This window comes from Lamprobacter modestohalophilus (genome assembly GCF_016583905.1).
In the GTDB taxonomy this organism is placed as follows: domain Bacteria; phylum Pseudomonadota; class Gammaproteobacteria; order Chromatiales; family Chromatiaceae; genus Lamprobacter; species Lamprobacter modestohalophilus.
On the sequence record NZ_NRRY01000006.1, the window covers coordinates 1 to 114,691 of the forward strand.

Sequence of the window (114,691 nt, forward strand, 5' to 3'; positions counted from 1 at the left end):
TAGCCGGCGCTGTCGGCCATCGGGATCATCGCCCCATCGAGGCTGATCACCACCGTGGCAATGGAGACCTGCAGCGCGGGCAACGCGTACTCCCAGGTCTCTTCCTTGGCCGTGGCGATGCTGCCAACCCAATCGGCCACATTCTGGATATAGGAGCGGGCAACCGTGCGGCCGTGATTCTGCTCCAGGTCCGTCTGCACCGCGCTCACATTGAGTTGGGCGTACTTGTGACTGAGCTGGCTGGCAAAGCGCGGGGTGGCACCGCGGATGATCCGCGCCTGGTGCTCCAACGGGCAGTAGATACGCCCGCCGCGCGAGGTCTGGTAGACGTAGCGCTCGAGCTGCACGTCGCCATAGGGGCTCTGGTAGACCTTCGGATGGCGGCCTCGGGCGGTGAGCTTGGTCTCGCCGACGCGAATCGGGCTGCCGTCGGTGTCAAAGCGCCCAAGGGCCTCCTCGGTCGCACAACACCCGACGGCGTTAGTCGCCTCCAGAATGGCTTCCTCCATCTCCATCAGGCTGCCACTCAGGCGCACCGTCACCTCGACTGTCACTTCGTCATCCGAACGTCGGATCACTTGCGCCATCACCACCACCTCACTGTCTGCTTCATCAGGAGGTTATAGCGTACTCCTCAAGGCGACATCATTACAAGGCTGCACCCCTGCGCAGGTCAGCGGAGGCCAACGGCTCACGGACGCTGTGATGAGATCGTGAGCGGCATGCCACGGATGAAGTCGTGCACCGAGCGGCGCAAAATGACGCTCGCGATGTGAAGATGGGCGAGATAATACTTAACGCGCTGGCGCAGGGGCGCCTTGCGCGGGATGAGCTGATCGAAGTAGGCGCGGTCGACCGTGAAGGCTTCTTCAACATACTGGTCGATCTGGGCATCGAGTTTATTGCGCGCCACTTCGCAGGTTTCGCCTTGAGCGTCAAGACAGAGATCGATACAAACAGCGACCCAAAGCCTTGGCCCTTGGTGTTCTGCGTAGCAGCGCAGGCGGAGTTGGTTAGGAAACATGAGGTTAGCTTTCGGTTGCTGGTTGCTTTGGCCAGGTGTTGACTGACGAGAGTCTCGTTTCTAAGACCTGCCGCCGATTGGCGAGATAGTGAGGCGGGTTACGTTGGCCAGAACCGAAAGGGGTTGCCGATCTGTGTTGGCTCGTCAGAGGCCGCGCGTGAGAGTCGCTTGGGCATGAAGAGTTCGGCTAATCAGGAATCTCAATCCAGATTAGCCGCAGGTGGTGTTTGCTGCAACCAAACCAAGGTTGTCGTTCAGACATGCAGCTCCGCGCTCCGGTGTCGGCTCCGAGCATAGGCTCTTAAAGTGCGCGCCTGACCTGGGCGCAAGCCGGCGAAAACCAACGCCTCACGGATGCTAGGATGAGCACCTCAGCGGCATGCATGCCACGGATGAAATTGTGGACTGAGGGCGGCGCAACAATATGCTCGCGATCTGTAGAGCGCCGAAACGTCGCGATCACGCAAGCCATGGCTTTCGCGGACAATCCAGGTACACTCGTCGGCTGTTCTGAGCATTATCCGAGCACTATCCGAGCGCCGAGACCGGCGCGCGCCCTTTAACCGCTGTACCTCGATCCGTTGCTATGTCCCCGCAGGCCCCTGCATTCGAATGGCCGGTGCGCGTCTACTATGAAGACACCGATGCCGGTGGCGTCGTCTATCATGCGCGCTATCTTCAGTTTCTCGAGCGCGCCCGCACTGAATGGCTGCGCTCGCTTGGCTTCGAGCAGACGCGATTGCGACGCGAGCAAGGCATTCTGTTTGCGGTTCGCAAGCTATCGCTGGATTTCGTGCGACCGGCTTGTTTGGATCAGGCGCTCCGTGTCAGGGTAACGATCGCTGAACCGCGCCGCGCCTGCCTCGATTTTGAGCAGCAGGTGCTGGATGCCGCGGATGGATATCTGTGCTGCCGCGCCCAGGTGAATGTCGCTTGTATTGACGCCGAGCGGATGCGTCCAACGCGTATTCCAGAGGCCTTGCTGAAGGCCTTTTCAACAGTCTCAACCACCACAGACGCCCTTGCCAACGGAGACATCGCCCATGGGGTCTGAGCTGTCACTGATCGATCTCGTCGCGCAATCGGGGCTTGTCGTCAAGCTCGTCTTGCTGCTGCTCCTGCTGGCCTCGATCCTCTCTTGGGCGGCGATCTTTGATCGCGCGCGCGTGCTGCGTCAGGCACGCTCGACGGCCGATGCCTTTGAGCAGAAGTTCTGGTCTGGCGGCGACCTGAGCGCCCTCTATCGCGATCTGGGGCAGGAAGAGCGGCGCTTGACCGGCCTGCCGCTGATCTTTCGCAATGGGTTCAAGGAATACGTGCGCCTGCGCAAGGTCACGCCGAATGATTTGCAAGGTTTGATCCTGGGCGCCGAGCGCTCGATGCGGGTCGCATTGAGCCGAGAGGTCGATCGGCTTGAAACCAACCTGCCATTCCTCGCCACGGTGGGCTCCACCAGTCCCTATATCGGCCTGTTTGGCACGGTCTGGGGCACCATGCATGCCTTTCAGGCGCTCGGCAACATGCAGCAGACGACCTTGGCGCTGGTGGGGCCAGGGATGTCTGAGGCGTTGATCACCACCGCTGTCGGGCTGCTCGCGGCCATCCCGGCGGTCGTCGCCTACAATCGCTATGCGAGTCAGGTCGAGCGCCTGCACAATCGCTACGAGGAGTTTATGGAGGAGTTTTCGATCCTGTTGCAGCGTCAGGGACGAGGCTGAGCCCTAGTGTTCCATCCAGTTCCGTGCTCAGTTCTGCGCCTAGCGCGACGCCTGATCGAGCAAGCATCATGACGAGGAAAGCGCGCCGCCAGCGTCGCGGGCCGATGGCCGAGATCAACGTCGTGCCTTACATCGACGTGATGCTAGTGCTCTTGGTCATCTTTTTGGTCACGGCGCCCTTGATCACCCAGGGCGTGAAGGTGGATCTGCCTGAGGCGGATGCCCAGCCGCAAGCCGGCGAGGGTGCGCCGCCGGTGATCATTCATATCGATCGCTTCGGTGATACCTATCTCGATTTCGGCGATGCCGACCTTGCGCCGGTTGATCAACAGCTACTCTACGAGCGTTTGCGCGCGGCACGTTCGGCTGATGCAACGCTCGCCGTGGTGGTGCGCGCGGATGCGAGCGTTGATTATGGTGTGGTGATCGAGGCCATGGTTGCCGCCCAAGCCGCTGGTATCGCGAGTGTGGGCCTGGTGACCCAGCCTCCAGTCGCTGGGATGGACGAGGAGCGCCGCTGACAGGCGTGCCATGTGGGAGATTCTGCAGCGCTTCCCGAGGGCCTATCTGTGGTCGACCCTATTGCACCTCGTGGTGGTTGTGCTGCTGCTGGTGGGTATCGATTGGCGGGATCAGGATCAGCGTCTCGGTGCGTTCGAGAATATGATCCAAGCGCAGATGGGCCAGTCGGATGAGATCGCGGCGCAGGTTGCCGCGCTGCAGGCTGGCGCCGATGATGCGCCTGAGCTAGCGCCGCAGCAGAGTGATACTGAGCCATTGCCGGAGCCATTGCCGGAACCTGGTCCGGAGCCGATTCCGGAGCGAGCGCCGCCCGAGCCAGTTCCACCAGCGCCTGAACCTGAATCTGAGCCTGAGCCTGAGCCTGAGCCTGATAGAGCGGAGCTAGAAGCTGAGCGCGAGGCTGATGCAGCAGCAGCGCGCCTTGAGGCCGAGCGTCAGCGTCAAGCAGAGCTTGAAGACCAACGCCGAGCCGAAGAGGCGGCGCGGCGCGAGGCGGAGCGCGAAGCCGAGCTTGAACGCCAGCGCCAGGCTGAGCTGGAGAGCCAGCGGCGTGCTGAGGCGATGGCGAGACGTGAAGCCGAGCGCCAAGCAGAACTTGAGGCGCGGCAGCGGGCCGAAGAAGCAGCGCGTCGTGAAGCCGAGCGCCAGGCAGAGCTGGAAGCGCAGCGGCAGGCTGAAGAAGCCGCGCGTCGCGAGGCCGAGCGCCAAGCAGAGCTTGAGGCGCGGCAGCGGGCCGAAGAATTAGCGCGTCGTGAAGCCGAGCGTCAGGCAGAGTTGGAAGCGCAGCGACAGGCTGAAGAAGCCGCACGTCGCGAGGCCGAGCGCCAGGCGCAGCTTGAGCGGCAGCGGCAGGCTGAGCAAGAGGCCCAGCGTCGTGCTGAGGCGGCGGCGCGCCGAGAAGCTGAGCGTCAGGCAGAGCTGGAGCGCCAGCGTCAAGCTGAGCTGGAGGCGCAGCGGCGTGCTGAGGAGGAAGCCCGTCGAGAGGCTGAGCGTCGGGCTGAGCAAGAGCGTCAGCGCCAAGCCGAGCGGGAAGCGGCACAACGACGCGCCGAAGAGGAGGCACGCTTGGCCGCTGAACGCCAAGCCGAACGTCAGGCCGAGCTTGAGCGCGAGCGTGAGGAGCTGCGCCGCATTCGCGAGGCCGAGCAGGCCGAGGCCCGCCGGCGTGCGGCTGAGGAAGCTGCGCAGGCCGAGCGCGAGGCCGCGGCCAACGCGGCGCGAGAGCGGCAGATGTTGGAGGCACTGCAGGCGGAGGAGCGTCGCCGGTCAGGCTCCAGCGGTCAGACGGGCGGTCAAACGGACGGCCAGTCTGGCGCCCAGCCGAGCGCGGCGACACAGGCCCAGATCGCCAGTCGTTGGGTGCCCCTGATCACGAATAAGGTCCGCCAGTATTGGGTGCGGCCGCAGGGCGCCAGTGCCGACCTTCGAGCCGTTGTCACTCTGCGCCTCGAGCCTGGCGGCGCGGTGATCCCGGGCAGTGTCCGCATCGTCGAAGGCAGCGGCCAAGCGGGATTCGATCAATCGGTGGTCGCCGCCATCTATCGCGCCTCGCCGCTGCCGGTGCCCATTGGCGATGAGTTTGAGCTATTCCGCGATTTCAACTTTGTCTTTCGGCCTTAGCGCCGGCGACCCGAGGGAGATGAGATGATGCAACGCTTACGCCTCGCACTGGCTCCTGTCCTTGCTTGTATCCTTGCTTGCGTCTTCGTGCTCGCGAGCGCCCAGGTACAAGCCAAGCTCACGATCGAGGTCACCGGCGGTGTCGAAGGTGCGCAGCCGGTGGCGGTGGTGCCGTTCGGCGACATCGATGGCGCGCGACCGACCGTCGATCTGGCCAAGGTCATCAGCGATGACCTCGCTCGCAGCGGTCGCTTCCGCTCGATGCCGCGCAGCGAGATGCTGAGCCTGCCGCATCGCCAGGACGAGGTCGACTTTCGCGAATGGCAGCTACTCGGGATGAACACCCTGGTGATTGGCGAGGTCAGCCCGGCCGAGGGCGGCGGCTACAGCCTGCGCTGGAGCTTGTTCGACGTCTTCACCGGCAACAAGCTGGCATCCGACTCACTGCGCTCCACTGAGCGCGGGCTGCGCAATGCCGCGCACCGGATCAGTGATCAGATCTATCTCGCCCTGACCGGAGAGCGCGGGGTCTTTGCGACTCGGCTCGCCTATGTGACCTCAGGGAGTCGCAGCGCCGATGCGCGCGTGACGCTGCGTGTCTCGGACTCGGATGGTTTTAACCCGCAGACCATCGTCGACTCGGCCGAGCCGATCATGTCTCCGGCCTGGTCGCCGGATGGACAGCGTCTGGCTTATGTCTCATTTGAGAAGCGCAAGCCAGCCATCTTCATTCAAGAGCTGACGACCGGGCGGCGTGAGCGTGTTGCCAGCTATGATGGGATCAATGGCTCGCCGGCGTTTTCGCCCGATGGGCGCAAGCTGGCGATGACGCTCTCGAAGGACGGCAGCCCAGACATCTATGTGATGGACCTAGCCTCGAAGCAGTTGACGCGCTTGACCGATCATTTCGCGATCGACACCGAGCCGGCCTGGTCGCCAGACGGAAGCCACATCATCTTTACTTCGGATCGTGGCGGCCGCCCACAGATCTATCGGGTCGCGGCGAGCGGAGGATCGGCGCAGCGGGTGACCTTTGAGGGTGACTACAATGCGGCGGCTAGCTACTCACCGGATGGCCGCTCGATGGTGATGGTGACGCGGATCGGTGGCCAGTTTCGCGTCGTCGTCACCGATGCCAACGGCGGCTCGCGGCGCCTGTTGAGCAATGGCGCACTGGATGAGTCACCGAGTTTCGCGCCTAACGGCAGCATGGTAATTTATGCAAGCCAAAACAACGGACGTGGCGTGTTGTCAGTGACTCCAATCGCCGGTGGCGCCGGCCAGCGCTTATCGCAAGAGTCAGGCGAGGTCAGGGAGCCATCCTGGTCGCCGTTAGCGCCTTAAACGCTCATGGCGCGGCGCCACTCCGGAAAATGAATCGCGTGAGATTCACGTTAATCAAGCACGCATCGCATTGGCCATCGTCGTCGATACGATGCTCTTCACCACTATTGCAGGATCATCATGATCGAACGTCCGCTCCCGTTGCTGCTCGTCGCGGCCTTGGCGCTCAGTGGCTGTGCGACGAAAACCGCGCCGCCGACCCCAGACACGCCGAGCGCGGCTGAGCTGAACGCAATGAATGGCCGCACTGGCGTGGACACACGTCCGATCAAGCCCGTTGAGCGCTCGCCACTTGATGATCCAACAAGCCCGGTCTACCGCAAGGTGATCTACTTTGACTATGACGCCTCTGAGATCAGGCAGCAGTATGCTGATCTGCTCCGCGCGCACGCCAATTACATCTTCAATACGCCGGGCGTACAGGTGACGCTCGAGGGTCATAGTGATGAGCGCGGCACGCGCGAGTACAACCTGGCCCTGGGGGAGCGCCGCAGCCAGTCGGTGCAGCGTTTCCTCGTCGCAGAGGGCGCGCCGAGCGAGCGGCTGAGCACCCTGAGCTATGGTGAGGAGCGTCCTGCTGATCCGCAGCGGAGTGAGGGTGCCTGGCAACAGAACCGTCGCGTTGAGCTGGTCTACTAGGAGACACGAAAGCATGCTGCATTCCCGTCATCGCGCTGCGCCGGCCGGATTCCTAACAGGATTCTTACTCGTCATGGGCGTCTGTTTCATTCCCGCGACCTCTGCCATGGCCGCTGACCCGGCGTTAGAGGCGCGCATGTCCCGGATCGAGCGGATGCTGAACGAGCGCTCGCTCTCCGATCTCGTGCTGCAGATCCAGCAGCTCCAGCAGGAGGTGCAGGAGCTGCGCGGCCAAGTCGAGACGCAGCAGTATCTACTGCGCCAGAAAGGCATCATGACGTCTTCCTCGTTTGGGACAGGGGAGGCTGCAGGGCGAAGTGGAATCGGCTCTGCTCCGCTCGGTGATGGAGGAAGTTCGTCTTTCGGCACCGCAGATCCCTTCAGTGCCCGTATTCGAAACCCAAGCTCACTGTCGTTCGATCCTGCGCTCGAGGAGGGCCGTGATACTGATGCCTCTGTTAACAGCACATTCGTGCTGCCCGGACAAGCTGCGGACTCGGGGTCGCAGCCGGGAGGCTCGTCCAATGCTGGCATGTTGGCACTGCCCGCCCCCGAGACCGCTGCCGGTGGCGAGCGTGATCTCTACCGCGACGCCTTCGAGCTGCTCAAGGCGCGCGACTACCCAGCCGCGCGCACGGCCTTTAGTGAGATGGTTGAGCGCTATCCGCAGGGGCAGTTTGCTGATAACGGCCGCTACTGGCTGGGTGAGATCGGCTATGTGACCCAGGACTACGCCTCCGCGCAGGCCGAATTTGGCCTCCTGGTCCGCGAGTATCCGTTGAGTCCGAAGGTGCCGTCAGCGATGCTGAAACTGGGTTATGTCTCCTATGAGCAGGATGAGCTAAGCGACGCCCGCAGCGTGCTCGAGGAGGTGGTGCGCCGGTTTCCAGAGACCACCGAGGCTCGGCTCGCCCAGGGTCGCCTTGACCGCATGCAGCGTGAGGGGCAGTGATACTCGCGTCGATTCGGGCGCTCATTGATGCTCGCTGCGTGCTAGCGCGTCAACACCCTAGGACATGAAGCCTTTGTTATACGGTCATCCGATCCCCGCTTGGATCGGCTGCCTTCGCCCACCTCGAGGAGTCTTTGATGGATATCGCTCAAGCCAATGACGCGCTCGGTCTTCCGAGCGTGCTCGCCATCTGCGAGGGCAATGGCGGACTGCCGCTGATCCATATCGATAATGCTCACGCCAGTGCGTCGATCTCGGTGCATGGGGGGCAGGTGCTGTCGTACTGCCCAGTGACGGCGAAGGATGATCTGCTGTTCGTCAGTCGCCAGGCCTATTTTCAGCCAGACAAAGCGATCAAGGGCGGGATTCCGATCTGCTGGCCCTGGTTTGGGCCTGATCCGGAGCAGCGAGGACGACCCGACCACGGCTTCGTGCGCGACCGCAGCTGGCAGCTGTTAGCCACCGAGGCGCGGGTTGACGGCGCCACACGCGTGCTGCTCGGCACGCGGGATGACGAGCGCAGTCAGGCCTTGTGGCCAGAGCCCTTCTCGCTGGAGCTCGAGATCACCGTCGGCGAGACATTAGATCTGGTGTTGGTGACGCATAACACGGGCGAGGCACCGTTCTCGATCACCCAGGGGCTGCATGCCTATTTCGGCTTGGGTGATGTGCGCAAGGCGCAGGTGCTCGGCCTTGCCGGCCATGATTACATCGATAAGGTCACGGATGGCTCGCGAGCCACCCAGTCTGGGCCGATCAATATCGACGGGCCGGTCAATCGCATCTATCTAGACACCACGGATACCCTGGTCATCGATGATCCAAGTCTCGGGCGGAGTATCCATATCGAGCGCGAGGGCAGTCGCTCGGCGGTGGTCTGGAATCCCTGGGTTGAGCAGTCGCGCTCAATGGGCGATTTTGGTGACGACGAATACCTGCGCATGATCTGCGTCGAGACTACCAACGCCGCCGAGGATGCGGTGACCATTGCTGCCGGTGAGCGCTATCGACTCTACACCAGCTATCGTATCCATCAGGAGTAAGGGCCTTGAGTGCATTGCAGTGTCTCGCTGGCCTAGGGTTAGGATCTCATTCGAGTGCAACAGGAAGCGTCCTGGTGAAGCGTTCTGGTGAAGAGTGGAGTTGATTTCGTAGGTCGATGCTAGAGCCGCAGCAACATTCAAACGAGGGTCACTGGCAGCAATGGCTGGATTGGGCGTCAGAGCAGGGATTTGTCTGGCCCGCGGATCAGGCCTTTGACGATGCCCGCGCGCGCGTCTGGGATGGGAGCGAATTTGTCGCGTTGGCCGCTGCCCGTGATCCTGCTACCTTTGCGAGCCTGCTTAAGACGGGTGATTTTAGCCGTTCATTCGGTGCTGACAGCATCGCTGAGCAGCTGCGAGACGCGCTCGCCGAGGTCGCTGATGAGGAGGCGTTACAGCAGGCCCTGCGCCGCTTCCGACGCCGACAGATGCTGCGTATCGTGTTCCGCGACCTGGCCGGCTGGGCCACGCTTGACGAGACCCTCGAAGACCTGACCGCACTCGCTGACAGCTGCATCCGCGAGAGCCTGCGCCTGCTCGAGCAGTGGACCCGTGCCGAGCTCGGTGTGCCGCAGGATGGCCACGCGAGGCCGCAGTCGCTGCTGGTGTTGGGCATGGGCAAGCTGGGCGCGCGTGAGCTGAACCTGTCGTCGGATATCGACCTGATCTTCGCCTTTCCGAGCGCTGGCCGCGTCGAGGGTGGTCCGCGCGAGTTGACGGCTGAGCAGTTTTTTAGTCGACTCTGTCAGCGGCTGGTGAAATCGCTCAATGCCAAAACCGTGGATGGCTTCGTCTTCCGCGTCGACACGCGCTTGCGGCCATTCGGCGATTCCGGTCCGCTGGCGATGAGCTTTGATGCGATGGAGGGCTACTACCATTCACAGGCGCGTGAATGGGAACGCTATGCGATGACCAAGGCGCGGGTGGTCGCTGGTGAGCCAGAGGCGCGTGCCGAGCTTGAGGCCATGCTGAGGCCCTTTGTCTATCGCCGCTACCTCGACTTTGGCGCCATTGCTTCGCTGCGCAACCTCAAGGTGCTGATCGACCGCGAGCTGAGGCGCAAAGGGATGGCGGACAACATCAAGCTCGGCCCTGGTGGCATCCGCGAGATCGAGTTCATCGGCCAATCCTTCCAGCTCATTCGCGGTGGACGCGAGCCAGATCTGCAGGTCCGACCCATTCAGCAGGTGTTGGCGCTGCTTGGCCAAAAGGGCCTGCTCGAGCCCAAGACCGTTACCGAGCTGACTGAATCGTATCGTTTCCTACGCTTGACCGAGAACCGTCTGCAGGCGTGGCGTGATGAGCAGACACATTCATTGCCATCGGCGCCGGCGGCTCGCGAGCGGCTGGCGCGCTCGATGGGCTACGACGACTGGGGCCGCTTTGAGTCGGTCCTGAACGCGCATCGAGCGCGCGTTCAGCAGCATTTCGATGCCGTCTTCGCCGATCCTGATGAGCCGGCGCACACCGCGACCTCAGTCGCCTCGCTGTGGGAGCGAGCGCCGGAGCCGGCAGAGGCGACCGCCCTGTTGCAAGCGGCGGGCTTCGAGGATGCCGAGGCGGCTTGGCAGCAGCTGCTTGATTTCCGCGACACCGCTGACCGCAAAGGGCTGTCGAACCGCGGCGTCGCTCGCTTGGGGCTGGTGATGCCGCGGCTGCTCGAAGAGGTCGCGACCTGCGGGGCGGCTGATCAGACGCTGAGCCGTGTGCTCAAGGTGCTAGAGGCCGTGCTTGGACGGACGGCCTACCTCGACCTGCTCGCCGAACATCCGGATGCGCTGCATCAGCTGGTCCGGCTCAGCGCCAAGAGTCCCTGGTTTGGTGAGCGCACCGCGCGCCAGCCGCTGCTGCTCGACGAGCTGCTCGACCCGCGCCGGCTGTTCGAGCCTCTTCGGCGCGCCAATCTGGAGCAGGAGCTTGATCAGCTGCTGTCCGGCGTCGATGCCAGCGACCTCGAGCAGCGCATGGAGCGTTTACGGCAGTTTGCCCAAGGTAATCGGCTACGGGTTGCCGCGGCCGACGTGACCGGCGCCATCCCGCTGATGGTGGTCAGCGATTACCTCACCGAGATCGCTGAGGTGACCACGTCGCGCAGCCTAGAGATCACCTGGCAAGACCTGGTCGAGCGGCACGGCGGTCCGCCTGGGACCGATCAAGCCTCTCCCGGTTTCTGTGTGATTGGCTATGGCAAGGTCGGCGGTATCGAGCTCGGCTACAACTCCGATCTAGACCTTGTCTTCCTCTACGACGAGGCGACCGCCGGCAAGATGACGGAGGGTCCTCGGTCGGTTGTGAGCGAGCAGTTCTATGTTCGGCTCGGCCAACGGCTGATCCACGTGATGACCACGCCGACCTATTCTGGCGTGCTCTATGAGGTCGACATGCGCCTGCGCCCGGATGGCAATAAGGGCATGATTGCGCGCTCGCTGGCCTCATTCGCCGACTATCAGGCCGAGAGCGCCTGGACCTGGGAGCATCAGGCGCTGGTGCGTGCACGGCCGATTGCCGGTGATCAGGCGCTCGCTGAACGGTTTAGGCAGGTGCGCGCCGAGGTGCTGCGGCGACGGCGTGATCCAGAGTCGTTGCGTGAAGAGGTCCGTTCCATGCGGGCCAAGATGCGGGCCAATCTGGATAAGACGCGAGCGGGCTGGTTCGATCTCAAACAAGGCGCTGGTGGTATTGCTGACATCGAATTTATGGTCCAATACGCGGTTCTCCGCTGGGCCTGCGATCATCCCGACCTGACGACCTGGACCGATAATATCCGGCTGCTCGAATTGTTGATCAAACAGGGGCTGCTGGCAGCGTCGGTCGGTGCCAATCTGACCCTCGCCTATAAGGCCCTGCGCGCGGCCTATCACCGCCATGCCCTGCAAGACACCGCTGGGCTGGTCGAGGATACGCAGCTCGGCCCGGAGCGGCAGTCTGTCATCGCTGCGTGGCAGCAGTTGATGGAGTCCAGCGCACAGTGACGCTGGGCTGGGGCTGGCTTGACCCAGGTTTGCACTAGGGTTGCCGTGCCTTTGGCCGCTCGTACTCTCACAACGCCTGCGCTGCGGGCCTTCGGAACTGGAGTTTCTTAACGATGACGATGACGATGCACGATCGTGATGGTCTCATTTGGCATAACGGCGAGGTGGTGCCCTGGCGTGAGGCTCAAGTGCATGTGCTGACCCACACACTGCACTACGGCATGGGGGTGTTCGAAGGCGTTCGCGCCTATGCGACCTCGCGCGGTCCTGCCATCTTTCGTCTGCGAGATCATACGCAGCGTCTGTTCAACTCGGCGCATATCCTTGGCATGCGAATCCCCTATGACCGCGAGACCATTGACGAGGCACAATGCATTGCCGTGCGCGAGAATGGGCTGAGTTCGGCCTATATCCGACCGATGTGCTTCTACGGGTCTGAGGGCATGGGGCTGCGCGCCGATAATCTTCGCGTCCACTGCATCGTTGCTGCCTGGGATTGGGGCTCGTATCTGGGCGAAGAGAACATGACCAACGGCATCCGGGTGCGCGTTTCATCATTCACCCGGCATCATGTCAATGCCACCATGTGCCGGGCCAAGGCCAATGGGAATTACATGAACTCGATGATGGCCTTGCAGGAGGCGATCCGCGACGGTTACGACGAGGCCCTGCTGCTCGATGCGGAAGGTTATGTGACCGAGGGCAGCGGCGAAAATGTGTTCCTGGTGCGCGATGGCGTGCTCTATACGCCCGAGCTGACCTCGGCGCTGGATGGCATTACCAGGCGCACCATCATGACACTCGCCGATCAGATCGGCCTGCAGGTGGTGACCAAGCGGATAACTCGCGATGAGGTCTATATCGCCGACGAGGCCTTCTTCACCGGCACCGCAGCCGAGGTCACGCCGATTCGCTCGGTCGACGGCCGTGAGATCGGTGCGGGCATGCGTGGTCCCGTGACCGAGCGCCTGCAGTCGATGTATTTCGATGTGGTGCAGGGCAATAGCGAAGCCCACGCCGACTGGCTCACCTATCTCTGACGACAAGCTGTTTAGCGAGCAAGAACCTATGGACGAGCAAATCGTCGATTCCGCACTCGATACTGCCGATGTCAAGCCGCCGCCACAGGATACCGAGGTGCGTCTGGTGAGGCTAAAAGATCTCCCTCTCAGCTGCCCGCTCCCCGGGGACGAGGTCTGGAACATGCACCCACGGGTCTATCTGCCGATCGATGACGAGCCGAGCGGCGAGCTGACTTGCCCCTATTGTGGAACGCGTTATCGGTTGCAGCGGTCCTAATTCAGGTCAGTTTCGCCCGGCAGCCATCAGCTTTTTCCCGATAAAATGGGCAGCAATGCCCACCAATGTGCATAGTGTTATTCCCCATAGGATATCGACGAACACGATATTTATCGGCCAGTCTGGCAGCGTTGCACGATTGGTAAGCTCATAGGTTGCATAGGTAAAAAAGCCAAAGCCGGCCGCCGCAACGGCTGTCTTGCGCAGCGAATCGGCTGCCAGTCCAGGCACAACGGCAAACAGCAGGATGCCGGCGATATAGATCAGGTAAAAGATGATTGCCGCTACCCAGTCCACCTGATCAGCGAGCAGGTGGCTGAGGTTGCCGCGATAAAAGTCGCGCGCAACAACCCCGAGCCAGAGCATATCGATCAGAAAAAACAGCGGTACGGTCAGTAAGTAAAGATTGATGTAGAACACAGCGGGGTGACCTCATGGCGGGCCAAGAATAGGCAAGTGTCTGCCGTCGATTGGTTAGCATAACGGATGCGTTCGCCGGGTTCTGGCTTGACTTTTCCTTATTTGCGTTTAAATTAATACGGGTGACCAAGAGTAAGCCGCTGGAACAGCGTATCCGGCAGCACCAATAACGCCAATAGGCTTGATCAGTCGTTCTGCTATCGTGTTGCCTGCCACGAATGGGGTAGCGCGATGAGCGATCTCAGGCTGCGCCAGCGCCTGTTTTTACGAGAAAAAGGCTTGGCAGCATTTGCCGCTGTTCGAGCTGATCAACAGGGTTACGAGCCGCCCAGCAAGTGCAATGCGCTTGCTGGGCGATGTGTTTTGTGATTTATCCGCCCCGGAGGCGATTAGTGGAATATCAACATCTTTCGGCTGAAGAGCTGAAAAACCAGATCGAGCAGACCAAACAACGAGAGGCCGAGCTACAGAAGGCACTCAATCAACGCTGGCAGGCCGAAAAGTCTGAGCTGGCTCAGGAGGTTCGCGACATCATCGAGTCTCGTGGACACGATGTCGAGGACATCATGAGCCACCTGATGCCATCTTCGCGACGCCGTCGCGCTGGCAGCGGAGTCAAGAAGGCGGGTAGCGGAAACTACACTCGCTATGTCGACCCGGAAAACCCGAACAACGTTTACTCCCGTGGTGTGCTACCACGCTGGATGAAGGAGAAGATGGCGGCGTTGGGTCTGGATTCAGGCAACAAAGACGACCGCGAGTCCTTCAAGGCCAATCATCTTCAACCTATTCAGGACTGAGTTCTGCGTCGCTTATGCGACGGAGTGGGGTAGGGACACCCTGCTGCTCGAGCGCAGCGCCATCTTGGCACGGTCGGACAGGATGTCGATCAACGCCTCATCCTCGCCGACCAATCGGGAAATGCAAATCTCTAGGTCAGGGAATTGCCGCTGAGCCTCCTGACAGATTGAAGCCACATCGCCATGCTTTCCAGCGTGGCGGCCCGGCCCAATGAATTGCATCCCGACCACCACTTGCGCCTCAGGCTCTGAGGCGCCAATCGTGGCCAACGCCTCCTCGAGCAAGGCGCCGTTGAAGGCGTATTCTGGTCCGGGACGTCGCTCCATTGCCGCCTCGCCGAGTCGGTAATCCCCATCCGCTAAACCCTTGAGTTCAGCTGTCAGCCAGCGCCGGACCGCGGTGACCTCCGGAATGGGCGATCCGTGATCGACCACGAGTGCATAGGGCGGTTGCTTGTTCTCAGTTGCCTGGCTTAGCCCGCTTATCGCTGTGCGAATGGCGCGGTCCAGAATCGCCGCCAGCCGCGGTTCGCCATCGGGTAATGGGCAGAGCTCGTCGGCGACCGCGACCTGCACTGGATATCCGTCTGCGCTGACCTGTGCAACTGTTTCCGGTATCAGCTTGGTCAAGGCGCGGCTCAGTCCGAAGAAGAGCGGCACCGCAAGGAAATCTCTGTGCCCCTCGGCGGCCTTTCGCGCTAGAAAGGTTTCCAAGATCTCAGCTGGACGGCCGCCGAGCTGCGCTGCCGGCACCTTCGAGGAATGCAGGAGTGAGACCGGGTGAACCGGGAGTCCGAGCTGCTGCGCGAGCGCCGCGCTGAGGCGTCGCAGGGCGATTGTCGCCTCGGCGCGGCGGGAGCCGTTATCAACAAGCATGATGGTCGTCATTCGGTGGCATTCTCCTGCGGCAGCCTGGATTCGCGGCAGCAGCGAGAAGCTGCCGCAGGCCAGGAAGGTCGCGGCACTCGGCGCGCTCTTCAATGGTGAGGCTGGAATGGGGGCGTCGGAATAGGGCGTCGGAATAGGGCGCCAGAATGAGGGCGCCAGAATGGTGACGCCGGTGCGCAGGCTCGTCCGACCGACTGGTTTGGACTAAAGTTCGAGGGTCTGCGTCTCTAGGCTAGGACGCGCGGACGGCGTCGAAGCAGACCACCGGCTCGTCGCCGACGACCTCGGCGGTATGCATCACGTGCTTCGGTACGACGACGAAGTCTCCAGCCTCTAAAACGGCCTCTTGGCCTTGCATGGTGATCCGAAAGCATCCGGATAAAATGGCGTCGATCTTGTCATCGGCGTGATCGTGGGCGGGGAAGAACATTCCCGGCGAGTAGACGTAGCGGCTGACCTTATAGCCCCGCCGCTCGAGCTTGTGGCGCAGTGCGAGCTCACTGAGCGGCCCATCGTGATCAGAATGCCAATGTTCGATCTGCATGCGATTCTCTCAGTCAGATACCGATGCGGTATCGGCCCAAAGGTTTAAGTGTAGTGTACGCAATGAGCCTTGATGAAGGGTCTGATGAAGATCCTGATCAAGTTCCTGATCAGGGTCTTGATCAGTTTCCTGATCAAGACCCAGCCTGACTCAACGTCTTTCGACGCAACCTGAGGAGATTCAATGAAGGCGATACAGATGCGCGAGCCCGGTGGGCCAGAGGTGTTAACCCTGGTCGATCTGCCGGCGCCGGAGATCCGCTCGGCGACCGATGTCTTGGTCCGCCTTGAGGCGGCTGGCGTCAATCCCGTTGATACCAAGATACGTGCGCGCGGCACCCTGGTGCCCGAGACCCTGACGGCGGTGCTGGGCTGTGATGGCGCTGGCGTGGTCGAGGCCGTTGGCGAGGGCGTCACCCGCTTTCAGCCCGGCGATGCGGTCTGGTTCTGTCATGGCGGGCTAGGTGGGCCGCATGGCAACTATGCCGAGTACATCGTTGTCGATGAGCGTATCGCTCAACCCAAGCCTGCGTCACTCGATTTCGTCCAAGCCGCTGCCGCGCCGCTCGTGCTGATCACGGCCTGGGAAGCGCTCTATGATCGCGCTGCACTCCATGCAGGACAGCGCGTCCTGATCCATGCCGGTGCCGGGGGCGTGGGTCATGTCGCGATCCAGCTTGCCTGTCTTGCGGGGGCGCGGGTTGCCACCACGGTGAGCAGTGCGGAAAAGGCGCGTTTTGTGCAGGATCTCGGCGCCGATTACACGATCAACTACCGAGAAGAGTCGCTCCGCGATGGCCTTGCTGACTGGACCGAGGGCCGCGGTGTGGATGTCGCGTTCGACACCGTTGGGCCGGCCGTCTTCCGCGAGACCATCCCGTTGATGGCGGTTTACGGCGACCTGGTGACGATCCTCGATCCCGGCCATGATCTCGATCTGAAAGAGGCGCGCAATCGCAATCTTCGCATCAGCCTTGAGCTCATGTTGACCCCGCAGCTGGGTGGATTGACGGAGGCCCTTGACCATCAAGGCAAGATCCTGCGTCGCTGTGGCGAGCTGTTCGACGCTGGCAAGCTGCGCATTCAGGTTGCCGAGAGCTTCCCGCTCGAGCAAGCGGCCGCTGCGCATCGTCGGCTCGAGGCCGGTGGAGCGGTTGGTAAATATGTCCTGCGTATCGGCTGAGCGACCAATGCCGGAGTCTGTCGAGAAGTGGGAGCAAGCCGTGACAGAGCAAGACGTTCTGGAACAAGACCAGCGAGACCGGGGGCTGCTAGAGCAGGCCGTGCAAGACCAGGTTGTGCCCGAGCAGCCGCGCCAACGGCTGCGCCCGCCTAAGTCGTTGCTGCGGCAGGTCGGTCGCGCGATTGCGGACTTCGGCATGATCCGCGACGGCGATCGCATCCTGCTCGGGGTTTCGGGCGGTAAGGATTCGTTGTCTCTGCTAGAGGTGTTGCGGCATCTTCGCAGCTACGCCCCAGTGCGCTTCGAGCTTGCGGCGCTGACCATCGACCCTGAGGTGCCTGGCTTTGACCCCGCGCCCCTCACCGACTGGTACCAGCAGCGCGGCTTGCCCTGGCACTACGAGCGGCAGCCGATCATGGAACAGGCGCGCGAGCACATGGACGGCGATTCATTTTGCGCCTACTGCGCACGGATGAAGCGCGGCATCATGTATCGACTCTGCCGCGCTCACGGCTATAACGTCCTCGCGCTCGGGCAGCATCTCGACGACCTCGCCGAGAGCCTGATGCTGTCGATGTTTCATGGTGGCCAGCTGCGGACCATGAAGGCGCATTACCGCAACGACGCCGGCGATGTGCGAATCATCCGGCCGTTGGTCTATTGTCGTGAGCGGCAGATGCGTGACTTCGCCAGTCATGCCGGGCTGCCGGTGGTCCCCGACAGTTGCCCGGCCTGCTTCCAGATGCCGACCCGGCGCGAGCACATGAAGGCGCTGCTGGCGCAGGAAGAAGCCGATCATCCACAGCTGTTTGCCAGCCTGCTTCGTGCCATGCGTCCGCTGCTGCGCGAGGGGCCGCTCGACTAAGGCGATTTCTGTCAAAGCTCTACCGCCTTGCTTGTCTTTTCGCTCGCCTTCTGCGTTGCATCGTCGGTCACATAGCCAGCTATGCTCCCGACGACGCTCCTTGAAGGCAAACGAAAATCCTGCGCAATTCGGTACGAGCTTTTCCGGCAATCGCCTAAGACGGTTTGCTGCTTGCAGTCGCGGCCTCGATGTGACCGGCTTGTCACAGAATCAGGCGGGATAGCGCAAAAAAACCGAAATTTCGACTAGGCTTAGCGTGAAACAAGCGCTCGATCGTCCTGAGTGGCGACGCGCTCTGTCAGTTCGCAAAACGTCAGTTACAAAACGATACCGGGTCGCTTTAGCTGTAGCGCGGGCGGCCCGGCCATCAAGGATGGTCAGTCGGCCATCATGGCCTGGAGGCCCCGCGATGATCAGTGCCGAGCGTCGTGCGACGCCAATCTCCGAGCCGCCCCACTTTGAGGTCGCGGAGGAGTGTGTGGTCTTTGCGCTCTGCGCTCAGACCTACGCCGTTGCCGCAGACCGGCTGCTGAGCTGCTTGTCTCTGCCGCGTCTGACCGCGCTCGATGATACCCCGCCTTATCTGATGGGCGCCTTCGATCTGCGCGGTGTGCTCGCGCCGGTCGTGAGCCCGGCCGTGCTCGGAGGTGCGCCATTGCAGCCTGCTGCCAGCAGTGATCTCCTGATCGTGCTCGAGGCAGAAGGTGACCCACTCGCATTGCATGCGGATACCCTGCTTGGGATCGAGCCGCTTTGCGCCCAACCTTGGGAGCGTCGATCAGTCTCGGCAGGCACTTTGCAGATCAGATTGAGTGGAGGTCGGGCGCAGTTTATCGATCCGTCGCTGATCGCACTGGTCGCTGACCCGCAAGGCTTGTCCGATCACGGCTCGGCCGCTCAGTCCGCCGATGAACGCTTGCTGGATTTTGAGCGCGAGCTCGATGCCAGTGCCCTGGCCCTGTTGGAGAGGCGCGCCGAGCGTTACCGGAGCCTGGCGCGGGTCGTCCGTGGCCGCCGCCGATGGGGTGAGGTGAGTGCGTAGAGCGCGCGTCGCCGGTCACATAGCCCGACCAGCCTCCCCGACTAGCCCTCCCGACTAGGCCCCCGACGAAGCTCATTGAAGGCAAAGTGACATCCTGGGCCATTCGGTATGATCTTGCCGGCAATCGCCTCAGCTGCGCCAGCCCTCCAGGATCGCCAGGCAACGCTGGTTGAGATCCCGCGCCCGCTCGGGGCTGTCGGCCTCCGTGTAGGCGCGTAGCTCCGGCGCATTGCCGGACGGGCGCAGATGCAGGATATCTCCACTGGCGAGGGTCATGCGGATGCCGTCGGTCTGATCGACCTCTGCAACCGGCCCAAACTCAGCACCGAAGACCTGATCGAGGGCGGCGCGATCGGCGGCTAGGTCGCCGGTCTGGAAGGCAGCAAAGCGCTCCGCGCTCAGCGTCGTCGGGAACTCTTTGAGTCGGTCACTGTAGGTAAAGCGCTGCGGGAGTGACTTGGCGAGCGCCGACAGCGGCTGCTGGTGAGCGCGCGCGGCGCCGATCAGCGTGACCGCGACGATCACCGCATCCCGCGTTGGCAGCGCTGGCAAGATGCGGCCTTCGCGCTCGATATCGGAGTCGGTCAGGAAACCACCGTTCGCCTCGTAACCAACCACCGGTGCGATCCCTCGCGCCGACAATGACTGCATGCCGGCGATCACATAGGGAGAGCCGATGCGGGTGCGCACTGTCTCGCTGAACCAGCCGCTGGCTTCTAGCGCGGTATTGGAGCTGATCGGCGTCACCACCGCGGTGGCGCCTAGGGCCTGTGCGCAGAGCACCCCAGCGATATCGCCGCGGAGCCACTCGCCGCGCTCGTCGCCGACCAGGGGGCGGTCGCCGTCGCCATCGGTTGAGACCAGCGCCGCGAGCCGCCCATCGGCGGCCCAGTCGCGGGCGAGGGCGATATCCTCGGCCCGGATCGCTTCGGTGTCGACCGGCAGGAAGGTCTCGGAGAAGCCGAGGCGCTCAACCTCGGCACCGAGCCCGGTGAGAACCCGAAACAGGGCGTCACGGGCAACGCTGGAGTGTTCGTAAAGGCCAATGCGCAGGCCAGCAAGCCAGTCAGCTGGGAAGAAGTCGAGATAACGTGCGATGTAGTGCTCGAGTGCGGCCGGGTTCTCCGGCGGCAGGGCGCTGTGCTGCGGGTCGGTGAAGGCGCCAGCCGCGTCGAACAGCCCATCGGGTAGCTCGATCTGCTGCGCGCGAATGCCTTCCTCATCTGCCTTCAGGATCTCTCCGCTGCGCAGATTGAACTTGATGCCATTGCGGTCATCGGGGATATGACTGCCGGTCACCATCATCGTCGGCCAGCCCTGGGCGATGCCATAAGCCGCGACCGCTGGGGTTGGGAGACGGCCGAGGTAGTGGGCTGTGCAGCCACAATCGCTGACGGCCTTGGCGCAGGCGCCCAGGATGCGCGCTGTGCTAGCGCGAAAATCGCCCGCGAGCCCGATATCGGCGCCTACCGATAACGCTCCCGCGCCGAGCAGGTGGCGCAAGAAGCCTTGCGCATAGGCGTAGCAGACCAGGTCGGTCATGTCCTCAACGCGGCCTCGTGCGCCGCTAGTACCAAACTTAACGCCGGTTTCGGCCATCAAGTCGCCAATGTGCATGATGCGCTCTCCCGCGTGCTTCTCTCGTCGCTCGAATTCGGCCATTCTATACGCTTGATAGCGATTGTCTCGGGTCTTCCGTGGTTGCTGTACCCGGCGGCCTCTGACGTCGCTTTCTCGCCCCCGGCAACCGTGATATGGTCGCCGCGTCCTTCCATCCCTAAAGCAACCTAAGATGAGGAGTACCACCACGATGTCTAAGAAATACTTTTTCCTGTCGGCCGTATCGGCCATGGCTCTGACCCTGAGTCTCGGCACCGCTGCGCTGGCCCAAGAAACTGCGGCCCCGGCGGCCCCAGCAGCGCCTGAGACCGCGCCCAGCGCTGAAACTGCGGCGCCCGAGCAGGCGGCGTCGGAGGCACCTTCTGTCGATTCGATGGAAGCCATGCGCGCCGAGATGCAGCAGCGCTACGAAGCGGCGATGGCGGAGCGGGCTAAGCGCGTCGAGGAGATGCGTGCAAAGGCCGAGCAGCGTCGCAAAGAGATGCTCGAGCGCTATGAGGCCTACCGCGAGACCATCGAGGCCATGAGCGAAGAGCAGAAGGAGGCGATTGCGGCCCTCTTCGGTGGTGCGGCTCAGCAGCCTGAGATGCCCCCCATGCCGCCGATGGGACCTGGCTACGGCCAGCCCCCTCAGGGCGGGTATGGTTACGGACGTGGCTATCCTGGTCGTGGTTATCCGATGCACCCGAACTGTGGGGAGATGGGCGCTGACTGCCCACGCATGCACCGGATGCCGCCGATGATGATGCGCGATATGCCTGAGATGCCCGCCATGCCGGATATGCCGCCGATGCCAGAGCGTCCGGCCATGCCACAGATGCCTGCGGCACCGAGCGTTGGTCCAGCAGCTTCGACCAACTGATCAGCCACCGCTTGGCGGCTGCGAGACCCGACCGACCCAGAGGCCCCGCGGCGTTCTTGCCGAGGCGGCGCCTGGGTCGTTCTAGAACCTGTTCGAGCGACGGCTGATCGGGGCTCGGGGCCGCGGTCGGTTCTTATCGCCTTCTTTTGTCGGAGTCCGGCATGACCCTGATTCGCAATCTGCTCGCGCTGATCGGTGCGCTGACCTTGGTCGTTTTGCTCGCGGCCGCGATCTGGCTCGGTCCACGGCTCGCCAGCTTTGACCCAGAGTTCTTGCCAACCTATTCCACTTTCGCTGCAAATCTCCTCGCCACCGGCGACCCCGGCGGCGCCATGATGTGGTCGGTGCCGGTCGAAGATGGGCTGAGTGTCGATGAGGTGATCGATTCGCTAAAGAGCCTCGCAACCACCAACAACCTGCTCTTCGTCGGCGAGTCGCCCTTTTATCAGCAGGTCGAGGCGGTAACGGGCGAGCCTTATCGCTACGTCAACTTCCTGTCGTTCTGCGACGCGCAAGTCGGCAAGATGATGCTCGAGTACCGCAATCACTATAGTGGTTTCATGCCCTGTCGGATTGCATTGGTCGAAGATCGCGAGGGTCAGCTCTGGCTGTTCTCGATGAACCTCGATTTCATGATCTACGGCGGCAAGGAGCTTCCCGCAGAGCTGAAGCAGGAGGCCGTCAGCGTCCGCGATACGTTACGCGGGATGATGGAAGGCGCTGCGGCCGGTGAGTTCTGAAGCCCGTTTGCACGTTCCTCGCGGACGACTGAAACGGGCACCCAAACAGGGTGAGATTAGGCAAGCATGGTGAGATAGGTCTGCGCGCGGTGACAGGCGCTGGGCAGCTAAGCGCTTGGTGCGGCTGCTAGGTCAGTCTCATCAACTGCTCCAGATACCTGAGCTGGTAGGCCGAGCCAGTCCTTGATCTGGTCTTGTGCCTCATTTAGGCCAAGCCGGCTGACCGCGGAGAAGGCCATCACGTGAACGGGCACTGGCGCGGCAGACAGTGCCTTGCGGACCTCGTTGAGGCTGCGCGCAACCCCGCTGCGCTTGAGCTTGTCGGCCTTGGTCAACACCAGCAGCAGCGGCAGTCCGGCGGCGATGCCCCAGTCGATCATCTGCTGGTCGATATCCGTCAACGGATGGCGGATATCCATGACCACCACCAGCCCCTTCAGCGAGCTGCGGCGCTCGAGATAGCGCTCCATCAGCTGCTGCCAACGCCGCTTGATCGCGAGTGAGACCTTGGCAAAGCCATAGCCGGGCAGATCGACCAGCCGACGCTCGTCATCGAGGCGAAAGAAGACCAACTGCTGCGTGCGCCCCGGCGTCTTGCTGGTGCGCGCAAGGCCTTTTTGATGGCAGATGACGTTGATCGCGCTCGACTTGCCGGCATTCGATCGGCCTGCGAAGGCGACCTCAAAGCCGCTGTCGTCCGGGGTGGCAGCCAGGTCCGGCGCGGAGCTGAGGAAGGCCGCGCGCTGGAATAGCGGGTTGGTGATCGGCTCGTTCATGCGCTCCGCACCCAATGTCCGCTGCGTCCACCCTGCTTCTCGAGCAGACGAACCTGATCGATGACCATGCCGCGGTCGACCGCCTTGCACATGTCGTAGATCGTGAGCAGTGCGATCTGGACCGCGCACAGGGCTTCCATCTCAACCCCGGTGCGACCGCGCGTCGCGACCGTCACGCGGCAGAAGACGATGGCGGCTTTGGCTGTCGCCTGCTGCACTTCAAAGCTGCAATCGACCTTGGTCAGCGCCAGTGGATGGCAGAGCGGTATCAGATCAGCGGTGCGCTTGGCGCCCATGATGCCGGCGATGCGCGCGATGCCGAGCACATCGCCCTTGGCATGACCGCCTTGCTCGATCAGGCGCAGTGTCTCAGGCTGCATCCGGATGCAGCCCTCAGCTTGCGCGACGCGCTCAGTTTCCTGCTTGGCGCCGACATCGACCATCTGCGCCTCGCCGGCGCGGTTGAAATGCGTCAGTTCGTTCACGTCGCCTGCCAACATAATCAAAAGATGTCGAAACCATAGCACGGGCAACCAAGAGTTGGCGCTGATCGACTACCATTAGGCCAGGTAGGATTAGGTCAGGTCGTCTGCGGTGTCGCATGGCGCTGGCCACCGATGTGCTGGTCAGCCCAGGTCCAGCTTCACCGATCTTGCTTTATCGATCTCGCTTCATCGATCTCGCTTCATCGATCTCCGGAGTTCTGCATGAGCCTGACGCTGATCATCGTCCTTGTCGTGCTCCTGATCATCGGGCTCTACGCGGGCGCCATCTACAATAACCTGGTGCGGTTGAAGCATCAGGTGGCCAAGGCCTGGTCGAATATCGATGTCGTGCTCAAGCAGCGTCACGATGAGCTGCCGAATCTGGTCGCGGTCTGCCGTGAGTACATGCGCCACGAGCAGGAAACCTTGCAGCGTGTCGTCGAGGCGCGCTCGGCGGTCTCGTCGGCGCGCCAGCGCGGCGATGTGCGCGGTGTCGGTCAGGCCGAGGAGGCTTTGCGAGGTGGACTCGGTCAGCTCTTCGCGCTGGCGGAGCACTATCCAGACCTCAAGGCCAACGCCAGCTTTCAGCAGCTCTCGCAGCGGATCTCTTATCTCGAAGACAGCATTGCCGACCGTCGCGAGCTCTATAACGACAGTGTTAACGTCAACAACATGCGTATCGAACAGCTTCCGGATCTGTTGATCGCCCGCCTGTTCGCCTTCAAGCCCGTCGAGTTGTTGCAGTTTGCCGAGGCGCGCGAGGCGGTTGATGTGCGAGGCCTGTTTGGACGCCACTGAGCTGGCGGGCTCGATGCGGACAGCTGACCAGCGGTTTCGGGCGTGAATCGATGCCAGACTTCTTTGTCCACCTAGCTCAAGGCGCCGATTCGGGCGGTTTCTGGGTTGCGGTTCTGTTCGGCCTCGGCGTTGGCGGGCTGCTGCTGCATCAAGGCCTCAGCGCCTTCTGGCGATTGCGTCTGATCCACGACACGCCCACCGCGCGGGTGCGCTCGGCGGCGCAGGGCTACGTCGAGTTGAGTGGAGAGGCGCGGCCACTGCGCGCGCTTGTCCCGGCGCACCTGACCGGTATTCCTTGTTGCTGGTATCGCTGGCGGATCGAGGAGCAGCGCGGCAGTGGGCGCAGCCGCAAATGGGTCACCATCGAGCAGGGCGAGGCCGAGCATGCCTTCCTGCTCGAGGATGGCACCGGACGCTGCGTGGTTGAGCCCAAGGGTGCCAGCATCCGCTGTCGGTTGACTGAGCGTTGGTCCAGTCGCGTCAAGGGTGGCGGCCGCTCGGCAGCGTTCAGCTTGGCCGAGTTCATCGGCCTCGGCGGCCGTTACCGGATGGTCGAGGAGCGTGTCGCCGAGGCCGATCCGGTCTATGTGCTTGGTTATCTGGAAACGCCGCGGCGCGGTGCGCGCGAGCGTGAGGCCTTGATACGCCAGCTGTTGCTGCGCTGGAAGCGGGACCCCGCCCGCCGCGCGCAGCTCGACCGCAACGGCGACGGCAGGATCGATATCGCTGACTGGGAGCAAGCACAAGCCTTTGCGGCGTGGCTCGCCAATCAAGCCGAGCGCCGCGTTGCCTTACAGCCGGTGCTGCCGCGCATTGGTGCAACCCAAGATGCCCGCCAGCCGTTCCTGATCTCGACCGCGGGCGAGGCCGCCTTAGTCGGGCATTCCCGCTGGCAGGCGCTTGGCGGCACCCTTGGTGGCGCATTGCTCGGCGTTGTTGCGTTTGCTGCGATCGCGGCCCGACTTGGCGCGGAATGATCCGTGGCACAGGATGGCCGTCGGGCACAAAAAAGCCGGCGCATAGCCGGCTAGTTCGTTGGTCAATGGAGGCTGAGGTCGGAATCGAACCGGCGTCCACGGCTTTGCAGGCCGCTGCATAACCACTCTGCCACTCAGCCAGACCGCCTAGTTTAAGAGGGATCGCCAAGCTTGTCACGCCGCAGATCCGTTTTCGACTTGGTCGCTGGTGACTGCTCGCGTTACCATGCTGGCTCTGCGCTTCGACGCTGTCATCGGGTCGCCGTCATCGGGTCGTTAAGCGTCCAGCCTCCAGCTTCGCCCTCGTAGCTCAGCAGGATAGAGCAACCGCCTCCTAAGCGGTAGGTCACAGGTTCGAATCCTGTCGAGGGCGCCATATCTGCCTTCTATCCCTAACCACGATTGCCATCGAGCGCTGACGTTGCTGCGTTTGAGCGGTTCGCGTAGAGGACGACAAAGCGCATCGCTCGCGGAATCACTTGCTAGGCAGCGATACTTTGGGCCGTACAGGTGAGACCATTACTTCGGTTTGAGCATGAGCACGTTACCAGATCGTATTTCACTGACTGCTCAGGTTGACCGCCTGCTGCTAGAGCAGGGCCGGCTGGAGCCGCTGGAGCTGCTCTTAACGCTGGACCTGCTGGCCTATGAGGACTACGAGGCGTGGCGCAGCGGTGGCCGCGCCGATCTGCAAGGCGCGTTGCTCGCCGACCCGGACGAGGTGGCTGCAGTCCTACAACTGGCTGCCAGCCACGCTAGCGGTCAAGGCTTGCAGCCTAGCCAGATGGAGTATCGCGGCTGGGGTGGTCATAACAGCCCGCTGAATCTGGGCGCAAACCAGCGCCTGATCCAAGCCTGTGCTGAGGCATTCGCTCCCGCGGAGGATCGCCTTCAACTCGACCTATTCCACGATTCGACGGGGCTGCTGATCGAAAATGGCCTCCGCGATGCGCTCGCCGCACGGCGCATCGATGACGCACGCGATCGCGTCGGCGAGCTGATGCGCCATGATCCCCGACACGCCAGTCTGCAAGGTTATCTCCGGCTGATACAGGCCGTCGACGACGGCAGCGATGATGACGACAACGATGCCGTGGAGGCGAATCTAGCGAATCCAGAGAAGCCGCAGCCGTCGGGTACCTTCGATGCCGCCGACCGGCTCGCGCAGCTCGACGCCTTGGAGTCAACCGCCCGCGATCTTCTCGGCCACCGAGCCCGCGACTTCCTCACCGGGCTCTGGGCTGGGCTCGCGGAAAAGCTCGCTGGCATCGATTACAACCCCGCCTCACCACGACTGCACGCCAGCCACGCCTGGCTGCGGGCGGAACGCTGGGACGCGGTCCGGAGCGCCATCGAGCAGGAGCCCAACTGGCGCTGGCACCCGGACCTGGTCGTGCTGCATGCCGAGGCCGCCTGGCGTCGTCGTGACCCCATCAGCGCGCGTCAAGACTGGGCCTGGCTCTGCTGGGAACATCCGCACCATGCGGAACCGCTGCTTGTAGCGGCGACGCTGCCGGATTCCCGTCTGTGCGAGCTCTGGAGCACTTTCGAAGACATGGATACCGCGCTCGAGGTCGAGGAGTTTCCCGCCTGGCTGCTCCTGCACGATCGCAGTGCAGCCGCCGCCGTACCGCCGGATCGGGCCCCAGATGATGAGCGTGGCGCGCTTTACAGCGTGCTGCACCGCCTGGTCAGCGGCGAGGGCAACATCGAGCTGCGTCGCCAACTCGACGACATGCACCCCGCTATGTTGCGTCTGTTTCTCGCCAGTTGTCAGACAGGCTAGCGGTTGACGAGCCAGACGTTGTCAGCCTGAGCCCAGCGCTGACGCGGGTTTGAGCCCCGCTCGGCGGTGGCCGATCGTGAGTCCATGGCCGGGGATCATGAGGCATGACCGGCGATGACTGGCGCTGACCGCGCCGGCCGCGACGGGATTGAGGAGCCGTTGCGTCTTCGATGAGCGCGCGAGAGACCTCGATCATTGCCTCCTGAGTGCCCGCGAGCTGTAGGTCGGTACGGTACCTGCCATTGATAATCAGGGCTGGAACGCTGGCGATCTCGAAGCGTTCGGTTAACGCGATCGCCTGCTGCACCTGATGCTCGACCTCGGGCGAATGGTAGGCCGCCCGAAAGGCGTCGGCATTGATGCCGATCTCGCGTGCAAAGTTGATTAAGTCGGTTTCGGTCATGATCGGGCGGTGCTCGTCCTGCATGGCCCTGGCGAGGGCCTGATGGAAAGGCTCCAGGGCTCCGAGTGACTCCGCGGCATAGTACGCACGGGCATGGGGCTCCCAGCGCGGCGCAACCGCTGGCATCCGGCGAAAGCTCGCTTGCCCATGCGTCTCGTCGATCAAAGGCTTGAGTTGATCCTCGAGCTGACCACAGCTTGGGCAGCCGTACCAGAAGACCTGAATCACCTCGACCGCGTTATCAGCGCCCATCGTCTGTGGGTCGCTCAGGGTCGCGTAACGCTGGCGTTGATCCTCGGAAGACGCAGTTGGGGCGGCAGTCAGGGCGAAGAACAGGGCCAGCACACGAAAAGGAAGAGGCGAGCGACGCATGGGCACGATCCGTCTGTTTCGGGGAACATCGCGCGAGTCTAACGCGGTATCCTGACCCGCTGTTGTGCCGACGCTCCCGTCCGTGCCGGTGCTCTCGTCCCCTGTGAGCGGTCGAGATGCCGGGATTCCCGTCGAAGAGGCCCTCCGTTCAGATGTCTTACTTTGCGCCATCGATGCGAATCAATCGCCTCCGACCCCACTGGCTGATGCCCGTCTCACTGTTGCTTCTGTGGGCGCTGCCAGGACTGGCAGGCCAAGCGTTGATGCTCGCGAAAGAGGCCGAGGTCATGCAGGCGGAGGCGGCTAGTCCTGAAAAGCACCGAATCCTGGTGCTGAATTCTTACAACTTCGGCTATTCCTGGACCGACAATGAGGTCGAGGCTATCCAGGACTTCTTTGCTGATGATCCAAGCGTCATCTTGCAGATGGAGTTCATGGATACGAAAATGACCAATGCGCCTAAGCATTTTTCCAACCTACTCCAGCTCTACCAGCACAAGTATCGTGATTCTGACTTCGATGTCATTATCGTGACTGATGATGACGCCTTAGATTTTATCCGCGATCAGGGTGCCTCGCTCTTTCCCGATGTCCCTGTTGTCTTCGCTGGAATCAATAATTTCGGAAGTGGGCAGATTGCTGGTATGCATGCGGTGACGGGTGTCAATGAGGAGGCGGACTTTATCGCTAACCTAGAGCTCATCACAAGGCTGCAGCCGGATGTGGAAGACATCTATGTCATCACGGATGAACTGACGGCTGGGCTGATGATCCGGCGAGAGTTCGAGACGGCGGCGGCTGATTTTGAAGGCCGCCTTCGATTCCATTTTTTGAATGATTTGACCCTCGATGAAGTGCTTGCGAAGGTCGCGACCTTGAAGCCAACCGCGGCTGTGTTCTATCTCACCTTCTTCCAAGATGCGACTGGCAAGAGCTTTACCCCCTGGGAGGTGCTGCCGCGGATCTCGAGCAGTTCAGCCGTGCCATTGTATGGTCAGGTCGACTATATGTTGGGCAAGGGGGTGCTTGGCGGCAAGGTCAAGACGTCCTATTACCAAGGTCAGGCGGCTGCGGCATTGGCGTCTCGAATCATCGCGGGAGAGCTTGCCGAATGTATCCCGATTGTGATGGAAAGTCCGAACATGTATATGTTCGATTACGAGCAGATGCAGCGGTTCGGTATCCCAAAGCGGGCGCTGCCGAAAGAGAGTATTATTATCAACGAGCCAGAGACCTTTTTTTACCGATATAAAGGTCTTATCGCGATCGTTTCGCTGATCTTTATTGTTCTGTTGGGTTTTATCTTTATTCTGCTATTCAATATCCGCACGCGCAAGCGGGCACAAAAAGGTCTGCAGGATATTCTGATTGCGATGTCGTCGGTGCTCGAGCTGGACTCGGCAGCGGAGATCAAAGAAGAGCTCATCGAGATCATCAATCGCATCATCTTTCTTGATCGCGCGGTCGATCAGGTGCGCTTCTATAACTACTATGGCAAGCTGCGTGAGTACGATGCGACTAGGCTGATACCCCTTGGCGCTGAGGCGGCGCCAAGCACGCCGCAGCCTGGAGATGAGCTGATTCGAACGGCGATCGAGCAGGGCAGCAGTATCGTACGCGGCCGCGAATGCGTGGCGTTGTTCAAGACCCAAGGCCTGATAGGAAATGTCGTCTACCTGAAGGGCGATCGCCGCTTTGAGGATATCGACCAGGATCTGCTCGAGATCCTAACGAGCAACGTGTCGATGGCGATTGAGACGTTGGAGAAGAGCAAGATGCAGGAGGCGCTCGAGACCGCGCGCAAGATCCAGCTCAGTATGCTGCCGCATGCCTTCGAGTCTGTGGCGGAGCCGTTCGGAGTGGATGTCCATGCGATGCTGCTGGCAGCCAAAGAGGTCGGTGGCGATCTCTACGATGTCTTCGCGATCGATGATGATCATCTGTGTATCGCCGTCGGCGATGTCGCCGACAAGGGCGTGCCGGCGGCCCTGTTCATGGCAGTGGCAAAGACCTTGATTCGCGCCAAGGCGGAGCCCGGGTCGACGCCCGAGACCATCCTCAGCAAGGTCAATGCCGAGCTGCTGCGCGACAATGACCAGTGTCTCTTCGTGACCCTGTTCCTCGCGATCTACCAGCGCAGCACGCGGACGCTGCATTACGCCAACGGCGGCCACAACCCGCCATACTTGATCGCTACCGATGGCACGCCGAGCGAGCTGCCGCTGCTGCCCGGGGTCGCGCTTGGGGTGGTCGAGGGCGTGGTCTATCGGTCACAGCAGCATCAGTTTGCGCCAGGTGAGGCACTGTTTGCGTACACGGATGGGGTGACAGAGGCGGTGAATACGGCCGGTGCCATGTATGGAGAGGAGCGTCTGATGCATGTGCTCGCTGGCCTGGGTACGGCGGTCGCGGCAACCATCGATAGCCGTGTGGTCGACGACGTCGAGCGCTTCTCGCGGGGCGCCGGCCAGGCCGACGACATTACCGTGATGACCCTACGCGTGCAGTAGGGACGGGCATGAAATCACGCTGGGACTGGATTCCGTGGCTGCTGGTGATCCTCACACCAGTGGCGACCTTCTTCCTGATGCAGGCGCAGGGCGTTGGTTGGCGGATCACGATGTTCACGGCGATTGTGCTCACGGCGCTGCTGATGTGGTTTCTGTCCCTGCTGCCGGATTTCGTGCCGGCGCTGATCGCGATGTTGTCGTTCCTGATCTTCGGCTTGGCGCCGGAGTCGGTGGTGCTTTCAGGCTTCTCGTCGACCGCCTTCATGCTGACCCTGAGCATCCTCGGGCTGGGCGTGGTGGTGGTGGAGTCGGGCCTGACGCGGCGCTATACGCTGATGCTGCTGCACCACCTGCCGGCGAATACCTTTGCCCACCAGCTGATGGTGTTCTCGACCGGACTCCTGTTCACGCCAACCGTGCCGACCATCGTCGGTCGGGCGGCGATCGTCGGGCCGGTGGTCGAGCATATCGTCCATGGCTGGGATGCGCGGGCGCGGCGTCACGCCTCGACCATGTTGTACACAACGGGGCTGGATTCGATCCACTTCTTGGCACCCCTGTTCCTGACCGCGGCGCCGGGGAATCTGATGGTGTTCGCGCTGTTGCCGCCGCAGGATCAGCAAGCCTTCGACTTCCTGTTTTGGTTTTTCGCGGCCTCGTTGACGGGCATCGTGCTGCTCTGGTCGTACCTGTTCTGCAGCGCGCTGTTCTTCCGCCACGCCTATCGGCATGTCGATATCCGCAAGGCCGATATCGCCCAGGCGCTGGGGGATCTCGGGCCCATGCGTGCGACTGAATGGTGGGCGCTGATCGGTGTCATCCTACTCAGCTTAGGCATTGCGACCATCAATTGGCACCACATCGAGGTGCACCTGCTCGCGCTGACGGTGCTCTGCTTGATGCTGTTCCTGGGCATGCTCTCGCGCAACGACTTTATTGCTAGGATCGATTGGGCATTCTTATTCTTGCTTGGGAGCATGATCGGCATCGTTGCGACGATGAATCATCTGGGGATCGACCGCTTCATCATGGGAGAGCTGTCCTGGCTTGGTGTGTACATGCGTCAGGACTTTGGCTTATTTGTCTTGGCACTATCGGCGGTGTTCCTGCTTGCGCGTCTGTTCATTCCATTGAATCAGGCTATTATCGTCTTTGCCGCGGCGCTGATCCCGATTGCCAGCAATGCGGGCATCTCGCCCTGGGTGGTTGGCTTCGTGCTCCTGATCCTGGCAGAGACGGCGTTCTTTCCGCATCAGTCGCCCTATATCTTCCTTTTCGATCGGCTCACCAGCGAGGTTGATCACGATCTTCGACGGGTGCAGTTGTTCCATCTGCTGCTGATCCCCTTCAAGATTACTGCGATCCTGATCGCGATCCCGTTCTGGCACCGTATTGGTGTGTTATGAAGCAGAGTCCCGCGGCGTTGATCCTGAGTCTATTGTTCTTTGTCGGTGTTGCCGCCTTTGCGGTGGTCTTCAATGTGACCAAGCCGCGGGTGATGATCTTACAAAGTTACGACCCGGAATATGCCTGGACACGTGATATCAATGCCGGTATCCGCCGTGTCTCGGACGGCTGGACCAATTACAGTGTCAACTGGCACTACATGAATACCAAACGCTTTTCCGATCCTGACTCGCTGCGCTACGCGGGAATCGTCGCGCGCCGTGCGATCGAGCGTTTCGACCCCAATGTCCTGATTGCCGTCGATGATCTCGCCCAAGGGCTTGCGGCCAGTTTCTTTGTCGATCATCCGCGCATGGAGATTGTCTTCACTGGCGTGAACGACACGGTCGAGCCCTATGGCTATGTCGGCGCTGAGAATGTCACTGGCGTTTTTGAACGCAAGCCGCTGCAAGCGGTCAAGGACTTGGTGCTGACCCTTGAGCAGGAGACTGGGCAGGAGACTGGCGCTGCGGCTGCGCCAGGGCCTGGAATTCATTATCTCATGGACCCCTCGGAATCGATGGCGCGGGATCGCGATCGGGTCGAGGCCTTTGATTGGTCGCCAGTCCGTTTCGAGGGCACCTTTGTTGCTGCGGATTATCCCTCTTGGCAAGCCTATGTGCGTGCACTGCCCAACCGCAAGGGGCAGTATCTGTTGGTTGCCAATTACCGTCAGCTACAGCGCAGCGAGACCACGCCTGAGCCCGTGCCGCCCGATGAGGTGATGCGTTGGACAGAGGCCAACTCGCCCATTCCGATCATTGGGGTCAACGTCTTCAATGTCGAGGACGGGGCCGCCCTAGCGGTGGGTGCGTCGCCGTTCGAGCAAGGCGAGGTTGCGGCCAGGTTAGCTGATCAGCTGCTGCAGCAGGATGTGCGAGGAGGTCAGGTGCCCATCGAGACCCCAGAGTACTACGTCGTCGCCATCAATGAGGCCGCCTTGGCGAAGCGTGACCTTGATCTGCCGCAGATCTATGAAGCCTTTGCGCGGACCACCTTTACCTACATCGATTCGGGGCAGTAAGGGATAAGAGGACATGGGCGTGGTAGCACTGAGACGTCGATCCATGGACAGCAGTAACGCGCTCACCAGCGCCAACATTCGATTCCATCTGTTCCGCACGCTGGTGCTGCCGATGTTGCCGATGTTGCCGGACGCGCCGGCGCAACAGGTTCCGCCGCCGGTGGTGATTGGCGCCCATGGCGGCTCGGGGACCCGCGTGCTGCCACGGGCATTGCGGCTGGCGGGGTTCTGGATGGGGTCTTGGGTCAACCCGAGAACGGAAGATGCGATGTCGACCCGCTTTTTCCTGCAACGCTATTTCGAACAGGCGATGGCGGATGAACCGGCTCAGCGCGTTGAGCTCGAGCGCCTGTTTCGTGCCCTGATCCGCGGCCACCGTGTCCGCATGCCCGACCCGTCTTCCGCCTGGGGTTGGAAAAACCCGCGTTCCATGTGGGTCATCCCGTTCCTGGCTCGCCTCTATCCTGGGATGCGATTCATCCACCTGGTGCGCGATGGTCGTGACGTTGCCCTCAGCAAAAATCTGAACTTGCTGCGCAAACATGGGACTTGGCTGCTGGGGGAGCAGAGCCCAGAGGCTGACCCCGTCAGGTCACAGCTTCGGCTCTGGGCGCTCGGAAACGCGATCGCTGCCCGCGACGGCAAGCGGTTGCTCGGGGACAATTACCTGCATCTCTCGTATGAGGCGCTGTGCTGGGCGCCGCGCGAGACATTGGCGCGGATGTATGACCATGTCGGCCAGTCGGTGTCGCGTCCCATGCTCGACCGAGCCCAGCAGCTCGTGGTGCCACCGAGCAGCATCAACGCCTGGCGCAACAGCGAGCACGAGTGCCTGCACCAGCCGAACCCTGAGATCAGCGCTGTGCTGCGTCGTTTCGGCTACAGCACGGAAGGTGCCGAGTCAGTCTAGCCATTGCCATGAGACCAAGATCGGTTAGTTGGTCAGCCAGCTATCTCGCTCGGTAAACCGGAGGGATGCCCATGAAGTTCAGACTCGATGATCAGGCCGACGCGGTCTCGCGGCTGGTGGAGCAGATAGAGAGGGCGCTGATGGCGGAGGGCGTGCCGATGCAGGTCATCTATGCGGTCAACCTGTGCGTCGAGGAGTTGGTGCTCAACAGCGTCAACCACGGCTATGGTGGCGCGGCCGCAGCCGATGTCGAGGTCGAGGTCGAGGTCGAGGTCGATGTCGATGTCGAGCGACAGCAGCAGCGTTTGATCATCGACATCAGCGATGGCGCCGCGGCCTTCGATCCGACGACCGAGGCTGCTGAGCCAGACACCGACGCCGAGATCGACGAACGCCCGATTGGCGGTCTGGGTATTCATCTCGTCAAGCGGCTAACCGACGAGATGAGCTATCGTCGGCTCGATGGACGCAATCACGTCCGTCTGGTCAAGGGGTTCGAGCCAGATGCTGATGCCGAGGAGTGATTGCCATTTGCGCGGTGATTGCGGCAAGTCGTTTGGCGTTATGCGGCTTGGGACCGGTGCTGTTTGCGGTGAGCGGGCTTTTGCGGTGAGCGGGCTAGAGCATCTGGATGGTCTTATCGATCGTCTTGCCAGCCTTGAACAGGGATAAGAAACCGCACAGGTCCAAGACCTCTCGCACATGAGCGTTGGCGTGGCACAGACCAACACCACCACCGAGCTTGGCGGTTGCCTTGGCCGCCTTCATCATCACCCGCAAGCCCGCGCTCGAGACATAATCGGTGCCGTCGAAGTCGAAGACGATCTTTGTTGCGCCGGCTTCGATGCGAGCCGTGAGTTCGCGATCGATCTCTGGCGAGGTGGTGGTGTCGAGACGCTTGCCGGGCTTGACCACCAGGGCATCGGCTTGTTGATGAAATTCTGCGGCCACGCTGGGCTCCTCTTGTCGACTGGATCATGCGCATTAGAGCGCATCGGAGTGACCGGCGAGCGGTCGATGTGTGCGGTGGACGTTCCCCCGCGGCTCGCGCGGATTCAGCGCTCCAGTTTTGAGCTATTCTTGCTCTGCTGCTCATCCATCAAGTCCACCGCAGGGGCATCGTCTAGTGACTGACCAAACGACCACCGAGGCCCTCAAAGGATCTCCGCAGCTCGAGGTGTTCCGAATCATCGACGAGCGGTTGCAGGATGCTGTTCGGCGTGAAGAAGACACCGATTATCGCAGTGCCAAGGCGAACCGCCGCACGCAGACCATCGGTCGCATCTCCGTCGTCACTGTGCTCGTGCTCACCCCACCGGTGTTCTACCTGATCTGGACCTTGGTAGGGGCCATGGGCGTGATCACCGATCGGATGGGCTCGATGCATGAGCAAGTCGATCTGATGGAACAGGACTTTGATGAAGTGGCGGCTCGAATGTCCCGCATCAACAGCGCAGTCGGCAACATGAGCAACAACATCGCGGTGATCGAGCCGATGGAGCAGAGGCTGCTCCGCATGCGCGACGATGTCGACCTGATCTCGACGTCGATGGGCGGAATTGCCCCGAACGTCCATTCGATCGACCAGATTCTGGGAGGCATGGATCAAAATCTCCTGCAGATGAATCACGTCTTCGGTTTCTTGAATCGCGATGTCTTCAGGATGCGCCAAAACGTGAATCAGATGAGCAGCCCGATGCGCATGGTCCCATTCTTCGGCCAATAGTGCCGCAGCTAGAGCCGCAGTCGAAACCGGCTCCCCGAATCTTGACCAGAGTGGCCGTAGCGATGACCCCAGAAGAACGTGACGAGGCGGAACAGGTTGCCAACCGCTTCATGGACCTGCACGAAGACTTGATGTTCATCTTCAAGCACAACATGGTCCGCAGTACCTCGCGCATCAACAGCATTATTCGCTACGCGATGGTCGGAATGGTGGTCATGATGCTCGCCATGCTGGCATTGGTCGCGACCTTCACAACGCGCATGGATAGCATCACGAGCTATATGGTTGAGATGGCTGATGACATGCAGAGGATGCGCGAAGATTTTGACAACGTGAACGCCATCATGCGCTCGATGGAGCAGTCGGTGGTGGCAATGGATGGCTATGTCGCGCCGATGCCGTCGATCTTTTCGTCGGTGGATGCGATGTCGGTGAATATGTCCCGCATGCGCGAGTATCTCGGCAGCGTCGAAGGCGATATGGATCGCATCCAGGTCCGTATGGTCTCGCTCGGCGGCGCGCTACAGGCGATGGATCAAAAGATGATTGATATGAGTGGCGCGATCGGCGGTATCGGCCGCGACGTCAACATCATGTCACGGCCAATGTCCATCCTACCGAATAACTGATTCGGGTTGTTAGCCTTGGCCGCCGCTTGACTCTGCGCCATCTGCGGAGCGGATCTTTGGCGCCTTCGGCGCCACGCTGGCCGGTGGCGCCGTCTGCAGGGGTTGTGGTGTTGGGCTGCTAGGGGTGTTCACTTGTGGCGTTGCCGCTGGTTGTTGGTTAACCGCTGGTGCTCCCTCTGCAGCTGTCGATGTCTGGCCTTGCGCCTGGATCGCTGGCTCAGAAGCTTGTGCTGCTGCGGGCTCCGGATCGGTGGCCTGTCTCCGTTCTGGCGCTGGCGCTGGCGCTGGCGCTGACGCCGGTGTGCGCTCCGGCTCTGACGCGGTTGACTGAGTGGTTTCCGGCGCCGTGGTCTGGCGCGATCCTGAACTTGTTGCTGCGTTGCTCGTGCTTGCCGAGCTGGCCTGGCTGGGTTGGGCCGGCGTCCTCGTTTGAGGGGCATTGGCCATCTCTGCAGCCGTGTCTTCGGTGCCGGCCTCGGGTCCGGTCCCGCTGGCCCCGGCTAGCGGGCTGCCACCCATGCTGCTGCTATCATTAGCATTACCGGTAACATCAGCGGTAACCTCACCGGAGTTGCTGCCACCTTGACCAGAGCCTGCCGGTTCATTGCCTCCGGCGGACGTCACAGCCGCGTTAGCGTTCGCCGTCTTGGCGCTGGAGCTCGCCTTGGTCGCGGTTCGAGTCGACGACCGTTCGCTTGCGGTTGACGCGCGCTGGGCTGAGCTTGACGCGCTTGTGGTGGATGCCGAACGGGTCCCTGATGAACCTGATGAGCTGCTGCGAGGCTCGGAGCTGGCGTTGGCGATGCGATTCAGCTTTTCTTGTTCGCGCTGACGGCGAATGCGCTCGGCATAGTTACCATAGTCTGGACCGCTACCGATCACGGTCACCCGCGTGCCGATGTCAGCATGCGCAAACAGGCTCGATGCGACCGTATCCGGGAGGCGGATGCAGCCATGCGATGCGGGTTGGCCGGGCCTCGGGATGGCGCCAGCGTGCATGCCGATGCCGTCATAGGTCATGCGCATGAAGTGGGGCATGCGAGCGCCGACGAATTTGCCCCCGGCGGGTATCGGGTCGCTCGAACGGGCGTTGCGCTTGTGCAAGCCACCGTTGGCGTTGTAGATACGGCCGTAGAGATTCGAGCGCTTCTTCGCCACCTTCTCCATCACCTGGAACTCACCGCTCGGGGTTGGATGCGATGAGACGCCGGACGCGATGGTCGTCCAGCCCACCTGTTCTTTGCCGTCGTAGAAGCGCGCGCGCTGCTCGTTGGTGTCGATCACTACGTGCGAAATCTTGCGTCCGGTGCCGTTCCATTCGAAGAGTTGATCGGGCTCCGGGTCTTCCTGCGGCTCGGGGATGGCCTGCGCCGATGCCTCTGCGGTCTCCGTCTCTTGCTCGGACTCGACGTTGACCTCCGCTGGCAGCTGGCCGCTGGAGGGCGTTGAGACCGGGATCTGGGCGCAGCCGCCGAGCAGCAAGACGGCGCTGACGATCTGCAGCCAGATCGAGCCTATGGGGTGGATTTTGTTGTGTTGCTTATTCAGGATGCGCATGACTCAGCTGAGGCTCATGGGGTCCGGCAGTTTCTAGTACGTGCATGTTAACCCATTGAGCCGCCTTGGCTCGAAGGGTGAGCACAAATCGATGCACGAAGGCGTCTGCAAGAGAAGCTATATGCAAAAAGGCGTCGCATGCAAAAGTAACCGCATGCAAAAGTAACGGTATGCAAATTTCAAAAATTATCTTACCTTGAGGGACCTGCTTGCCAAATCACTCGACCGAGGAGGTCTTCAATGGCACCCAGCGATCCCTGTCCGGGCAACCCAGTGCGCGCTAGACGGCATTGGATGGCCATGCTTGGCCTCATCATGCCATTTGCCGCTGAGGCGCATTTTCTCGAGCTGATTCCATCCACCGAGATTCTGACCGCAGAGACTGGCCCCGATGTGATATTGGACCTGGCCTTCACCCATCCAATGGAACGTGGACCGGCGATGGCCATGGACAAGCCGGTTAGCTTCGGCGTGGTAACGCCCCAAGGTCGCGAAGATCTGTCTGAAGGACTACAGACCGTCGAGCGAGATGGTAAGACCGCTTACAAGGCCGAGTACCGAGTTCCGAGCCCGGCTGACTATCTGTTCTTCGTTGAGCCGGCGCCGTACTGGGAGCCGGCTGAGGGTGTGATGATTATTCATTACGCCAAGACAGTGGTTGACGCCTACGGCGCTGAGGAAGGCTGGGACCAGAGGGTCGGTTTCCCGGTCGAGATTGAGCCTCTGGTCCGTCCTTACGGGCTTTGGGCGGGCAACCTGTTCACCGGTGTCGTGACTCGGGCCGGCAAGCCGGTACCGTTCGCGACCGTCGAGGTGGAATGGCACAACGATGGCTCGGTCGAGCCACCAGCGGCGCCGTTCGTGACCCAGGTGGTGAAGGCCGATGCCAATGGCGTCTTCAGCTACGCGATGCCACGCGCCGGCTGGTGGGGCTTTGCCGCCTTGCTCGAGGGCGACGAGACCATGGCCAATCCGTCTGGTGAGCAGGTACCGGTTGAGCTCGGCGCACTCATCTGGGTGCGTGCGCGGGAGATGTAGCGAGGTCCCGCTCGCCATCGCTGGTGCTGGCTGGCAATGGCTGGTGCTGGCTGGTGCTGGCTGGTGCTGGATTGCAATCGCTGGCGAAGCCAGCCTTGCTCGCCGTTTCTCAGCGCCAGCCTGGTGCCGCTTGCGGTGGTGGGCCTTGTGGTGGCCAGGGCTGTCCGCTCGGCGGCGCATAGCGCTGATAGGGCCACTGCGGCGGTGCGCTGCGAGCCGGCACGGGGCGTTGTTGCGGGCGGAAGTCGGGCTCTGTCTCGGCAGGCGAGGTTGCAGGGTGGGTTACTGACTCGCTCGGCCCCTCACTCGCGGTTGCTGCAGCCGCCGGCTCTGGCTGTTCTGCGTCGTTGGCCTCAGCGGCCGATGAATCACCGACTGTGGTTGTGGGTTCCGTTGCGCTTCCGGTTCCTCGGTCCAGGTCCGCTGACGGCGCTGGCGACTCAGAGATCGCCGCGCCACCGAGCTCGTCAGTCTGGCGATCGTCAATTGGCTCTGCCAGGTCGCTCGAACCTATCCCAACGGTCGGATCTGTCCCATCGGCCGGACCTGCCCCATCGGCCGGATCTGTCCTATCGACCGGACCTGCCCCATCGGCCAGATCTTTCTCAACGGTTGCCGCTGATCCGTTTCCTGAGTGCGACGGGATCTTGCCTGCGGTGTCCAGTGGATTCGGTTCAGCGCTCGGAGCCAGTTCATCGCCTGCAGCGAGCGAGTCGTTTAGAGTCAGCTCAGCGCTTGGAGTCATCTCGTGGCTGGCTTCGGCTTGGGCCGACTGATCGGCCTGTCTGGCGAGGAGTTGCTGTGGATCGAGCCCGAGCAGCCCATCCAAATCGTACTCTGATAGCTCATAGAGCCAGGGGTCTGTGCCGGTTTGGAGCAGATAACTGCCGTTGCCATCGGCGAATACCATCCGGCTGCGACGGCTGCCGTCATCCAGCGTGATGTCGAGCCGAAGCACGGGCTCGGACGTCAATGCTGCAGCGGTTGCCGGCATCCGAACATCCTCATAGCTGAGGTTGGCGATGCGGCTCAACAGCGCCTCGACCTGAGACGAGTCTAGGTCAGATCGACGCATCTTGGTCGGGTTTGGCTCAGCTTGATCCAGACCCGTCGGTTCCAGCCCAGCGCCTTCCAGCGTCTTGTCTTCCCGCCCAGCGCCTTCTCGCCCAGTGTTTTCTCGCCCAGCGTCTTCACGTTCAGAGCTTTCTCGCTCGGTGCCTTCTCGCTCACGATGGTCCAGCTCCATGCGCTCTAGCTCGGGTGCTGGGGCAGAGGTCGGCGTGCCGGCCATTCGGTCCGCCAATGCCGCCGTGAGCCGCCAGCTGCCATCCATGCGACTGAGCGTCCAGTCATCGCTGTGGACACGCTCGATCGCCCCGGCGTCGAGGTGGAGCTGGTCGCGACGCAACCAGTCGCCGCTGTCACTGGCAATCAGAACATTGGCCAGCGGCAGATCGTAGACCGTGTCTTCGTCGGCCAGACGCGCATACAGGCGACGAAAGCCTCGGGAGTCGCCAGTCAAGAGCTGCGTTAGCTCGCCGACATGGCCAGTATCGCCAGTATCGCCAGTATTTCCGGTATTGCCGTACAGAGTGATGCGACGCTCGGCGTTGTCGTCGGCCACCTTGAGTCGGCGTTGCGTCTCGCCGCTGGCGCCGACTGGCAACGGCCGCTGAAGTGCTGTCAGCGTGCTCAAGAGCCGATCAACCTTGTCCGCGTCGGCGGGGAAGTCGGCGAGTGCGGGCAGTACCCAGCCCTCGGCAGCGCGGGCGAGCACGACCTGCTCGTCGGCGCTATCGATCTCGATGCGCTTCACCTGATCGCTCACAAGATTGAGCAATGGGGCATCGGCGGCGCTGCTGGTTTGCATGGCGTTGCCGGCCAGGACCAGCGCCGCGACAAGCTGCGCCACCAACAGCGCGATCAGGGCGCTGACGGCGGGCGTCTGCAGCGCGCGCCGCCAGCTCGGCTCGAGCCCGCTGAGCGGGTTGCGGAAGCGCTGTGCCAGCCAATTCGGTCGATCGCTCATGACTTAGCCTCCAACTTTAGCCTCCAGGATCGCGGCCAAGGCCTGTTCGCGACGGCGATGCAGCCGTCGATGCAGTGCAAAGACCAGCGCCAGACCCCCAAGCGCCAGCAGATAGTTCAGCGTTTCGAGCAGGATGCGCTGCTCGCGTCCGACCGGCTCGAGGAGACGGTTGTACTGGCCGCGGCCGCGCAGCGTCAGCAGCCCGCGGTCTTCGAGCGACCAGTCGATGGCGTTTTGGATGAGTGTCAGCGGCGCCAGATAGCGGCTCTGGGTGGCCTCGGTGGCGAGGCTGATGGCGGTGTCGGAGAGGAAGCTCGATGAGCCCAGCAGGATCAACCGTGCCGAGCTCGGTGAGTGCTCGACCACGCTGGAGAGCAGCGGTGACTCAGGCTTCTGCGTCTCGGTGTCGGTGAGCGCGCCCTCGGCGTCCAGGGATGCGTTGCTGTCGCGCTGCAGATCGCTGAGCAAAGGCGATGGCTGGTCGCTGAAAGCCGACTCGAAGCGGCCTTCGATCAAAACGCCAAGGAGCTTGCGCCCGGTGTCGTCACCGCGCTCGAAGCCTAGCTCGGGATAGGCCTCCAGATCGGGCTGCACATCGCTGTCGGCGCGCGTCCAAGCCGCTGCGGAGGATTCGATCAGGCGCACCCACTGGCGCCCGGCGTTGGCCTCGGCATCGAGGCTGATCGGCGCCGCCCAGGTCATGGTCAGCTGGCCGAGTCCAGCGGTGATGCCGGACGCATCGCTCAGCCCATCGTCACGCACATCCGGGAAGTAGGGATAGGGCAACATCTGGATCTCCTCGACCAGGAAGCCGCCGAGCTGCCGCTGCACGGGGATCGGGAACGGTGTGTTCTGCGGGTCCAGCACCAGCCCTGGCCCGAGCCGCAGGCCCAGGCCGGCGAGCCAGTCCTCCAGCCCGGTGGGTTGCTCGACGGCACGGATGCGGCCACCGCCAAGGTCGACAGCGAGCGGTGTAGTGGCAAGGATGACGGTGCCGCCCTGCATCAGGAATTGGTCGATGGCGAAGCGCTGGCGCTCATCGAGATCCTTTGGCTCGATGACCAGCAGCAGATCGGCCTGCTCTGGAACCTGGCCGTCTCTCAGATCAGTCGGGATCAGATTGAAGCTCGATTGCAGCACCTCCTCCAGCAGGCTGTAGTCGGTGTTGCCGCCACCGAAGCCGTCCATTCCCAGCATGCTGGGGCTGGATTCCGGCCGATAGAGGGCGATGCTACGCAGCACGCCGGGTGTGAAGCGCTTGATTGCCGCGCTCAAGCTGCGGCGCAGGCCAGCGGCATCGAGCTGCTCTGGTAGAGGGACGGCCTGTACCTGCTCGCCCCGCTCGAGGACCATGTCGAAGTAGAAGGGCTGCGGGTCGAGCAGGCTGAGGACCAGCGGCTGCAGTCCGTAGCGCTCGGCGATCGCTTGCTCCAGTGGCGGATCGCTGGTCGGATCGGTGATCTCCCAGCCGAAACGTCCCTCGGCGTCTGCCGCGAGCTCGTCGAGCAGGGTTTCCAGTTCGGCGCGCAGCTCGGGAAGCGGCTCGGGCAGGACACTGGGGTCGGAGACAAACGCGCGCAGCCGCAGTGGCCGGTTGATGCCGGCAAACAGGTCGCCGCCGGCCTGCCAGCCATACAGAACCTTCTTGATCGCGCGGGTGATGTCATATTCGGGGTTCCGCAGGACCACGTCGAGATCGGTCTCGCCGCGCACCTTCACATCAATCAGCTCCTGAAAGCCCAGCACCTCATGGCTGTCGCCGTACTTCACCAGGATGTCGAAGTAGGAGTTGACCACGCCGGCCTGGTACTTACTGGCGGTCTGGAACGCGACCGGCTGGATGCCGTATTGCTCGCCGGCCTCACGCTCGCGCTCGGGGTCGTTGTGCGGATCGATCAGCTCGACGACGACGCGCCCGTTACCGGCGGCCTGATACTCGCGCAAGAGGTCGCGCAGTTGCGGCACCAGCGGCGCGAGCAGCGGATGGGTCTCGGCACTGAAATAGCCGCGGATCAGCAGCGGCTCTTGGAGCTGGTCGAGGTAGGTCTGGGTGGTCTCGGAGAGGCTGTAGACCGAGCCGCGGGTGAGGTCCGCACGCACCTCATCGACCTGATGCAGCCAGAGGTTAGCGGCGAGTAGGTTGGCGACCGCGAGGCCCGTGAGCAGCGACCAGCGGTGATGAGCGATGCGGCGCGGGGGATCGAGTGCCGGATCGGTGGCCCAGCGCAGGCGCTCCAGGGTGTCGACACTGAGCAGCAGGAAGGCGCCGACCAGACTGAGGTAATAGTAGAGATCGCGCAGATCGATGACGCCACGGGTGATCGACTCGAAGCGGGAGCCGGAGCCGAGCAGCCGCAGTAGTTCGCCGCCGCCGTGCCCGGCCAGGCTGGTCAGTGCCGGCGAGCCGATCAGGTAGAACAACGCGGCGACTAGCGTCGTGCCGATCAGCGCGACGATTGGGTTATCGGTGCGCGCCGAGACGAACAGGCCGATGGCGATGTAGGCAGCCGCCAGTAGCAGCGTGGCCAGATAGGCGCCGACGACGGGGCCCCAGTCGAGCGGGCCGATCAGCGCGACCGTGAGCGGCAGCGGCAGGGTCAGCGCCAAGGCGATGGCTACCAGCGCCCAAGCGGCGAGGAACTTGCCCAGCACCAGGCGCCAGGTCGGTACCGGCAGCGTCGCCAGCAGCTCCAGGGTGCCGGCGCGGCGTTCCTCGCTCCACAGGCGCATGGTCAGCGCGGCAGCGAGGAAGATCAGCAGCAGCGGCATCCAGTCGAACAACGGCCGGGTGTCGGCGATGTTGCGCGAGAAGAAGGCCTCGACCCAGAAGAATACGAATAGGGTCGCGGCAAGGAAGGCGCCGATGAAGAGATAGGCGACCGGCGAGCCGAAGAACGAGGAGAGCTCCTTACGAGTGATGCGCAGGATATTAGCCATGGGTTGGGCCCTCTTTGGCCGAAGTCTTCGCCGTTGGCTTTGGCTCCGGCTTGGCCTTTGGCTCCGGCTTTGGCTCCGCTGCTGGCTCCGCTGTTGGCTCGGCTTGTGGAGTAGGCTTCGCCTTTACTTTTGGCCTTGGCGCTGGCTCAGCGTTTGGCGCTGTCTTAGCCTTTGGCCCCGGCTTAGCCTTTGGCTCCGGCTCAGCGTTTGGCTCCGGCTCAGCGTTTGGCCCTGTCTTAGCCCTTGGCTCCGGCTTAGCCTTTGGCGCTGTCTTAGCCTTTGACTCCGGCTTGGCTTTTGGCGTCGGTTTGGCCTTTGGCGTCGGCTTAGCCTTCGGTTCCGGTCTTGGCGTTGCTTTTGCCGTTGCTTTTTTGGCCGTTGCTTTTGCCTTTGGTTTTGGGCTTGCTTGTGTTGTTGTTTTCCGCGTTGTCTTTGATGTTGCGGCTGCCGAGCCTGAGCGCGAACCTCGGCCCGAGCGTTTGCGAGAAGCCGGCTTTGGCGCCGAGCTTTCAGCTGAGCCCGCGGTCGATGGGATCGCAGCAGATTCGGTCGACTGGATCTGTTCGCCGCTGACAACAGCCCCAAACAGCGCTTCGAGATCGCGCCGCTCGGGCGTGAGCGTATAGAGCGCCCAACCGCGATCGCCTGCGATCTGTGCGATCCGCGGTGCGAGCCGCTTGGGATCGTTAGTCTTCAACGCAAAGCGCCGATGTGCGCCCTCGTCGCCGAGATGCGTCACCGCGCCAACACCATCGAGTGCGCCCAGGGTCTCGGTGACCTCGGAAATCGGCCGATCGAGAGTGACCAGTAGGCGCGGGTCGGTGCTCAGCGCGTCGAGGCGGCTGTCCACCGCGAGCCGCCCGGCGCGCATGATCAGTACGCGCGAGCAGATCGCCTCGACCTCTTGCAGGATGTGCGTCGAGATGATCACGGTCGCCTGGTGCGCTAACTCGCGGATCAGCGATCGCATGTGCTGGATCTGGGAGGGATCGAGGCCGTTGGTCGGCTCGTCCAAGATCAGGATCGGCGGCTCACGCAAGATCGCTTGCGCCACGCCAAGCCGCTGCCGGTAGCCGCGCGAGAGGGTTGCGACCGTTGCTTGCGCTTTGGTGCCGAGCTCGGTGCGCTCGATCGCGCGGCGGATGGCCTCGGCGCGATGGCGCCGCGGGATGCCGTGCAGAGACGCCTGGTACTCGAGGTGCTCGAGCACGCTCAGGTCTGGGTAGAGCGGGCAGTTCTCGGGCAGATAGCCGATGCGTCGCTGCGCCTCGCGCCGGCGGCTGGCCAGGTCGAGCTGGTCGATGGCGATCTGCCCGGCGCTCGGCTCGAGGAAACCGGTGAGCATCTTCATGATGGTGGTCTTGCCGGCGCCGTTGTGGCCGAGCAGACCGACGATCTCGCGGCGGCCGATCGCGAACGACACCTGGTCCACCGCCTTCAGGCTGCCGTAACTGCGGCTGATCTCATGAGCCTCAATCATCCGGATACTCCGCTGCGGGTGTTGGCGATGACGATAGTAGGCAACTTTGGTGTTGTGTTGCTGGGCGCAAGCTGCGAGCAAGTCGCGAGCAAGCTCCGAGCAAGCCGCGAGCGTATAGAGGCGGGCGGCCGCAGGAGCCAGAAAGCGCGCTGTATTGCACTGCACTGGGCGATGTGGTGCAAGCGGGGGCGGGCTGCGTTGGCAATGGCGGAAGGCAGCTAGCGCGGCGTGAGCGTTCGTCCCGGTGCACGTTGGTGCTGGTCATCGTCGGTCGAACCTGGCTGCGTGGGCGCTGTAGGATAGGGTGTTTTATAGCCCGCGTTGAGCTTGCGTGAATGATCCGACCCGCCAACAAGTCACCGATCTCGCATGTTCCTCTAGCGGAGCGGATGCGCCCGCGTCGCTTGGATGAGGTTGTCGGCCAGTCGCATCTGCTCGCGCCGGGGCGACCGCTGCGCGAGGCCATCACCGCCGATCGACCGCATTCGGCGATCTTCTGGGGGCCGCCGGGTACCGGAAAGACCACCTTGGCGCGGCTGATCGCGGCAGCGTCTAACAGCCGATTCTTGAGTTTGTCGGCGGTGTTGGCTGGCGTTAAAGACATCCGTGCTGCCGTCGACGAGGCGCGCCTTGTGCGGGCGACTGAGCAGCGCGGCACCATCCTGTTTATTGATGAGGTGCACCGGTTCAACAAGGCACAGCAGGATGCCTTCTTGCCCCATGTTGAGGACGGCACGCTGGTCTTCATCGGCGCCACGACTGAGAACCCCTCGTTCGCGCTCAATAATGCGCTGCTGTCGCGAGCGCGTGTCTATTTGCTCAAGCCGCTGGAGCTGGTTGATCTAGAGCAGTTGGTGGACCGTGCGCTCAGCGACCCTGAGCGTGGTTTGGCCGATCTCGAACGCGCTCTCGAAAGCGCTTCCGCTCCCGTTTCCACCTCCGCTCCCACGTTCTCTCCCGCTAGAAGCGTCGTTGGAGGCACAGGCCAACAAAAGAGTATCGGGTTAGAGGGCGCTGAAGGCGCAGAAGCGACCGAAGCGGCTGAAGCGACTAACGGGGCTGACGGGGCTGAAAGGGCTGGGGGTGCTGGAGTAGCTGAAGTTGCGCTGTTTGGCAGCAGCGCTCAGGGACGTATTCTGATCGATGCCGAGACGCGGCGCCTGCTCGCTGAGGCTGCCGATGGCGATGCGCGCCGGCTGCTGAACCTGCTTGAGCTGGCCGCCGGCTTGGCTTCGCCGGTCGCGGCTGATCACCCATCTGAGTCGATCTCGCAATCAGAGCCGAAACTAGAGGCGAAGATGGCTCCAGGTCCAGGTCCAGGTCCAGGTCCAGGTCCAGGTCCAGGTCCAGGTCCAGGTCCAGGTCCAGGTCCAGGTTCTGGTCCAGGATCTGGTCCAGGATCAAGCCCGATGCCAGGTCTACAGACATCGTCTGCACTTGAGGCACCACCAAAAGGGGCGTCAACACAGGCGTCAGCAGCAGCGCTACGCCCTAGCCGCCGCATCAGCCTTGAGACCCTGCGCCAGGTCATCGAGGGCAGCGTCCGCCGCTTCGACAAGGGTGGCGACGCCTTCTACGATCAGATCTCGGCACTGCACAAATCGGTGCGTGGCTCGGCGCCGGATGCGGCACTGTATTGGCTGGCACGGATGATCGATGGCGGCTGCGATCCGCTCTACATCGCGCGGCGCTTGGTGCGGATGGCCAGCGAGGATATCGGCAATGCCGATCCGCGTGCGCTCACCATTGCCATGGATGCCTGGGACGCGCAGCAGCGTCTCGGCAGCCCAGAGGGTGAGCTGGCGCTAGCGCAGGCGGCGGTCTATCTGGCCAGCGCGGCGAAGAGCAATGCCGTCTATCGGGCCTGGAACAGCGCGCTTGAAGACGTGCGCAAGCAAGGCTCGTTGGAGGTGCCGGTGCATCTGCGCAACGCGCCGACTCGGCTGATGAAGGCGCTTGGCTATGGGCATGCCTACCGCTATGCCCATGACGAGCCGGATGCCTATGCCGCCGGCGAGCAGTATTTTCCAGACGACATGGCGCCACGGCGCTACTATCAGCCGGTCGACCGGGGCCTCGAGATCCGCATCAAAGAGAAGCTCGAGCGCCTTGCAGAACGGGATCGCGCCGCAGCCGCGAAGCCTCGATAATAGCGGGATCATTGATTCCTATCGGTTTTGCCCCGTTCAGCCTATTCAACTAGCGGCGCCTCGCACTAGCACCTGACACCACCTCCTCTCCTATGCTCTTACAAGAACACGATGTACCTGCGCTGATCTGGAACGATCAACGCGTTGACTATCGCAGGCTACTGGCGCGTATCGACGCGCTGTCGCGGTCTTTTCCCGGCGTCCCCGGCGACGATGCCCCCTGCGACGATCCCTCTGGTCACAAGGTGGCGATCTTTTCCGAGAATCGGCTGGAATGGGTCTATGCCTTCTATGCGGGCTTGAAACAGGGCTGCACCCTGGTGCCCATCGACTTCATGAGCTCGGCAGAGGATGTCGCCTATATCCTGCGTGACTGCACGCCGTCGCTGGTGTTCTGCTCCAACAGCACGCGTGAGATCTTGACACAGGCGATCGCAGCGAGCGATCAGCAACCCCTGGTCCTGGTGTTGGACGACCTCGATCTGGCAGCGGCTGATGGCCGCGTCGAACCCTTGCCAGCACCCGCGCCCGACAAGACCCTGCTGCTGATCTATACCTCGGGCACAACCGGCAGCCCCAAGGGCGTGATGCTGAGCTGGGACAATCTGCTCGCCAACATCGAGTCGATCTCAGAGGACGTGCCGATCTACACCCCAGGGCAACGGGTCCTCGCGCTCCTGCCGCTGCATCACATCTTTCCGTTGCTTGGCGCCCTCATCACGCCGCTGTATACCGGCGGCACCTGTGTGTTTTCTCCCTCCATGGCCTCGGAGGATATGCTGCGGGCGCTGAACGACCATCAGGTCACGATCATCATCGGCGTGCCGCGGCTGTATCGGCTGATCACCAAGTCGATCAAGGACAAGATCAACGCCAGCCGTTTGACCCGTCTGCTGTTCCAGTTGGCGGCCAAGATCAACTCGCCAGCCTTCTCGAAGCGCCTGTTCGCCAAGGTGCATGCGCGTTTCGGTGGCCATGTGCGCTTTCTGGTCAGCGGCGGCGCCAAGCTCGATGAAGCGGTGTTCCGGGATCTGACCACCCTCGGCTTCGAGGTGCTGGAGGGCTTCGGCATGACGGAGGCGGCACCGATGATCACCTTCACCCGCCCCGGCGAGGCCCGGCTCGGTGCTGCCGGTCGCCCGATGCCCTGCAACGAGGTGCGGATTCTCGACGGCGAGATCATCAACCGCGGTCGCAACGTCATGCAGGGCTATTTCAAGCGCCCGCAAGAAACGGCAGCGGTGGTCAAAGACGGCTGGCTGCATACCGGTGATCTCGGCTATCTCGACGACTCCGGCGCCTTGCACATCACCGGTCGCAAGAAGGAGATCATCGTCTTGCCCAGTGGCAAGAACATCAATCCGGTCGAGATCGAGGACAAGCTGTCTGCGGCAACCGACCTCATCGGTGAGGTTGCCGTGTTCCAGCATCAGGACAGCCTGGAGGCGGCGGTGGTGCCGGACTTCCGCAAGGCGCGGGAGCAGGGCATCGCTGACCTGCAGAAAACCCTGAATGAGCGGGTGTTGGCGCCCTATAACCAAGCGGTCACGCCTTACAAAAAGGTGATGAAGCTGCACTTGCTTGGCGAGGAGCTGCCCAAGACCCGGCTGGGCAAGCTGAAGCGCTTTTTGCTGCCCGAGATGGTCGCCTCAACGACGACCCGCGCGGCGGGCCCGGCGGAGCCGGATGATCCTGAATATAAGACGATTCAGCAATTTCTTCAGCAACAGAAGGAATGCGAGGTCTACGCCGGTGATCACCTGGAGCTGGACTTGGGGCTCGACTCCCTCGACCGCGTCGGACTGCAATCCTTCCTGCAGGCCACCTTCGGGGTCGGCGTGACGGATGAGACGCTGATGGAGCATCCGACGGTGGGTCGCATCGCCGAGTTTATCCGTGACAAGAAGACCAAGATGGCAGTCTCGGTGGTGGACTGGGCGGAGATCCTGAAACAGCGCAGCGAGATTCACTTGCCGCGCAGTTGGCCAGCGCACAATCCACTCCGACACGGCATGGCCGCGCTGGCGCGCGGTTACTTCCGCTTGAGTGGCACCGGCATGGAGCATCTGCCGTCTGGCCCCTGCATCCTGGCGCCGAATCACCAGAGCTTCCTGGATGGCCTGTTCGTCGCCGCCTTCCTCGACAATGCGACGATGAAGCGGACCTATTTCTTCGCCAAGGCGAAGCACGTCAACAGGCCTTGGCTGCGCTTTTTGGCGGCGCGCAACAACGTCATCGTGCTGGATCTGGAGCGCGATCTAAAGCATGCGTTACAGAACCTTGCGGAGGTGCTGCGCCAAGGCTGTAACCTCATCATCTTTCCGGAGGGCACCCGCAGCAAAGACGGCGTCGTGCGGTCGTTCCGCAAGACCTACGCGATCTTGGGCCGGGAATTGGGGGTGCCGGTGGTGCCGGTGGCCATCAGAGGCGCCTGGCGAGCCTTGCCGAGCGGCTCCTGGCTACCGAGGCTCTCAGCACCGATCAGCGTCGACTTCCTGCCCGCCGTCGTGCCTGGCGAGCGCAGCTATGAGGATCTGAATCAGGCCGTGATGGATCAGGTCGTGGCAGTCGTTAGCGGGTCCGCGAGCTGAACGCTTTGAGCGCTTTGAGCGCCTGCGATCGCAGCCAGCGCGTGCGGGGTGTCGCTGCGCTCCAGTTGAGATCTAGATCTAACGCGCATGGCGTCGCGCCACCCCGGCCGATCCCTCATGAGGGATTGACGTTCATGTTCGGGCGTTCAGCGTTTCGCAGTTTGGCTGTTGCATCGGCCATACTGCATCTCAGTGTCCGATTCGACGACAGGCTCCTCCGGGGTAGCCTCATTATTCGCTCCCACTAAGCTCCCACTAGGTTGTCAGCCAACATGCAGAATCAAGATCGGTCGGCTGTTTCGCGCGTTGCCATCGCCGCCTCCCTGCTGATTTATGTCGTGTCCTGGGTTGCCATGCCTGGGGTCTCGGGCGCCGCGGCGACTTCGCCTGACGTCAATCTCGCCGAGGCGTTAGTGACTCAAGGCGATTCGCAGCGCGGCATCGAACCCTGTGCCAAGTGCCACCAGGCCGATGGCGGCGGCAGCGAGGAGGTGGGCGCGCCGCGCTTGGCGGCTCTGGGGGCGGACTATTTGGCCAATCAGATCCAAAACTTTCGTAATGGCAATCGCAAGCACCCGATCATGGCGCCCTGGGCGAAGTTGCTGAGTGAGCAGGAGATCACCGCGCTGAGTGCCTACTTTGCTGCGCTGCCGCCGGCGAGCAACGCACAGGTACCCAAGCATCTGAACCCAAAAGATGGTGCCTGGCTCGCCCTGTACGGCAACTGGGACGGTCGGCGGCTGCCGGCCTGCCAGCAGTGCCATGGTCCGCTCGGTATTGGTGTTGGCGAACATTTTCCGGCGTTGGCGGGTCAGCCCTACAACTACCTGGTCGGTCAGCTTGCGGCCTGGGGCACGGGCGAGCGTCGCGGCGACCACGACGGCATGATGGCGGCGGTTGCGCATCGGCTGACCCTGGCTGAGGCGCAGCATGTCGCGGCCTTCTATGCCGTCTTGCCGGCCGCGCAGGCGGTGGAGAGCGTGCGCGAGCTTGATACTGGCATCTGGGTGCCGAGCGCCGCTGGACTGAGGCCGCCAGCCTTTGTCGTTGCCCCGGCGACGGCGCTTAAGTCGCAGACTCAGCCAGGGGTTCAGCAGGCCGCTGCGGAGCCGGCTGGACACGCGCAGGCCAGCCGGCAGCGGGGCGATCAGCCGCTGGCCTATGGGGCGGGTAAGCCGCAGCCGGCAGAGCAGCAACCGGCCAATGAAACAGCCGAAGCGCAAGGGACAGCAGGGCAGCCTGCCAAGCCACACTGGTGGTCGTCGATCATGCCGAAGGCGCACAAGGACGCCTTGTCTCATCAAGGCCCGGTCGCACCCGGTCGCGCGCTCACCGATGAGCGCCATTTCCAGCCGCCGTCGCGCAGCGAGCGGCCAACCGATGAGTTTGGCGAGATGGTCGCGCTGGGCGAGTCCATCTTCAGCCATACCTATCGCCATCAGATCTCGGGCCAGTACGTCGGTAACGATCAGGTCTGCGAGGGTTGCCATCTGGATGGCGGCCGTCTCGCCAATGCGGCGCCGATGTGGGCCGCCTGGGTCGCCTATCCGGCTTATCGCGCCAAGAACAACAAGGTCAATACCCTGACTGAGCGGATTCAAGGCTGTTTTGCTTACTCGATGAATGCGCAGGCGTCCGAGGTCGGTCATCCACCCGCTGCCGATAGCACCACGGTACTTGCGTTGACCAGTTATCTCTACTGGCTGGCCCAGGACGCACCGACCGGTGATCGGCAGATGCCCGGGCGCGGTTATCCGGCGCTTGCTCAGACCGAGCAAGGCTTTGATCCAGACCGAGGTGAGGTGGTTTACGCCAAGCACTGCGCGGTCTGCCATGGTGATGAGGGCGAGGGTGGCTACGCCGGCACCGAGATGGTGTTTCCGCCACTCTGGGGTGAGCGCTCCTATAACTGGGGCGCCGGTATGCACCGGATCGATATCGTTGCTGCCTTCATCAAGACCAACATGCCGCTCGGCAATTACCTGGAGCTAACCGATCAACAGGCCTGGGATGCCGCGGCCTACATCAACAGTCATGAGCGCCCGCAAGACCCGCGTTTTAACGGCGATCTCGCTGAGACCATGAAGCGCTTCCACGGTGGTGAGTTCGACTACTATGGTGTCAGGGAGGCGCGCGATGGCAGCCTGCTTGGATCGGGTGCGATGTCTCCGCCAACTTCAGGCGCCAAAACCGAGGTTGATGCCGACTGATCCGCTCGATCAGTCGGCAATTCGAATGAAAAGACGAGCACGGCAAGGCGAATGATATTGCAGATGCTGTCGATTGCAGGTGGTGGGGCGCTGGGCGCGGTGGCGCGGTTTGGCGTCTCAACCGGCGTCTATCGGCTCTTCGGTCGCGACTTCCCTTGGGGAACCCTGGTGGTGAATGGCCTTGGCTCCTATGCCATGGGCCTGCTGTTCGTGCTCTTTTTGGAGCGCGGCCTGGTGGCGCCTGAGCTACGTGCCGCGGTGCTGGTTGGCTTTCTGGGCTCCTTCACCACCTTCTCGACCTTCTCGCTCGAGACGCTGACGCTGGTGGAGCAGGGCGAGATGGTGCGTGCGCTGCTCAATGTTGCCGGCAGTCTGCTGCTCTGTCTTGGAGCCTGCTGGGCCGGTATCATCAGCGCGAGGCTGCTATGACCAAGCCAGGGTTTGTGCATCAGCAAGAGGACGTTAAGACGCTGGGGTCGGGGTCCAAACCGGGTTCAGATTCTGGGTCTGAGCGCGAGCATGGTGTGATTTGGGCGACCATGGTCCGTGTCTACCTGACCGAGTCGGATCACGGCCTGAAGCCGCTGTTGAAATGCCTGCATGATGAGCTTGGCGTGCTGGGTGCGACCGTGACGCGCGGCGTTGCCGGCTTTGGCGCCTCCGGCGTGGTGCACAGTGCGGGCTTGGTCGATCTATCGACCGATCTTCCGCTCGTACTGGAGTTTTTCGATCGGCCAGACCGAGCACGCATCGCGATCGAGCGCATCAAAGATTTCGTCGAGCCCGGGCATGTGGTGTCTTGGCGTGTGTGCGTCGAATGTGACGACGAGGTCCAGGTATCACCCGGCTGAAGCGAAAACGAGCAGCGGCATTTTGATCTGCTGCCTCATCATTCACTGAGCGTGCATTCGACACCAACGCGCACGCCCTGACCAACAGACATCATCATGCTTGACCCGAAACTTCTTCGCAGCGAGCTCGACCAGGTGGCCGCACAGCTTGCGCGCCGCGGCTTCCGCCTCGACACGGCTCGCATCGAGGCCCTGGAGACTCGCCGTAAGGCGCTGCAAGGCGAGGTGCAGGAGCTGCAGAATCAGCGCAACGTCAAATCCAAGGCGATCGGCAAGGCCAAGGCCGCCGGCGAAGACATCGAGCCGATCATGGCCGAGGTCGCTGCCTTCGCCGATCGGCTGAAGGCGATGGATGCCGAGCTCGAAGGCATCCAAGCCGAGCTGCGCGAGATCGCCCTCGGCATCCCCAATCTGCCCGATGCCAGCGTGCCCGATGGTGCTGATGAGAGCGCCAACCGCGTCGAGCGCACCTGGGGCGAGCCACGCGCCTTCGATTTCGAGCCTAAGGACCATGTCGATCTCGGCGTGCCCGTCGGCTGGATCGACTTCGACGCCGCCGCCAAGCTCACCGCCTCCCGCTTCGCCGTTCTGAACGGGCCGATGGCGCGGCTGCACCGGGCGCTGATCCATTTCATGCTCGATCTGCACAGCGAGGAGCACGGCTACAGCGAGACCTATGTGCCCTATCTGGTCAACGCCGACAGCCTGCGTGGCACCGGCCAGCTGCCCAAGTTCGAGGAAGACCTCTTCCGGGTGCCGGGGCCGGAGCGCGATTTCTATCTGATCCCGACCGCCGAGGTGCCAGTCACCAACCTGGTGCGCGACCTGATCTGCGACGCCGCCAGCCTGCCGCGCAAATGGGTCGCGCACACCCCCTGTTTCCGCAGCGAGGCGGGTTCATACGGTAAGGACACGCGCGGCATGATCCGGCAACATCAGTTCGAGAAGGTCGAGCTGGTGCAGGCGGTGCGGCCAGAAGACTCGTTCGCCGCGCTGGAGCAGCTCACCGGCCATGCCGAGACCGTGCTGCAGCGTCTCGGGCTGCCTTATCAGGTGGTCACCCTCTGCTCCGGCGATCTCGGCTTCTCGGCGGTCAAGACCTACGACCTCGAGGTCTGGCTACCCGGCCAGCAGCGCTACCGGGAGATCTCCTCCTGCTCCTGCTTTGGCGACTTCCAGGCGCGCCGGCTGCAGGCGCGCTGGCGTAATCCCGAGACCAACAAGCCCGAGCTGCTGCATACGCTGAATGGCTCCGGGCTCGCGGTCGGGCGCACGCTGGTGGCGGTGCTGGAGAACTATCAGCAGGCCGATGGCAGCATCGAGGTGCCTGAGGTGTTGCGGCCTTACATGCGTGGCTTGGCCGTCCTCGAACCGGCCGGCTGATGCTCTGGCCTCTGCTGCTGATCCAGCATGTGCGGCCGGTGTTGGCGAATCGCGCTGCCTGCTGTGCCAGATCCTTCACCTTTATGATGCTGGAGCCGAAAGCGCGGGCTGAACGCCGGCGCTGAACAGGTCCTCATAGTTCACCGGAGTGGCGCCATGAAAGATCCCATCCCACCCTTGCCATCGACATCCCAGTCATCGAACCCTAATCCGTCGACCTCCAACGCCCAGATCATCTACATCCTCTATCTGGTCAGCCTGGTGGTTGGCGTCACCGGCATCGTTGGCGTGATCATGGCCTATGTGTATCGGGACACGGCGCCAGATTGGCTGCGCAGCCATTATCGCTTCCAGATCCGCACCTTCTGGATCGGGCTGCTCTATGTCGTCTCAGGCATGCTGCTCAGTGTGGTGTTGGTTGGTTTCTTGCTGCTGTTGTTCTGGCTGATCTGGCTCATCCTGCGCTGCGTCAAGGGCCTGCAGCAGCTTGAACGCCGTGAGCCGATCAGCGATGTCGAGACTTGGCTGTGGCCGAAATAGCGCATGCCACGCAAACAACTCCCCATCGGCATCCAAACCTTCAGCGAGATCCGCGAAGAGGATTACTACTACGTCGACAAGACCGGCTTCGCGCTGCGGCTGATTGAGGCGGGCAAGTACTACTTCCTGTCGCGACCGCGCCGCTTCGGTAAGAGCCTATTCTTGGATACGCTCGCGGAGCTGTTCAGCGGCCATCAAGCCTTATTCAAAGGGCTCGAGGTGGATCACCAGTGGGATTGGTCTCATACCTACCCAGTCATCAGGCTCAGCTTTGCCGACGGCGTGCTCGGTGATCGGGCCGAGCTGGACGCCAAGATTGGCGAACTGCTCGACGAGAATGCGGCGCGGCTTCAAGTCGAAGCGTCTTCCGCGACGCTCTCCGGGCGATTCCGCCACCTGATTCGAGCGCTCCATGACCAGTCCGGCGAGCGCGTCGTGGTCTTGGTCGATGAATACGACAAGCCGATCCTCGACAACCTGCGCGATCCCGCGACCGCGCGCGCCATGCGCGACGGACTACGCAACCTCTATTCGGTCATCAAGGACTCGGATGCCCACATCCGCTTCGCCTTCCTCACCGGCGTCTCTAAGTTCAGCAAGGTCAGTCTGTTCTCAGGGCTGAATAATCTGTTCGACTTGACCGTCTCGCCAAGCTACTCAGGGATCTGCGGCTACACCGAAGCCGATCTCGATCGCGTCTTCGCCCCGGAGCTTGAAGGACTCGACCGCGAGCAGATCCGTGCCTGGTACAACGGCTACAACTGGACCGGTGAGGCCGTCTACAATCCCTTCGACCTGCTCCTGCTGTTTCGAGAGCGGATCTTTCATCCCTGGTGGTTCGAGACCGGCACGCCGACCTTCCTGGTCGACCTACTCACCCAGCGCGGTTTTTTCACCCCGCGCTTGGAGCGCCTGCAAGCGACCGAAGCGCTGCTCTCCGCCTTCGATGTCGAGCACATCAGTAACGAGGCCCTGCTCTGGCAGACCGGCTACCTCACCTTCACCGGCTCACGCCAGATGGGCGCGCGCCTGCAATACAGCCTCGGCTATCCCAACCTCGAGGTCGAGAGCTCGCTCAACGACGCCCTGCTCAAGGGCCTGATGGGCGATCCCTCGATCGCCGAAGGTGCTATCAGCCGGCTCTACGATGTCTTGCTCGCCAGCGATCTCGACGCCCTGCGCCAACACATCCAAAGCCTGTTCGATGCCATCCCACACCAGTGGCACGACGGCCATCCCATCGCCCGCTACGAAGGCTTCTATGCCAGCGTCTTTTACAGCCACCTCGCCGCGCTCGGCCTCGACCTGGCCGCCGAAGACGCCAGCAGCCACGGCCGGCTCGACCTGCGCCTGCGCTTCAACGGTCAGCTCTGGCTCTTCGAATTCAGGGTCGTCGAGATCGAGCCCGAAGGCCAGGCCCTGCAGCAGATCAAAGACCGCGGCTATGCCGACAAATACCGCGCCGAGGGCCTGCCGATCCTACTCATCGGCATCGAATTCAGCCGCGAGCGGCGATCGTTGGTGGGGTTTGAGACCGAGATCATCGCGCGAACTTGAATGCTGCACGGCGATGAACAGGATGAACAACCGTGCCAGTCTGTGAGATCGGTGGACAGCATGAGCGCGTCGATGCGACGTCCCCCAAGCCGCCAATAAAGCCTGGCAATTCAGATCAGCGCATCCAAGCCCTTTCGCTCGAGTAGATTCAGTAGCTTTTGTGAAGGCCCGCTCGGGTGTTTGTCGCCCTGCTCCCATTGGCGCACGGCAGATGCGCTGGTATTCAACAGCGAGGCAAGCACCGTTTGGCTTAACCGATAACGCTCGCGTAACCCTCGGATGCGCTCGGCGTCGTAATCAGGGATCGCCTTGAGGCATAACGCATCGTACTCGCGCATGCGGCGCTGATCGATGAACCCGAGTTGGTGAAGATCGGCTGCACTTTCGTGTACCGCATTCAAGATGTGACTCTCTTCTGCTGTCTTAATGCTCACGGCAAATCTCCTCGAGTGCTCCGGTTGCAAGGGCTTGGTCAAGCTCCGCGTTGCTGCGCGCGAGCCAATCCTGAGCGAGCGCCTGTAGCGCCTCTTTTTCATCTGCACGGATATTGGCGCGCGCCTTTTTCTCGAAACCGAACAGGAACAACCACCGAGTGTCCTTGTTCGTGGCGACCAGGGTTCTGCTGCCTCCACGCTTACCATGTCCAGCAACGGCGACCCGTTTCTTGAGGACGCCAGCGCCCAGGTCAGCATCAATCAGTCCCTTTTGCATCTCTTGCACCGCCAGACAGAGCATCTCATCGGTCAAGGCAGTTTTGCGCATCCAGCGACAAAAGAGGCGTGTTTTGAAGACGCGTTGCATCCAGTGAGTGTACTACTTTGTGGTAGTGTTTTTGAGGTATTCAACCGGTGTCTCATGTGAGTAGAACTGTTTCTGGAGCCGCAATGATGACAAGTCGCCTCGCCGAGCGTATGGCGCTGATCCAGCCGTTTCATGTGATGGAGGTGCTGGCCAAGGCGCAGGCGCTGGAGCAGTCGGGCCGGGATGTGATCCACCTCGAGATTGGCGAGCCGGATTTTCCGACTCCCGAGCCGATTCTGGCGCGCGCGCAGGCGGCGCTTGAGGCTGGCGAGACCCGCTATACCGCCGCGCTCGGTCTGCCGGAACTGCGCGCACGAATCGCAGCTCAGTATCCCGCAGCGGCGCGTCCGAGCCCAGAGCGCGTGGCGTTGGTGCCGGGCTCATCGGCGGCGTTACTGGTGACCTTCGCGCTGTTGCTCGATCCTGGCGATGAGGTGCTGCTGGCCGATCCGGGCTATCCCTGCAATGCCAACTTCATCCAGCTCTTTGGCGGGGTGCCGGTGCGCATTCCCTGTGGTCCGGAGACCGGCTATCAGCTCACGCCGGAGTTGATCCGCGCGCATTGGACCGAGCGAACCCGCGCAGTGCTGCTCGGCTCACCAGCGAATCCGACCGGCGCGGTGATCACGCCCGAGCAGATGAGCGCGATCGCGGCGACCCTGCGCGGGCTTGGCGGAACCCTGGTGGTGGATGAGATCTATCAGGGGCTGGTCTATGACGGAGCAGTGGTCCGCAGCGCCCTGCACGACGGCGACGACCTCTTCGTGATCAACAGCTTCTCGAAGTTCTACGGCATGACCGGCTGGCGCCTCGGTTGGCTGGTGGCGCCGGCGGCCTATAGCGATGCGGTCACTCGGCTCTGTCAGAACCTGTTCATCTCCGCGCCGACCCTCTCACAGCATGCCGCGCTCGCGGCCTTTGAGCCGGCCACCCTAGCCGAGCTGGAGCAGCGTCGGCAGGCGTTCCAACAGCGCCGAGACTTCCTCGTGCCAGCGTTGCGCCAGCTTGGCTTTCAGGTGCCGCTGGTGCCGGCCGGTGCCTTCTATGTCTATGCCGATGCGAGCGACCTCACCGACGACAGCCAGCATTTCGCCGACCAGGTGCTGGAGCAGTCCGGCGTCGCGATCACCCCCGGGCGGGATTTCGGCGACTACCGCCAGCATGAGCATCTGCGTTTCTCCTACGCAGCGCCGCTGGAACGGTTGGAAGAGGCGATGGAAAGGCTGCGCCGGTGGCTCTCGCATAGCTAATGTTGACATGAATCTCGCAAGATTCACCTGCCGGTGTGGTGCTGCGCCATGATCGTTAGGCGCATTCGCTGCCAAGGATCGATTGTGGTCTGGCGATCAAACTCGATAAGCTGGTGGCTCCCACAGCGCATCCATGAGCCGCCTTGATGAGTACTTATGACACCGACTTTCATCAGTGGATCGAAGAGCAATCCGCCCTGCTGCGGGCCGGCAGCCTCGCGCAGCTCGATGTGACCCACTTGATCGAGGAGCTGGAGGGCATGAGCGCACGAGAGCGACGGGAGCTGATCAACCGCCTCGCGGTGCTGCTGGCGCATCTGCTCAAATGGGAATACCAGCCTGAGCGCCGCAGTATCAGCTGGCGCTTGACGATCAATGAGCAGCGCCGTCAGCTCGCATTGTTGCTCGAAGATAGCCCCAGCCTGCGGCAGCGCCTGCCCGAACTGCTCGTGCGCAGTTATCGCCATGCGACCCGTGCCGCGATGGAAGAAACCGGCTTTCTGACGTCACCGTTTCCCGAGCATTGCGCCTACAGCATCAGCGAGATCCTGAACGAGGATTATTGGCCAGCAGGGCATTGAGTTTGGCTAGGGGATTCAGCTTGCCCTGGTGATGGAACTTGCCCAGCTGATTGAACTTGGCCCCGAGTCAGGTCTCGCGCGAGACAGATCCGATTCTTGCCCGCACCCTTGGCGCGATACATGGCGTCATCGGCTAGGCGCATCAGCGTCTCTGGATCATCGGCATCGTCCGGCCAGAGGGCGAGGCCGATGCTGGCGCCAACCTGCATCTGGTTCCAGGACAGGGCCGCGATGCGCGCGCGCAGCTTTTCCGCTGCCTTCTCGGCCGCAGTCAGCTCCTCGATCTCGGCAAGCAAGACGACGAACTCATCGCCACCCTGGCGGGCGGCAAGATCGGTGGCGCGGCAATTGGACGCCAAGACCTGTGCCACGTCGATCAGCACCTGATCGCCGGCCCTGTGGCCATGGCGGTCGTTGATGGCCTTGAAGCCGTCGAGGTCCATGAACAGCAGGGCGAAACGACGCTCATGGCGCTTCGCCCGTTGCGCCTCCTGCAGCAGTCGCTCCTCGAAGGTGGCGCGATTGGCCAGCCCGGTCAGCGGGTCGAAGCGCGCCATGGCCTCAAGATGCCCCCGGTAGCGGCGTCGCTCGGTGGCGACGACGAGCCAAGCCCAAGTGCCGATCGCAAGCAGGACCAGGACCACAGCGCCGATGATCACTGCCTGCAAGATCACTGCATGGCGCCAGCCGTTGATGAGCGCCTGCGGCACCTTGGACATCAGCACCCAGCGATAATAGCCGGTGTCGGACAAGCTCTCGGCGCGGAGGCCGCGCTGATCGAGGCAGCCTTTGAGGCCGTCCAGCGGATAATAGTGCTCGAAGGTGAATAGGCCTTCGGGAACCGCGTAGGTACCGCTCGGCTGCTGATTGATCTGCGCCCAGACCGCGGGATAGTGGTGCGCCATCCGATCCTCGGCATGCTCGGGAAACATGAAGCCCCAACCCAGCGGTGGATTCGGCGTCACCAGCCAGTAGCCCTCGTTGTTGACCATCATCGGCTGGCCAACGCTGAGCCCAGCGGTGGCCTCGACCTGATCGAGCATCCGCTGCGCCATCAGGTTGATCAGCACGATGCCGCGCTTGTCGCCGGAGGCATCGACCACCGGGGTGCCGACCCGGATCATCGGCTTATAGGGCTCTTCGATCTCGCCGTGCTCGATGTTCAGGTCTAAGGGTGAGACGTAGATCTGCCCCGGCTCGAGCGCCATCGTCTCGCGGAAGTAGTAGCGGTTCGCCTTATCTTGCAGCTCCGTCTCAGCAACGATGGCCGGGCGACCGCCGTTGTGGTTGACCCTGACGATCTCCTGGCCCTGGTCGTCGAGGAAGCGGATCTGGTCGTAATCGTCGGTATTGCGCGCGAGCGCGAGGTATTCGGCGGCCATCGCCAGGCGTGCCTCCTGCCGGTCTTTCAGCAACAGATGGCTCAGCTCATTCTGTTGTGCCAGCACACAGAGATCGGTCGCGACGGCCTGCAGCCCGGTCTTCACCGCCTCGCGTTGCAGATCGACGGCGAACCGCTCGCTGCGCTCAACCGCCTCCATGCGCGCGGCGATGGACCAGAGCGCATAGCCGCCGAGCGTGCCGATCGGGACCAGCGCTAACAGCGGGAAGATGAGCAGGAACGCGCGCCAGGGCACGATCTCGTGTTGCGCTTGTTGCGCTTGTTGTTCTTGTTGCTGTTGATGCATCGGCGGATGCTAGCCGAAACCTCGCTCGAGCGCCGCTGTTTCAGCGGGTGGTTGAGACACTGTCTGCCACTCCGCGGGCGGTTGAGCCGCGCCTGTTGCTGCGGGAGCAGGCGAGCCAGCTCGGGTCAGTCGTGGCTCGCTGTGGGGCGTTGGGGGGTGCGGGCATCAACCTTGTCTGGCGCCTCCCGCGCATCGAGCAGGCTCAGCTGCTGCATCAACGCCGCGCGAGCAGCAGCAGTTGGCCGTTGCGCAGCACCTGCGCGCTGTAGAGTCCGCCAGAGCCGCGTAGGGCCTGGGCAACATCCTTGACCTCAGCAATAGCGCGCCCGTTGAGCTGGATGATCAGATCATCCTCGCGCAGCCCATTCTGCCAGGCCGGGCTGCCGGGGCGGATCGGGCCGACCACCACGACGCGGGTTTGACCGCGGTTGGAGCGTCGCGTCGCCTCGCCGATCAAGGCGCCCTCGAGCGCTGGGCTGAGGGTCTCGCCGTGAACGAAATCGGCATAGGGATCATCGATCTGCGCCTTGAGCCGACGGGTCTTGCCGTCGCGCAGCACCTCCAGCTCGATGCGGGTGCCGGGCGGCAACAGGCCGACCCGGGAGCGCAGATCGTTGGCGCTGTTTACCGCGCGCCCATCGACCCCGGTGATGATGTCGCCAGGCTTGAGGCCAGCCCGCAACGCGGGCGAGTCGGGCTCCAACGCGGCGACCACGGCACCACGAAAGCGATCGATCTCCAAGGCGCTGGCGATCTCCGGGGTCAGATCCTGCACCCCGGCGCCGAACAGGCCGCGACGCACGCTGCCATGCTCGAGGATCTGTTCGACGACGATCTTCACCATGTTGGTCGGGATCGCAAAGCCGATGCCGACGTTGCCGCCGCCAGGGGCGAGGATGGCGGTGTTGATGCCGACCAGCTCGCCACGCAGGTTGACCAAGGGTCCGCCCGAGTTGCCGGGATTGATCGAGGCGTCGGTCTGGATGAAGCTCTCATAGCCCTCGATGCCGAGCCCGGTGCGCCCGAGCGCGCTGACGATGCCGGAGGTGACCGTGTGCGCGAGCCCAAACGGACTACCGATGGCGACGACGAAATCGCCGACCAGCAGCGCATCCGAGTCAGCGAGCGGGATCGCGGTCAGCGCATCGGCCTCGACCCGCAGCACGGCGATGTCGGTCTCGGGGTCGGAACCGACCAGCTCGGCCTCGAGCCGGCGGCCGTCGTCGAAGGTGACGCGGATCGTATCGGCAGCGCGCACTACATGATGGTTAGTGAGGATGATGCCGCGCTTGGCGTCGATGACCACGCCTGATCCTAGGCTTTGACTCTCGCGATTCCGCTGATGGCCGGGGATGTCGAAGAAGCGCCTGAAGAACGGGTCGCGCAGCAGCGGATGCTCAGTCGCGGCGATCTCGGTGATGGTCGAGACATTGACCACGCCCGGCACGGTCTCTGCGAGCATCGGCGCCAGTGACGGCAGCGGCTCGCCATCGACTGCGGCCGGTAGGCCGGCGAGCGCTAGCGGTGTCGTCAGCGCCAGCCAGGCGGCGAGCAGTGCGGTGCTTAGAGTGCGAAAGAGAGGCTGGGCACTCTGCGAGGTGAATGCTTGAAGGTGAAACACAGGCATTGGTGCTAGCGACAGATTCTGCGGTTGGTCGATTCGCGGTTGGTCGATTTAATCAAGGCATAGCTGAGTGGCTGTCAATTTTCTACTTCCCGATCATCACTCAACCATGGCTCTCAAATCGGAAAGAAGTTGGTGGACAGTTTCTTAAGGGCAACGCGCCTGAGATGCCATTTGATCCTTGCGCAGCAACGAGGCCAGTATGGGCATGGATGGCTGGGTCAGCATTGGGTTCCATGCCACCTGATCAGGGCGCTACAGGGGCCGCCTGGGTCAACCCTAACGCGTCAAGATGCGCTTCAATCTCGCTGGGTAGACGCAACGCTAAGATTACTCAAGCCTTGTAGCCGTCAGGTAGCTCCATTCCCTCGACCCGTTGGAACCCGCGTGGTAACAAGGCCCCCCGGCGTCCGCGTTCGGCCTGATAACGTTCGATGTCGGCCGGTTTTAGCGTCAGTTGACGCTTACCGCTGAGGATGCTGAGGTTCGCTCCCGTCGGCAAGGTGCAGATGGCGGCGACCACCTCTTCTCGCGATTTCACGCGGGCACTTGGGATACCAATCAGCTTGTTGCCTTTGCCGCGCGTCAGCTCTGGCAGCTCGGCGACCGGGAACACCAGCAGATGACCGGCAGTGGTGGCCACTGCGACCAGTGCATCCGGTCCGTTCGACACCGACACCGGCAGCAGAACCTGCGCGCCTTCGGGCAAGGTCAAGACCGCCTTGCCGCCGCGCGGCTTGGCGATCAGGGCCTCCAGCGGACAGATGAAGCCATAGCCGGCATCCGAGGCCATCAGCAGACGCTGTGTGGGATCACCACCAAGCACAGTGACGAAGCTCGCGCCCTTGGGCGGATCAAGCCGGCCCGTCAGGGGCTCGCCCTGTCCACGGGCCGATGGCAGCGAATGCGCTGGCAGCGAATAGCAGCGTCCAGTGCTATCCAAGAATACGGCTGACTGATTGCTGCGCAGTCGAGCCGCAGACAAGAAGCGATCCCCAGCCTTGTACGAGAGGCTGGAGCCGTCGATCTCATGGCCCTTGCCCTGGCGTACCCAGCCCTTCTCCGAAATCACGACGGTGACCGGCTCGCTTGGGGTCAGCTCGGTCTCATTCAGCGCGCTAGCCAGCGCCCGTTCGGTCAGCGGCGAGCGGCGCGCATCGCCATGCTTCTTCACATCCTGCTCGATCTCGTCGATGATCAGGTCGCGTAGCTTGGTCTCGTCGCCAAGGATCGCCTGGATGCCGTCTCGCTCCGCCGCCATCGCATCCTGCTCGGCGCGGATCTTCATCTCTTCGAGCCGCGCCAGCTGCCGCAGCCGGGTATTCAACACATACTCGGCCTGCACCTCGGAGAGGCCGAAGTGCGCCATCAGCACCGGCTTCGGCTCGTCCTCGGTGCGGATGATGCGGATCACCTCGTCGATATTCAGAAAGGCGATCAGCAGGCCGTCTAACAGGTGCAGCCGCTCGAGCACCTTGTCGAGCCGATGCTGCAGCCGGCGCCGCAGGGTGCTGCGCCGATAGGTCAGCCACTCGGACAGGATCTCGCGCAGGCTCATCACGCGCGGCCGGCCGTTGAGCGCAATCAGGTTCATGTTGACCCGATAGCTGCGCTCGAGATCGGTGGTGGCGAACAGATGCGACATCAGCCGCGCGACATCGATGCGGTTCGAGCGTGGAACCAGCACTAGGCGCGTCGGGCACTCGTGGTCTGATTCATCACGCAGATCTTCGAGCATCGGCAGCTTCTTCGCCTGCATCTGCGCGGCGATCTGCTCCATCACCCGACTGCCGGAGACCTGATAGGGCAGGGCGGTGATGATGATGTCGCCCTGCTCCAGCTCGTAGCAGGCGCGTTGCTTGATCGAGCCGTGGCCGGTCTCGTACATCCGCCGGAGTTCGGCTGGCGGCGTAATGATCTCGGCCGCGGTCGGGAAGTCTGGCCCGCGGATATGGCGCATCAAGGCATCCAGCTCGGCGTTCGGATGCTTGAGCAGGTGGATGCAGGCCTTGGCGACCTCGCGCAGATTGTGCGATGGGATGTCGGTGGCCATGCCAACGGCGATACCGCTGGCGCCGTTCAGCAGCAGATTCGGTAGCCGAGCCGGTAAGGTCTTTGGCTCCTCCAAGGTGCCATCGAAGTTCGGCTGCCAGTCGACGGTGCCCTGCGCGACCTCGGCCAACAGCAGATCGGCATAGGGTGTCAGGCGCGACTCGGTGTAGCGCATCGCCGCAAAGGACTTGGGGTCATCCGGTGAGCCCCAGTTACCCTGGCCATCGATCAGCGGATAGCGATAGCTGAACGATTGGGCCATCAGCACCATCGCCTCGTAGCAGGCGCTGTCGCCATGCGGATGGAACTTACCGAGCACATCACCGACGGTGCGCGCCGATTTCTTGAACTTCGCCGTCGCCGTGAGCCCGAGATCAGACATCGCATACAGGATGCGGCGTTGGACCGGCTTCAGCCCATCGCCGACGTGCGGCAGGGCCCGGTCCAGGATCACGTACATCGAGTAATCGAGGTAGGCCTTTTCGCTGAACAGATGCAGTGGCAGGCGCTCGAGGCCTTCGGGGCTATAGATCGGGGTGTCGGTCATGCGGTGGCGGTCGGCGGTTGGCCGAGATTGATCAGAGGTGAATGCGGCGAGCGGCCGCCGCTTGGGGGCCTTGATTGGGCGCCATCAGCGCCCAGGGTCGCAGGCGTTGGATGGCTGGTGCGGGATTGGATAAATGACGTGAAAACCCAGCGCAGAGCGCCAAGATCAGCGGATGCTAACCAGCTGGCCTGGGGGGCTAAGACCCAGCAATCGATTGGCGGGCCATCTCGTAACGACTGACGTCGACCTTTCATGACTGATCAAGGAGCGCGCCGAGAGCATCGACGGGCTCAGTGATCAGCGTGGCAAAGATTGAAGGCGGACCAAAAAGACCCGCCAGCCAGTATGAGATAGAGCAGAAAGCGCCTTAGAAAGTGTCCGTCATTAAAAAGTGTCCATCAACTTCTTTCCGATTTTAAGGCCAGTGTTGAGCGATCATCGGTCAGTAGGCAATGGACAACCACTTAGTGCGCGATGGTTGCGACACCATGGCCAAGTGAGGCGCTGACGATCATCGCCATGAAGGTCAACACGACCCAGGTCATGGCGCCGGCGACCAGGTCATCGGCCATGATGCCAAGCCCGCCCTTGAAGCGCTTCTCGGTCCAGCTCACCGGCCAGGGCTTATAGATATCGAACAGGCGGAACAGCAGGAAGCCCATCAGAATCCAAGCCAGGCTGACCACCGGGGCTGCGGCCATCGCGACCAGGAAGCCGACGATCTCGTCCCAGACGATGGACGGGGGATCATCCTCGCCCATCTCGGCGGCGACCTTGTCACAGGCCCAGAGTCCGACGCCGATCAGCACCGCTAGGGCGACCAAGTAGGCTAAGCCTGGCAGATGGGAGAGCACCAGATAGATTGGGATCGCGACCAGGGTGCCCATGGTGCCTGGCGCCATCGGCGAGAGGCCGGCACCAAAGCCATAGGCGATGAGGTGGTCGGGGCGGGTGGGTTGAAAGCTGGGGCTGGCGATGGCGCCAGAGCTTGAGGTCGTGCTCATCGGTTGTCTCCTTGAGGGATTAAGTGGATATTGAGGTGTTGAGCGAGCGTTGATCAGCGGCTTTTAAAGTCAATTGATGTTTGGCGCGGCTGATCTGATGATCGCCGATCAGCGTGCAAAATGATCGTAGCCAGTGCGCTCGCTGTGCCATTGGTGACCCTCCGCGGTCATCCAGCGCAGGCCTGGGCGGGATTCGATCTCGCCGATCTGCGTCAGTGGACAGCCCGCGGCGGCGGCAAGCACGCTCAGTTCAGCAAGATGCGACTTGGGTATGGTAAAGCAGAGCTCATAGTCATCGCCGGCCGAGAGAGGTAAAGACCAATCGCTGCTGGCTGCGACCTCACCGGCGACCTGGTCGGCGAGTGGCAGACGGTCGAGCTGGATGCGGGCGCCGTAGCCGGAGGCCGTCAGGATATGCCCTAGGTCTGAGGCCAGGCCATCTGACAGGTCAATCGCCGCAGTCGCAACCCCGCGCAGCACTTCACCCAAGGTGACCCGCGGCGTTGGCCGCTCGAGACGCTGGCGCAGATAATCGCCGAGCGGCTCACCGCGCTGCACATGCTGGAGTGCGAGCCCAGCGTCGCCGAGCGCGCCACTGACGCAGACGAGATCCCCGGGTCGTGCGCCCGAGCGGCGCAGCGCGTGGCCCTTGGGCACGAAACCGTGCACCTGCACAGAGATGCATAGCGGGCCGCGGGTCAGGTCGCCGCCGACGAGGCGGACGTCTTCGTGACGGGCCAGCTCGGCAAAGCCGCGCGCAAAGGCCTGCAGCCAGTCCTCATCGGGCTCTGGCAAGGTCAGCGCCAGGGTCGCCCAGGCCGGCTCGGCACCGACCGCGGCCAGATCGCTGAGGCCCACCGCGAGTGACTTATGGCCCAGGCCCTCGGGAGCGGTCTCCGGCAGGAAGTGAACGCCGGACACTAGGGTATCGATGCTCACCGCCAGCTCGCGATCGGCGGGCACCTGCAGCAGGGCGCAATCGTCGCCGACATCGACGATGACGTCGCCGCGCGCGCAGCCGAGACCGGTCAGGTGGCGTTGGATCAGATCGAATTCAGACATCGCGATGGCTCTCAACGGGCGCTGCTGTGTTCGGCTTAGTCACTGTTTAGTCACTGTCGATTGTCTGCTTGCCGTTGACTGACGGACAGTGGTGCTCCGAGTCCGAAAGTGGTTGCTGGATGCTGTCTAATCAGGTGGCTAGGCGGATATCTAGGCGGGTGTCTTGCGGGCAAGCTCGTCAGCGCGGGCCGTGCGCGCGACCCGGTCCAGCACCGCGTTGACATAGCGATGGCCCTGTTCGGCACCGAAGGCCTTGGCCAGTTCGACCGCCTCATTGATGACCACCCGCACTGGCAATTCATGGCTGTACAGCAGCTCAAAGGTGCCGATGCGCAGGATACTGCGCTCGACGGGGTCGAGGCTCTGCAGCGAGCGATCGAGGTTGCCGCGCAGGGCGTCGTCGATCTCGTCGGCCTTCTCCGGGACCCCGCGCAGCAGGCTGCTGAAGAGCTGATGATCGTATGGGCGGACGCTCGGCGGTTGCTTGGCCGGCTGGCCGTGCTTGCCGCTCGATGCGGCGGCGGGCGTCTCAGCACGATCTTCAGACATGCCCTCGGCAATCGCCTCCATCCAGGACGGGTCGTCGAAGAAATGGCTGGCGATCTCGGCTGGCGTTTGCCCGCTGACCTGCCATTGGTAGAGCGCGAGCACGGCATAGCGACGCGCCTCGCTGCGGCGTCCGGCCATCTCAGGACAGTCCGCGCAGGAGGTCGACCATCTCAATGGCCGAAAGCGCGGCCTCAGCGCCCTTGTTGCCGGCCTTGGTGCCAGCCCGCTCAATGGCTTGCTCGATGGTGTCGACCGTCAGTACGCCAAAGGTGACCGGGAGGCCGTGCTTGAGGCTGACCTGCGCCATGCCCTTCACGCATTCGCCGGCGACGTATTCGAAGTGCGGCGTGCCGCCGCGGATGACCGCACCGAGGGCGATGACGGCGTCGTAGCCGCCCTTGGCCGCGATGCGCTCGATCACGACTGGCATCTCGAAGGCGCCGGGCACCCGCACGATGCTGAGGTCGGCCTCTTCGGCGCCGTGGCGCTTGAGGGTGTCGATGGCGCCTTTCTCCAGGCTCTCGACGATGAAGCTGTTCCAGCGCGACACCACCAGGCAATATCTCGCGTTGCCGGCGCGCAGCGCACCTTCATAGGTCTTGATCATTTTTGTATGCTCTAAAGGCTAGCCACCGAGGTATTCAACAACCTCGAGGTCGAATCCGGAAATGCCGTGCATGGCCTTTGGTGCGCTCATGACGCGCATCTTGTGCACACCGACATCGGCGAGGATTTGGGCGCCGATGCCGTAGGTGCGTAGCTCATTGCGGGTGCTGTGTGTGGAGGCTGGCGCCGCTGCCTGGTCGCCAGGCTCGGCGATCGCGGCCAGCTTGGCGAGCACATCTTCGCCCTGATCGCGATTGCGAAGCACCACGATCACTCCCTCGCCGGCATCGGCCATCTGCCGCATCACATCATCGAGCGGCCAGCCACAGGCCGGGTGCTGGACGCGGAACAGGTCGCAGACGGTATTTTGCAGATGCACCCGCACCAGGGTTGGTCGTTCGGGATTGACCTCACCCATGACCAGTGCGAGGTGTATGTCATTGTCGATGGTGTCGCGATAGGCGGTGACCTTGAAGGTTCCGACCGCGGTAGGCAGGCTGCCCTGAGCCTCGCGGATGACGGCCTTCTCATTCGCAACACGGTAGTGGATGAGGTCGGCGATGGTGCCAATCTTCAGTCCATGAGCGGCGGCGAACGTCTCGAGGTCAGGCCGGCGCGCCATGGTGCCGTCTTCGTTCAAGATTTCGACGATGACGGCGGCCGGCTCGAAGCCGGCGAGACGGGCCAGGTCGCAACCGGCCTCGGTATGCCCGGCGCGGACCAAGACGCCGCCTGGCTGCGCCATGAGTGGGAAGACATGCCCGGGCTGGACCAGATCGCTCGGCTTGGCGTTGTCGGCAACCGCGGCCGCCACAGTGCGGGCACGATCTGCAGCTGAGATGCCTGTGGTCACCCCGCGTGCAGCCTCGACTGAGACAGTAAACGCCGTCGAATGCGCAGCGGTGTTGGCGTTGACCATGAGCGGCAACCGCAGCCGCTCGCAGCGCTCTTTGGTCAAGGTCAGGCAGATCAGGCCGCGGCCATATTTGGCCATGAAGTTGATCGCTTCCGGCGTCACGCTATCGGCAGCAAGCAGCAGATCACCCTCGTTTTCGCGATCTTCGTCATCCATCATGATGACCATGCGCCCAGCACGGAGCTCGTCGATAATTTCTTCGGTCGAATTCAGAGTCATGGCACGGGAAACGTCAGGGCGCGCGGCGCGAGGTCAAGCCGACTAGCATAACGCAGCGTCTGCTAAGCGTCACTCGGTGGCTGCTGCCGTGCGTCGTGTAGCCAATGTTAGACTGATCATCATTGCTCCGCTGTCGAAGAGTTTCTCGTCAATGCCTAACCCCCATAGCCTCACTGCCCCGTCTCGGTTGAGCCCGGATACGCATCAGCGCGGTCAAGACAAGGTCTCGCGCATCCCTGTCAAGGTCGAGCGGCTGAGCGAGATCCCGCGCAAGCCGGCCTGGATTCGCGCAAAGGCGCCAGTTGGCCCTGGCGTCGCGCGGATCAAGCGCCTGCTGCGTGAGAACAAGCTCGCGACGGTCTGTGAAGAGGCACAATGTCCAAACCTGGGCGAGTGCTTCAACCACGGCACCGCAACCTTCATGATCCTTGGTGATGTCTGTACCCGGCGCTGTCCGTTCTGCGATGTTGCCCACGGCCGGCCGCAGCCGATCGACGCGGCCGAGCCTGAGCTGCTAGCGGAGTCTGTTGAGCGCATGGGGCTCCGGTATGTTGTGATCACCTCGGTTGATCGGGACGATCTGCGCGATGGTGGTGCCGGGCACTTCGCGGCTTGTCTGAAGGCGGTGCGTGCGCGCTGCCCCGCGACGAAGCTCGAGGTCTTGGTGCCGGATTTCCGCGGCCGCGAGGAGCCGGCGCTGGCCGCGTTTGCGGGTGCGGCGACGCCTGATGTGTTCAATCACAATCTGGAAACCGTACCGGCGCTCTATCCTGAGGCGCGGCCAGGGGCCGACTATGCCGGCTCGCTGCGGCTGCTGGAGCGCTTTAAGGCACTCCACCCACGCGTGCCGACCAAGTCTGGGCTGATGCTCGGCCTCGGCGAGACCTCCGAGCAGGTGTTGGCAGTGATGGCCGATCTGCGCGCACAGGGTTGCGATATGCTCACACTGGGTCAGTATCTGCAGCCGAGCCGAGAGCATCTGCCGGTGCGTCGCTACTGGGAGCCGGCGGAATTCGAGGCGCTGCGTGACGCTGGCGAGCGGATGGGGTTCAGCAACGTTGCGAGTGGTCCGATGGTTCGCTCCTCCTATCACGCGGATCAGCAGGCGATTGGCGCGATCGGCCCAGAATGATCGAGCGATGCTCGCGTACGGCTCGTGCTGAAGTTTCTTTCGGCTGATGCCCGATGGCTCACCGGCCTTCGGTGAGTCAGCCTGCCCAGACAGGGGCGCGACAGGCTCCAAGTCGGCGCCTGGAACGTCGGTGACTGGCGCCAGCTTCTTACAGCGTTTGGCGCAAATCATTAGACGAGGTATTGGTTGTCGACGTTGATGTTGTTTCAGTTGGCGTTTGCATTCCTGCTGTTCATGGTGCTTGTCGCCTCCATACACAGCCTCAACCGTGCCGCCTTCGATCGGTATGGCTATGAGCCCTTCGCCCCGCCGAATGCGGCGCTGATGTGCATCCCGAGCTTGCTGTTGCTGTCGGTTGCGTCCGCGCTTCCTTCGCTGGCGGCACTCGGAACGCCTGAGCCAGTGGTGGTCGTCAAACTGCTCATCTGGGCACTGTTTCTCGTGTCGATGTTTGCCTTGCTGAGCTGGCGGACAAATCGGTGGATCGCCGGGATTGCGGCACTGATCCTCGCCGTGGCGGCTCCGGTCGTGCTGTTGACGGTCCTGTTTCAACGTTTGTCGCGCTGAGTGTTAGCCGATCAAAGGCACTGTCAAGCCCGAGCGCTTGGGAGTTGCCCACAAGTCGCGGGGCGGCTTGGCCAGTCGGGAGTGCTTGCGGCAAGCGTCTTTCTCTGGTCAGCTGAGTTTGAATAACTCATTGTTTAATAATGTTAAATTTTCGGCGGGCAAGGTTTGTCCGATTTAACTGAAGCGTCAAGAAGTCATGCACTTAGCAAGGGTTTCGACAATGTATCCACTGACTTATCCACAGGTTCTGTGGATCACTGCCGAAACGCAAGCTGCGCTAATGGCTTGCATCCGTTTGTGGAATCGGCGGCGAGCTTTGTGGCCCAAGCTTGGCACGCTCGTCAGCGCGATCGCTGCCCTAGTCGCAGCGCTCGAGCAGTTCGGAGGTAGCGATGTTCACTGGCATCATTGAGGCGATCGGTCGGGTCGAGGCACTCGAGGATCGCGGCGGCGATCAGCGTATTCGGGTCGACGCCGGTGCGCTCGACCTGAGCCAGGTCTCGCTGGGCGATAGCATTGCCGTCAACGGCGTTTGCTTGACTGCGGTCGAGCTGACGGCACGCGGATTTGCGGCGGATGTCTCGCGCGAGAGCTTGTCGCTGACCACGCTGGGCAAGCTCAGCGCCGGCGCCCGGGTCAATCTGGAGCAGGCATTGCGACTGTCGACGCCGCTCGGCGGCCATCTGGTGAGCGGCCATGTCGATGGCGTTGGTACCTTGCTCGAGGTCCGCGAGGATGCCCGCTCTTGGCGTCTGCAGATCCATGCGCCCGGAGAGCTGGCGCGCTATATCGCCGTGAAGGGCTCGATCTGCATCGACGGCACCAGCCTGACCATCAACAAGGTCAAGGGCGCCGTCTTCGAGCTGAATATCGTCCCGCACACTCTCAGCGCGACCATTATCGGCGAGTATCGCGTCGGCACCCAGGTGAACCTGGAGGTCGATCTGATCGCCCGCTATCTGGAGCGCTTGTTGCTCGGTGAGCAGGCGGCGGAGCACAGCGGTGCTGGGCTGACCGAGGAGTTCCTGCGTCGTCATGGGTTCGCTTGAGGTCGAGATGCTGGCGAGCCGTTCGAATGTGCCCACGTCATTGCTGTGAGTGCGGGGCAGGTGGAGGTTGGACTGGGACGAGCGCTCGGATTCGTGCTGGCGTAATAAGGCGCTGAGACCGCCCTGCGGGTGGATGGCAATGACCCTGCGGGTGAATGGAAAAGCCTGCAAATGCTGTTCACGCTCGCGTGGCAAGTGTGCGAGCCCCCGATGCTCGTCGCCAAGCTAAGCGCCTCTAGATTGCGCTCCTTGTCTCGATGAAGCTTGATGCCGGAGTGGTCGGATACGCGACCCTCTGGGCGCATGAGCTTTTGGTTGATAACGAAGCCCCCTAGCGAAACCTCTCAGACGATGTCGCGAACCTTAGGTTGGGCGCTTTAGGTCCGGCAATCCGCTCCGTCTCCTCATCCAGCCTTCCGGGCCGCACGAAACACCTGTCAGCTATTGATACAACTGGAGAAAAAGCTCTAGTAAGGCTCGTAGTGCCTTGTTTTCAGGGATACAACTCGCTATTCATCCTGAATTCGGAGTCGGCTTGCGGCTACAGCTGTTCGTTTTTGAAACGATTTCCACTTGTTTCGAGTTGCTCGAATCCTATTCGAAATTCTATTGGGTTTTGTTTTTGTTGCTTTTTTTCTCTTTGGCACAGCTCTTGTTAAGTACTTCGTCAGCGGCCAATCGCCCGCACTGAGCAGACTCCATGACGGGTCGGTGACGAGTGATCTGGGCCGCTACAGGGAGTCATTCCCTTAATCGACGCAACGCCCTGCGCGTTCGCGTAGCGCTAATTGTAAAACTTAGGAGACGACGAATGAAGACGAAACTCGTAGCCGCTTTAGGGTTGCTGGCTGCTTCCAGCCTGGCCATGGCTGATGATGCGGTTCAACTAACCGCTGCCGAGATGGACGGCGTGACGGCTGGCGCAGCATCTGGCTTGGTGTTTAACCTGATCGCCACAGGTAACGCGCTCGCAGCATCCAATATCGTTGCAAACACGTCGGATACAGAGATTGCGAATATCGTTGTCCAACTGACCAGCATCTCGCAGACGCTGTCTTTTGTTGGCGCGAACGGCTTTTCGATCGCCCAGTAAATAGAGTCAGATTCGGCTCTATCTTTCCGGATCTAGCTTAAGTAAAAATCATAGGAGAACTGACCATGAAGCGCATGATGATCACCGTTGCCGGTGCCTCGATGCTGGCCCTGAGCGGAGCTGTTTTTGCTGAGAGCTTCGAGCTATCCGACACGCAGCTCGATGGTGTAACCGCAGGTGCGACCGCCGTGTTCAATTTCTTCACGACAGCAGGTGGTGATTTCGGCACCACCTCAGGTGCAAACGTCGTGACGATTGCCGATACCGGGCCTGGTGGCTTCAACCCTGTTGTTCCGGGTCTCGATTATGCCGCTGTTTTTCTGAACGCTGGCTCAATCGCAAATTCTGTGTTTGGCGTGGCCGCATCACAGACCTCAGGTGCCATCGGTTCCAGCCTACCTTAACCCAGGGCTTAAGGCAGGGGCCTAACCCTCAGTTAAGGGCTGGCCCCGCCTATTGCCACAGCTCACAGGAGTAAAGCGATGAGTAAGTTTAAGCGCGCTGCCCTGATGTCTATCGGGATGGCGCTCGCAATGACTTTGGCACAGGCGGATGCCGAAGATGCTCTGTTGTTAAATGACTAGCAGATGGACTCAGTGACGGCCGCTGGCAGCGCCAATTTGACGTTTGACGCCTTAGCAAGCTCAGGGCTTCTAGCGGTGACCTATGCGGACGGTGTGGCTACAACCTATCAGGCGGCTCTGTTCGGCCCGCCCCATCAGGCAGAAGTGAGTGTATCTATGGGGAGTGCTAACGCTGTTGCACAGGGCGACGCGCCGTTTGCATCCAGCAGCATAAACCCGACGACGGCAACGACCCCTGGGCCAGCGGTTTATGAGAACAGCTTCGGCATGGCGATTAGCACGCCGAACATCGGATACAGCATGGGATGGTCTTTATCGGTGACATCAACGGCCAATCCTTGGGCGCTAACCGGGCTCTAGCAATGCTTCCCAGGCGACTGCTCTCTGCGAGATTGCCGCGGTGTTTACAACCATTCAACATTGGGTTTTCTAGACATGCCTTCTGAGCATCAATGGCCCAACATCAATGTTCGCTGCTTGATTGCAGCGAACGCACTCGCATCCCTTTGCTTCATCGCGAGCTTCATTCTGGGGAGCAACCTGGCTCAGGCCTCTCAGTCGCGCGTCGTGACCTCACTCCTGGAACTTCGGCAGCAGAATGTCGCAGCCCAGGAGTGGGATCTCAGCTGTGGCGCGGCCGCGTTGACGACAGTACTGAATCACCAGCACGATGATCCTGTCTCCGAGCGGGAGGTCGCCATTGGCCTGATGGGGCGCCAGGAATACGTGGACAATCCGCTGCTCGTACAGGCACGTGAAGGATTCTCGCTGCTGGATCTGAAGCGGTTCGTCGAATCACGCGGCTATCAGGGGATTGGCCTCGGCCAGCTCGAGTTGGACGGGCTGGTGCAGCGCGCCCCGGTGATCGTGCCTATCAAGACAAAGGGCTACAATCATTTTGTCATCTTTCGCGGCGTGGCCGGTAACCGCGTTCTTTTGGCCGACCCGGCCTGGGGTAACCGGACCATGCGCAGATCAAGGTTTTTGGACGCCTGGATCGACTACCCGAAACTGGGTCACATTGGCTTCATCGTCGCGTTAGCATCGGGTGAGCAGGCTGAGCCCTATCGGCTCGCGCCGAGGGAAAGCGAATTTCTGTTCCTGCGGTGACATTTGCGCCGCACATCCGCTTTGGCCAAGCTCGTCCGGCGACGAGTCCGACAACCAGCAGCAGTAGCGTCGGCGGTGAGGGGATGCTGCGGTATTCGCGACCTGCGAACGATAACACTGCCCCAATCGGTGCGATGAAATCCGAACCCCAATCAGTGTCTGTTTGTCCGGGGATGTCCAGCGAAATAAAGAGTTCCGGAAGTAATAACGAGTTGGGGGTATTGAGCCTTGCGAAGGCGCTGAGCCAGTCAGAGTCGTTCGCGTCCCCGATTGCTTGGTTCAAGATCGGCGCGAATAGGTTGAACCCCTGCTCATCAACGTAGCGCTCATCGAAAACAAAACTGGGCGTGTTTGCGCGGTAAAGGACATCGCCGCGGTTGCTCAGTAATTGAAACGATCCGCCGGCGAAAAAGGCGCGTCCATCGTCGACGCTAAGCAGCCGTAGTGGATCGAGCTTGAGAGAACCCGTCGACAACGGATCGTCTACATAGCTCGGGTCGAGCCAATCCGTAGAGTCCTCTGAGAGGAGGGTTATCGGCATCGGATCGACGGTCAGCAGGCCGGTTTCTGCGTCCCAGACTGCTTGAGTGTTCCCGCCGAGAGAGCCTGTCTGCAGGCCCAGGCGCGGTGCTGCGGCCGGTGGTGCTTCCGCCGCGTACTCTAAGTGATCAAGGCTCAGACTGAAACTAAACGCAGCGGGGTTGGCTATGTTATTCATCGATAAGTGAACGGAAAAGCCGGAGCCTGCGGCAGGTGTTCCGCTGAGTAGGCTGCCGAGCCAGTCGCGCACTGCGCTGCTGTTCGGTAGATCCGTCGCGCTGGCGCTGAGTTGCCCGTCCTCGGAGACGAATGAAAAGCCCAGGCTGCCGATGAGCGCGCTCACCGGCGAGCCAGTTGCGTCGAATCCGCTCTGGACGATAGAGAGCATTTGCGACATATAGGCAAAGGACGCGCTGGGTTGCGTGCTGATCCCGAGGTCGGTCAGGCTCCAGCTCAGAGACAGCGCAGGTGGCCGACCGTTGTCTAGCGCCTCGACGTTTATGTCATCGATCCTGGCTGCGCCGGTGACCATGACCCTTGCGAACAGCGCGTCAGTCGACTGAGAGCGTGCGAGAGTCGAGTGAGCGAGGTCGATCCGCGCGATCTCCGACGAACGATTGAGCGCGCCACCCTCGATGACCCGCGGCCCTGGATTGACGATGACTGTGGCTGAGCCCAATGCCTCATGATAAGTCTCGGTTGCTTGCGGCCCTAGCGCTACTGCCGCGCCCTGTAAGGAGGTTATGGACTGCGTCGTCATGTTAGGCCATGGTGATAAAACGACGTTCTCCGCCGCGACCGAGATGGACATCTCGCTACTCGTGTACGCGAAGGGGATGGGGGTGGCGACGGCCGTGGGGGCGCTCAACAGGATCGGGAGGGCCTGCAGTAGCACCGAAGTAAGCTTGCGATTGATGGTCATCGTGATCTCTGGTTAGCGTGAACTGGTTAGCGTGAAACAGACACTTCATTTTCCGGGGTGGCGAAGCGCTATGAACGTTAGTTGCTGCGCAAGTGGATCGATGTAGCCATCAGAACCTGATTGGCAGTGATACTGCGAAGGCATAGTCGGGAGCACTATCGGTCAGTCCGACGACGGCGCTTAACGAAAGCAAGAGATTGCGCCCGAGGATGAAGGAGGCGCCAAACGCCATAACGCTGGTGGTTTCATCGCTGCCAGGGATCGACTGACCACCGATTCTCGTCTCTTGGGCAAAGGTCTGCGCAAGGGACATGCTGAGCGACGTCTCTGGGCTGGCCGCCAGGGAGACACCGAACGAGATGCCGAGCTCGTCGCCGGGGTCGATATTGTCCTTCTCGAACGTGGTCTCGTAGGATAAGCTGGCCGTCAATGCGAGGGGATCTTGGCGCGCCAACGCGCTCAAGGAGCCGCGCAGCTCGCTGAAGCCGATCCCGAGGGCGAGGTCGTTATCGAAGCGCTCGCCGGTATCGCTGTCCCAGGTCAGGCGCGCCACTAAGTCGGGCCACCATTGATCCTGCTGCAGCAGCGTCTTGGCGAAGCCAACCTTGATGTCACCCAGGGAGCTGCCATTACCTTTGGCCTCGTTGAGTCCATTGAGACTGCTGGGCTGAACCAGTGACTGACTGACGTAGCGATAGGGGATGTCTAGCTCGAGCTGCGTGTCCCAAGGTAGCCCGGCCCGGCCGCGAAGGCCGAGATCCCATTCATTGCGGCGACTCTCGATGGAGCCAGCCGCCACCCCACGCGGATCGATCACCAGGGTTGGCTGATCCGTCTCCCGCCGTGCATAGGCGACATAGGGCTCGAGCTCGAATTGACCTGCCGGTAATAGCAGCACGCCTTCTTGGGTTAGGGTTCGTTCCAAGGCGCGTTCGGCCGCCAGCGGGTCGACCTCAACGACACCTGGCCGCGGCGCTGTATTTGGCCTCGAGCGACGGTCGGAGGGTGCTGGGTTGGGGCTCGGGTTCGGTCGTGCAAGGTCGCTTGAGGCTGGTGCTGCCGCAACTTTGGCTTGAGCCCAACGTTGCTCCAGACTTACCACCCGATCGAGTAATTCATCAATGATCGCGTCTCGGCGTGCCACGGCGGCCTTCAGTTCGGCGATCTCGGTGCTGGTGTCCGCGATGGCTGCAGTTGGCAGGGCGCTTGGCGCTATACCCCACATCACGACGTGCAATAGGCTGGCAGGGAAGACCAACCGGCGGTTGAGTAGGTGCCTATTAGGATTTTTGTCTGTGTCCATATTGGTTCTTCTTGGATGGATGGGCAGTGCTGAATGCTGCTAAAGAACCCGCCTGATAGTCAGCGCGCAGGCGGTTGCGAAGCTGAGCTGTTGTGGCATCTCGATGCGCGGTCGATACTCAGCGGCGGTAATGCCCCCCCCTCTGTGGGGGGCGCAGGGAACATGCGGCTGCCTCCTGGACCCGTTGACGCGGGGCGGGAGGTGCGGATGCCGCGGAGCAGGGTGACGTCTTGCGGGGCGTGGGGACGTATTGCGCAACGTTGTCGAGGCGCGGCGGGGCTGCCTGGGGGTTGCTACCGTCTGCCGCAACTTGGAGACCATGCTTGTCCATGAGACGGTAGAGCGTCGCCCGTGAAATTCCGAGCCGCTTGGCGGCCAGCGAGATCGTGCCGCTGCTTTGGCTTAGGCTACGCTTTAAGGCGCCAATCTCAGCTTGAGCGCGAATCTGCTCTAGCGAGTATCCACCTGCTTCCTGCATCAAATGGCCCAGGCCCAGGTCTTCTGGCGTGATCAGCGCGTGCTCCGATACCGCCATGGCGCCCCGCATACGGTTGATCAGTTCGCGGACATTGCCCGGCCACGCGTGCAGGCGCATGGCCTTGACCGCTTTCGGGCTCAATCCCCGGATACCGCCACGCTTTTCCTTGGCATGGGCCTCGAAGAAGTATTCAGCCAACAATTCGATGTCTTCGACGCGTTCTCGCAGCGGCGGCATCTCCAGGTGGAGGACGTTGAGCCGGTAGTAGAGGTCTTCGCGAAAGCGGCCTTCAGCCACTGCTCGCTCGAGATCGATGTGGGTAGCCGCGAGGATGCGAAGATCGAGCGGGATGTCGACATGGCCACCGACGCGCTGGATACTGTGCTCTTGGAGTACGCGCAACAGGTTGACTTGCAACTGTTGCGGTAGGTCACCGATCTCATCGAGGAACAAGGTGCCTCGATTCGCTGATTCGATCTTGCCGATGACACGCTGGTTCGCGCCACTGAAGGCCCCGCGCTCATAGCCGAATAGCTCCGACTGGATCAGACTGGCCGGCAGTGCTCCGCAGTTAACGGCGACGAAAGGCCCCTCGCTGCGGCGCGAAAGGTGGTGAAGTGCTCGAGCTGTGAGTTCCTTGCCGGTGCCGCTTTCGCCGGCGATCATGACCGGGGCGTCAGAGACTGCTAGCCGAGTGATGCGCTGCCGGAGTGCTTTGAGCGCAAGGCTGTTTCCTACCAGCCCCAACGAGGGGTTGTCATTTTTGGTCGAATGTCGCTGGCGCCGCCGAAGGCTAGCCATTCCGAGGGCATGGCCGAGCGTGATCTGCAATCGGTCAAGATCGATCGGTAGAGTGTGGTAGTCGTAACAGACTTGGGAGACCTCTTCGCGGACCTCATGCCGACAGAGGCTGTCACTCTTAAGCAGCGCAATCCAGTGCATGTCTGGGGGGCAGTTCCCGGCGAGTCCCAGCAGCGCTTTGCTAGAAGGGAGCGAATCGAACTCGACCAGACCAAGGCTTAGCCGCCTCGTGTCTGCCAACGTCCGCGCCTCCTCGATACTGCGGGCAATTAAGGTGTTCCAGCCGTTTGCGTGCAGTGCTTGGTAGACGCCCTGCCCGCCATCTGCAGCCAAGTAGAGTAGATCTCGTTTTTCGAGCGCTCGCGCGTCAATAGTCATTGACATCTTTCCCCCGATTGTCACGCGATTAGTGTCCCGCGCTGCGCCTTGTAGGCGGTGATTATTCTCGTTAGAAATTCCCCGCTGCAGCTCTCAATGTTTGTGTTTACCGATGATCTATCTCCAAGTGATCAGTCAAAAGCTTCATGTCTGTCTCCTGCGCATCTCCAGCCGCTCGGCCAAGTCGCGTGCTGCAGCTTGGTCTCGATTGGTCTTGTTCTGCGTGCATGTCAACAGTCTGTGCTTAACGTATTTCATCGAGCGCAACGGGTGTATCAGGTAAATGCTGAGCGAAGCATTCAGCGCCCACACCATTCCGGCTTGCAGCTAATCGGTAATCGGTACTGGTTCAGGCCATCGCAGCTGGCCATGGCTCGGGTAAACCCGACGACACTCGACAACGACCATGGCGATGAGATCTTAGCGGCCGACGAGAACGAGCTCTTTCTGTTTGCTTTCAGAGCATTGGGAAGAGCAAAGGAAGCTCTAGTCCGGTCGAGGTGACCATTGATCGAGAGCGTAGTGGTACGCTTCAACGCGCCAGTGATCGTGGTGGCGAAAGCTGAGTACAGGTGTGGGGCTGACGCCTTGCGGACTGTAAGAGGTCAGTCTGTAGAAGAGTTGGCTGCAGGTTTTGGTGGCGCGCCAAGAAGCATCTCAAGGCGCCGCTGCAGTCGCGTGCAACGATGCACATGCTCGGGCGTCATCGGCAGTTGCCGAGCATAGCTAAGAGCGAGGCTAAGGTTGCCGCAGACGTGCTCCTGGTATTTCGCCAGATCAACCAGGGCGCTGATCGTGCCTTCGGCGGCGAGCCGTTCCCAGATGCTGACGGCCTCGCTCCAGGCACCGCGTCGCCGCTTCAGTCGCGCGAGCACCAAGGCTGCTGCGGGCTCAAGATCGCGCGAGGCGGCGTCCAATAATCGCTCTGCCTCTCGCGCTTGACCGTTGCGCTCGAGCTGCCGGGCCAGTGCCGAGAGATCGGCCCCATAGCTCAGCGGCTCGCGTTGGACCTGGCTCAGCGCTGGCAGCAAGGCCGCTAACGACAGCAGATCGAGCCGGTTGTGGCGCAGCACCGCGCCGAGCCGCGCCGGGTTGCCCTCGCGCAGCCAGTCCAGCCAGGCGGCAGGTGCTTCGGCGCCGGGCAGGTCATCGGCGCGCTCGAAGCCAAGCAGACGTTGCTCGCAGCTCGCCAGCCGGCAGTTGGGCCAGCGCGTCGCGAAGGCACGTCGGATTGGATACAGCAGATCGAGATGCGGGATGGACTCCGGCAGACCGGGGAGGCCGTTCAGGCGCAGCCGGGTCTCGAGCAGTGGGAGGTCAAAAGTCTTGCCGTTGTAGCTGATCAGTGGATTGGCCGCGGCAAGCTCGGGCTGAATCCGCGCCATCATGGCTGGCTCAGCATCCAGCTCGAGCAGCAGATACTGGCGCAGCCGGATCTCGCTGCCCTGGATGCGCCCGATGCCGATGACGAAGGCCCAGGTGCCGGTGCCCCCGGCGAGGCCGCTGGTCTCGGTGTCGATGAAGGTCCATCCGTCCGGTGCTGGGAGCGCCAGGCGGGTGAGGTTGGTCTCTGCCAAGTGGCACTCGAGCCCGTGCGCGGGTTGAAAGCGCCCGTGGCGTTGAGTCAAGGGCTGGTGGCGCTCCAGCTGCAGGAGCCCCGGCGCGATGATCTTGGCGCCGAGGCTTTCGGCCAGTGCCTCTGCCGTTGGCCGTTCGTAGACGCGCTTGGGACCAGTAGTGGAGAGACGGCGGATGCGCTCGGCGAGGCTCAGTGGCCTTGCTTTGGCGGCGGTCGCGTCAGGCCCAAGCAGTTCGGTTTCAGCAGCTTTATCGACGGGCTGGCCAGGATCGCGGCTGTGTTGATCCTGCGGGTCTCGGTCCGGCTCTTGGCTTCGGGCGTCAGGCGAGATCTCGGCCAGACCGGATCGCGCCGACGTTTGCGGAGCTAGAGGCTGTGTGCCGGTCCTCGCGCGCAATCGACGCAAGCGTTCTTGCAGGCTCGACATTAGGAAATCCTAATCGATCACCATAGTTGCTGGCTGACAGAGATGGGGGCGCTGGTGAATCGGTTGTGGCCAGTCCATGTGGCGCATCGGACGCTGCCCCGTAAACGACTCGGCCGGTTTCGGTTGGTCTCAGGCATGATTACGCAACGCCCCCGTTGAGCAACACTAGCACGCTGAGAGCGGCCTGCTTCGGGGTCAATGTGCGGTTCTCATCGCCAGCCAAGATCGGCCCGACGCAGGCCGGGCAGCCGGCGCGGCAGGCGCAGCCGCGCACCAAGCCGAGCGCATCCTGTACCAGCACCGCGGCATCATCGAACAACGGCGCCGACAGCCCGACACCGCCGGGGAAGTTGTCGTAGAGAAACAGCGTTGGCTCGAAGCGATCGCCGGGCGGCTGCTCCAGCGGTTCGTTGCTCGGTCCACGCAATTGCCCGCGACCGTCACTACCGAGCACCGCGGACCAGCTGCCCTGGCTGTCGCCGACCGCGCGCCCGAGATCCCTGACTTCGGCCATCGCCCGCAGGGCGGCGACATGGTGCAGTGCATAAGCGGCGCCGAGGAAGCCCTCGATCGCATGCTCGCGCGCCGGCAACGCCTGCTCGAGTGCCATGGGCTCGGCCTGCCACCAGACCGCAGTGGTGTGCATCTCTTGGTCGGGCAGATCGATGTGGCCGTAGCCGATATTGTCGTGGCTGTAATAGCGGATCTTCTTGTAGCCGGGATAGCGCCGGACGATGTGCACCTCGCCGTGCGAGGCTGCTGCGAAAGGGCATTCAGCGGCCGTACTGGTGAACGCTGACGGAGAAATCGACGCGAAGTCCTGTGAAACCTTTGGTGTCGCAGTCGCAGGTTGCGCCGGCATCTCGGGCAGGGGCGTGGCGCCTGATGCGGCAGGCTCGGCGGATGCGGCGCTTGCTACCGAGGCGGCTGTGGTCGCAGCGGTTGCGGCCCAGTCCGTTGTGCCCGCAGTGGTCGGCGTTGCGGCTGTCGGCCGACCGAGTGCGCGGCTGTCGAACCGATCAAGGATCTTCAACCGCGTGTAATCGATCGCATCGGTGTAGTAGTCGGCGCGGGTCTGGCGCACGAAGGCCTTGCGCCCGGTCCAGTCGAGCCGCTCGACCTGATAGGGCTGCGACTGCACCATGTAGATCGCACCCTCGTAGACGGTGCCCGGCGCGCTGCTGTAATCGACCTCGGCGATGATGGTCTGCTTGCCGTCGCTGATGTCGATGACGACGAAGTTGCCCTCCGCCACCGAGCGCAGGGAAACGGCATTGGCCGGGTAGCTGTCGGCGATCCAATACCAGCGCCCGCCATTGGGGCCGGCTTGACGCTGCAGCACACCCTCGTCACGCAGGTAGCTGAGCATCTCGCCGAGATCCTCATCGCAGCCGGGACCGCCGAACTGATCGCCATCTTGGAACGGCAGCTCGAAGGCGGCGCAGCGCACATGGTCCATCAGGATCAGCAGCTGATTGGGATGGATGCGCGCATGCTCGGGCGAGGCGCCAAGGAAGAACTCCGGGTGCTGCACCATGTACTGATCCAGCGGATCGCTGGTCGCCACCAGCACGCCGAGGCAAGGGCGATTGCGCCGGCCGGCCCGCCCCAGGCGCTGCCAGGTGGCGGCGATGGTGCCTGGGTAGCCGTTCAGCACAGCGACATCGAGCGCGCCGATATCGACCCCGAGCTCCAGCGCCGAGGTGCTGACCACGGTGTCGACGCGTCCGGCGCGTAGCGCCTGCTCGGCCGCGCGTCGCTCGCTCGGCAGATAGCCGCCGCGATAGGCGAGCACCCGCGGTGGGCGTCGCGGGTCGCGATCGAAGACGTCCTTCAGGTACTTGGTGATCACCTCGACCATCAGCCGCGAGCGGGCGAAGACGATGTTCTTCAGTCCGCTCTTGGTCGCCATCCGCGCGATGCGGGTGGTCTGCGAGCGCGCCGAGGCGCGGATGCCGAGGTCCGGATTGATCACCGGCGGATTCCAGAGCAGCAGATGGCGCTCGCCTTGCGGGGCGCCGCTGTCGGTGATCGGGACCACCGGCGCGCCGATCAGCCGCTCGGCGAGCTCGGCTGGATTAGCGATGGTGGCCGAGGCGAAGATGAACTGTGGCCTGACCCCATAGAACTGGCAGATCCGCTGCAGTCGGCGAAAGACATTGGCGACATGCGAGCCGAAGACCCCGCGATAGCTGTGCAATTCGTCGACGACGATGAACGCCAGCGACTCGAAGAACTGCGCCCATTTGGTGTGATGTGGCAGGATCGCCTGATGCAGCATGTCCGGGTTGGAGACGACGATATCGCCGCGGGTACGCACCGCTTTGCGCGCGTCGCCCGGGGTGTCGCCGTCGAAGTTGAAGGCCTTGATGCCGAGGGTGGTCGCCGCATCGGCTGGCGCAGGGCCCGCGCATGCTGCGCTGGCATGCGCGGTCGTTGCCCGGGAGCCGGCGATCCGGTGTTGGAACACTGGCACTGCATCCGTCGCGAGGCCAAGGTGGCCTGTGGATGCCTCGCCAGGACAGCGCTCAGCGCCGACCTTCGGGCTGCTAGCTCGATTGAGCTCCATCAGCTCCGCAACCTGATCCTGCGCCAGCGCCTTGGTCGGGAACAGGTAGAGCGCCTTGGCGCTACGGCTGAGCACCGCATCGAGCACCGGCAGGTTGTAGCAGAGGGTCTTGCCGGACGCGGTCGGTGTGGCGACCACCAGATGCTCGCCCTGCTGCGCCAGATCCCAGGCCGCGCGCTGATGGCTGTAGAGGCTGGTGAAGCCTCGCGCCGCCAAGGCCTCGCTTAGCGCTGGATGCATTGATTCCGGGATCGGCGCCTGGCGTGCCGCGGTCGCTGGCATGCGCAGCTCGCCGGTGATGCGGGTGCTGTACTTGCGATGCAGTCGTGCCAGCAGGCGGTTGACGCGGTCATCGTCCGCGCCTTCATGGGTCCCGTTCATCTCGTCAATGCTCATGCACCCTCGGCTGAATAACGCGGTCTTGGCTGTTGGGCGCTGTTGTTCGTGGCGAGGGATCTTGCCCGGCTGCGCAACACTGTCTTTCCACTGTGCGATCAGTTCGCGACAGCCGAGTTCCGGGCTCCATCCATCGTGGATCGCCGCCAGGGTCAAGGCGTCGGCGCTTCGGACGTCAGAGCCAAGCGCTGCGCGACCAGGTCCAGGATGGCCTTGAGCCTGTCTGAGGCCTCAAAAGCCATGTTCAGCACACTGGCGTTACGTTCTGGCTCATCTGGGTACTCGGGCGCGAACTGGTTGCGAATGGCGCGCAGCCGTGGCCACTCCTCGGCCTGCTCCAGATAACCCAGTTGTTCCAGGCGGTTGAGCTTGTCCAGCATGGGCCGGTGCTCGTAAGGCTCTTGTAAATAGCCCAGCACGGCAGGCAGCAGGCGGCTGCCTATGGCATCCTGCAGCTTGCCAAAACGCAGCACGAATTGATCCAGATCCTGCACGGTCTCCGCATCCAGTGTTTCCAGGCGCTCGCCCGTCAACGGTCGCCAAGGCGCAAGGACGGTCAGTGCGTAGGTCATGTAACGACGATGCTGTAAGCACTCGCGCCAGGCCTGCTGCAGGCGCAAACTGGGGATATCGTCTGTCATAGGGGGATGCCCGTCTGCTCGGCGATGGTGAAGATCGGTGGGCGCAGTCGCCGGTTAGGATGGTCGATGAGGACATCGATGCGCTGTTCTCCAAGCGCCTGCTGCAGCTGCATCTGAAAAGCGATCTCCGCGTTCGCGAGCGCGCTGGGCTCGGCGAGCGAGGTGCTAATCAGCAGGTCGATGTCGCCGCCGCGTTTGCAATCATCGGTCCGTGATCCAAACAGGCGCACGCTCGCGTTGGGGCCAAAGCAGCTCAGTGTTGCGCTTTTGATTGTCTGACGTTGGTGGTCGTTCAAGCGCACAGCGCATCTCCTCGCGTTCTAGACGCGCATCAACGAGCGAGTCGTCTAGGCCAAGAAATCAGGCCCTGTGCCCCGGGCCCTGCAACGAGGCCATGAAGTGAACTCATGAGTTCATGCCAGAATCGTGATGTTGACAGCAGGGCTTTGCCCTCGCTCATGAGGACGAGGCGCTCATGCCTCTGATGTGTGCAGTCGAGCTTATCCTGCCATGTCGCATTGATCCAGCGATGGCTTGGCTGCTCTAACCAGCATGGCGGAGGGCTAGCCACCCCGTTAGATGAATCGCAGGAGATTCAGGTTTGCGTGAAGCTCGTGACTGATCCGATCCGATCCGATCCGGGCAGGGTGGTATGGCGCCAGGCAGGTTACCCTGAACAGCGCGACTTATCGGAGGTGAAGAGGATGGCTGAATCGAATGCTGAGCGGGTCATCGTCGGCCTCTCCGGTGGCGTCGACTCGGCCGTGGCCGCGCATCTGCTGCTGGAGCAGGGCTACCAGGTCGAGGCCCTGTTCATGAAGAACTGGGAGGAGGATGACGAGCCCGGCTATTGCGCGGCGGCCGAGGATCTGGCCGATGCTGAAGCGGTGGCCGAGCGGCTCGGTATCCGGCTGCATCGGGTCAATTTTGCGACCGAATACTGGGACCGGGTGTTCGAGCATTTCCTGGCCGAGTATCGCGCCTTGCGCACGCCAAACCCGGATGTGCTCTGCAACAAGGAGGTCAAGTTCAAGGCCTTCCTGGATCATGCACTGACCCTTGGTGCCGATGCGATCGCAACCGGCCACTACGCGCGCGTTGAGCACGGCACCGATGGTACGCACTTGCGCCTCGCTGTGGATGCGAACAAGGACCAGACCTACTTTCTGCATCAGCTCAGCCAGGCGCAGCTCGAGCGGGCGCTATTCCCGCTGGCCGACCTGACCAAGACTGAGGTCAGGGCGAGAGCGCGCCAGCTCGGGCTGGCGAACGCCGAGAAGAAGGACAGCACCGGCATCTGCTTCATCGGCGAGCGCCGGTTTGCGGACTTCCTCGACCGCTACCTGCCGCGCAATCCGGGGCCGATCATGACCCCCGAGGGCGAGGTTGTGGGCGAGCATCGCGGGCTCGCCTGGTACACCATTGGTCAGCGCCAGGGGCTTGGCATCGGCGGGGTCGCTGCGCATGAGGAGGCGCCTTGGTTCGTGGCGGCCAAGGCGGTCGAGCGCAATGCGCTGATCGTCGTGCAGGGGGGTGACCATCCACTGCTTTATTCAGAGCATCTGGTCGGCGAGCAGTTGCACTGGATCGCTGGGCGGCCACCTATGGCCGCGCCGATCAACTGTCTTTGCCGGTTAAGGCATCGGCAACCGTTGCAGCGCTGTACCATCATCGATGTCGATAGCACGTCATGCCAGGTGCGATTCGATGTGCCACAGCGCGCGATCACGCCTGGCCAGTCGGCGGTGTTCTATCTCGACGATGACTGTCTGGGTGGCTGCGTCGTTCGGCAGGCCGGCTAGGGGCAATCCCTGCCGGCTGGGTCAAAGGTCAAAGGTCAAAGGTCAAAGGTCAAAGGTCAAAGGTCAAGCCGCCGTGCCACTGACTCGGCTTCATCGCCTGCATCTAACGGTCCTGAGAGTCGACGTTCTTGCATCGTAGGCCCATGATGCCTGCGTTGATGTCCACACATCCAACAAGAACAGACGCATGGCGTCGCAACACAGATGCCCAGCGTTCGTCGGCAGCTGCCTGCATGATGGTTCCAATATTGGCTACGCTGGCGCTTGAGTCGCGCGATCTGATGGCGCCGCAACGCCCGTTTCATGTTTTTCACTTGCACAATCCCGGAACAGGTCATTGTTCCAGGCGGCCGCTCCTTCGAGCGACCACCTGGGCCTGAATCGTGATTTGCAGAACAGGATGCTGAGCTTCATCTCTCTACTGGGCGCTCTTGTGTGGGTTAGGTGTCAGGTCGATGGGCGTCGCAAAAGGCTCGCAATACAGCATTCATCCGGGTTTGATATCCGGTACCCTGGGCCTTGAACCAGGCCAACACGTCATCATCGACGCGCAGCGCGATTTGAGTCTTGCGCGAAGGAATCGGTAAGCCCTTGTGCGCTATCGCATTGGCCCAGTCGTCTGGTGAAGTCATCGGGGCGTCTTCTGTATAGACCACCTCTGAATCGGGCTGAGCGCGGAGCCTTTCCCAGTCCGTGTCACCTCTAGTGCCCTTTGCGGTATCGCTGTGTCCAAGTTCTTTCTTCATGACCGACTGCCTTACGAGCTGAAATGAGGACGACAAAAAGGGCGACACCGTAGATCACTCCGATGCTCCGAAATCGGCGTTCGCGTTATGCTTCTCTGGCGTCTTCGCGAGTGAGGAGGTCGCCGTCAAAAAACGCCTCTAAATCGGCGAAGTCGACGCCATGTTGATCCCGATTGATCAGCCGCTTCGATTCATCCCAGGTGATCATGTCTGTGAGTGTAGATGCAAGTGTATATACGCGCAAGTAGCGGGTAAGGTAAAGACTTTCTAGGTGAACGACTGTTTTTGCCGGCTGCGGCATCGCTAACCGCTGCAGTCCTGTGCCGTGGTCGGTTACGATAGCCGGTCTTGCTAGGTTCGATGCGGCCTGCCTGCCTCTGAGCGCGGTGACGCCGGGCCATGCTGCTCTGTTCTACCTGGATGATGATTGCCTGGGTGGCTGCGTGCGCTTTGGCAGGCCACTTAGTGTCGAGCCCGAGCGCTCTTGCAGAGCCACAGATTTCGCTTTCCGCCAGCCCGACTGGCACGCGCCTTCGAGACTTGAAATCCATGCCCTATAGCGACCAAGACCGCATCATCGCGCTCGCCGGACTCCACCAGGCGGCGCATTGCGTGCTGCGCATCGCCAACCGCGGCAGCGTGGACATCGATCAGATGGAGCCTTGCCTCTACAGTCTGTTCCAGGTCGATGCCGATGATGTGCCGGCTGTGTACGGCGAGCCCGGCGCGGTGGCGACTGGGGCCCGACAGATCATCGCCCAGCTCACCGGCCAGCCGGAGCGCAACATGGAGATGACGCGCTATGTGATCACGCTGCTCAAGCATGAGCGCACCCTGGCTGGCCGGGGCGATATGCTGGCGGCGATCGGCGAGGGTATCGAGGCGTCGCGCGAGGCCCGCGGCGACGCGCCCTTGATCGACCGCGATGTGATCGCCCGTTTCGCCAGCCTCTATTCGGCGACCATCAGCAAGCTCGAGCCGCGCATCATTGTGCGCGGCAACCCGCTCTATCTGCAGAACGAGGAGAATCAGGAGCGCATCCGCGCGCTGTTGCTGGCCGGCATCCGCTCGGCGATCCTTTGGCGGCAGTGCGGCGGGCGGCGGATGCAGATCCTACTCGGCCGGCGCAAATTGCTCGATGCCGCGCGCGCCTACCTGAGCCCGACCGCGAGCGCGCAGCAGCCGAGTTAAGGCGTTCTGCTCCATGCAACTGAGCGCTGGGTGGTCGCATGCCCGCTGATCATGGTCATAAAGATGTCATTCGGCCGTCGCCTCACTAGAATCGTCTTAATTCCGCAGTCAACGTATTTACGGGAGCCTCCTCATGCACGACAGCTTCAAGTCCAAGGCCCGTCTCGACGCCGCTGGCAAATCCTACGAGATCTTTCGCGTCGACGCGGTGCCGAACAGCGCGCGGCTGCCGTTCTCGCTCAAGATCCTGCTCGAGAATCTGCTTCGGTACGAGGATGGTGTCACGGTCAAGCGGGCCGATATCGCGGCGCTGGCCAACTGGGACGCCAAGGCGGAGCCGGATCGGGAGATTCAGTACCGCCCGGCGCGGGTGCTGATGCAGGACTTCACCGGCGTGCCGGCGGTGGTCGACCTGGCGGCGATGCGCGATGCGATGAGCGCGCTAGGCGGTGATCCGAACAAGATCAATCCGCTGCAACCGGCGGAGCTGGTGATCGACCACTCGGTGCAGGTCGATAACTATGGCTCCGACAGCGCGCTCGAGCTGAACGCGCAGCTCGAGTTCTCGCGTAACCGTGAGCGCTACCGGTTCCTGAAGTGGGGCCAGCAGGCGTTCGATGACTTCAAGGTAGTACCGCCAGATACCGGCATCGTGCATCAGGTCAACGTCGAGTATCTGGCGCGCGTCGTCTTTGGCCGCGAGGTCAATGGCGTGCTTCAGGCCTATCCGGACACATTGGTCGGCACCGATTCGCATACCACCATGATCAATGGGGTCGGTGTGCTGGGCTGGGGTGTCGGTGGCATCGAAGCCGAGGCCTCGATGCTCGGCCAGCCGGTCTCGATGCTGATCCCGCAGGTGGTGGGCGTGAAGCTGAGCGGACGGCTGCCCGAGGGCGCCACCGCCACCGACCTAGTGCTGACCATCGTCGAACAGCTACGCCAGCATGGCGTGGTCGGCAAGCTGGTCGAGTTCTATGGCCCGGCGGTGAAGAGCCTGCCGATGGGTGACCGCACCACTATCGCTAACATGGCGCCCGAGTATGGCGCCACCTGCGGTCTGTTCCCGATCGATGACGAGACCCTCGATTTTATGCGCCTCACCGGCCGCAGCGATGAGCAGGTCGCGCTGGTCGAGGCCTATGCCAAGGCCCAGGGCATGTTCGATGCCGACGGCACCTTCGAGGCCGATTTCAGTGAGACCCTGGAGCTGGATATCGGCAGCATCGTGCCAAGCCTGGCCGGCCCCAAGCGCCCGCAGGATCGGGTGCCGCTGACCGAGATCAAGGCCAGCTTCGCCGGCGCGCTGAAGACGCAGAATGCCGAGCGCGGGGTCGATGATCGCCCCGCCGTGACCACCGAGATCGATGGCGAGCAGGTCGCGATCGGCGACGGCGCGGTGGTGATCGCGGCGATTACCTCTTGCACCAATACCTCGAACCCAACGGTCATGCTCGGCGCCGGACTGGTGGCGAAGAAGGCCGCCGCGCTTGGCCTGAAGGTGCCGGCCTGGGTCAAGACCTCGCTCGGGCCGGGCTCGATGGTGGTCACGCGCTATCTGGAGGCCGCTGGGCTGATGGACCCGCTGAAGCAGCTCGGCTTCCATGTCGTCGGCTACGGCTGCACCACCTGCATCGGCAACTCCGGCCCACTGCGTCCGGAGGTCTCGAAGGCGATCAGCGATGGCGATCTGACCGTCGCCTCGGTGCTGTCGGGCAACCGCAACTTCGAGGGCCGTGTGCATCCCGAGGTGCGGATGAACTACCTGGCCTCGCCGCCACTGGTCGTGATCTACGCGCTCGCCGGTCGGATGGGCTTCGATCCCTATAACGACCCGATCGCTGACGATGCCGACGGCAATCCGGTGTTCATGCGCGACATCTGGCCGACCCAGGCCGAGGTCGCCGATACCGTTTCCAGCTTCCTCGGCCAAGACGATTTCCGCTCGACCTACGCCGACGTCTTCGCTGGCGATGCCCATTGGCAGAAGCTCGAGGCGCCTGCGGGCAAGGTCTTCGATTGGGACCCAAGCTCGACTTACATCCAAGAGCCGCCTTACTTCCAGGGCATCCAGATGGAGCCAGAGCCGGTGCAGCCGATCCGTGACGCGCGCTGTCTGGCGGTGCTCGGCGACTCGGTCACGACCGACCACATCTCGCCGGCTGGCAGCATCAAGGCCGACAGCCCGGCCGGGCACTATCTGGTCGAGCAGGGCGTGGCGCCAGGCGACTTCAACTCCTACGGCTCGCGCCGCGGCAACCATCAGGTCATGATGCGCGGCACCTTCGCCAACATCCGGCTGCGCAACCGCATGGCGCCCGGGACCGAGGGCGGCGTGACCCTGCATCAGCCGTCGGGCGAGCAGGAGTCGATCTACGACGCGGCGATGCGCTATCAGGCCGAGGGCGTGCCGGTGGTGGTGATTGCCGGCAAGGAATACGGCTCCGGCTCGTCGCGCGATTGGGCCGCGAAGGGGCCGCGCTTGCTCGGCGTGCGGGCGGTGATCGCCGAGAGCTACGAGCGCATCCATCGCACCAATCTGGTCTGCATGGGCATCTTGCCGTTGCAGTTCCAGCCGGGCGAGAGCGCCGAATCGCTTGGCCTGACTGGCAGCGAGCTGTTCAGCATCGGTGATCTCGAGGACGGCAATGCCAAACAGGTCGAGGTGACCGCGACCCATGCTGATGGCAGCGAGGTGCGCTTCCAGGCCAAGGTCCGCATCGACACCCCGAACGAAGCCGATTACTACCGCAATGGCGGCATCCTGCACTATGTGCTGCGGCGCCTGGCGGTGGCCTGAGCGGAGCGCGTGACCCTCATGGAGTTATCTTCCCTCACCGCCATCTCGCCCATCGACGGCCGCTATGGCGCCAAGACCGCTGATCTGCGCTCGATCTTCAGCGAATTCGGGCTGATCCGGCATCGAGTGGTGGTCGAGATCGCCTGGCTGAAGGCGCTTGCCGATTGTCCTGAGATCGCCGAGGTGCCGGCGCTCTCGAACGACGCCCAGCAACGGCTCGATGCGATCGGTGGCGAGTTCTCGGTCGAGGATGCCGCGCGCATCAAGGCCATCGAGCGCACCACTAATCACGACGTCAAGGCGGTCGAGTATTTCCTGAAGGAGCGCATCGCCGATCACGCCGAGCTGGCGGCGGTCTCGGAGTTCATCCACTTTGCCTGCACCTCCGAGGACATCAATAATCTGGCGCACGGTCTGATGCTCAAGGATGGGCGCGATCATGTGCTGCTGCCGCGCATGGATGCGTTGATCGAGGCGCTGCGCACGCTGGCGCATTGCCATGCCGAGCTGCCGATGCTCTCGCGCACCCATGGCCAGCCGGCCTCGCCGACCACGCTTGGCAAGGAGCTGGCCAATCTCGTACACCGGCTGCGGCGCCAGCGCAATGCAGTCGCCGCCGTTGCGCTCCAAGGCAAGATCAATGGCGCGGTCGGCAACTACAACGCCCATCTGGTTGCCTATCCGGAGCTGAATTGGCCGGACTTTGCGCGCCAGTTCGTCGAATCGCTCGGGCTGGAATGGAATCCCTATACCATCCAGATCGAGCCACACGACGGCATGGCCGAGCTGTTCGATGCCATCGGCCGCTTCAATACGGTGCTGATCGATGGCTGCCGGGACATCTGGGGCTATATCTCGCTCGGCTACTTCAAACAGCGCACGGTCGAAGGCGAGGTCGGCTCCTCGACCATGCCGCATAAGGTCAACCCGATCGACTTTGAGAACGCCGAGGGCAATCTCGGCATCGCCAATGCGCTCTTTGATCATCTCTCGGCGAAGCTGCCGATCTCGCGTTGGCAGCGTGACCTCACCGATTCGACCGTACTGCGCAATCTCGGTGTGGCGGTTGCGCATACGCTGATCGCGCTCGATTCGGCGCTCAAGGGGACCGGCAAGTTGGATGCCAACCCCGCACAGTTGGCGGCCGATCTGGACGCCAACTGGGAGGTGCTCGCGGAGCCGATCCAGACTGTCATGCGCCGTTACGGTGTCGAGCAGCCCTATGAGAAGCTCAAGGCCCTGACGCGTGGGCAGCGGATTGGCCCGGATGCCTTGGCGACCTTTGTCGAGACCCTTGAGATCCCCGAGGCGGCCAAGGCCGAGCTGCGGGCGCTGACGCCGACGCGCTATATCGGCAATGCCGCGGAGCAGGCGAAGGCCATCTGAGCGAGGCCCGTTTAGGAGCATTCAATGGAGGACGCCTCGCCTGATCAAGACGACGGCCTTTTGTCGAGCGACACACGCCGGCGTTTCGCTTTGGGGTGGGCTGCGACCTGATGGCGAGAGCGCATAGCGTGCATGCTAGCCTGCCGTCAGCTAGTCGATGCCGTGGTCGGCCTTTACGCCCCCAGCGGTTGCTGCTCGGAGCCGCCTTCATCGTCCTCGGTGAATTCTGCTTTGCGTCGATGGGGGTCGGCATTCGCATTGTTTCGGCGGAGCTGCCGAATGCGATGGTCGTCTTTGGGCGCAATCTCATTGGCCTGATGCTGATTGCGCCCTGGCTGCTGCGCCACGGTCTGGGCGATGTCAAAACCGCGGTGCCTGGCCTGCATCTGCTGCGGGCCATGGCTGGCCTCGGTGCCATGTATTGCTTTTACTATGCAATTGCTGAGCTGCCCTTGGCCGAGGCCATGCTGCTCAAGCTGACCGCGCCGATCTTTATTCCCCTCATCGCCATTCTCTGGCTGCATGAGCGAGTGACTGCTCTGCTTTGGGTCGCGCTTGGGATCGGCTTTGCTGGCGTGATCCTGATCTTGGAGCCCGATCTAGGTCAACATTGGGCTGGGATCTCGCCAGTAGCCTTGATCGGCCTGCTGGGCGGGGTGCTGGCAGCGGTCGCCAAGGTCACGGTGCGTCGGCTTTCGCGCAGCGAGCCGATCGGACGCATCGTCTTCTATTTCGCGCTCGTCGGTGTCTCGGTCTCGGCGCTGCCGCTATTCTGGGACTGGCAGACACCGACATTCGTCGCGCTGCTCTGGCTATTCGGCATCGGCATGGCGGCGACGCTAGGCCAGTTGGCGCTGACGCGCGGCCTCTCTTTGGCGGCGGCTTCGAGCATGGGTGCCTTTGGCTACTTTTCGGTCGTGTTCGGCGCTGGTTATGGGTGGCTGTTCTGGGGTGAGCCGCTGACCTTGACCCTAGTGCTGGGGAGTCTGTTGATTGCCATCGGCGGCCTGCTGGCGAGTCGCTCCAGCAACTTCCGGCCTATCGAGCCGACGCCTGCTGCAGAGCCAACCGTCTCTGGGGTGAACAATCGACCCGCTGCCAAGGTGACCTCCAGTCCATGAGCACATGGCCTCACTTCCCCAAGCTTCGGTTTCCCAACGGTCTGGATGCGCAGGGCTTCCTCGCGCGTTATTGGCAGCGTGAGCCTTTGCTCATGCGCCAGGCCTTGCCCGGGTTTGAGAACCCCTTGCCCGGTGATGAGCTGGCCGGCCTCGCCTGCGAGCCCGATGTCGAGTCACGCATCATCCTGGAGCAGGCGGAGCAGGGGCCATGGCAGGTGCAGCATGGACCCTTTGACGCCGAGCGTTTTGCCGCCTTGCCACCGAGTCACTGGACGCTGCTGGTCCAAGACGTCGATAAGCACATCGCTGAGATCGGCGCCTTGCTTGACCGCTTCGATTTTCTGCCGAGATGGCGCATCGACGACATCATGGTCAGCTACGCCGAGGACCAAGGCTCGGTCGGCCCGCATGTCGACGACTACGATGTGTTTCTGATCCAGGCTGAGGGACGCCGGCGCTGGCGTATCGCGACCGATCCGAGGGCACCCATGGCGCTGATCCCGGACCTCGAGATCCGGGTCTTGCGGCAGTTTCAGGCGGATCAGGAGTGGCTGCTGGAGCCGGGCGATATCCTCTATCTTCCGCCTGGCGTCCCGCATTGGGGCATCGCCGAGGGCGCCTGTCAGACTTGGTCAGTCGGACTGCGCGCCCCGGCCTGGCGCGAATTAGCCGATGATTGGCTCGCCCAAGTCGCCGAGCGATTCACGCCGCCCGGGCGCTGGCAAGATCGCAAGTCGGCACCAGCATCAAATCCGGCAGAGCTGGATCAAGCGAGCGTTCAGGCCATGCGCGCAGTGATCGAGTCTGGCGTCGCAGCGGCCGGTCTCGATGCATTTACGACTTGGCTGGGGGCTTGGCTGACCGAGCCAAAGCTCAATCTGGAGTTGGAGCCGCCTGCGCCGCCCTGGACAGAGGCGGAGGTGATCTCGGCCCTCGAGGCGTCGCAGCGCTTTGAGCGCGATGGGCGCTCCCTGATGCTGTTCGCGGCGCCGCTGGCGTTAGACGCTCGAGACACGCAAGAGTCGCATCATCATGTCTCGCTGTTCGCCAATGGGCGGGAACATGCGCTGCCGGCTGAGCTGGTGCCGCTGATCTCACTCGTGGCGAATCGGCGGACGCTGGAGCTTTCAGAGGTTCGCGCTTGGCTGCGCGAGCCACGCGCTAGGTCGTTGATCGCTGACCTATTTAACGCAGGCCACTACCTGATGGTGGATGTCGAGGACTGCTGAGCAACCGAGCCATCTGCGCTTTTCGAGCCAGGCCCAGCAAGCTCAGTGGTGCGCCAGCATCGGCATCCTGCTCTAGCGATCGACCTTGGTGATGACGACGCGGCGCTGCTCGACCGAGAACGGGCTGTACTGTGGCAGCAGGTCACGCTTGCCACGGCTTTCGGCCGGGGCGAGCAAGGAGGCAGGGTAGCCTTGGGCGATGAAGTAGTTACGCACAGCGGTCGCGCGCCGCATGCCAAGCGCCATGTTGTACGCGTCCGAGCCTTTGGCATCGGTGTGGCCGACGATGGTGACGTATTCTTGGGCTGGTGAGCGCAGCACCTTGTCGATGTAGCTGTCGATGGTGGCCAGTACCCAGCGATTCACCACGGTATCTGGAACGATGTACTCGTCGAACTCGAAGAGCAGTTTAACGGTGAGCTGTTCAGGAACTCGCGCTGCGCCGCATTCTGGAAGACGCGTGCTGTTTGGGTCTTCCCAGCAATCGCCGAATTGCCGTTCAGGACCCCAGTAGTCCGAGTAGACCGGGGCAGAGGGCGCTTGGGCGGTGCCGCTCGAGAATCCCGCGAAGCTTGCGTTGGGGAAGTTAAGCGTGAGGTAGACAACGAGTGTGGCAATGACTGAGGTGGCAAGGGCCTTCACGGGAGCACCGCCGATGGAGTCCAAAAAAGAAGCCGGCTAGACAGAGGCTAGCCGGCTATTCATGCCTCCGCCCGGGGCGAAGTCAGTAGGAACAGGCTCGACAATCTGGTCGACCGAGCCGTTGTCCCTGCAGGAGTCGACGCTTACTGGTCGACCTTGGTGATGACGACGCGGCGCTGCTCGACCGAGAACGGGCTGTACTGAGGCAGCAGATCGCGCTTGCCAAGGCTCTCGGCGGGAGCCAGCAGGCGGGCCGGGTAGCCTTCGGCAATGAAGTAGCTGCGGACCGCGTCGGCACGACGCATGCCAAGCGCCATGTTATAGGCGTCGGAGCCTTTGGCATCGGTGTGGCCAACGATGGTCACGTACTCTTCGACCGGGGTGCCTTGCACCTGGGCGATGTACTCATCGATGACGGCCAGCTCTTCGCGGTTGACCACGGTCTCTGGCACCTGGTACTTGTCGAACTCGAACAACAGCTTCACGGTGATCTCAGCCGGCACGATGATTTCGCGCTCGCAAGGCGGCAGATTGTTCGGGCCGTCTGGATAAGCACTCTGCCAGCACTCGCCGTAGCTGGTTGCCCACAACTGACCGTCAGGGAAGTTCCGGTCGCCCGCTGCGTACCAGTACGACTCTTCGAGATCCTGGGCAACGGCTGCGCTGCCAACGAAGAGGGCGGCGACTGCAGTGCAGGCAACTGCCGCACTGCGGAGAGATTTCGTGGTGATGAACATTCAGTGGCTCCTATCGAAAGTTAGAGGTGCAGACTCGAGAACGGCCTTGGAAATTTCAGCAGCTGGCGCTGATCTTGTGTCGACGAATCAACTGCTGCCGTGGAACAATGATAGCGCGTTGTCGGTAAAATGAAACAGGAAAAGCGAAAAAACCGCAGTCATGGGCGAACTATACCATAGTAGTGCAGCCTGAACACAAGGTTACCGTTAGGTTGTTAAATTACAACAGCTGTCTCAAAGGCCGCGAAGCAGGGCTGTTTATGTACGCTGGGCAGGCGTTTAGTGGGTTATCGGCTCGGCGCGGAAGACTCGGCGAGCAAGACTAGGAGCGCCCACTCGAGACATTGGCAGCACGGCAGAACATGAACGTCGACGGGAGGGTACTCTGATGCTGCTGAACGTGGCGAAAAGGCTACAGAAGGACGTCGCCGCGCTCGCTTTTGGTCCACCAGTGGCCTTTGTCTACAACCCGCTCGCCTACGCCTGGGATGCTCACGCGGCTTATCTGGAGCGCTATGGTGAAGGCCGCCGCTCGGTCGTGCTCTTGGGCATGAATCCGGGTCCATTCGGGATGGCTCAGACCGGCGTGCCCTTTGGCGACGTCGAGATGGTGCGCGATTGGCTCGGTATCGAGGCGCCAGTGGGTGCGCCAGCAGCACAGCATCCGAAGCGGCCGGTGCTCGGGTTTCAGTGTCCGCGCCGAGAGGTCAGCGGCCAGCGGCTTTGGGGTTGGGCGCGGGCGCGTTTCGGCACGCCAGAGCGCTTCTTTGCGCAATGCTTCGTGGTCAATTATTGCCCGTTAGCGTTCATGACCGAGACCGGGCGGAATTTGACGCCGGACGCCTTGCCTGCTGATGAGAGAGCGCCGTTGTTTGCCGCCTGCGATCGGGCGCTGCGGTCGACAATAGATCTGCTCGAGCCCGCGCATGTCATTGGAATCGGCCGGTTCGCCGAGGATCGGGCGCGCGCCGCGCTGGCGGGGCGTGCTCTTCAGATCGGCCGCATCCTGCATCCAAGCCCCGCGAGTCCGGCCGCGAATCGGGGCTGGGCGGAGCAGGCGGAGCGAGGATTATTGCAGTTGGGTATTCAGCTTCCAGACAGCGCTTGAGACGCTCATCGACTTGCCATGATCTACTTGCCCTCATCGACTGACTGCTCGAACCTCGAGAGCGTGCGTGGACGAGGGGGCGCAAGTGGGGGGCTGCTATGCTTGATCGCTCGGCAGCGATCACTAGCGATCAATGAGGAGCGGTGTGACGATGCGCTTTTTCAATACCGAGGGGCCTGTGCGGGCCGATCTACATTACCTGCTGCCACCGCTCACGCGCTGGGATCTGGAGGAGGTGCTGGCGCTGATTGAGCAGAAGAAATACTTCCTGCTCCACGCTCCTCGCCAGACCGGTAAGACGTCCTGTTTATTGGCGCTGATGGCGCATCTGAACCGCGAGGGGCAGTATCGAGCGGTCTATGCCAATCTAGAGGTGGCGCAGACCACACGCGAGGATGTCACTCGTGGCATGGCGGCCATCTGTAGCGTGCTGGGACGTTCGATCGAGTTTTATCTCCAAGACCCGAGCATCGATGCTTGGAATCAGACCTTTGGACCGCGCCTGACCCCAGAGGATCGTCTGTTGCGGCTCTTGGCGACTTGGGCCAGCGCTGACGAGCGCCCGGCCGTGCTGTTGCTCGACGAGGTCGATGCGCTCGTCGGCGACACGCTTGTCGCCCTGCTGCGCCAACTGCGGGCCGGCTATTCCCAGCGTCCGCAAGCCTTTCCTAACACAGTCATCCTCTGCGGCGTGCGCGATCTGCGCGACTATCGCATCCACGCCCGCTCCGAGCCGGCGCCGATCACCGGCGGCAGTGCCTTCAACATCAAGGCCGAGTCGTTGCGTCTGGGTGATTTCAGCGAGGCGGAAACGCGGACCTTGCTGCAAGAGCATACCCAAGAAACCGGTCAGGTCTTCACCCCGGAGGCGCTGCAGCAGGTCTGGACCCTGACCCAAGGTCAGCCCTGGCTGGTCAACGCATTGGCCTATCAGGCCTGTTTCCGCTCCCGCGAGGGACGCGATCGCACCCGGCCAATCGATGCAGCGATGATTGACGCAGCCAAGGAGTACCTGATCCTCAATCGCGTCACCCATCTCGATCAACTGGCCGACAAGCTGCGTGAGGAGCGGGTGCGACGCATCATCGAGCCGATGCTGGCAGGCGAGTCGCTCGACAGTGTGCCCTTGGACGATCGCGACTATCTGGTCGATCTCGGCCTGCTGCGCCGTGCGGCTGGTGGAGGCCTGGTGGTCGCCAATCCGATCTATCGAGAAGTCTTGCCGCGCATGTTGGCACTCGGTCCGCAGGATTCCCTGCCGCAGATCAGCCCGACCTGGCTCGATGAGCAGGGCCAGCTTGATCTTGAGGCGCTACTCGCGGCCTTTCTCGACTTCTGGCGTCAGCATGGCGAGCCGCTGCTGAAAAGTGCCCCCTATCATGAGATCGCCCCGCATCTGGTGCTGATGGCCTTTCTGCACCGGGTGGTCAACGGCGGCGGCACGTTGGAGCGCGAGTATGCCATCGGCGCCGGGCGCATGGATCTGTGTCTGCGCTATGGCGCGGTGACGCTCGGCATCGAACTCAAGGTTTGGCGTGATGGGCGTCCCGATCCGTTGGCGCGCGGGCTCGAGCAGCTCGATGGCTATCTGGCCGGTTTGGGGCTCGAGTGCGGTTGGCTGGTACTCTTCGATCGCCGCAGTGGACAGCCGCCGATCGAGGAGCGCACCCGCGTTGATGAGGCGCTCAGTCCAAGTGGGCGGCGGATTCAGGTGATTCGGGCCTGATCGCGACGCTGGAGCGCATCGGCCCGAGGCGCTCAGTCTGGATAGGCAGCGCGTTTGGCTGCTTCGGCCCTGAGTGCTACGACGGTTAGCGGGCACTGCTATGCTTGATCGTTCAGCAGCGATCAATGAGGGCGGTGAGGCCATGCGCTTTTTCAATACCGAAGGGCCGGTGCGGGCCGATAAACATTACCTGCTACCGCCGCTGCAGCGCTGGCACCTCGATGAGGTGCTTGCATTGATTGAGGGAGAAAAATATTTCCTGCTCCACGCCCCGCGCCAGACCGGCAAGACCTCCTGCTTGCTGGCGTTGATGGCGCATCTGAACCGCGAGGGACGGTATCGGGCGGTGTATGCCAATCTGGAAGGCGCGCAGGCCTATCGCGAGCGCATCGAGCCGGCGATGGCGACCATCGTCACCGACATCGCCATGTGGGCCAGCGATGGCGTCGGGGATACCGAAGCCCCAGCCCTGGCCCGCGAGGTGCTGGCGCAAACACCGCCAGGCTCGGCGCTTGGGGTCTTTTTGAGCCGCTGGTGCGCGCGCCTAGAGGCTCCGCTCGTGCTCTTGCTCGATGAGGTCGATGCCCTGGTCGGCGACACCCTGATCTCGCTGCTGCGCCAGTTACGGGCCGGTTATACCAAGCGCCCCAATGCCTTCCCCAGCAGCCTGGTGCTGTGCGGCGTGCGCGATCTGCGCGACTATCGCATCCATTCCAGTGCGCAACAGGCCGTCATCACCGGCGGCAGTGCCTTCAACATCAAGGCCGAGTCGTTGCGTCTGGGTGATTTCAGCGAGGCGGAAACGCGGACCTTGCTGCAAGAACATACCCAAGAGACCGGTCAGGTCTTTACCCCGGAGGCGCTGCAGCAGGTTTGGACGCTCACCCAAGGCCAGCCCTGGCTGGTCAACGCACTGGCCTATCAGGCCTGTTTTCGCTCGCCCGAGGGGCGCGATCGCACCCGGCCGATCGATGCGGCGATGATCGAGGCGGCCAAGGAGCATCTCATCCTCAATCGCGTCACCCATCTCGATCAACTGGCCGATAAGCTACGCGAGGAGCGGGTGCGACGCATCATTGAGCCGATGTTGGCGGGCGAGTCGCTGGAGCAGCTACCGCTCAGCGACCTCGAATATCTGACCGATCTCGGGCTGTTACGCCAGCGCAATGGCGGTGGCATCGAGATCGCCAATCCGATCTACCGCGAGGTCTTGCCGCGCACCCTGGCCCTGGTGCCTCAGGCCTCGCTGCCCAGCATCAGCCCGACCTGGCTCGATGAGCAGGGCCAGCTTGATCCGGAGCAGCTGTTAGCGGCCTTCCTCGACTTCTGGCGCCAGCATGGCGAGCCGCTGCTCAAGAGCGCGCCCTATCATGAGATCGCCCCGCATCTGGTGCTGATGGCCTTTCTGCACCGGGTGGTCAACGGCGGCGGCACCTTGGAGCGCGAGTATGCGATCGGCGCCGGGCGCATGGATCTGTGTCTGCACTATGGCGCGGTGACGCTCGGCATCGAGCTGAAGGTCTGGCGCGATGGCCGGCCTGATCCGCTCTCGCGCGGCTTGGGGCAACTTGATGGCTATTTGGCCGGGTTGGGACTGGACGGCGGCTGGCTGGTGCTCTTCGATCGCCGTTCCGCACAGCCGCCGATCGAGGAGCGTACCGGCGTTGACGAGGCGCTCAGTCCGGGTGGCCGTCGGATTCAGGTGATTCGGGCCTGATCGCAAGGCTCATGGCGCCATGACAGTGAGAAGAGACGATGAATAGAATCGCTACAGACTTTGAAGCAGGCAAAGGAATGAACCCTTCTTCAAAGAAAACGCTAACCATGGACTGCGAGCAGCAAGACAATAGCCGCTGATCAACAGCGGTTTGCTGTGCTCCTTCAGGCGCTGGCGTCCTCAACAGACCCCACCGGCACCGCCACCTCATCCGCCAAGCTGGCGATCTCGTTCAGCAGCCGCTTGTAATCCGGACTCTCGGGCGCAGCATAGTTGAAGTTCTTGAACAGCCCAGTGAGCTTGATGAAGAACTCGCGCGCGGCGCCTTTGCCGTCGAAGTCATACTCGCGATGCACCAGCTCGTAGACCCGCTCGAAGGTCATCTGCTGACGTTCGATCGGCACCGAGGCATCGACCTTGTCGAAGGCATCCTGCTGTAGGAAGACCATGTCGACGAACAGCGCCTTCTGATAGATCAGGTAGTCAGCCAGGGTCACGCCTTCCTCGCCGGTGACCTGCATCATCTGCTGCACGCGGTCGCCTTGGCGCAGCAGCTCTTGGATGCGCTTGACCCGCGTGACCCAGCTCGGATCGATGTGCGCGCCATACCAGTCGGCGAGCTGGTCAAGATAGCGTGACCAGGAGATCAGCGGATCGATGGCGGGGTAGAAGCGCTTGTAGGCGCGGTCATAGGACAGCCCCAAGAAGGTCTTCACCGTGCTTAGGGTCGACTGGGTGACCGGCTCCTCGAAGTTGCCGCCCGCTGGCGAGACGGAGCCGATCATAGTCAGGCTGCCGTGGCTACCGTCGGCGGTGCGAAATACACCGGCGCGCTCGTAGACGCTGCGGATCGAGGAGTCGAGATAGGCCGGGAAGGCCTCTTCGCCTGGGATCTCCTCGAGTCGGCCCGAGGTCTCGCGCATCGCCTGCGCCCAGCGTGAGGTGGAGTCGGCCAGCAGCAGCACCTGATAGCCCATCTGGCGGTAATACTCGCCCAGCGTGATGCCGGTGTAGATCGAGGCCTCACGCGCCGCGACCGGCATTGACGAGGTGTTGCAGACGATGATGGTGCGGTCCATCAGCGAGCCGCCGGTCATCGGATCGGTGAGCCCAGGGAACTCGGTCAGCGTCTCGACCACCTCGCCAGCACGCTCGCCGCAGGCAACGACGATGACGATATCGACCGACGAATGCTTGGCGATCAAATGCTGCAGCACCGTCTTGCCGGCGCCGAACGGCCCTGGGATACAGCCGGTGCCGCCGCGGGCGATCGGGAAGAAGGTATCGACCAGCCGGATCGTCGTGATCATCGGCTCGGAGGGATACAGGCGCTCGATGGCGCGGGTACGCAGCATACGCTCGGTCAGTGGGCGCCGGACTGGCCAGCGTCGGGTCAGATCCAGCGAGCGTTCCAGGCCATGTTGATCGCGGATGCGCACCACTGGCGTATCGACGGTGACGCTGCCCTCGCGAATCCATGTCACCTCGACTTCGCCGAGCTGGTCGAAGGGCACCATGATCTTGTGCGAGAAGGTGCCCTCTTGGACGGTGCCGAGCACGCCACCGGCCTTGAGCTTGGCCCCGGCCTGCACGCGCGGCACGAACGACCATTTCTTACCCTGATCCAGCGCCGGCATCTCGACCCCGCGCGGCAGGAAGGTGCCATGGCGCACGGCTAGGCTCTCCAGCGGATTCTGCAGCCCGTCGTAGACCTGGCCGAGCAGACCGGGACCAAGCGTCACCGAGAGCAGATCACCGCTCTGCACCACCGGATCGCCAATCGACACCCCAGCGGTGTCCTCGAACACCTGCACATCGGCGAAGCGACCGCGCACCCGCAGCACCTCGGCCTTGAGTCGTTCTTGGACGCCGCTCTCGGAGGGACGACGCGGCGCGATATAGACCACCTCGTTCTTCACCAGCGGCAGCGGCGCGCCCTCGTCGCTGCCACCCTCAATGGTGACCAGCGATTCCTGCACCGCGACCACGCGCGTCGGCACCGGCGCTGGGTGCGAGCCCGAGCCCGAGCCCGAACTCGAGGCTGGGCCCGAGCCAGATGCTGGACCCGAGCCCGATGTCGTGTGCGCGGTCTTCGGCGATGGTTCAACCGCAGCCGCAGCCGCTCTGTGATCAGCCACAATCAGCATCCTCTCAGTGATTCAGTCATCTTGGTCCACTCGCCACTCGCCACTCGCCACTCACCACTCACCACTCACCACTCACGCAGCGGTCTCGGCAAGCAGCGTCTCGAGCGCTTCGAGTCCAGTCCCGAGCCCGGTTTGGCTCTCAGCAGAGCGCCCCTCATGGAGTCCAGCCTCGACCAGATGAGCAAAACGCTCCAGCGCCGCGCCGGCATCGTAACGGGTCCAGCGTGCGACCAGGTCCCAGCAGGCGACATAGGCCACCACCGCCTCGAAATCGAACGTATGCTCGGCGCCGATGCGCTCGAGATGCGTCCAGACGGTGCCGAGCAGCAGACGCTCCAGACCCAAGGCGTCGTCGCGCTCAAGCAGGCGCTTGGCCTCTGGCAGCCAGGGGAACACCCGCTCCAGGCGAAAATGCGGCTCGCCCCAATGGCGCCGGATCAGCGGTACCCAGCGGCCGAAGCCCCAGCGCCGCCGCTCGGAGGGCGCAAGGCCACCGGCATGCCGATGGCGCAGCGCGGCAACCAGGGTGCGCATCTCCAGGCGCCAGATCACCAGCTCGCGGACGAAGTCGTTGTGGATCTCGGCGATGCCCTGATCGGCCTGACGCACTAGGGCTTCGTCATCGATCTCAAAACGCTGATCCTTCCAAGCGATCAGTGCCTCAAACTTGGCGAGATCTTCGGCATCCTCGGGCTCGAGCCAGCGCAGCCGCATCTCTAGGCGCAGCCTTGAGAGCGGCGTCTGCTTGGCACCGAACAGCGGCCCGTGCGCGGGCAACGAAGTTAACAATGTTAAGTAGCGGTCACTCGGTGCCATTGCCATCGCCTAGCGCAGGCCTGCCATGGAAGAGGTGGCTCTTCGCCCGGACGCGAGGCGGTTCGTCACCGTCTTGCCCTTTGTACCGACCGTGGAACTCAATGCTCGCCGCACGACCGAGCTGACCTTCGCACCGACCGCACCGAACGTTGGGCTTAACGTGAGACTCGCCGACAAGCTGGCCCTGGCCATTGGGCTGGCTGCTGAAGTGAACTCTAGGCCTGCCATCACTTAACGGTCCCTTCCAGGATCGCCCGAAAGCGCGGCTGCAGATGCGCCAGGATCAGCTCGGCGACCTTCTCGTCGCTGAGATCGATCTCGATCTGCTTGTTGCGCAGCTGGATGCGGATGCCGTGGGCCTCGTCGTCGGAGACCTGGAAATTGACCCCTTCCTCGAGCACCTCGGAGGCCACCGCCAGCACGAAGTGCGAGAGCGAGCCTTCGCGCAGTTCGAGCGGATTGCGGCGCAGCTCTTCGATGCCGATCAGCTCGCGCGGCAGCACGATCTCGACCTGATCGCCGGGCTCGATGCCGGCCTCGTCGCGACCGCGCCGCGCTACCTCTAGGATCAGCTGCTGCAGGAATTCCTCACGCTCGAGCTCGGTGGTGATCAGCCGCCGGACCTTCTCACTGATGGCGCCGGTCAGCACCGCCGTCATCCGCAGCACGGTATCGCGCATAGCCAGGCGCAGCGCGTCTTCGCCAGCGGTCTTGAGGGCTGCGGCCTCTTGGCGTGCATCGTTGATCAGGCGCTCAGCCTCAGCCTCAGCCTCGGCGCGGATGCGCGTGGCCTGCTGGCGCGCCTCCTGCTCGATTCGGGCCGCCTCGGCGCGGCCTTTGGTGACCCCCTCATCGCGCAGGCGTTGGATCAGGGCGTCGACCCCGGCCGAGGTCGCGCTCGCCGGGGGTCTCTCGCGGGCGGTGTCGCGGGTCATCTCGCGGGCTGTCTCGAGCTTGGGCTCAGTCATCGAAAACTCCCGGTTGAAACCTCCCCCTTCCGGGGGATCATGCCGCACGGAAAAGGCGTCACCGCTTCCGTGCTGTCTCGTCCGGCTGGACCGGGCGTGAGCGTGGATTGAAACATCGGGATGATCCTTTAAGCCGGAATGTTGCCAGCAAGCACCAGCGCGAAGACGAAGACGAACACCGAGAAGCCTTCGACGATGGCCGCGGGCGCCAGCGACAAGCCAAAGATCTCCGGCTTCACCTTCATCGCCTGGATCGCCGAGGCGCAGGCGCGACCCTGCAACACGCTGGCATAGAGCAGTGCGATGCCGGCCAGCAGGCCGATGCCGAACAGGCCAGGGGCAGCGGTGTCGGTGACCTCGCGTTGTAGCGTGAACATGATCACGATGCCGTAGATGACGCCGGTGGAGGGCATCACCGAGACACCGAGATAGCGGCCATGGCCAGACTCGGTATCGACCATGGCGCCGATCGCGGCCTGGCCAGCGATGGCGCAGCCGATGATGCTGCCGATGGCGCCGAGTGCCAGGGCGCCGTACATGCCTGCCCAGCCGAGCGCGACAACCAACTGGTTCATTCGATGATCTCCGTCTTCTTGAAGGGTCGGAAGGGATAGCCCTCGCCGGACAATGCCCAATTATAGAATTCGATGTAGTTCAGCCGCAGGCCATGCACCACGCCGCTGACCAGCCCGAGCGCCAGATTCAGGCTATGCCCGATCAGCAGCAGGAGGATCTGCAGCAGCAGCCCTAGGCCAGGGACATCGGCATCGACCTGCACGGCCAGATCATTGAAGGTCAGCGCCAGCGAGGCCGAGGCGAGACCAAGCGCGAACAGCCGCAGATAAGACAGCGTGTCGCCGAAGATCTTGGTCACCTGCGACAGCGCCAGCAGCCCGTCGAGGACGCGCATCAGCACTGAGCCGAGGCCCGTGATCGGGCGCGCACTGCTGCCAAAGAACACCATCGCGAGGCCGATCGCAATCCCGCCGTAGCCGACCAGCTCGATGGTCGCGGCCTGTTCCGGTGGCGCCAAGGTCAGCCCAAGCCAGAGCCCGAAACCGCTCAGCGCGACCAGGCTCCAGCCGATTGGCGCCAGCGCTTGCAGTCGTGGCCAGAGGTTGCCGACCCGCACTAGGTTGGCCAGCACCAGATGCAGCACGCCGATGCCGACCGAGAGTCGCATCATGCTGTCGAAGTCCTGGATGTCGAGCAGGTGCAGTTGGGCGGGCAGGCTTTCGGGCGGCGGCGCCACCCCGAAGTAGCTGCCGACCAGCACGCCCCAGGCGAAGGAGGTCGCGGCGATGCTGCTCGCGAGCACGCGGAAGCGACGTCCCTTGTTCGAACTGCCGAGCTTGCGCCAGAACAGCAGCAGCCCGAGGCCGAGCAGGGCGGCGTAGCCGGCATCCGAGAGGATCATCGCGAAGAAGAGCGCGAACGAGAAAAACAGGATGCGGCTCGGGTCGAAGCTGTCGTAGGCCGGCATCTGGTAGAAGCCGACCAGATCCTCACCGGCGCCGAGCGGTTCCGGATTGGTCAGTAAGGTCGGCGGTGCGTCGCCCGGCGCTGGGTCTTCGATCAGCAGCGCCAGCCCCTGCTCGGCGGCGAGGGCCTCCACCGCCGGGACCTGCGGCACGCCGACCCAGCCTTGCACCGCGAACAGGCCATCGGCGTCGAGGGTCAGACTCTGGGCGTGGGTCAGTACGGCCTGATCCTCGGCGCGGGCAAAGTGCTTGCTGAGCAGGTAGATCCAGCGGGTCAGGGCGCGCCGATCGGCCTCCAGCGCCTCCAGCTCCAGCTCGGCGGCCTCGAGCTGCTGCTCGACCTGGCTCAGCGATAGGGCGCCGGTGTGGGTGCGCGGCACCGGCAGCGCGTCGGCTGGCGGCTCCTCCGGCGCGATCACGACCAAGAACGCCTCGCGGTTGTCTTGGTGCACCACCTGCCAGGGCAGCTCCAGGTCTTCGAGCTCTTTCAGTCGTCGCAACGGCACCGAGTAGAACCAGAGCTTTTCGCCCGCCAGCGCCTCGCCCGGCGGCAGGCTGAAGTCGCCCCAGGGCGCGAGATCCTTGGCGCGCTGGGCGAGGGCGTCGCGACGGTCGAGGGTGGCGCGGATCTGATCCTTATTGGCAAGCACCGACCGGATGGTCGTGGCCAAGTCGAAGTCGGCCTCGTTGTGCACCTGCCGCCGCTTTTCCGGCTCATCGACCAGATAGCGCAACGCCTGTCGCGCCTCGACGGCGTGCTCCGGTGGCAGCGTTTCCGGCTGCGATGAGGCGGGCGCGAGCGGCACCAGATGCAGGCAGCCGAGCGCCTGCAGCCGGTCCATCACGGCCTGCTTTTGATCTTGGCTGCCGACCAGCGACAGCCGCTTCAGTGGCTCAATGGCCATCTTAGCCTAGCCCCTCCGCGGCACGTTTCTTCTTGGCGATCTTCGAGCGCACCACGGCGGCGCGCTCGGCATCGGAGAGCGCGATGCGGATGCGCTTGATGTTGGCCCGAGTCTGCGGGATCAGTACCTTGTCGAACAGATTCACGCGCTGGGTCACGGTGCGCACGGCCTGGTCCAGCAGTGCCAGACGTTGCTCGGCGAGCAGCAGCTCGATGCGCAGCCACAGCGCCTCGCGCAGCTTGTCGACCAGTGGCTCGATCCAGTGCGGCTTTGATAGGTAGCCATAAGGTCGCACCGCGATCTTCAGCTCGGCCAGCGTCGGTAGCCAGGTGCCCATGCGGTTCTCGCGCCCAAGCTCGACCTGTTCGACTCGGACCAATCCGGCCAGGTCGACCTCATGGTTGGCGAGCATCGGCAGGGTCTCGGCAACGCGCTGCCGCACCGCCTCCAGCTTGGCCTCGAGCTCGCGCTGCTCGGCCTGCGCCCGCGCGCGCTCGCCCATTAGCTGCTTGCGCTTCATGTCCAGCGAGGGCAGGAACTGCTGATAGCTCTTCAGCTGCTGCGACTGCTGCGACAGCGAGGATTTGCTGAGCGAGACCTTGGCCATGAGGTTTAAGACGCTGCGCCGGCGGCCTCACGCGGAAAATACTTGTCGATCAGCTGCTGCTTCATCAATAGCTCTTCCGGATCGAAGCACTCGGCCATGGTCTGCCAGCAGAGATCCAGCGCTTTTTCTAGCGGCAGGCTGACATTGATGTCCATGAACCGCTCCCGAAATAGGTCGCCGAAGCGCAGCAGCTTCTCATCGAAGTCGCTCAGCTCGAAGGCCATCGCCTGCTTCTGTTGCGCATCCTTGGCGCCGGAGTAGAAGCGGATCATGGTGTTCATGACCTGGCCATGATCCTCGCGCGTGACCTTGCCGATCACATGCTGTTTCAGGCGCGACAGGCTGCCGAATGGATCGAGCACACCATCGTGCAGATAGAACTGACCCTCGGTGATGTAGCCGGTGTTATCCGGCACCGGATGGGTCACATCGCCGCCCGGCATGGTGGTCACGGTGAGGATGGTCAGCGAGCCGCCTTCGCGATAGTCAGCGGCCTTCTCGTAGCGGCGCGCCAGCTGCGAGTAGAGATCGCCCATGTAGCCGCGGTTCGAGGGTACCGCTTCCATGGCGATGCCGACCTCTTTCATGGCATCAGCGTAGGCGGTCATGTCGGTCAGCAGCACCAGCACGCGCTTGCCTTCCTCGAGCGCGAACTTCTCGGCCACCGCTAAGGCCATGTCCGGCACCAGAAGGCGCTCGACCACCGGGTCGGCGGAGAGGTTCACGAACATCACCGTGCGGGCGAAGATGCCGGCATCCTCGAACTGGCGACGGAAGAAATAGTAGTCGTCGAAGATCAGGCCGAGACCGCCGAAGACGATGATATCGGCATCGGCCTGCACGCCGATGCGCGCCAGCAGCTGGTTGTAGGGCTCGCCAGCAACCGAGAAGATCGGGATCTTCTGGCTCTCGACCAGGGCGTTGAAGACATCGATCATCGGCACGTCGGTGCGGATCATCTTCGACGCCAGCAGCCGCCGCGCCGGATTCACCGAGGGGCCGCCGGTCGGGATCTTGGGCTCGTCATCCAGCTCGGGGCCGGCATCGAGCAGGCCGCCATCGCCGCGAAAGACCCGGCCAAGGATGTTTGTCGAGTAGGCCGCGCGCATCGCATGGCCGAGAAATTGCACGGTCGAGGCGGTCGAGACGCCCTTGGTGCCGGAGAACACCTGCAGCGAGACCTGCTCGCGATCGATCTTGATCACCCGCGCTAGCGAGCGGAAGCCGTCAACGCCTTCGACCAGCGCCAGATCGTCATAGGCGATGGTCGGCGCCTCGGCGCTGGCGCGTGCGACGCGCACCTTGAGCAGATCGCCGACGATCTCGACGATGTCGGTGTAGCGGGTCAGTGTGTGGGCCATGCGGTTTCCTCTTGGCGCAGTTCGGTGTCCGACGACAGTCGGCGCCCTCGCTTGCGGATGCCTACGTTAGACCGCCTTGAGCTGGACTGCAATCTCAGTTCTGTGTCCGTCTCTGGTGATGCGTAACGATCAGCGGCTCCCTAGATCCCTCAACCTCCGGCTGCTCCGTATCGTTTCCGAATCGGCGGGCAAGGTCCTGTTTGCGCTGATAAGCTATCATGATGAAAGCTGAGCCGCTTCTATCGTATCGCCAGCAATTGACCGCATCCCTCTTCAAGGAGATCAGCGTCTGGCGTCTACCGCAGCCGCTCGTTGGAAGCTCGCATCCTTAACAAATACCGATTGGCGCTGGTCAGTGGCGATCAATGCGTCCTGCGATACGACAACGAGCGCGGAAAAGGCGATCACAAGCACATCGGTGATCAGGAATACGCGTTGACCTTTAGCTCAATGCCGCAGCTCCTGATCGATTTCGACCGCGATATCCAGTGCTGGAGCCAGACCCATGAGCACGCTGATGATTGAAGTCGCGAGCGAGGAAGAAGCGCTCGCTCAAGCGATCTCATCGCTAGAGCAGGATACACCGCAACCGCCTCGCTACTTGTTTACGACGCAAGAGGGTTTGCTCGATACGCTGACCAGTCATCGCTTTGCCATCCTGAAGGCGTTGGCGGGAGCTGGTCCGATTGACATGCACGAGCTGGCCCGAAAGGTCGGTCGTGACCTGAGCGCGGTCCAGGCCGACACTCAGCGCCTGAGCGCGATTGGGCTGATCGATAAGACCGAGGGCGGCATGCTGCACTTTCCCTATGATGCGATCGATATCCACCTCGGCTGGCGTGCAGCGGCCTGAGGATGTCAGCTGTTGTGCGGCGACCTGAGCGGGGCTCTGCTCTGCAGGCCTCGGCGTGCTGGCGTACTATGCGACCTCCTTGCACTGCTGGATAGGACGATGCCGAACGATCCGCTGAATGCCGACTCGACGTCTGCGTCGATACCAGATCCTGACCTTGCCGCTTTTGCGGAGACTGCAACGTTTAGCGAATCAACAGAGCCTGCCGATTCGGGTCAGCAAGCCGATCCGCTGCTGCTCGATAGCGAGCAGATCCAAGCGCTGGCGGAGCCATCGGTGGTGCGCGCCGGACTGCGGCATTGCAACGAACTGCGGGTCACAGCGCTCGATCGGTCGCCGAACGGCCTCTATGCTCGTGTTGAGGATGCTGAGACTGAGGAGCAGCTCGAGGTTGAGATTACCATCGACGCCGCTGATGCCGTGGAGGCTCATGCTGCTCCTGGCGCTGCGAGTGCTGCTGATGCTCCAGGCACTCCCGGTGTTGGGAGTGCTGCCGATGCTGCTGGTGTTGCCGGTACCGCGGATGAGGCCGATGAACTGGATGCTGAACGTGTTGCGGAAGGCGATGCCAATGCCACCAGGCGCACTATCGGCAGAGGCAACACCAGGCTGCTAGCCGGCTGCCAATGCGATGGCTGCGACGATGGCGTCTTTTGCGTCCACGCGATCGCCGCACTCTTCGCCTATGCCAAAGGTCAGGGCCAATCACCAAGCGACCCCGCGCTGCTCGCCGACGCCCAACGCTCGGCACTGGAGGAACGGCTGGCCAAGGCCCGCGCCGAGGTCCATGTCGAGCCGCTGTCAGACTCGGCCAAGGCGGCGGGCTATGGGCTGTGGCGGGCGCACTCGCTGCAATCGGCGACCCACTTCTCGAGCGATTACCGCGTCCATCTCCGCGCCTTCGATCGGCGCGCCAACTATTGCACCTGCCCAGATTTCGCCACCAACGAGCTGGGCACCTGCAAGCACGTCGAAGCAGTCCTGCATCGGCTGCGCAAGCGCCGCGACTTTAAGCGCATCGCCCAGCAGCCGCCACCGCGCAGCGCGGTGTTCTTAGATTGGGAGGGCGCGCAGGCGCCGACTATCCGCCTACATCGCGGCGCCGAGACCGCGACCGACCTGCTGCCGCTGCTACAAGAGCATTTCGACGCCGACGGCCGTTTCCGGCTGCGCCTGCCCGACGATTTTCTGCGCTTTGCCGACCAGGTCGCCGAGCGTGGCGATCTCGAGATCGGCGACGACGCCCTCGGCTACGCGCGCCGGCTGGCTGAGGATGCCGCGCGCGCGGTGCGAGCGGCCGAGATCGGCGAGCGGATTCGCGACAGCGGCGGTCGGCTGCCCGGGGTCCAGGCCAAGCTCTATCCCTATCAAACCGATGGCGTCGCCTTCCTCGCCGGTCGCGGACGCGCCCTGCTCGCCGACGACATGGGTCTGGGCAAGACCCTACAGGCGATCGCCGCCGCCTATTGGCTGCATCGCAACGATGGCGTCGAGCGCGTGCTGGTGGTCTGCCCGGCCTCGCTGAAGCTGCAATGGGCGCGCGAGATCCAGCGTTTCACCGACGTCGATGTGCAGGTCGTGCAAGGGCCGGTGGCGGCGCGCGGCGTGCAGTATCGCAAGGGACGCGGCTTCTACGTCGTCAACTACGAGCTGGTGATGCGCGATCTCAGCATCATCAATGCTGACCTGCGTCCGGACTTGCTGATCCTCGACGAGGCCCAGCGCATCAAGAACTGGCGCACCAAGATTGCCAGTGCGGTCAAGCAGATCGGCTCGCGCTACGCCTTCGTGCTCACCGGCACGCCGCTCGAGAATCGTCTTGAGGATCTCTACAGTCTGCTGCAGGTGATCGACCCGCGTGTGCTAGGTCCGCTGTGGCGCTACCTGGTCGATTTCCACATCACCGACGATCGCGGCAAGGTGCTCGGCTACCGCAATCTCTCCGAGCTGCGGCGGCGGCTGGCGCCGGTGATGTTGCGGCGCGATCGCAGCCTGGTGCGCGATCAATTGCCAGAGCGCATCCTGACCCGCGTCGATGTGCCGATGTCGGGGCTGCAGCAGGAGATCCACGACGACGCCATCAATGCCGCAGCGATCCTGGCGCAGATCATGAAGCGGCGCCCACTGACGCCGAGCGAGCAGAACCGGATGATGGCGGCGCTGCAACGGGCGCGGATGGCCTGCAACGCGGCGGCGCTGGTTGATCCGGAGCTGGCGCAGAAGCGGCACGGCAGCAGCGCGCCCAAGCTCGATGAGCTGGAGACGCTGCTTGATGAGGTGTGCCGCCTGGCTGGCCTCAAGGTCGTGGTCTTCTCGCAGTGGGCAGTGATGACCGAGCTGGTCGAGCAGCGTGTGCGCGCCATGCGGCTCGGCAGCGTGCGTCTGCATGGTGGCGTGCCGACCGCCAATCGCGGTGCCCTGATGGACCGCTTCCGCGACGATGACGCGATCCAGGTCTTCATCTCCACCGATGCCGGCGGTGTCGGCCTGAACCTGCAAAACGCTGCGGTGCTGATCAACCTGGATATCCCCTGGAACCCGGCGGTGCTCGAGCAGCGCATCGCGCGCGTGCATCGGCTTGGTCAGCGGCAGAAGGTGCAGGCGATCCTGCTGGTGGCGCCGGACTCCTATGAGGAACGGGTGCTGGGGCTGGTGCAGGGTAAGCGGGAGCTGTTCGACAACGTCGTGCACGCGGATGCGACCGAGGATGTGGTTAGCGTCTCCAAGCGGCTTGCTGAGGTGTTGGCGGATGATTTGACAGGGCCGTCGGGGCCGGCTGATCGACCGGTGGGACCGACAGCGGAGACCGATGAGGGCGCCGGGGCCAAGGGCGAGGGTGCATCGGGAACCGACGAGACCGCGCAAGAGGGTCTGCCAGGGGCAGGGCTTGGCGACGCGCTGGAGAGCGAGCGAGCTGGCGAGACGGACGCCGCGGGTGCCGAAGCTGAGGAGACCGAGCGTGGCGGGCAGGCTGGTATCGCAGATACCGCTGGTTTTGCGGACAGAACTGGCGCGGAAACCGGCGCGGAGTCCGATGCTGCAGGCGCTGCTGGCACGGAAACTGGCACGGAGTCCGATGCTGCAGGCGCTGCTGGCACGGAAACTGGCACGGAGTCTAATGCGATAGGCACGGCTGGCGCTGAAACCCAAACCGAGTCCGATGCTGAGCAGGAGCTGCTTGCGGCCGAGTCTGCGCGGCGATCTTCGTCCTCCACGACAAGGCTGCGCCCAGACCTCGATGACGCGGTGCGCGATTGCGTGATCGCGCTGCAGACCCAATTCGGCGCGCGGATTCAGCGCATGCTCGCCCAGCGTCGCCGCGATAGCGGTCTTGGCGTGGGCATGGGCGGCCTACTGGTGGTGCTGGATCGAGTCGAAGAGACCGACGACGAGATCGCCGCCGGGCTGTCCGAGCGGGTGCCGGTCGCGCTGATCGATCGCCGCACCCTCGCGAGTCTAGGCCGACTCGGCGAGGCCTCGCCGGTAGCTGAGGCAGAGCCGGTGTTTGGCGCCGAGGTTGAAGATGCTAACGCCGGTGGCGCCCAGGAGGCACCAGTCGAGCCACCACTGCTGCGTAAGGCGCGTGAGGCCATCGATGCCGCGCGCATGCTGATCCAGCAGCGCTGCCCAGGGCCGGCGTTGGACCTGATGCTCTCCGGTCTGCTCGCCGCTGCCGCCCACCGCGTCGGCCGCGCTGATCCGCCGAGTCCATCGCAGGCCGGCATCTGGCTCTATGGCGAGGTGCTGCCAGCAGGTCTGCTGGAGCAGTCAGACATCGCGCTGCTGATGCGCGCCATCGCGCTGGGCCAAGGCGCCGATGCGGTGCCGGAGGGGCTACTGACGGCGCTCGCCGATGATGCGGCGGCCTTTATCGAGGGCGCTGCCAGCACTTGAATCCACGGTTTCCAGCAGGACGGATTGACTTGGCGGAACAACAATTTGTGAAGGATGGATCAACACATTGGCACCTCTCAGGCCGCAGCCTGACAATGCAGGTCGACTCGCACCTCGTCATAGGGCAAGAGCAATTTGCCGTCATCGGTCTTGTCGATCAATCCGCAGAGAACCATGCGCTGGGTATCGGTATGGACTCCCTTGACATCACGCCCGACACGCCGAGCCAGTTCGCGGACCCCGAGGGGGCCTGAGCCTAACAGCGCCTTGACGATGGCCCAACGGTTGGGGGTCAGCATGGAGAGTAGGCTTTCTTCGCTGTTGAACGAGTAAGCGCAGCCTTGGGGTTCGCCGCGGAAGGCTGCATCCAGCCGCGCTTTGACGGATTCCAGGTCTGAGACATTGATGATTAACGTCGCCATGGTTGACTCCTCACAAGCAGCTGACATCGGTCCAAAAGTCCTGAGTCAACTGTTTGAGGTTAGTAAATGAATAAGGAATCTCGTGGCTGCCAACATGCTTGTGATCCCCTTTGCTGGCTTCGTTGTCATAGCGCAGCACACAGACGCCATCGACAATCAAGACTAATCGGTACTTGAACCGATGTGCACTCCCTCGGAGCGGCGCCGGAAGTTCCCAGACGATAAGCTCAACAAAGCGATCTGTTGCAAGCTCGAAGCGGTCTTTGAGGATCAAGGTTGCCGGCATGTTGTCAGTGTAACAAC

Annotated in this window: 101 protein-coding genes, 2 tRNA genes and 1 pseudogene; 59 read left to right on the forward strand and 45 right to left on the reverse strand. The window is 62.7% G+C overall.

Annotated features, from left to right (window positions below):
• Both CKO42_RS05495 and CKO42_RS05500 read right to left on the reverse strand, forming a co-directional pair.
• A pseudogene (locus CKO42_RS05495) lies at window positions 1-587 on the reverse strand (ISKra4 family transposase); the annotation flags it as partial.
• A gap of 104 nt (window positions 588-691) precedes the next feature.
• Entirely contained in the window at window positions 692-913 is a 222-nt protein-coding gene (locus CKO42_RS05500; RefSeq protein ID WP_200240273.1) for a hypothetical protein, read from the reverse strand.
• A gap of 697 nt (window positions 914-1,610) precedes the next feature.
• Between CKO42_RS05500 and ybgC the strand changes: the two genes are divergently transcribed.
• From ybgC to CKO42_RS05555, 11 genes are all read left to right on the forward strand, one after another.
• Entirely contained in the window at window positions 1,611-2,078 is a 468-nt protein-coding gene (gene ybgC, locus CKO42_RS05505) for a tol-pal system-associated acyl-CoA thioesterase (RefSeq protein WP_200240275.1), read from the forward strand.
• Entirely contained in the window at window positions 2,068-2,742 is a 675-nt protein-coding gene (gene tolQ / locus CKO42_RS05510; RefSeq protein WP_200240277.1) for a protein TolQ, read from the forward strand. The genes ybgC and tolQ overlap by 11 nt, the downstream gene beginning before the upstream one ends.
• Window positions 2,743-2,810: 68 nt before the next feature.
• Window positions 2,811-3,263: a protein TolR gene (gene tolR / locus CKO42_RS05515; protein ID WP_200240279.1), complete on the forward strand. Its 453-nt coding sequence runs from the start codon at window positions 2,811-2,813 to the stop codon at window positions 3,261-3,263.
• Between the two features lie 10 nt (window positions 3,264-3,273).
• On the forward strand, window positions 3,274-4,884 hold the full coding sequence (tolA, locus tag CKO42_RS05520) for a cell envelope integrity protein TolA (RefSeq protein WP_200240281.1): 1,611 nt from the start codon (window positions 3,274-3,276) through the stop codon (window positions 4,882-4,884).
• A gap of 27 nt (window positions 4,885-4,911) precedes the next feature.
• Entirely contained in the window at window positions 4,912-6,228 is a 1,317-nt protein-coding gene (gene tolB, locus CKO42_RS05525) for a Tol-Pal system beta propeller repeat protein TolB (RefSeq protein WP_420844269.1), read from the forward strand.
• A 120-nt stretch (window positions 6,229-6,348) separates the two neighbouring features.
• Window positions 6,349-6,867, forward strand: a complete 519-nt coding sequence (pal, locus tag CKO42_RS05530; RefSeq protein ID WP_207148660.1) for a peptidoglycan-associated lipoprotein Pal — start codon at window positions 6,349-6,351, stop codon at window positions 6,865-6,867.
• Between the two features lie 13 nt (window positions 6,868-6,880).
• Window positions 6,881-7,819, forward strand: coding sequence for a tol-pal system protein YbgF (gene ybgF, locus CKO42_RS05535; protein WP_200240285.1), 939 nt, complete (start codon window positions 6,881-6,883; stop codon window positions 7,817-7,819).
• 137 nt (window positions 7,820-7,956) lie between these two features.
• Window positions 7,957-8,862, forward strand: a complete 906-nt coding sequence (locus tag CKO42_RS05540) for a D-hexose-6-phosphate mutarotase (RefSeq protein ID WP_200240287.1) — start codon at window positions 7,957-7,959, stop codon at window positions 8,860-8,862.
• 116 nt (window positions 8,863-8,978) lie between these two features.
• Window positions 8,979-11,834: a bifunctional [glutamate--ammonia ligase]-adenylyl-L-tyrosine phosphorylase/[glutamate--ammonia-ligase] adenylyltransferase gene (glnE, locus tag CKO42_RS05545; protein ID WP_200240289.1), complete on the forward strand. Its 2,856-nt coding sequence runs from the start codon at window positions 8,979-8,981 to the stop codon at window positions 11,832-11,834.
• Between the two features lie 119 nt (window positions 11,835-11,953).
• Window positions 11,954-12,874: a branched-chain amino acid transaminase gene (locus CKO42_RS05550; protein ID WP_200240618.1), complete on the forward strand. Its 921-nt coding sequence runs from the start codon at window positions 11,954-11,956 to the stop codon at window positions 12,872-12,874.
• A 28-nt stretch (window positions 12,875-12,902) separates the two neighbouring features.
• Entirely contained in the window at window positions 12,903-13,133 is a 231-nt protein-coding gene (locus tag CKO42_RS05555) for a zinc-finger domain-containing protein (protein ID WP_200240291.1), read from the forward strand.
• Between the two features lie 6 nt (window positions 13,134-13,139).
• Here the strand turns inward: CKO42_RS05555 and CKO42_RS05560 are convergent, their stop codons facing one another.
• Complete coding sequence (locus CKO42_RS05560; RefSeq protein ID WP_200240293.1) at window positions 13,140-13,553, reverse strand: DUF2177 family protein; 414 nt, start codon at window positions 13,551-13,553, stop codon at window positions 13,140-13,142.
• A 392-nt stretch (window positions 13,554-13,945) separates the two neighbouring features.
• Here CKO42_RS05560 and CKO42_RS05565 point away from each other — a divergent pair, with 392 nt between their 5' ends.
• Window positions 13,946-14,353, forward strand: a complete 408-nt coding sequence (locus tag CKO42_RS05565) for an H-NS family nucleoid-associated regulatory protein (RefSeq protein ID WP_200240295.1) — start codon at window positions 13,946-13,948, stop codon at window positions 14,351-14,353.
• A 12-nt stretch (window positions 14,354-14,365) separates the two neighbouring features.
• Here the strand turns inward: CKO42_RS05565 and CKO42_RS05570 are convergent, their stop codons facing one another.
• Both CKO42_RS05570 and CKO42_RS05575 read right to left on the reverse strand, forming a co-directional pair.
• Window positions 14,366-15,241, reverse strand: a complete 876-nt coding sequence (locus CKO42_RS05570) for a sirohydrochlorin chelatase (RefSeq protein ID WP_200240297.1) — start codon at window positions 15,239-15,241, stop codon at window positions 14,366-14,368.
• A 232-nt stretch (window positions 15,242-15,473) separates the two neighbouring features.
• Window positions 15,474-15,785, reverse strand: a complete 312-nt coding sequence (locus CKO42_RS05575; protein ID WP_200240299.1) for a cupin domain-containing protein — start codon at window positions 15,783-15,785, stop codon at window positions 15,474-15,476.
• A 183-nt stretch (window positions 15,786-15,968) separates the two neighbouring features.
• On the opposite strand from CKO42_RS05575, the gene CKO42_RS05580 reads away from it, so the two are divergent.
• The 3 genes from CKO42_RS05580 to CKO42_RS05590 all read left to right on the forward strand — a co-directional run bounded on the left by CKO42_RS05580 (window position 15,969) and on the right by CKO42_RS05590 (window position 18,874).
• Window positions 15,969-16,967: a zinc-dependent alcohol dehydrogenase family protein gene (locus tag CKO42_RS05580; RefSeq protein WP_200240301.1), complete on the forward strand. Its 999-nt coding sequence runs from the start codon at window positions 15,969-15,971 to the stop codon at window positions 16,965-16,967.
• 7 nt (window positions 16,968-16,974) lie between these two features.
• Complete coding sequence (locus CKO42_RS05585; protein ID WP_242479149.1) at window positions 16,975-17,832, forward strand: PP-loop family protein; 858 nt, start codon at window positions 16,975-16,977, stop codon at window positions 17,830-17,832.
• 409 nt (window positions 17,833-18,241) lie between these two features.
• Entirely contained in the window at window positions 18,242-18,874 is a 633-nt protein-coding gene (locus CKO42_RS05590; RefSeq protein WP_200240303.1) for a chemotaxis protein CheW, read from the forward strand.
• Window positions 18,875-19,003: 129 nt separating this feature from the next.
• Here CKO42_RS05590 and CKO42_RS05595 read toward each other — a convergent pair whose 3' ends face one another.
• Window positions 19,004-20,491 carry a phosphomannomutase gene (locus CKO42_RS05595; protein WP_200240305.1) on the reverse strand — a complete coding sequence of 496 codons (1,488 nt, stop codon included), beginning with the start codon at window positions 20,489-20,491 and terminating at the stop codon, window positions 19,004-19,006.
• Window positions 20,492-20,684: 193 nt separating this feature from the next.
• Here CKO42_RS05595 and CKO42_RS05600 point away from each other — a divergent pair, with 193 nt between their 5' ends.
• Together CKO42_RS05600 and CKO42_RS05605 are read left to right on the forward strand one after the other, a co-directional pair.
• Window positions 20,685-21,356, forward strand: a complete 672-nt coding sequence (locus tag CKO42_RS05600) for a hypothetical protein (RefSeq protein WP_200240307.1) — start codon at window positions 20,685-20,687, stop codon at window positions 21,354-21,356.
• A 161-nt stretch (window positions 21,357-21,517) separates the two neighbouring features.
• On the forward strand, window positions 21,518-22,096 hold the full coding sequence (locus tag CKO42_RS05605; protein ID WP_200240309.1) for a DUF302 domain-containing protein: 579 nt from the start codon (window positions 21,518-21,520) through the stop codon (window positions 22,094-22,096).
• 107 nt (window positions 22,097-22,203) lie between these two features.
• On the opposite strand, the gene yihA is transcribed toward CKO42_RS05605, so the two are convergent.
• Together yihA and moaC are read right to left on the reverse strand one after the other, a co-directional pair.
• On the reverse strand, window positions 22,204-22,872 hold the full coding sequence (yihA, locus tag CKO42_RS05610) for a ribosome biogenesis GTP-binding protein YihA/YsxC (RefSeq protein ID WP_200240311.1): 669 nt from the start codon (window positions 22,870-22,872) through the stop codon (window positions 22,204-22,206).
• Complete coding sequence (gene moaC, locus CKO42_RS05615; protein ID WP_200240313.1) at window positions 22,869-23,357, reverse strand: cyclic pyranopterin monophosphate synthase MoaC; 489 nt, start codon at window positions 23,355-23,357, stop codon at window positions 22,869-22,871. The genes yihA and moaC overlap by 4 nt, the downstream gene beginning before the upstream one ends.
• Window positions 23,358-23,579: 222 nt before the next feature.
• Here moaC and CKO42_RS05620 point away from each other — a divergent pair, with 222 nt between their 5' ends.
• Both CKO42_RS05620 and CKO42_RS05625 read left to right on the forward strand, forming a co-directional pair.
• Complete coding sequence (locus CKO42_RS05620; protein WP_200240315.1) at window positions 23,580-24,155, forward strand: LemA family protein; 576 nt, start codon at window positions 23,580-23,582, stop codon at window positions 24,153-24,155.
• A gap of 50 nt (window positions 24,156-24,205) precedes the next feature.
• Window positions 24,206-25,132 (forward strand): GIDE domain-containing protein, encoded by a 927-nt coding sequence (locus tag CKO42_RS05625; protein ID WP_200240317.1) that lies wholly within the window; start codon window positions 24,206-24,208, stop codon window positions 25,130-25,132.
• A gap of 66 nt (window positions 25,133-25,198) precedes the next feature.
• Here CKO42_RS05625 and CKO42_RS05630 read toward each other — a convergent pair.
• A tRNA-Cys gene (locus tag CKO42_RS05630) sits at window positions 25,199-25,272 on the reverse strand.
• A 159-nt stretch (window positions 25,273-25,431) separates the two neighbouring features.
• On the opposite strand from CKO42_RS05630, the gene CKO42_RS05635 reads away from it, so the two are divergent.
• Window positions 25,432-25,508, forward strand: a tRNA-Arg gene (locus CKO42_RS05635).
• Between the two features lie 159 nt (window positions 25,509-25,667).
• Window positions 25,668-26,918 carry a hypothetical protein gene (locus tag CKO42_RS05640; protein ID WP_200240319.1) on the forward strand — a complete coding sequence of 417 codons (1,251 nt, stop codon included), beginning with the start codon at window positions 25,668-25,670 and terminating at the stop codon, window positions 26,916-26,918.
• Here CKO42_RS05640 and CKO42_RS05645 read toward each other — a convergent pair.
• Window positions 26,878-27,693 carry a thiol:disulfide interchange protein DsbA/DsbL gene (locus CKO42_RS05645; protein ID WP_200240321.1) on the reverse strand — a complete coding sequence of 272 codons (816 nt, stop codon included), beginning with the start codon at window positions 27,691-27,693 and terminating at the stop codon, window positions 26,878-26,880. The genes CKO42_RS05640 and CKO42_RS05645 overlap by 41 nt on opposite strands.
• A 173-nt stretch (window positions 27,694-27,866) precedes the next feature.
• On the opposite strand from CKO42_RS05645, the gene CKO42_RS05650 reads away from it, so the two are divergent.
• From CKO42_RS05650 to CKO42_RS05670, 5 genes are all read left to right on the forward strand, one after another.
• On the forward strand, window positions 27,867-30,203 hold the full coding sequence (locus CKO42_RS05650) for an ABC transporter substrate binding protein (RefSeq protein WP_200240323.1): 2,337 nt from the start codon (window positions 27,867-27,869) through the stop codon (window positions 30,201-30,203).
• Window positions 30,204-30,211: 8 nt separating this feature from the next.
• Window positions 30,212-31,609: an SLC13 family permease gene (locus CKO42_RS05655; protein ID WP_200240325.1), complete on the forward strand. Its 1,398-nt coding sequence runs from the start codon at window positions 30,212-30,214 to the stop codon at window positions 31,607-31,609.
• Entirely contained in the window at window positions 31,606-32,673 is a 1,068-nt protein-coding gene (locus tag CKO42_RS05660) for an ABC transporter substrate-binding protein (protein ID WP_200240327.1), read from the forward strand. Before CKO42_RS05655 ends, CKO42_RS05660 begins: the two co-directional genes overlap by 4 nt.
• Before the next feature lie 43 nt (window positions 32,674-32,716).
• Window positions 32,717-33,583: a sulfotransferase family protein gene (locus tag CKO42_RS05665; RefSeq protein ID WP_200240329.1), complete on the forward strand. Its 867-nt coding sequence runs from the start codon at window positions 32,717-32,719 to the stop codon at window positions 33,581-33,583.
• 71 nt (window positions 33,584-33,654) lie between these two features.
• Entirely contained in the window at window positions 33,655-34,107 is a 453-nt protein-coding gene (locus CKO42_RS05670) for an ATP-binding protein (RefSeq protein WP_200240331.1), read from the forward strand.
• A 94-nt stretch (window positions 34,108-34,201) separates the two neighbouring features.
• On the opposite strand, the gene CKO42_RS05675 is transcribed toward CKO42_RS05670, so the two are convergent.
• Window positions 34,202-34,534, reverse strand: coding sequence for an anti-sigma factor antagonist (locus tag CKO42_RS05675; protein ID WP_200240333.1), 333 nt, complete (start codon window positions 34,532-34,534; stop codon window positions 34,202-34,204).
• 175 nt (window positions 34,535-34,709) lie between these two features.
• On the opposite strand from CKO42_RS05675, the gene CKO42_RS05680 reads away from it, so the two are divergent.
• Both CKO42_RS05680 and CKO42_RS05685 read left to right on the forward strand, forming a co-directional pair.
• Complete coding sequence (locus CKO42_RS05680) at window positions 34,710-35,309, forward strand: hypothetical protein (RefSeq protein WP_200240334.1); 600 nt, start codon at window positions 34,710-34,712, stop codon at window positions 35,307-35,309.
• A 50-nt stretch (window positions 35,310-35,359) separates the two neighbouring features.
• A complete protein-coding gene (locus CKO42_RS05685) occupies window positions 35,360-35,938 on the forward strand; it encodes a hypothetical protein (RefSeq protein ID WP_200240335.1) in 579 nt (192 codons plus the stop codon).
• Between the two features lie 9 nt (window positions 35,939-35,947).
• Here the strand turns inward: CKO42_RS05685 and CKO42_RS05690 are convergent, their stop codons facing one another.
• Entirely contained in the window at window positions 35,948-37,495 is a 1,548-nt protein-coding gene (locus CKO42_RS05690; protein WP_200240336.1) for a L,D-transpeptidase, read from the reverse strand.
• Between the two features lie 240 nt (window positions 37,496-37,735).
• Here CKO42_RS05690 and CKO42_RS05695 point away from each other — a divergent pair, with 240 nt between their 5' ends.
• Entirely contained in the window at window positions 37,736-38,533 is a 798-nt protein-coding gene (locus CKO42_RS05695; protein WP_420844270.1) for a DUF4198 domain-containing protein, read from the forward strand.
• Between the two features lie 109 nt (window positions 38,534-38,642).
• Here CKO42_RS05695 and CKO42_RS05700 read toward each other — a convergent pair whose 3' ends face one another.
• From CKO42_RS05700 to CKO42_RS28235, 3 genes are read right to left on the reverse strand one after another with little or no spacing between them, the layout of a single operon-like run.
• A complete protein-coding gene (locus tag CKO42_RS05700; protein WP_200240337.1) occupies window positions 38,643-40,562 on the reverse strand; it encodes a DUF4340 domain-containing protein in 1,920 nt (639 codons plus the stop codon).
• A gap of 3 nt (window positions 40,563-40,565) precedes the next feature.
• Entirely contained in the window at window positions 40,566-43,499 is a 2,934-nt protein-coding gene (locus CKO42_RS05705) for a Gldg family protein (RefSeq protein WP_200240338.1), read from the reverse strand.
• Window positions 43,492-44,979 (reverse strand): ATP-binding cassette domain-containing protein, encoded by a 1,488-nt coding sequence (locus CKO42_RS28235; protein WP_338034853.1) that lies wholly within the window; start codon window positions 44,977-44,979, stop codon window positions 43,492-43,494. Before CKO42_RS28235 ends, CKO42_RS05705 begins: the two co-directional genes overlap by 8 nt.
• Window positions 44,980-45,314: 335 nt before the next feature.
• Here CKO42_RS28235 and CKO42_RS27895 point away from each other — a divergent pair, with 335 nt between their 5' ends.
• From CKO42_RS27895 to CKO42_RS05755, 8 genes are all read left to right on the forward strand, one after another.
• Window positions 45,315-47,129 carry a replication-associated recombination protein A gene (locus tag CKO42_RS27895; RefSeq protein WP_274608884.1) on the forward strand — a complete coding sequence of 605 codons (1,815 nt, stop codon included), beginning with the start codon at window positions 45,315-45,317 and terminating at the stop codon, window positions 47,127-47,129.
• A gap of 92 nt (window positions 47,130-47,221) precedes the next feature.
• The gene (locus tag CKO42_RS05725; protein ID WP_200240339.1) at window positions 47,222-49,720 is read left to right on the forward strand and encodes an AMP-binding protein; all 2,499 of its coding nucleotides are present in this window, start codon (window positions 47,222-47,224) and stop codon (window positions 49,718-49,720) included.
• Between the two features lie 272 nt (window positions 49,721-49,992).
• Entirely contained in the window at window positions 49,993-51,930 is a 1,938-nt protein-coding gene (locus tag CKO42_RS05730) for a c-type cytochrome (RefSeq protein ID WP_242479150.1), read from the forward strand.
• A gap of 63 nt (window positions 51,931-51,993) precedes the next feature.
• Entirely contained in the window at window positions 51,994-52,359 is a 366-nt protein-coding gene (gene crcB, locus CKO42_RS05735; protein ID WP_242479151.1) for a fluoride efflux transporter CrcB, read from the forward strand.
• 95 nt (window positions 52,360-52,454) lie between these two features.
• Window positions 52,455-52,781 (forward strand): DUF190 domain-containing protein, encoded by a 327-nt coding sequence (locus tag CKO42_RS05740; RefSeq protein ID WP_338034854.1) that lies wholly within the window; start codon window positions 52,455-52,457, stop codon window positions 52,779-52,781.
• A 96-nt stretch (window positions 52,782-52,877) separates the two neighbouring features.
• On the forward strand, window positions 52,878-54,164 hold the full coding sequence (gene serS, locus CKO42_RS05745) for a serine--tRNA ligase (RefSeq protein ID WP_200240341.1): 1,287 nt from the start codon (window positions 52,878-52,880) through the stop codon (window positions 54,162-54,164).
• 156 nt (window positions 54,165-54,320) lie between these two features.
• Window positions 54,321-54,704 carry a DUF4870 family protein gene (locus CKO42_RS05750; RefSeq protein ID WP_200240343.1) on the forward strand — a complete coding sequence of 128 codons (384 nt, stop codon included), beginning with the start codon at window positions 54,321-54,323 and terminating at the stop codon, window positions 54,702-54,704.
• Between the two features lie 3 nt (window positions 54,705-54,707).
• Complete coding sequence (locus tag CKO42_RS05755) at window positions 54,708-56,261, forward strand: ATP-binding protein (RefSeq protein WP_200240345.1); 1,554 nt, start codon at window positions 54,708-54,710, stop codon at window positions 56,259-56,261.
• Window positions 56,262-56,371: 110 nt separating this feature from the next.
• Here the strand turns inward: CKO42_RS05755 and CKO42_RS05760 are convergent, their stop codons facing one another.
• Together CKO42_RS05760 and CKO42_RS05765 are read right to left on the reverse strand one after the other, a co-directional pair.
• Window positions 56,372-56,695: a helix-turn-helix domain-containing protein gene (locus CKO42_RS05760; RefSeq protein ID WP_338034855.1), complete on the reverse strand. Its 324-nt coding sequence runs from the start codon at window positions 56,693-56,695 to the stop codon at window positions 56,372-56,374.
• Entirely contained in the window at window positions 56,685-57,062 is a 378-nt protein-coding gene (locus CKO42_RS05765; RefSeq protein ID WP_200240350.1) for a type II toxin-antitoxin system RelE/ParE family toxin, read from the reverse strand. Before CKO42_RS05765 ends, CKO42_RS05760 begins: the two co-directional genes overlap by 11 nt.
• Before the next feature lie 86 nt (window positions 57,063-57,148).
• Between CKO42_RS05765 and CKO42_RS05770 the strand changes: the two genes are divergently transcribed.
• Window positions 57,149-58,312, forward strand: coding sequence for an aminotransferase class I/II-fold pyridoxal phosphate-dependent enzyme (locus tag CKO42_RS05770; RefSeq protein ID WP_200240352.1), 1,164 nt, complete (start codon window positions 57,149-57,151; stop codon window positions 58,310-58,312).
• Between the two features lie 146 nt (window positions 58,313-58,458).
• On the forward strand, window positions 58,459-58,893 hold the full coding sequence (locus CKO42_RS05775) for a DUF29 domain-containing protein (protein ID WP_200240355.1): 435 nt from the start codon (window positions 58,459-58,461) through the stop codon (window positions 58,891-58,893).
• On the opposite strand, the gene CKO42_RS05780 is transcribed toward CKO42_RS05775, so the two are convergent.
• The 8 genes from CKO42_RS05780 to ribBA form a co-directional block, all read right to left on the reverse strand.
• Window positions 58,872-60,581, reverse strand: coding sequence for a sensor domain-containing diguanylate cyclase (locus CKO42_RS05780; protein ID WP_200240365.1), 1,710 nt, complete (start codon window positions 60,579-60,581; stop codon window positions 58,872-58,874). The two genes, CKO42_RS05775 and CKO42_RS05780, sit on opposite strands and share 22 nt — an antisense overlap.
• Window positions 60,582-60,795: 214 nt before the next feature.
• Window positions 60,796-62,208, reverse strand: coding sequence for a DegQ family serine endoprotease (locus CKO42_RS05785; protein ID WP_200240367.1), 1,413 nt, complete (start codon window positions 62,206-62,208; stop codon window positions 60,796-60,798).
• A 331-nt stretch (window positions 62,209-62,539) separates the two neighbouring features.
• Complete coding sequence (parC, locus tag CKO42_RS05790) at window positions 62,540-64,804, reverse strand: DNA topoisomerase IV subunit A (protein WP_200240370.1); 2,265 nt, start codon at window positions 64,802-64,804, stop codon at window positions 62,540-62,542.
• A 464-nt stretch (window positions 64,805-65,268) separates the two neighbouring features.
• Window positions 65,269-65,808, reverse strand: coding sequence for a phosphatidylglycerophosphatase A family protein (locus CKO42_RS05795; protein ID WP_200240372.1), 540 nt, complete (start codon window positions 65,806-65,808; stop codon window positions 65,269-65,271).
• A gap of 108 nt (window positions 65,809-65,916) precedes the next feature.
• Entirely contained in the window at window positions 65,917-66,870 is a 954-nt protein-coding gene (thiL, locus tag CKO42_RS05800) for a thiamine-phosphate kinase (protein WP_200240390.1), read from the reverse strand.
• 150 nt (window positions 66,871-67,020) lie between these two features.
• Window positions 67,021-67,557 (reverse strand): transcription antitermination factor NusB, encoded by a 537-nt coding sequence (nusB, locus tag CKO42_RS05805; RefSeq protein WP_200240393.1) that lies wholly within the window; start codon window positions 67,555-67,557, stop codon window positions 67,021-67,023.
• Window position 67,558: 1 nt separating this feature from the next.
• Window positions 67,559-68,026, reverse strand: coding sequence for a 6,7-dimethyl-8-ribityllumazine synthase (gene ribH / locus CKO42_RS05810; protein WP_200240395.1), 468 nt, complete (start codon window positions 68,024-68,026; stop codon window positions 67,559-67,561).
• Window positions 68,027-68,044: 18 nt separating this feature from the next.
• A complete protein-coding gene (ribBA, locus tag CKO42_RS05815) occupies window positions 68,045-69,160 on the reverse strand; it encodes a bifunctional 3,4-dihydroxy-2-butanone-4-phosphate synthase/GTP cyclohydrolase II (protein ID WP_200240398.1) in 1,116 nt (371 codons plus the stop codon).
• Window positions 69,161-69,311: 151 nt separating this feature from the next.
• Between ribBA and lipA the strand changes: the two genes are divergently transcribed.
• The 6 genes from lipA to CKO42_RS05845 all read left to right on the forward strand — a co-directional run bounded on the left by lipA (window position 69,312) and on the right by CKO42_RS05845 (window position 74,695).
• Window positions 69,312-70,292 carry a lipoyl synthase gene (gene lipA / locus CKO42_RS05820; protein ID WP_200240400.1) on the forward strand — a complete coding sequence of 327 codons (981 nt, stop codon included), beginning with the start codon at window positions 69,312-69,314 and terminating at the stop codon, window positions 70,290-70,292.
• A gap of 186 nt (window positions 70,293-70,478) precedes the next feature.
• Window positions 70,479-70,859 (forward strand): hypothetical protein, encoded by a 381-nt coding sequence (locus tag CKO42_RS05825; RefSeq protein WP_200240403.1) that lies wholly within the window; start codon window positions 70,479-70,481, stop codon window positions 70,857-70,859.
• A gap of 392 nt (window positions 70,860-71,251) precedes the next feature.
• On the forward strand, window positions 71,252-71,908 hold the full coding sequence (locus tag CKO42_RS05830; protein ID WP_200240405.1) for a riboflavin synthase: 657 nt from the start codon (window positions 71,252-71,254) through the stop codon (window positions 71,906-71,908).
• Window positions 71,909-72,719: 811 nt separating this feature from the next.
• Window positions 72,720-73,001 carry a hypothetical protein gene (locus CKO42_RS05835; protein WP_200240407.1) on the forward strand — a complete coding sequence of 94 codons (282 nt, stop codon included), beginning with the start codon at window positions 72,720-72,722 and terminating at the stop codon, window positions 72,999-73,001.
• Between the two features lie 65 nt (window positions 73,002-73,066).
• Window positions 73,067-73,405 (forward strand): hypothetical protein, encoded by a 339-nt coding sequence (locus CKO42_RS05840; protein WP_200240409.1) that lies wholly within the window; start codon window positions 73,067-73,069, stop codon window positions 73,403-73,405.
• A gap of 747 nt (window positions 73,406-74,152) precedes the next feature.
• Complete coding sequence (locus tag CKO42_RS05845; protein WP_338034856.1) at window positions 74,153-74,695, forward strand: C39 family peptidase; 543 nt, start codon at window positions 74,153-74,155, stop codon at window positions 74,693-74,695.
• On the opposite strand, the gene CKO42_RS05850 is transcribed toward CKO42_RS05845, so the two are convergent.
• From CKO42_RS05850 to CKO42_RS05890, 7 genes are all read right to left on the reverse strand, one after another.
• Window positions 74,613-76,157, reverse strand: a complete 1,545-nt coding sequence (locus tag CKO42_RS05850; RefSeq protein ID WP_200240415.1) for a hypothetical protein — start codon at window positions 76,155-76,157, stop codon at window positions 74,613-74,615. The two genes, CKO42_RS05845 and CKO42_RS05850, sit on opposite strands and share 83 nt — an antisense overlap.
• Before the next feature lie 109 nt (window positions 76,158-76,266).
• Complete coding sequence (locus tag CKO42_RS05855; RefSeq protein ID WP_200240417.1) at window positions 76,267-77,460, reverse strand: transporter; 1,194 nt, start codon at window positions 77,458-77,460, stop codon at window positions 76,267-76,269.
• A 118-nt stretch (window positions 77,461-77,578) separates the two neighbouring features.
• Window positions 77,579-79,117, reverse strand: coding sequence for a sigma-54 dependent transcriptional regulator (locus CKO42_RS05860; protein WP_242479153.1), 1,539 nt, complete (start codon window positions 79,115-79,117; stop codon window positions 77,579-77,581).
• A gap of 605 nt (window positions 79,118-79,722) precedes the next feature.
• Window positions 79,723-81,123 carry a ribonuclease H-like domain-containing protein gene (locus tag CKO42_RS05865; protein WP_200240422.1) on the reverse strand — a complete coding sequence of 467 codons (1,401 nt, stop codon included), beginning with the start codon at window positions 81,121-81,123 and terminating at the stop codon, window positions 79,723-79,725.
• 139 nt (window positions 81,124-81,262) lie between these two features.
• Window positions 81,263-84,088: a DEAD/DEAH box helicase gene (locus tag CKO42_RS27150; protein WP_242479154.1), complete on the reverse strand. Its 2,826-nt coding sequence runs from the start codon at window positions 84,086-84,088 to the stop codon at window positions 81,263-81,265.
• 152 nt (window positions 84,089-84,240) lie between these two features.
• The gene (locus CKO42_RS05885; RefSeq protein WP_200240424.1) at window positions 84,241-84,729 is read right to left on the reverse strand and encodes a hypothetical protein; all 489 of its coding nucleotides are present in this window, start codon (window positions 84,727-84,729) and stop codon (window positions 84,241-84,243) included.
• A complete protein-coding gene (locus CKO42_RS05890) occupies window positions 84,726-85,031 on the reverse strand; it encodes a nucleotidyltransferase domain-containing protein (RefSeq protein ID WP_200240426.1) in 306 nt (101 codons plus the stop codon). The genes CKO42_RS05885 and CKO42_RS05890 overlap by 4 nt, the downstream gene beginning before the upstream one ends.
• 402 nt (window positions 85,032-85,433) lie before the next feature.
• Between CKO42_RS05890 and mnmA the strand changes: the two genes are divergently transcribed.
• Entirely contained in the window at window positions 85,434-86,531 is a 1,098-nt protein-coding gene (mnmA, locus tag CKO42_RS05895) for a tRNA 2-thiouridine(34) synthase MnmA (protein WP_200240434.1), read from the forward strand.
• Window positions 86,532-86,971: 440 nt separating this feature from the next.
• Here the strand turns inward: mnmA and CKO42_RS05900 are convergent, their stop codons facing one another.
• Together CKO42_RS05900 and CKO42_RS05905 are read right to left on the reverse strand one after the other, a co-directional pair.
• Window positions 86,972-87,277, reverse strand: coding sequence for a BrnA antitoxin family protein (locus CKO42_RS05900; protein ID WP_200240436.1), 306 nt, complete (start codon window positions 87,275-87,277; stop codon window positions 86,972-86,974).
• Window positions 87,278-87,362: 85 nt separating this feature from the next.
• Entirely contained in the window at window positions 87,363-87,578 is a 216-nt protein-coding gene (locus CKO42_RS05905; protein ID WP_200240438.1) for a BrnT family toxin, read from the reverse strand.
• Window positions 87,579-87,597: 19 nt separating this feature from the next.
• Between CKO42_RS05905 and CKO42_RS28445 the strand changes: the two genes are divergently transcribed.
• The 6 genes from CKO42_RS28445 (at window position 87,598) to CKO42_RS05930 (ending at window position 95,004) form a co-directional block, all read left to right on the forward strand.
• On the forward strand, window positions 87,598-87,837 hold the full coding sequence (locus CKO42_RS28445) for an aminomethyltransferase beta-barrel domain-containing protein (RefSeq protein ID WP_420844271.1): 240 nt from the start codon (window positions 87,598-87,600) through the stop codon (window positions 87,835-87,837).
• Window positions 87,827-88,468: a high frequency lysogenization protein HflD gene (gene hflD, locus CKO42_RS05910; protein ID WP_200240440.1), complete on the forward strand. Its 642-nt coding sequence runs from the start codon at window positions 87,827-87,829 to the stop codon at window positions 88,466-88,468. The genes CKO42_RS28445 and hflD overlap by 11 nt, the downstream gene beginning before the upstream one ends.
• A 133-nt stretch (window positions 88,469-88,601) precedes the next feature.
• On the forward strand, window positions 88,602-91,268 hold the full coding sequence (acnA, locus tag CKO42_RS05915; RefSeq protein WP_200240442.1) for an aconitate hydratase AcnA: 2,667 nt from the start codon (window positions 88,602-88,604) through the stop codon (window positions 91,266-91,268).
• An 18-nt stretch (window positions 91,269-91,286) separates the two neighbouring features.
• On the forward strand, window positions 91,287-92,654 hold the full coding sequence (gene purB / locus CKO42_RS05920; protein ID WP_200240444.1) for an adenylosuccinate lyase: 1,368 nt from the start codon (window positions 91,287-91,289) through the stop codon (window positions 92,652-92,654).
• Between the two features lie 188 nt (window positions 92,655-92,842).
• Window positions 92,843-93,775 (forward strand): DMT family transporter, encoded by a 933-nt coding sequence (locus CKO42_RS05925; RefSeq protein WP_200240446.1) that lies wholly within the window; start codon window positions 92,843-92,845, stop codon window positions 93,773-93,775.
• Window positions 93,772-95,004, forward strand: coding sequence for a JmjC domain-containing protein (locus tag CKO42_RS05930; protein ID WP_200240448.1), 1,233 nt, complete (start codon window positions 93,772-93,774; stop codon window positions 95,002-95,004). The genes CKO42_RS05925 and CKO42_RS05930 overlap by 4 nt, the downstream gene beginning before the upstream one ends.
• A 72-nt stretch (window positions 95,005-95,076) precedes the next feature.
• Here CKO42_RS05930 and CKO42_RS05935 read toward each other — a convergent pair whose 3' ends face one another.
• Together CKO42_RS05935 and CKO42_RS05940 are read right to left on the reverse strand one after the other, a co-directional pair.
• The gene (locus CKO42_RS05935; protein ID WP_200240450.1) at window positions 95,077-95,646 is read right to left on the reverse strand and encodes an OmpA family protein; all 570 of its coding nucleotides are present in this window, start codon (window positions 95,644-95,646) and stop codon (window positions 95,077-95,079) included.
• 143 nt (window positions 95,647-95,789) lie between these two features.
• Window positions 95,790-96,383: an OmpA family protein gene (locus tag CKO42_RS05940; RefSeq protein WP_200240452.1), complete on the reverse strand. Its 594-nt coding sequence runs from the start codon at window positions 96,381-96,383 to the stop codon at window positions 95,790-95,792.
• A 388-nt stretch (window positions 96,384-96,771) separates the two neighbouring features.
• On the opposite strand from CKO42_RS05940, the gene CKO42_RS05945 reads away from it, so the two are divergent.
• From CKO42_RS05945 to CKO42_RS05955, 3 genes are all read left to right on the forward strand, one after another.
• Window positions 96,772-97,491, forward strand: a complete 720-nt coding sequence (locus tag CKO42_RS05945; protein ID WP_242479155.1) for a uracil-DNA glycosylase family protein — start codon at window positions 96,772-96,774, stop codon at window positions 97,489-97,491.
• A 151-nt stretch (window positions 97,492-97,642) separates the two neighbouring features.
• Window positions 97,643-99,217, forward strand: a complete 1,575-nt coding sequence (locus tag CKO42_RS05950) for an AAA-like domain-containing protein (RefSeq protein ID WP_200240454.1) — start codon at window positions 97,643-97,645, stop codon at window positions 99,215-99,217.
• A gap of 142 nt (window positions 99,218-99,359) precedes the next feature.
• On the forward strand, window positions 99,360-100,934 hold the full coding sequence (locus CKO42_RS05955; protein WP_200240642.1) for a P-loop NTPase family protein: 1,575 nt from the start codon (window positions 99,360-99,362) through the stop codon (window positions 100,932-100,934).
• A gap of 164 nt (window positions 100,935-101,098) precedes the next feature.
• On the opposite strand, the gene CKO42_RS05960 is transcribed toward CKO42_RS05955, so the two are convergent.
• Both CKO42_RS05960 and CKO42_RS05965 read right to left on the reverse strand, forming a co-directional pair.
• Window positions 101,099-102,934, reverse strand: coding sequence for a V-type ATP synthase subunit A (locus CKO42_RS05960; protein WP_338034859.1), 1,836 nt, complete (start codon window positions 102,932-102,934; stop codon window positions 101,099-101,101).
• A 219-nt stretch (window positions 102,935-103,153) separates the two neighbouring features.
• Window positions 103,154-103,858 carry a DUF2764 family protein gene (locus tag CKO42_RS05965; protein WP_242479156.1) on the reverse strand — a complete coding sequence of 235 codons (705 nt, stop codon included), beginning with the start codon at window positions 103,856-103,858 and terminating at the stop codon, window positions 103,154-103,156.
• Between the two features lie 64 nt (window positions 103,859-103,922).
• On the opposite strand from CKO42_RS05965, the gene CKO42_RS05970 reads away from it, so the two are divergent.
• Window positions 103,923-104,132 carry a hypothetical protein gene (locus CKO42_RS05970; protein WP_200240460.1) on the forward strand — a complete coding sequence of 70 codons (210 nt, stop codon included), beginning with the start codon at window positions 103,923-103,925 and terminating at the stop codon, window positions 104,130-104,132.
• Here the strand turns inward: CKO42_RS05970 and CKO42_RS05975 are convergent.
• The 5 genes from CKO42_RS05975 to CKO42_RS05995 all read right to left on the reverse strand — a co-directional run bounded on the left by CKO42_RS05975 (window position 104,125) and on the right by CKO42_RS05995 (window position 109,219).
• Window positions 104,125-104,865: a hypothetical protein gene (locus CKO42_RS05975; protein WP_242479157.1), complete on the reverse strand. Its 741-nt coding sequence runs from the start codon at window positions 104,863-104,865 to the stop codon at window positions 104,125-104,127. The two genes, CKO42_RS05970 and CKO42_RS05975, sit on opposite strands and share 8 nt — an antisense overlap.
• A gap of 128 nt (window positions 104,866-104,993) precedes the next feature.
• Window positions 104,994-105,440 carry an ATP synthase subunit C gene (locus tag CKO42_RS05980; RefSeq protein ID WP_200240462.1) on the reverse strand — a complete coding sequence of 149 codons (447 nt, stop codon included), beginning with the start codon at window positions 105,438-105,440 and terminating at the stop codon, window positions 104,994-104,996.
• The gene (locus tag CKO42_RS05985) at window positions 105,437-107,251 is read right to left on the reverse strand and encodes a V-type ATP synthase subunit I (protein ID WP_200240464.1); all 1,815 of its coding nucleotides are present in this window, start codon (window positions 107,249-107,251) and stop codon (window positions 105,437-105,439) included. The genes CKO42_RS05980 and CKO42_RS05985 overlap by 4 nt, the downstream gene beginning before the upstream one ends.
• Before the next feature lies 1 nt (window position 107,252).
• Entirely contained in the window at window positions 107,253-107,858 is a 606-nt protein-coding gene (locus tag CKO42_RS05990; RefSeq protein WP_200240466.1) for a V-type ATP synthase subunit D, read from the reverse strand.
• Between the two features lie 5 nt (window positions 107,859-107,863).
• Entirely contained in the window at window positions 107,864-109,219 is a 1,356-nt protein-coding gene (locus tag CKO42_RS05995; RefSeq protein ID WP_200240468.1) for a V-type ATP synthase subunit B, read from the reverse strand.
• A gap of 312 nt (window positions 109,220-109,531) precedes the next feature.
• On the opposite strand from CKO42_RS05995, the gene CKO42_RS06000 reads away from it, so the two are divergent.
• The 3 genes from CKO42_RS06000 to CKO42_RS06010 all read left to right on the forward strand — a co-directional run bounded on the left by CKO42_RS06000 (window position 109,532) and on the right by CKO42_RS06010 (window position 113,966).
• A complete protein-coding gene (locus CKO42_RS06000) occupies window positions 109,532-109,744 on the forward strand; it encodes a toxin-antitoxin system TumE family protein (protein ID WP_242479158.1) in 213 nt (70 codons plus the stop codon).
• Window positions 109,725-110,072: an HVO_A0114 family putative DNA-binding protein gene (locus CKO42_RS06005; protein ID WP_200240470.1), complete on the forward strand. Its 348-nt coding sequence runs from the start codon at window positions 109,725-109,727 to the stop codon at window positions 110,070-110,072. Before CKO42_RS06000 ends, CKO42_RS06005 begins: the two co-directional genes overlap by 20 nt.
• A gap of 99 nt (window positions 110,073-110,171) precedes the next feature.
• On the forward strand, window positions 110,172-113,966 hold the full coding sequence (locus tag CKO42_RS06010) for a DEAD/DEAH box helicase (protein WP_200240472.1): 3,795 nt from the start codon (window positions 110,172-110,174) through the stop codon (window positions 113,964-113,966).
• 77 nt (window positions 113,967-114,043) lie between these two features.
• Here CKO42_RS06010 and CKO42_RS06015 read toward each other — a convergent pair whose 3' ends face one another.
• On the reverse strand, window positions 114,044-114,388 hold the full coding sequence (locus tag CKO42_RS06015) for an HVO_A0114 family putative DNA-binding protein (RefSeq protein WP_200240480.1): 345 nt from the start codon (window positions 114,386-114,388) through the stop codon (window positions 114,044-114,046).
• A gap of 10 nt (window positions 114,389-114,398) precedes the next feature.
• Window positions 114,399-114,674: a toxin-antitoxin system TumE family protein gene (locus tag CKO42_RS06020; protein ID WP_200240483.1), complete on the reverse strand. Its 276-nt coding sequence runs from the start codon at window positions 114,672-114,674 to the stop codon at window positions 114,399-114,401.
• Window positions 114,675-114,691 lie beyond the last annotated feature (17 nt).

Coding starts and splice junctions, on each gene's coding strand:
- lipA (WP_200240400.1), top strand. CDS start 69,312: ATGCCTAACCCCCATAGCCTCACTGCCCCGTCTCGGTTGAGCCCGGAT.
- CKO42_RS05590 (WP_200240303.1), top strand. CDS start 18,242: ATGATCAGTGCCGAGCGTCGTGCGACGCCAATCTCCGAGCCGCCCCAC.
- CKO42_RS06020 (WP_200240483.1), bottom strand. CDS start 114,674: ATGCCGGCAACCTTGATCCTCAAAGACCGCTTCGAGCTTGCAACAGAT.
- hflD (WP_200240440.1), top strand. CDS start 87,827: ATGCCCTATAGCGACCAAGACCGCATCATCGCGCTCGCCGGACTCCAC.
- purB (WP_200240444.1), top strand. CDS start 91,287: ATGGAGTTATCTTCCCTCACCGCCATCTCGCCCATCGACGGCCGCTAT.
- glnE (WP_200240289.1), top strand. CDS start 8,979: ATGCTAGAGCCGCAGCAACATTCAAACGAGGGTCACTGGCAGCAATGG.
- CKO42_RS05795 (WP_200240372.1), bottom strand. CDS start 65,808: ATGAGCACGACCTCAAGCTCTGGCGCCATCGCCAGCCCCAGCTTTCAA.
- CKO42_RS05785 (WP_200240367.1), bottom strand. CDS start 62,208: ATGCCTGTGTTTCACCTTCAAGCATTCACCTCGCAGAGTGCCCAGCCT.
- CKO42_RS05930 (WP_200240448.1), top strand. CDS start 93,772: ATGAGCACATGGCCTCACTTCCCCAAGCTTCGGTTTCCCAACGGTCTG.
- pal (WP_207148660.1), top strand. CDS start 6,349: ATGATCGAACGTCCGCTCCCGTTGCTGCTCGTCGCGGCCTTGGCGCTC.
- CKO42_RS05940 (WP_200240452.1), bottom strand. CDS start 96,383: ATGTTCATCACCACGAAATCTCTCCGCAGTGCGGCAGTTGCCTGCACT.
- ribH (WP_200240395.1), bottom strand. CDS start 68,026: ATGATCAAGACCTATGAAGGTGCGCTGCGCGCCGGCAACGCGAGATAT.
- ribBA (WP_200240398.1), bottom strand. CDS start 69,160: ATGACTCTGAATTCGACCGAAGAAATTATCGACGAGCTCCGTGCTGGG.
- parC (WP_200240370.1), bottom strand. CDS start 64,804: ATGACCGACACCCCGATCTATAGCCCCGAAGGCCTCGAGCGCCTGCCA.
- tolQ (WP_200240277.1), top strand. CDS start 2,068: ATGGGGTCTGAGCTGTCACTGATCGATCTCGTCGCGCAATCGGGGCTT.
- CKO42_RS05555 (WP_200240291.1), top strand. CDS start 12,903: ATGGACGAGCAAATCGTCGATTCCGCACTCGATACTGCCGATGTCAAG.
- CKO42_RS05690 (WP_200240336.1), bottom strand. CDS start 37,495: ATGCGCATCCTGAATAAGCAACACAACAAAATCCACCCCATAGGCTCG.
- CKO42_RS05575 (WP_200240299.1), bottom strand. CDS start 15,785: ATGCAGATCGAACATTGGCATTCTGATCACGATGGGCCGCTCAGTGAG.
- CKO42_RS05655 (WP_200240325.1), top strand. CDS start 30,212: ATGAAATCACGCTGGGACTGGATTCCGTGGCTGCTGGTGATCCTCACA.
- CKO42_RS05550 (WP_200240618.1), top strand. CDS start 11,954: ATGACGATGCACGATCGTGATGGTCTCATTTGGCATAACGGCGAGGTG.
- CKO42_RS05625 (WP_200240317.1), top strand. CDS start 24,206: ATGCCAGACTTCTTTGTCCACCTAGCTCAAGGCGCCGATTCGGGCGGT.
- CKO42_RS06010 (WP_200240472.1), top strand. CDS start 110,172: ATGCCGAACGATCCGCTGAATGCCGACTCGACGTCTGCGTCGATACCA.
- CKO42_RS27150 (WP_242479154.1), bottom strand. CDS start 84,088: ATGAGCATTGACGAGATGAACGGGACCCATGAAGGCGCGGACGATGAC.
- thiL (WP_200240390.1), bottom strand. CDS start 66,870: ATGTCTGAATTCGATCTGATCCAACGCCACCTGACCGGTCTCGGCTGC.
- CKO42_RS05995 (WP_200240468.1), bottom strand. CDS start 109,219: ATGGCCCACACACTGACCCGCTACACCGACATCGTCGAGATCGTCGGC.
- tolA (WP_200240281.1), top strand. CDS start 3,274: ATGTGGGAGATTCTGCAGCGCTTCCCGAGGGCCTATCTGTGGTCGACC.
- CKO42_RS05855 (WP_200240417.1), bottom strand. CDS start 77,460: ATGGACACAGACAAAAATCCTAATAGGCACCTACTCAACCGCCGGTTG.
- CKO42_RS05695 (WP_420844270.1), top strand. CDS start 37,736: ATGGCACCCAGCGATCCCTGTCCGGGCAACCCAGTGCGCGCTAGACGG.
- acnA (WP_200240442.1), top strand. CDS start 88,602: ATGCACGACAGCTTCAAGTCCAAGGCCCGTCTCGACGCCGCTGGCAAA.
- CKO42_RS05945 (WP_242479155.1), top strand. CDS start 96,772: ATGCTGCTGAACGTGGCGAAAAGGCTACAGAAGGACGTCGCCGCGCTC.
- CKO42_RS05975 (WP_242479157.1), bottom strand. CDS start 104,865: ATGACTGAGCCCAAGCTCGAGACAGCCCGCGAGATGACCCGCGACACC.
- CKO42_RS27895 (WP_274608884.1), top strand. CDS start 45,315: ATGATCCGACCCGCCAACAAGTCACCGATCTCGCATGTTCCTCTAGCG.
- CKO42_RS05830 (WP_200240405.1), top strand. CDS start 71,252: ATGTTCACTGGCATCATTGAGGCGATCGGTCGGGTCGAGGCACTCGAG.
- ybgF (WP_200240285.1), top strand. CDS start 6,881: ATGCTGCATTCCCGTCATCGCGCTGCGCCGGCCGGATTCCTAACAGGA.
- CKO42_RS05595 (WP_200240305.1), bottom strand. CDS start 20,491: ATGCACATTGGCGACTTGATGGCCGAAACCGGCGTTAAGTTTGGTACT.
- tolB (WP_420844269.1), top strand. CDS start 4,912: ATGCAACGCTTACGCCTCGCACTGGCTCCTGTCCTTGCTTGTATCCTT.
- CKO42_RS05835 (WP_200240407.1), top strand. CDS start 72,720: ATGAAGACGAAACTCGTAGCCGCTTTAGGGTTGCTGGCTGCTTCCAGC.
- CKO42_RS05570 (WP_200240297.1), bottom strand. CDS start 15,241: ATGACGACCATCATGCTTGTTGATAACGGCTCCCGCCGCGCCGAGGCG.
- serS (WP_200240341.1), top strand. CDS start 52,878: ATGCTTGACCCGAAACTTCTTCGCAGCGAGCTCGACCAGGTGGCCGCA.
- CKO42_RS05860 (WP_242479153.1), bottom strand. CDS start 79,117: ATGACTATTGACGCGCGAGCGCTCGAAAAACGAGATCTACTCTACTTG.
- CKO42_RS06015 (WP_200240480.1), bottom strand. CDS start 114,388: ATGGCGACGTTAATCATCAATGTCTCAGACCTGGAATCCGTCAAAGCG.
- CKO42_RS05725 (WP_200240339.1), top strand. CDS start 47,222: ATGCTCTTACAAGAACACGATGTACCTGCGCTGATCTGGAACGATCAA.
- CKO42_RS05650 (WP_200240323.1), top strand. CDS start 27,867: ATGCGAATCAATCGCCTCCGACCCCACTGGCTGATGCCCGTCTCACTG.
- yihA (WP_200240311.1), bottom strand. CDS start 22,872: ATGAACGAGCCGATCACCAACCCGCTATTCCAGCGCGCGGCCTTCCTC.
- CKO42_RS05970 (WP_200240460.1), top strand. CDS start 103,923: ATGGAAGAGGTGGCTCTTCGCCCGGACGCGAGGCGGTTCGTCACCGTC.
- CKO42_RS05645 (WP_200240321.1), bottom strand. CDS start 27,693: ATGCGTCGCTCGCCTCTTCCTTTTCGTGTGCTGGCCCTGTTCTTCGCC.
- CKO42_RS05905 (WP_200240438.1), bottom strand. CDS start 87,578: ATGCCGCAGCCGGCAAAAACAGTCGTTCACCTAGAAAGTCTTTACCTT.
- CKO42_RS05755 (WP_200240345.1), top strand. CDS start 54,708: ATGCCACGCAAACAACTCCCCATCGGCATCCAAACCTTCAGCGAGATC.
- CKO42_RS05670 (WP_200240331.1), top strand. CDS start 33,655: ATGAAGTTCAGACTCGATGATCAGGCCGACGCGGTCTCGCGGCTGGTG.
- CKO42_RS06005 (WP_200240470.1), top strand. CDS start 109,725: ATGAGCACGCTGATGATTGAAGTCGCGAGCGAGGAAGAAGCGCTCGCT.
- CKO42_RS05605 (WP_200240309.1), top strand. CDS start 21,518: ATGACCCTGATTCGCAATCTGCTCGCGCTGATCGGTGCGCTGACCTTG.
- CKO42_RS05840 (WP_200240409.1), top strand. CDS start 73,067: ATGAAGCGCATGATGATCACCGTTGCCGGTGCCTCGATGCTGGCCCTG.
- CKO42_RS05730 (WP_242479150.1), top strand. CDS start 49,993: ATGCAGAATCAAGATCGGTCGGCTGTTTCGCGCGTTGCCATCGCCGCC.
- CKO42_RS05540 (WP_200240287.1), top strand. CDS start 7,957: ATGGATATCGCTCAAGCCAATGACGCGCTCGGTCTTCCGAGCGTGCTC.
- CKO42_RS05885 (WP_200240424.1), bottom strand. CDS start 84,729: ATGACAGACGATATCCCCAGTTTGCGCCTGCAGCAGGCCTGGCGCGAG.
- ybgC (WP_200240275.1), top strand. CDS start 1,611: ATGTCCCCGCAGGCCCCTGCATTCGAATGGCCGGTGCGCGTCTACTAT.
- CKO42_RS05600 (WP_200240307.1), top strand. CDS start 20,685: ATGTCTAAGAAATACTTTTTCCTGTCGGCCGTATCGGCCATGGCTCTG.
- CKO42_RS05780 (WP_200240365.1), bottom strand. CDS start 60,581: ATGCATCAACAGCAACAAGAACAACAAGCGCAACAAGCGCAACACGAG.
- CKO42_RS05770 (WP_200240352.1), top strand. CDS start 57,149: ATGACAAGTCGCCTCGCCGAGCGTATGGCGCTGATCCAGCCGTTTCAT.
- CKO42_RS05620 (WP_200240315.1), top strand. CDS start 23,580: ATGAGCCTGACGCTGATCATCGTCCTTGTCGTGCTCCTGATCATCGGG.
- CKO42_RS28235 (WP_338034853.1), bottom strand. CDS start 44,979: ATGATTGAGGCTCATGAGATCAGCCGCAGTTACGGCAGCCTGAAGGCG.
- CKO42_RS05900 (WP_200240436.1), bottom strand. CDS start 87,277: ATGAAGAAAGAACTTGGACACAGCGATACCGCAAAGGGCACTAGAGGT.
- CKO42_RS05585 (WP_242479149.1), top strand. CDS start 16,975: ATGCCGGAGTCTGTCGAGAAGTGGGAGCAAGCCGTGACAGAGCAAGAC.
- CKO42_RS05640 (WP_200240319.1), top strand. CDS start 25,668: ATGAGCACGTTACCAGATCGTATTTCACTGACTGCTCAGGTTGACCGC.
- CKO42_RS05950 (WP_200240454.1), top strand. CDS start 97,643: ATGCGCTTTTTCAATACCGAGGGGCCTGTGCGGGCCGATCTACATTAC.
- CKO42_RS05705 (WP_200240338.1), bottom strand. CDS start 43,499: ATGGCTAATATCCTGCGCATCACTCGTAAGGAGCTCTCCTCGTTCTTC.
- CKO42_RS05765 (WP_200240350.1), bottom strand. CDS start 57,062: ATGCAACGCGTCTTCAAAACACGCCTCTTTTGTCGCTGGATGCGCAAA.
- CKO42_RS05775 (WP_200240355.1), top strand. CDS start 58,459: ATGAGTACTTATGACACCGACTTTCATCAGTGGATCGAAGAGCAATCC.
- CKO42_RS05580 (WP_200240301.1), top strand. CDS start 15,969: ATGAAGGCGATACAGATGCGCGAGCCCGGTGGGCCAGAGGTGTTAACC.
- CKO42_RS05660 (WP_200240327.1), top strand. CDS start 31,606: ATGAAGCAGAGTCCCGCGGCGTTGATCCTGAGTCTATTGTTCTTTGTC.
- CKO42_RS05665 (WP_200240329.1), top strand. CDS start 32,717: ATGGACAGCAGTAACGCGCTCACCAGCGCCAACATTCGATTCCATCTG.
- CKO42_RS05955 (WP_200240642.1), top strand. CDS start 99,360: ATGCGCTTTTTCAATACCGAAGGGCCGGTGCGGGCCGATAAACATTAC.
- CKO42_RS05990 (WP_200240466.1), bottom strand. CDS start 107,858: ATGGCCAAGGTCTCGCTCAGCAAATCCTCGCTGTCGCAGCAGTCGCAG.
- nusB (WP_200240393.1), bottom strand. CDS start 67,557: ATGGCCGGACGCCGCAGCGAGGCGCGTCGCTATGCCGTGCTCGCGCTC.
- tolR (WP_200240279.1), top strand. CDS start 2,811: ATGACGAGGAAAGCGCGCCGCCAGCGTCGCGGGCCGATGGCCGAGATC.
- CKO42_RS05700 (WP_200240337.1), bottom strand. CDS start 40,562: ATGAGCGATCGACCGAATTGGCTGGCACAGCGCTTCCGCAACCCGCTC.
- CKO42_RS05865 (WP_200240422.1), bottom strand. CDS start 81,123: ATGTCGAGCCTGCAAGAACGCTTGCGTCGATTGCGCGCGAGGACCGGC.
- crcB (WP_242479151.1), top strand. CDS start 51,994: ATGCTGTCGATTGCAGGTGGTGGGGCGCTGGGCGCGGTGGCGCGGTTT.
- CKO42_RS05985 (WP_200240464.1), bottom strand. CDS start 107,251: ATGGCCATTGAGCCACTGAAGCGGCTGTCGCTGGTCGGCAGCCAAGAT.
- CKO42_RS05850 (WP_200240415.1), bottom strand. CDS start 76,157: ATGACCATCAATCGCAAGCTTACTTCGGTGCTACTGCAGGCCCTCCCG.
- CKO42_RS05980 (WP_200240462.1), bottom strand. CDS start 105,440: ATGAACCAGTTGGTTGTCGCGCTCGGCTGGGCAGGCATGTACGGCGCC.
- CKO42_RS05750 (WP_200240343.1), top strand. CDS start 54,321: ATGAAAGATCCCATCCCACCCTTGCCATCGACATCCCAGTCATCGAAC.
- mnmA (WP_200240434.1), top strand. CDS start 85,434: ATGGCTGAATCGAATGCTGAGCGGGTCATCGTCGGCCTCTCCGGTGGC.